A 112,117-nucleotide genomic window follows, 5' to 3' on the forward strand; every position below is an offset into this window, starting at 1 on the left:
CGCCGGGCCGCGTACTCCAACCGGACATACGTGATCTCGCCTTTGAGCGCCGCGGCGAAGAGCTTCGGCAGTCCGTAGCAGGCAACGGTCGCCACCCGGGCGTGCCCGTAGGCTTTGCCGATCGTGGTGTCGAGGACGGCTGCGATCACGGTGACATGGGTGCCGTCCAACCGTTCGGCCACCCACTCCGACAGCGCTTCATCCTTCGGTGGGGTGAGGTCGTCGAAGTGGCGGGCGAAGCATTCCTCGATCACCGCCTCGGCCAGGAACCGCAGCCGCTGCACCGCCACCACATCATGGCCCGGCAGAAACGCCTGCAACGCAGTCACGGCGGGCCCGTTCTCCGACCTCCCATGGCGGGTCCGCTCATCCGTGCCCGTCACCTGCGTTCACCCCCTGTTCCTGCCCCATCGCAGTGGTCCCGACCCCTCAGGCCCGGCGGGAACCGGAGTTCCCTGACCTGTTGGACCCACCCTACGAGGAGCCACGGACACGACCCAACCAGAACAGGAGTAAAGGGAGTAGTAAAAGATTACTGTTCGATTACAATAATCGAGTATGCAACAGTAGCAGACCCGGGGAGGAGCGTGGATTCCAGATCAATCAGCGCAAATTCGCAGATCGATCAGCGTGAATCGTCACGCCGATCATGAGGAGCGGTGGAGGCGCTTTCCCAGCTCAGTTCCGCTGACGGGATCGGTTGAGGCAAGTCAGCGCTCACACAATGAGTGGCTCTCTCCCGAACGAGCGGCACGGACTTGTCCGACCAAGCGCGAAGAACGTCGTTTCGCCCGGACGGCCGGAAGGAGCGGGGAACGAGCGGCGCTCTCCCGATCGAGCAGCGCACTCACGTGAATAGCAGTAGGGCCGAACCCTGAGGTTCGGCCCTACTCGACGTCCAAGTCCAGATGAGTACTGGACCTCTGATGGGGATCAGAGGCGGTCCGGCTCACCGGTGGCGGCTGCGATGTTGTTGTGGTTCGTGCGCACATCCTCAGCGGCCTTGAGCAGGGCCTCGTTCAGAGTGTCGAGGTTCTTGGAGTAGGTGGTCCAAGCCTCACGGAACTCGTCCGAGTACTTACCGGTCCAGACGGAGCTGTCGACACCGTTCGAGACCTGGGTCTTGATGTCGATGGCAGCATCGGCGTTGTTCTTGAAGGTGGTGTTCAGGGCGGAGAGGGTGGAGAGTTCTGCACCAACAGACATGGTGGTTCCTTTCTTGAGGGGAAATGCCACACGGTCCTCAGGCGAACCATGTGCCTCCAACCTATCGACAGCCCGGGTTAACTTTCGCCCTCCACCGCGCGATTCCGCATGAACAGATCCTGAGAAAGGCTGATCGCCTCGCTGCCTCGTTCACTTCGCATTCACCGGCCTCAGCCATCACCGGCCTCAGCCATCGTCGGCCCCCGCCGGCGCCGCACCGTATCCGCAATCTCGCCTTACTGACGATGTCCGACGACCGGCACCTCGACGAGCGGGACCTGGATGCGCTCCCACTGGCCGGCGCGGAACAGCAGCCCGCGGCCCTTGTTGCCCCCGCCTGCGCCGATCGAGCGCGGCAGACGCGCGCCGAAGATGTCGCCGTCGTTGGTGCCCTGCGGGTTGAGAATGACGCCTGAGCGAGACTTCTTCAGCGCCACTGCCGGCCCACGATAGGAGCTGCCCAGCTCGTCCGGCGTTCCGGACGCCATGACGAAGCTCTCCGAGTCGCGGCACAGCTTGGCCTGCTCCTCGATGCCCTCGACGAGCCACCCGTCCAAGCCAAGCAGCTCCATGTCGTCGATGATCAGGGCCGTGCGCTGCCGTGCCTTGGTCAACTCGGCGAACTCGGCGAGCTTCTCCTTGCCCTCATCCTTCTGGGTCTCCAGCGTGAAGGTGGCGAGCACCCGAGGATCCGATCCGAGCGCCCGCAGCGGGGACGTGCGCGGCACGACCAGCAGCACTCGGTAGTCCTGCTCGAACACGTAGTCGGTGACGAGCTGCAGGGTATTCGACCGCCCCGACTTCCGCGGCCCGACCACGAGGAACGTCGGCCCGTCCTCGACAACGGACAGCGGCCGGATCGCCAGCGTGTCGCCGCCGACCGCGATCGGCAGCTCATAGGGTTCGAGGCGCCTGCCGTCCACCAGCACACCGCCGCCCAGCACCCCGCCGGCCCCAGCACCGGCCAGCCCAGCACCGGCCCGCTCGTCGTCGCCCAGCGCGAGCGCCTCGGCGAACGAGATCCGGGTGGGCAGGTTGTCGACCCGGAACGGGCGCAGGCGGCGCGGGACGTCCGCCTCACGTTGAGCAGCATCACGGCCGATGGCCTGCAGCGCCCGGACCTGGGCAGTGCCGTCCGGATCGGAATCCAGCAGCGCGAGCTGGATCTCCGACAGCGCACCGCTGCGGAAAGCACGACCGGGAGGCATGTGCCCCGGCACTTCCTTGGTCTTCATTCCGATCGAGGAGTAGTCGCTGATCTCGGTCAGCCGCATGACGAACTTGTCGTCGATCATCGTCGACAGCCGTCCCACCAGCCCGGTCCGGTCGTTCGTGATGACCAGCCGCACACCCACGGAGGAGGACTCCTGGATGATCTGCTGCCAGGCGTCGATCAGGGCGCCGGCATCCTGGTTCTGGAACGTCGCGTGGAAGGACTCCCAGCGGTCGAAGAGGACCACGATGTAGGGCAGCCGGTCGTCGCCGGTGGTGTTCTTGCGCTGCTCGGCGACATCGGCGAACCCCTGCTCGGCGAGCAGCTCCTGCCGGCGGGCGATCTCGGCGCGGATCCGGTTCGTCAGCCGTGTGAGCCGGTCGGGCTGATCGCGGGTGACGACCGCCCCCACGTGCGGCAGTGCGGTGAGCGGCAGCAGGGCGTTGTTGCCGCAGTCCACGCCGAAGATGTGGACGTCGCGCACGCTGATGTTGTCGGCGATGATGCCGGCGATCACCCGCAGGATCGACGACCGGCCCATCCGCGCCATCGACACGAAGGTCGCGTTGGTGTCGTTCTCCAGGTCCCACACCTGTGCGGTCCGCGACTGCTGGTGCGGCAGGTCGACCATGCCGATCGGCAGCTTGAGCTCGGTGCGGACCGTCTCCCGCGGGACGTGCTCGTAGAGCTCGTCGACGGTGATGATGTCGTCCAGCGGCGGCAGCCACGGCGACGGCGGCGAGGAGATGCCCCCGGACTCTGCCGCCGTGTTCAGCGCGTTGACCAGGTTCGCGAGGTCGGTGAGGGTGGTGATGTCCTCGTCCTTCTCCTCGACCACCGGCTTGGCCCGGGCCAGCGAGTCCCATTCGAGCTCGACGAGCTCGATGTCGTCGAGCTGCGCCTCGCCTCGGGGGCGGCCGCCCACTCGCGAGGACTGGAAGGGGATCAGCGCCGAATGCCCCAGCCGGGCGTAGGCACGGCCGGGCAGCGACTTGGGGATCTCCGCGGCGTCCTGGGCCTCGATGACGTCGGTCGAGTCGGTCTTGTCGGTGACCCGCAGCGCGATCCGCAGGTTGGTGTTCGACTTGATCTCCGGGCTGACGACGCCGTTCGGCCGCTGCGTGGCGAGGATCAGGTGCACGCCCAGCGAGCGGCCCCGGCGGGCGATGTCGACCAGGCCGGTGACGAAGTCGGGCAGCTCGGCGACCAGCGCGGCGAACTCGTCGATGACGATGAGCAGGCGGGGCATCCGCTCGTCCGTCGGGTTGGTGCCGGCGTCGCGCTGGGCGGTGAAGTCCTCGATGTCCTTCGCGTCGGCGCGGGCGAGCATGTGCTCCCGCCGGCGCAGCTCGGCCCCGAGCGAGGCGAGCGCCCGGGTCGTGAGGTGACCGTCGAGGTCGGAGACCATCCCGACGGTGTGCGGCAGGTTGTTGCAGTCCTTGAACGCCGCCCCGCCCTTGTAGTCGATGAGCACGAAGTTGAACTCGTCGGGCCGGTTGCGCACCGCCAGCGAGGCGATGATCGTCTGCAGCAGCTCCGACTTGCCGGAACCGGTGGTGCCGGCGACAAGGCCGTGCGGGCCGTCCCTGGTGAGGTCGAGGGTGAACGGACCGTCGATCCCCTCGCCGATGGTCGCCGTCGTCGACCGCGGCGTGGACCGCCAGCCGCCCAGCAGCGCCTCCGGCTGCGGCGGGTCGAGGCGCAGCAGGTCGAGCAGCCGGGAATGCGCCGGAATGGCGCCCGAGGCGTCCTCCAGGCTGACATCCTTGATCGGCGCCAGCGCCCGGGCGGTCCGTTCGCACCACGGCTGGTCGACGAGGTCGGGGCGCACCGAGTCGAAGGGCTCCTTGCCCGTCTTCTCGACGGTGAGGAAGTAGCCGTCGGAGCCGATGACGGCCTGGCACTCCTCGGGCAGCAGGCGGACGTCGTCGTCCATGCACACGAAGTACACGTCGACGGCCGGTCCGCTCTGCAGCAGGGACACCGTGCCCGGCGTCAGGCGCAGCCGCTTGGCGTCCTCGATGAAGACGACCACCGGCTCGAAGCGGACCGCTCGCTGACCGCTGAAGTCGCCGTGGTCATTCAGCTCCTCATGACGGGCGGCGACGAGGTTCATCAGGCCGGAGAGCTGCCGCTGGGTGCTGAGCTCATCGGTGCCCACGCGGGCCACACCGTCCTCGCCCGGATCGGTGCGCACGTGCGGCAGCCACCGCACCCACTCCCATTCCCTGTCCCGGGCCCGGTCGGCGATCAGCCGGATCTCGATCTCGCCGGGGGAGTGGAGGGCGGCCAGCTGCGTCAGCATCCAGGCGCCCACGGCGTGGCGGTGCTCGTAGGGTCCGGCGAGTCCCACGACGCGGTATTCGGTGAGCTCGACGATGACGGGAACGTCAGGGGCGGTCCAGACGAGGTTCTCCTCGTGCGCCTCCCGCTCCGGGTCCTTGATGGAGATCTCGCTGAGCTGGTCGGAGGTGCCCACCCGCATGTGCAGCCAGTCGGGATCGGTGGGACGCCGCTCCCACAGCCGCGAGCGCGGGCCGGTGGCCGTGAGCAGCACCTGCGCGGGATCCATGTAGTCCCAGCGCCGGGCGGCGGACTCCTCGACGAGAGCCCGGAACGCATCGGCCTCGATCTTGCGGCGCCGCTCCCGGAAGCGGGCCAGCTCGTTCCGGTAGCGCTTCCCCTGCTGCTTGGACTGCTGGATCATGTTGCCGATGAACATCATCGGACTCAGCAGCATGATCAGCAGCATGTACCAGCGGTCGAAGATCAGGAACATCATCAGACCCATGACAAGCGGAGCGAGCACCAGCGGCCACGGGAACATGACGCCGTCGGGCTTCTTCGGCTCGCCGGGGTAGGTGAACCGCTTGGGCCGGGCGGCCGGCAGCAGCCGAGGCGGTCGATTGAAATCCTTGGTCGCGCCGGCGGGCGTGTCCGACAGCGAGGCATCCGGCGGCGTCACCCACGCCAGCTCCAGCAGCGTGTTGCCCACCGACAGCGAGGTGCCCGGGTGCCACACGCTGTTGAAGTGCACCGGTATGCGGTCGAGGTGGATGAGCGGGATCGGGTCGTTCGGGTCGACCTCGGTGTGGTTGGAGTCCAGACCGATCTGCCGGTCGCGCTTCATCTCCTTGCGGCCCTTGCGCCCGGCCTCGTAGAGCTTGGTCGGCGGGACCGGGATCAGGATCGGGCCCTCCAGCGGGCGGCGGCGCGGCGGTACGGGGCGAGTCGCGCCGACGATCTCCGGGGTGGGGACGATCCACACCGCCCCGTCGTCGGTGACCTCGAGCGAGAGCGCCTGGCCCGGCACCAGGTGGTCGTCGAGCGGAATCGCGCACAGCGGGTCCGAGCCCACGGTCCACGATCCGACGGACAGGCGGTACGTCTTGCCGGCCCCCCTTCCCGAGGTGATGCGGACTTCCAGCGCTCCGGTCGGTTCCGAGGTGATGCCGGGCACCGGCTGCCCGACGCCGACGATGACGCCGTGGCGCAGCGGCGATTCGGCGACGAGCTGGCTGCCGTCGAGCATGGTGCCGGCGAGGTAGAGGGGCACCTCAGGGGCGGTCGACGGCGGTGCCGGCAGGATCGGTGCCTGCAGGATCGGGGCAGCAGCCTGGGCCTGGGGGAGCGCTGGGCGTGGTGCACCGGTGCGCTTCTCCGGGCGGTGTGAGGCCTCCGGGACTTCGCTCAGCTCCGGGACCTCGCGCAGCTCGGGGACTGACGCCAGCTGCGCCGGTGGCGGGGCCCCGACGTGCCACGGTGCCGGGCTTCCGTTGCCGGCCGACTCAGCCGATTCCGCAGACCTGCCGTTGCCGCCCGACTCCGCCGACCAGCCGCGGTCGGCCGACAGCGCAGACACCGGGCTTCCGCCATTCCCCGCCGCCGTCAGGGAAGGGGTGGATGCCCGGAGGATGCCGAGGTGTTCGGCAGCACGGAGCGCGAGGTCGCCGACAGTGGTCGTCTCCTCGCACTCGATCGTCAGGTCGTGGGGGACCGCATCGGGCCCCACCGCTGTCAACAGGATGCGCACGTTGTGGAGTCTCTCACCTTCTGCTCAGTCGTCGGGTCGTTGTCGTCATCTCGCGCTCAGCCGAGGCTGCCACGTCGCGGCGCCAACGGCATTGCGCGCCGCCGCCGGGCCACCTTCACGTCACGCCTCCGGTCCCACAGCCCGGTGCTACGCCGACTTCCGGTGCGGCACGAGCTGCGCGACCAGCGCGTCGGTCTCCGGCTCGGGCTGATGCACGCCGTGCAGCTTGAGCGTCCGGAACAGCGAGGCGGCGACGTCGTCGAGGGCGGCCGGGTCGTGGCCACCGGTCAGCCGCAGCAGCTCACGCCACAGGGTCTCCGCGGTGGGCACCAGCGTGATGCCTTGGCGGAGGAACCAGATCGCGGCAGGCGTGCGCCCCTCCCGGACGGAGACCGCAGCGGCGTGCTCGGCCATGGTGGTGATGAGCACCCGCGCGTCGCGGCGGGCGGCGTGGAACGCCATCCAGGAGAAGCCGCTGCCCTCCGGCACCGCCATCACCTCACCTGTCGCGCGGTCGAGCGTCAGCCCGAACAGCTCGATCTCCTCAAGCGTGCCGTAGCCGGTGTGGGCCACCGCGCTCAGCAGCGCCCATTCGTTGATGACATCGGCCGACAGCTCCCACATGCCGTCCTCGCGGGTGCGCAGGCGTTCGCGCCCGTCCTCCTCGCGGCCGAGCCAGGCCTGCGCCGCGGCGATGCTCGACTGCACGACGTCCTCGGTGACTCCGCGTGGCCACACGATCGAGCGCAGCACCGCGTCGTGCAGGCCTTCCGGGTGCAGCGCGGCCGCGACGACGAGCTCGGTGAGCAGCGGGCGCTGGTGCGGATCCACCGGACCCGGCGCCTCGACGGTGACGGGTCCGAGCATCCGGATGATGACCTCGGGTCGGCGCGTCAGGTCATTGCGCAGGGTCGCCGGGTCCAGCTGCGGCAGCGGCAGCACGGCCGCCGCGACCGCGGCCGACTGGGGATCGAGCCGCTCGACGTACTCGCCGGCGGCCTGCCGGGCCTGATCGGCAGTGCGGAACAGGTGGGCGATCTCCGCGGTCTGCTCCACGGTGATCCGGCGGGCGGTGCCGTGGAGGTTGAAGACGTCGAGGGAGACCGTGCCGTCGCCGCCGGCCACCAGCTTCCACCGCGACGCGGTCGAGTGGCCGAGGTTGACCACCGCCAGCGGCACCCGGGACAGGCCCACCATCCGCTGGATCCGCATGGTCTCCTCGGGGGCGGGAACGCCGGAGGTGAAGACGACGCGAGGCCGGATCAGGGAGGCGCCTCGTTCGGCGCGGCCGGCGAGCACGCCGGACATGCCCATCTTCTCCAGCAGCCGCTGCGTGGCCTCCTCCTCGCCGGCGACCTCGTCGAGGATCTCGTCCAGCGAGTCGACGTGGCGGATGCGGCCGGGCGCGATTGCCGACAGGTCCGAGCCGAAGCCCACCATGTCCACGCTGACGCCGTCGGACCACACGTTGGTGGCCAGCTCGACGGCCATCGACATCAGCACCTCGCGCGCCCGCTCGTCGTCGCCGGCCACGGAGACCAGGCCCGGCGCCGACTCGAGGTCGATGAGGATCTCGAAGCCCACCGTCGAGGCGACATTGACGAGCGCCGGGAAGGGGGCGGGAACGTCGAGCTGCTCAGCCGGCACCTCGGCGTGGTCGACGATCCAGGCTGTGCCGTTCTCCACCCGCCGCCAGGGCCACGGCGGAGTGAGCTCCGGGCCCGAGGCGTGGTGCAGGATGATGTTCTCCGGGCCGGCCATGACCATGGTCGCCTCCGGCAGCGGCACGCCGGTGTCGCGGCAGCCGAGCGCCAGGCAGCGCAGGGCCCGGTCGAGGTCGAAGGCCAGCGGCGTGTTCTCGGCCAGCCGCAGCATCCGCTCGTCGGAGACCTCGCCGAACGGTCCGCGGCGGGCGCTGAGCGCCAGCAGCAGGCCCGCGGCGAGCAGACCGCCGCCCACCGCGTGGCGCACCCCGGCACCGGGCCCGGCGGCTGCGTCGATCATCGCCTCGTTGAGGCCGGTCTCGATGCCGGCCGCGGCCTGGCGGTGCGCCTGCGCCTCGGCGGCGTGGACGGCAGCGTCGGCGCCGGTCGCCTGGGCGGACTCGGCACCTGTCCCCTGCCCCGCCTCGGTCGCGGAATCCACCCCCGAGGAGCTCGCGGTACCCGCCGGCCCTGCGTTCCCGGCGAACAGCGGGGTCGCAGCCGAGGGGTTGAACACGTGCAGGCCCTCGCCCTGGGCATCGGCCGGCATCCGCAGGGTCCACCCGGGGTAGATGAGGTCGGCGTCGCGCAGCTTGGTGCCGTCCGGCTGCTCCTTGTCCTTGTTGAGCTCGAAGAGCTCCCGGTAGCGCATGCCGTCGCCCAGGAAGCGCTCGGAGATGTCCCACAGGGTGTCGTAGTGGCGGTGCTGCGGGGGCTTGACGACGTAGGTGATGATCGAGCCGTCCTCGGCCGCACCTTCCGCGCGCGCCTCCTGCCGCGCCTCGGCGGCGGCGACGTTGGAGCGCACGGTCTCCAGCTCGTGGCTGGAGCGCTCGTACTCGGCGGCGGCCGCGGTCTCCACCGCCGAATCGCTGGCCAGGCTCTGGAAGCTCGGAGTGATCGCCGAGGCGCCGGCCAGCAGCATGATCGAGGCGACCATGCGGCGGGCGAGGATCCCGGCCCCGCCGGGGGCCAGGCCGCGGCCCGGCCGGTTGCGGCTGCGGCCGTAGCGGACGAACTCGATGAGCAGGCTCATGGTGAAGTATGCCCACGCCGCCCACAGCACGATGACGAAGACGTTGATGATGAGCTGCGCGTCGAGGCCGGCGGTGAGCACGCTGCCGCTGCCGCCGATGAATCCGGCGAAGGGGTTGCCGACGAGCATCACCAGCAGGGTCGGGAGCACGATGACGATGAGCACCGCGCCGATGGTCGCGCCGATGCCCTTGAGCACGTCCTGCTTCCGTGAGCCGGGCGCCTGGTGGCCCTGGTGGGGGAGTCGAGTGGTGGGTGTGTAGGTCATGCCTGCGCCTGCCTCCGTGGGGATGTCAGCTGTGGGTGGGGATGTCGGGGGATGTCGGGTCGTGAGGGGAGCTCTGCTGTTCAGGGGACGACGAGCGTCTGCACGTCGCGGACGGGGATCCGGGTGGTGCCGCCGCGGCGGATCAGGGTGGATTCGCCGTCGGACTGCGCCTCGCTGGGGAAGTCCTGCCAGGTGATGCCGAAGTCGTGGCTGTACTGGACCTGCCAGTACGCGTACGCGCGCGCCTGGTAGACGTCGTGCGGCTGGGTGGCCGAGGAGCGGGTGTAGGTGTGCCAGCAGGAGTTCGGCGAGGCCTCCTCAGTAGTCCCGTCGACGGGCATGATGTCCTCCAGGGAGCAGCGGACCACCGGCTTGCCCGGACCCTCGCCCTCGGGGTGGACCTCCAGAGTGTGGAGGTAGGCCCGCATCTGCAGACCGATGTCGAGCACCTGGGGCATGGCGATCGGGTCCATGTACTGGATCTCGCCCGGCCGGATCGCCGAGGCGTCCTGGACCTTCATGAAGAAGCGGGTGTCGCTGTTGACCCGCGCCCCGTCCTCGGGCCGGGCCTCGAGGAAGGTCGGCGGGAAGGTCGAGCCCTGCCACACCGCGTCGGCGAAGATCTTCTGGTCCTCCGTCAGGTACGTGACCTTCTCCGGGGGCAGGACGGAGTAGCTGTACGACATCTCCGCCTCGTGCGGGTACTGCTCCTGCAGGTTGAGCCCGTCGTAGTTCTCGGTGCACACCGTGAGGTAGCGCTTCTCGCCGGGCGGCAGCTCGCCGCTCTGGACGCTCGCGGGGAGGTCCTCCTGCCAGCAGCGCGGGAACGGCGGGCTGACGTGGACGAACTTCTCCTCCTCGGTGTCCAGCAGCTCACCGATGGTCTGCGGCTCGCCGCCGCCCAGCAGGCCCGGGCAGTGCAGCCCGAAGCCCCACTCGTTGGCGTACATGCTGCACTGGGCGCCGCCGCCGGTGACGAAGTCGGTGATGAAGCTCAGCGGCGAGTCGCCGCCGATGTCGAGGCCGGGGAACGCCTGAGCCGGCGGCGCGACGAACATGGTGCCGCCGAGGATCAGGGCGAGCACCGCCGCGATGCGCGTGCGGAGGGAGCGAAGCATCACTGCCATTCCTTCTTCTCGAGGGGAACGTCCGTGCAGTCGACGCCACTGGGGCTGATGACGTCGACCTTCCATCTGTCGTCTTCTCGGATGAGCTCGATCCTGGCCGCCGAGGTCGTCCAGGTGCCGACGGGTTCGCCCGCCTCGTTCTGCGCCCACCCGGTGTCCACGGAGCAGCCGATCACGCTCGCGTACTGCCCCGAGCTGGTGACGTCCGTGGCCGTGAAGGGGATCGGGCCGGGGAAGTGCAGGCCTTCGTAGACGGCCATCGTCTGCTCGTTGCGCTCGAACCGCTCCTGCGAGGACGTGTCGCGGAGCTCCTGGTTGTCGAAATCGCCGTCGTTGACGCCCTTCGCCAGCCCGGAGAAGAAGGTCCTGATCGTCTTGGCCTCTTCGGTCTCATCGGCCTGCCGGATCTCCTCGGGGACAGCGCCGTCCGCCGCCGAGGCGTCCGTTGGCCGAGTGGAGGTCGGATCGGGTTCCGGCGCGATCGTCGGGGTCGGATCGGCGGCAGCGGGTGCCGCGGGGGTCACGGAGGAGTCGCCGGTCTGACAGGCCGCCAGCGTCACGCATGACGCCGCGAGGACGACGGCGGAGCACAGGCGCCTGCCCTGGCGTTTCAGCAGAATCTCCACTGCACGGCTTTCGGGTTCGGGGATGGGGATGCGGTGAGCTGTCGGGAGTCGGATATGCGTCCCGACGGCCGGGCACTCACGCGCAACAGTCTAGGCCGGAGAGGTGCGCCCACCAAGCGTCGTGACGAACACCGCCGTGAAGATTAAGGAAACCCGACGGTGAATCCGTCCGGAGTTTGCCGTGAGTTCATCCACCGCGCCTCTCAGCCCGCGGAAACTGCCCAGGGTGTCATCGGAGTGAATCGGGCCTGACGCGGGTCGACGGCCCGGCCTGCTCCTCCTGCGTGCGCCGGCGTGGGGAATCAGGAACTGTCCGGGCGATGAACGCCCCGTGTCCAGGCCTTCACGCCGGCGTCGCTTCCGAGCAAGCTCGAGTGCCTACTGTTCGACACGGACCGCCGGTCGCCCCTCGATCGGCGGCTTCCGCACTCACATCGATCAGATCTCGAGCTGATGTGGCCTTCACACACCAACCGAATGAGAGAAGATACCGTGACGCAGTCCATCTCCCGCGCAGTCGCCGGAGCGATCTCTGCCGCAGCCCTGGCCGTTGCCGTGACGGCAGCCGGATCCGTGACTCCGGCGCTCGCCGCCCCGCCCAGCGCAGGTCCGAAGAACGTCATCTACATGATCGGCGACGGCATGGGGTACAACCATGTCGCCGGCACCAACATCTTCGAAACCGGTCAAGCCATGTACCAGACCGAGGAGGATGAGGACGGCAACGTCACCGAACTTGACGGCGATCCCGTTCAGGTCTATGAGCAGGACGATTTCAACCGCGTGGCATTGTCGACCTACCAGCACGGCAACGACTACGACGGTGAAGCCGCATGGAGCGACTTCGGCTATGTCAACGAGGACGTCACCGACTCGGCCGCCGCGGGAACCGCGATGGCCACCGGCCAGAAGACCACCAACGGCGTCCTCGGGCAGCACCCGGAGACCGGCGATCACCTGACCAACCTCTCGGAAGTCGCCCGCGAAACCGGACGGTCGAGCGGCGTCGTCTCCTCCGTGCAGTACAACCACGCCACACCGGCATCCTTCGCGGTGTCGAACATCAACCGCAACAACTACGTGGAGATCGGCAGCGACATGATCAATGCCGAGCACCTCGATGTCGTCATGGGCGCCGGCCACCCGGAGTTCGATGACAACGGCGAGCCGCAGGAGGCGTCCTACGACTACATCGGCGCTGACGACTACGCGGCGGTCTCGAGCGGCGAGACCGAGTGGGACTACGTCGAAGACGTCAGCGATTTCGAAGCCCTTGCCTCCGGTGAGCTCGAATCCGACAAGCTGTTCGGCCTGGCTCAGGTCGCCACCACACTGCAGCAGGCTCGCTCCGACTCAGGTGAACTGCCGGGTGAGCACCTCAACGACAATGTCCCGGACCTGAGCACGATGTCGGAGGGCGCGCTGAACGTGCTTGGCGACAACGACGAGGGCTTCCACCTGATGATCGAGGGCGGCGCCATCGACTGGACCGGCCACGCGAACGACACCGTCCGCAATATCGAGGAGCAGCAGGACTTCAACGCCGCAGTGGAATCCGTGGTGGACTGGGTCGAGGACCACTCCTCGTGGAAGGACACCCTGCTGATCGTCACCGCCGACCATGAGACCGGCTACCTGTGGGGCGAGGACTCCGACCCGGACTACACCCCGCTGTCCGGTGCAGCCGGTGAGCTGCCGGAGGTCGGCTGGCACTCGACGAACCACACCAACCACTTGGTGCCGTTCTACTTCAAGGGCGCCGGCTCTGAGCAGCTGATGCGTCTGGCAGACGAGGAGGACCCGGCCCGCGGCGCGTATCTGGACAATGTGGAGCCGGCCAGGCTGCTCATGGAGACGTGGGCCGAGGGTGACGAGTCCGGGCACCCGGGCAACCCGCCGAAGCACGCTGAGCCGAACGGACCACCCTCGCATGCCAACCCGGGAGTCGGCTCTTCCGCCAATCCGCCGGCGCACGCCAACGAGAACGCACGACGATGATCTCCTCGTGCGCTGAACTTATCTGAATTCAGTGCGCGAGTGACCCCATCGGCCGGATCCGCGCTCGCGGATCCGGCCGATGTTCGTGGACAGGGGCACCGCCCCAGTGTGCGTCAGATGCCGGCGGGGTGCGGCTCCGGGCCCGTCGCGCAGGGAGTCGACAGTGACACCGTGACCCAGCCGCGGTTGGCGTCGGAGCCCGCCTTCACGGTCGCGGCGAGCAGCCCGTCGGAGCGCCGAAAGCGCAGCCCCGGCTCGCTGTTCGGTCCGACGGCCGCCTGACGCCCGATGTCCGACTGTCGCTCGCTGCCGGGCTTGAGCTGATTGTCCGACTGCCATCCGGCGAACACCTCGGCGGCCGCCGCGGGCGCCCCGGAGAGGAGTCGGGCGTCGGGCGCGGTAGCCCAGTAGTCCTGCACCGTCACCTGCCACGGGCCGTTCGGATCGCTCGGGTCCGCGCAGGGCGTGACCTTCGGCGTGCCGGCCATCGTCGGCGACGCGTCCCCGAGCAGCCGGCCGAACTCGTCGAGCAGCGGCCGGATCGCAGCGGCGGCGGAAGCGAAGTCGGGTGAGTCGGTGGTCAGCGCGCCGGCGGGACCGTGGGCGGCGCGGTGCGGGTTCGTGTCGGGCATGGGGCCTGCTTTCTGGCAGCCGGTGAGGAGTCCGGAGAGGGCGATGAGTCCGAAGGAGGTGAGAGTCCGACGAGCGGGGCGGCGGGGCGCGGCGAGCGGGTCATTCGACGGTGTGGAACTCCTCCCGGTACTCGGGATGGTCGATAGGCGTCTCCAGCGGACCGCCGTGCCACGCCGGGTGCGTTCCCTCCACGGTGATGCGAGCGCCGTCGCCCTGCAGGATCGCCACCATGTTCGCGAACGCGGTGGTCCTGGTGTCGAAGACCCCGGAGTGGGTATCCGGCGAATCCGCCAGGGTGATGCCGCCCGCCTCGTCGTACCAGCCGGTGTCCACCTGGATCATCCCGTCGGCACGGTCGGGGTCGGAGCCGTGGACCAGGTCCTGGGTCCAGTTGATCCAGTCCCCGGGGACGGACACGTTGTAGAAGTCGGTGGTCGCGGCCGCGGGATAGTCCTCGACGCCGGTCACTCCCGGTCCCAGTCCGGCTGCGTTGACGAAGACCGCGGAGTCGACGACCAGGCCTTCCCGCAGAGCCGTTCCGAGGACGGAGCCGCCGTAGGAGTGCCCGAAAGCCACGGTTCCCGCCGTGTCGGGCAGACCCAGCCCGTTGATGAGGGCCGGCAGGCGCGGACCCAGATCCTCGGCGAACCTGGTGCGCGCCGCGCTGATTCCCTGCGGCATCTCACCGCCCATCCAGGCGACGGTCGGCGAGGACCCGGGCGGCACGACGGCGTCGTGGAGGCTCAGCGCCCGGGCCGAGGTGCCGGCGACGGTGTCGATGTTCGTGCCGGCACCAGGAATCAGGATGCCCACGTCGACGCCGGTGGCGTCGTCCCCGTGCGTGGGGAACTCCCCGAACACCTCGGCGAACCGCGAGTGCTCCGGGTCGAAGAGGAGGACCTGGTGGCCGTCCGACTCCACCGGCAGCCCGTCCAGGCCGATCATCTGCGGGGTCTCCTCGAGCAGCGAGCGGTAGAAGGTGATGCGCTCCGGGCCGCTGTCGGCGGCTGCCGACTCCCGGACGATCGCGGCGGCGATGTTGAGCCGGTTGCCCGCATAGCGGTCGGTCGGAGGCACACCGTCGATGTTGGCGAGGTCGGGATAGAGCAGCACCAGCATCCGGCGCTCCGCCGGGTCGAGCGCTCCCAGGTGGGTACGGAGGAGGTCCTCGGGGACGATCGTCGCCCCGGGCTCGGTCAGCAGGGGAACCGAGTACCAGGGCAGGTTCGGCGGCAACTCACCCTGGAGCTGAGCGATGAGCTCCGGGTGGGTTTCGAGGGCCAGCTGCGCCTCGCCGGCGGTGAGGCCTGCCAGCGCTGCCCGAATGCCGGCGGGGTCGGCCGACTGGAGGGCGGATTGGAGCGCCCGTGTTACGGCGGCGACATTCGGGGCCGGCAGGTTCTCGAAGGAGATCTGGTCGCTGATGTCGACGCCGAGCGAGGACTCCAGCCGCCTGCACGCAGCCAGATACGCCAGGCGGACACTGATCTCGGTGCTGATCCCCGGAGCCTGCGCGCCGATCCGACGCAGGGTTCCAGCAGGGTCGCGGGCTGCGCTGACGCCCAGCGTCGCGAGCTGGTCGACCACGTTGCCGACGTCCCGGGCGAGGGTGGCCGCGGGTGCCTCCAGCCTGCCGACGGCCGCGCCGAGCCCGGCGGTGCGCTCCTCATGGATGTGCACCGGCGTCACGGCAGGAGCTCCTGGGCCTCCAGCAGGGCGGCTTTTGCCTCGGCCTGTGCGGCCAAGGCGCCGAGGGCCTCCTCGTCGAGTCGCAGCCGGACCGTCCAATCGGCGATCACGTCATTGATCCGGTGCGGATAGGTACCCGACCAGGTGACCTCGTCGGCCAGCGGAGTGACCTCGGTCAGGCTGTGGCCGAGCTGCGGGGCAAGACTCCGGCAGGAGGCGGCGAGGGCACGGAGCAGCGCGATCTGGGGATTCGTCATAGGGATCAGCCTCGGAGGGGATGCGGGGATGATGCAGCCCACATTAGCCGTCAGAGCGACCGAGGAGAAGGGGTGTGCGCCCACTCCGGGGGCCGGAGTGGGCGGGGCGGAGTGGGAGCGGGTCAGCGACCGAAGAGCCGCTTGAAGAAGCCCTTCTTCCTGGGCGCTTCCTCGTCCCGTGCTTCCTCGTCCGTCGCGGCTGCTTCCGCGGGCTCGGCTGCCGGCTCCGAGGCGGGAGTCGGGGCCGGTGCGGGCGCGGGGCTCGGCTCGGGCGCAACGGTCGGCTCGGGGATCGCGGCCGGTGCCTCGGTGACGGGTTCGGGTTCCGGCGCGGGCGCCTCGGCGATGGGTTCGGGCGCCTCGGCGACAGGCTCAGGTTCCGGCGCGGGCGCCTCGGGAGCGGTTTCCGGAGCCGGTGCCTCCGCAACCGGCTCGGGCTCCGGCGTCTCGGAAACCGGTTCGGGCACGGGCGCGACGGTGGGTGCTTCCGCAGCAGGTGCGGGCTCCGGCACGGGTGCCGCCACGACCGGCTCTGGCACCGGCGCGGGCTCGGGTGCGGCTGTCGGCTGGGCGGCCGCCGCCTCGGCGAACTGCTCGGCGGCCTCGCCCTCCAGCGGCAGGTGCGGCAGGCATTCGGTGATCCGGTTGTGCTCGTCGAAGGTGACATCCGCGGAGCCGTCCTCGGCGAGGATGCGCAGCCCGCCGCCGGGCAGCATCATCAGCGGGAAGCCCCGGCGCTCCGAGTACGCCTGCAGCGCCTCGCGGTGGTCGGTCACGGTGGTCTCGGTGAGCCCCTGGGCCAGCGAGCGGACGATCTGCTTGATCTTCGGCGCGGCGGCCTGAAGCTGGGGACCTTCGACGAGCATCCACACGACCGTGCCGCCCCCGGCGGAGGCGGGGTAGTGGGCCCACTTCCCGGTGATCTCCTTGGCCGCCAGGATCAGCCGCAGCGGCAGCTCCTCGTCGGCGGTGATCTCGTCGGTCGTCAGCTCGGCGATGTCATGGGCGGCTCCGTGCCGGCGCACGGCGTGGGACAGTGCCACCACCGGCTCGGGGAAGTCGTTGACGTTGTCCCAGCCCCAGTGCCACGAACCTTGTCCAGCGGCGTGGGTGCCGATCAGGTGCGCGCGCAGGGTCAGCGGCTCGTCACCGGTGAACTGGAGGGAAGGGTGCTCGGAGAAGTCGACCTCCCACTTGTCGAAATCCAGACCGGCATCGACGATGCCGAGCCCGAAATGCGTCTGCATCTCCGTGGAGAGGAAGATCGCCCGGTTCACCAGGTTCTGCAGGGAGTCGCTCATGACCCCAGACTACCCACTCCCCCATGCACGGCAGCGGAAGCCGTGCATGGGTATGGGGCGGATCAGGCGTTGACGAGCGTGGCGAGCACCGAGGTGAAGATCCCCTGCCCGTCGGTGCCGGTGCGGATGCCGTCCTCGGTGTCCGGTCCGTAGCCCGCCTCGACGGCGTGCTCCGGGTGCGGCATGAGGCCCACGACATTGCCGCGCTCGTTGCTGATGCCCGCGATCGCCCGCCGGGAGCCGTTCGGGTTGGGACCGAGGTAGCGGAACACCACCCGGCCGGTGCCCTCGAGCTCGTCGAGCACCTCCTCGGAGGCCATGTAGCCGCCCTCGCCGTTCTTCAGCGGGATGACGATCTCCTGACCTTCCGCGAACTGGTTCGTCCACGCGGTCGAGGTGCTCTCGACGATGAGTCGCTGGTCGCGGCAGGTGAACTTCTGGTTCTCGTTGCGCACCAGCGCACCCGGCAGCAGGTGGGCTTCGCACAGCACCTGGAAGCCGTTGCAGATCCCGAGCACGGGCATGCCGCCCTGCGCGGCGTCGATCACGGACTCCATGATCGGGGCGAAGCGGGCGATCGCGCCGCAGCGCAGGTAGTCGCCGTAGGAGAAGCCGCCGGGCAGGACCACGGCGTCGACGTCGGTGAGGCTGGTGTCGCGGTGCCACAGCTGGACCGGCCGGGCACCGGCGAGGGACACGGCGCGCATCGCGTCACGGTCGTCGAGCGAACCGGGGAACGTCACCACACCGATCCGAGCACCCGAGGCGCCAGGGGTGGGGGAGGTGGACTGCGGGGCTCCGATCAGCGGGCCGCCGGCGGTGTACTGAGAGCGATCGCCGCTCATCGGGCACTCGCCTCGACGTCGTTGGCCTCCGCGACCGCATCCGACGCGGCGCCGATCGCCGTCGACGGGTGCTCGGCCCTGGCCTCTGCGGCCTCTTCGCGGATCGCGACGACGTCCTCGATGACGGGGTTGGACAGCAGAGTGGTGGCCGCCCGCTCGATCTCGGCGATCACCTCGGGGGTGGCCTCGCCCTCGAACGTCAGCTCGAACCGCTTGCCCTGGCGGACCTCGAAGCCCTCGATGCCCAGTCGCTGCAGACCAGTTCCGATCGCCTTGCCCTGCGGGTCGAGGATCTCCGGCTTCGGCATGACCTCGACGACGACACGTCCCATGTCCACACGTTTCCCTTCAGGATGACTCTGCTTGTCCACCGACAATGCTCCTCCATATTCTAGCAACCCCTCCGGCGCGCTCAGCGGCCGAGGATCCGGCGCGCTCAGCGCCCGAGGATCCGACGCAGCGCGGCCTCGATCTCATCGGCCGCGCGCTGCGCTTCGTCCCGGCCCAGCCGGTAGGGATCCGCGACGTCGTCGAGCCAGCCCGGCGACGACTCCGGTTCGGATGCCGCGACCGGGGGGTGCCACGGCGCGACCGCGCCGGACTCGACCAGCTGCGCGTACGGCTTGAGCACCACGGTTCGGGCCGCCGCCGCGGGAAAGGTGCCGTTCACCCACGCGCGGTGCGAGCGGGTCATGCACACGACGAGGTCCGCCTCGGCGAGGAGTGCGGCATCGAGCCGGCGGCTGCGGAAGCCGGCGTCCTCGATGCCGAGGCGCCCCAGGCAGTCCGCCATCGCCGGGTCGATCCCGAGGTCGGCCAGCAGGTGGGTGCCGGTACTGGTGAAGCGCGTGGCCGGGTCGAGGTGCGTGGCCAGCCGCTCGGCGAAGGGGGAGCGGCAGGTGTTGCCGGTGCACACGAACATCACCGTCGCCCGCCCGGGGTGCTCGCCACTCACAGCGCGACGCTCACAAGCTCGGCATGGACAGCGCGTCGCTCACAGCCGGGCACTCACAGGCTCGGCATTCACAGCGGGAACTTCTCACCCGTGATCCGCTCGAAGGCCTCGACATAGCGGTCGCGGGTCCTCTCCACGATCTCGTCCGGCAGGGCCGGGGGAACGTCCTCGGAGTGCTTGTCCCAGCCGGAGGCGTCCGAGCTCAGCCAGTCGCGGACGAACTGCTTGTCGAAGCTCGCCTGGACCTTGCCGGGGGCATAGGAGGCCGCATCCCAGAATCGGGAGGAGTCCGGGGTGAGCACCTCGTCGGCGAGCAGGATCGACCCGCTCCGATCGCGCCCGAACTCGAACTTCGTGTCCGCGAGGATGATGCCGCGCTCCCGGGCGATCTCCTCGGCGCGGGTGTAGATCGTCAGCGTCAGCTCGCGCAGCCGTTCGGCGTCCTCGGCGCCGAGCATGTCAACGGTGTTCTCGAAGCTGATGTTCTCGTCGTGCTCGCCGACCTCGGCCTTGCGGGCGGGGGTGTAGATGGGCGGGGTGAGCCGGTCGGCCTCGCCCAGCCCGGCCGGCAGCCGGACGCTGCACACCGAGCCCGTGTTCCGGTAGTCGGCGAGCCCCGAACCGGTGAGGTATCCGCGGGCCACGCACTCGATCGGGAACATCCGCAGCGGCGTGCAGATCATGCCGCGCCCGGCGACCGCGGAGGGCACATCCGTGCTGGCGACATGACTGCCGACGACGTCGGAGAGCTGGTCGAACCACCACATCGTGAGCCCGGTGAGGATCACGCCCTTGTCGGGGATCTCGGTGTCGAGCACATGGTCGTACGCGGAGATCCGGTCGGAGGCGACCATGAGGATCCGGTCGGCCTCCTCGAAGGATTCGGCCCCGGCGGGGAGGTAGATGTCGCGGACCTTCCCCGAATACGCGTGGGTCCAGTCGGGCAGGTCGTACTCGGCGGGGCGGGGCCGTGCCGATTCGGTCATGAGCGCTCCTTCGTCTGCTGGCCGGGGACGACGACCGCTCCCTCGGCGGCGCCCCGTGCGATGTCCGTCCGGTGCTGCTCGCCGTCCCAGGAGATCAGGGACACGGCCTCGTAGGCGCGGTCGCGAGCGTCCGCGAGGCTCGGTCCGGTCGCGACCACCGACAGCACCCGGCCGCCGGCCGTGATCATCTCCCCGTCCGGGGAGGAGGTTGTCCCGGCGTGCAGGATCATCACGCCCTCGAGCGCCCCGGCCTCCTCGAGGCCGGCGATCGGATCGCCCGTGCGGGGCGCCTCGGGGTAATTCTGCGCAGCCATCACCACGGTCACGGAGGCGTCCTCGGACCATTCGAGGGCCGGGAAGTCGCCGAGGCGCCCCTCGGCGGCGGCGAGCAGCACCTGGGCCAGCGGGGACTGCAGGCGGGCGAGCACCGACTGCGTCTCCGGGTCGCCGAACCGGACGTTGAACTCGATGACGCGCAAGCCCCGCGAGGTCAGCGCCAGGCCGCAGTAGAGCAGCCCGATGAACGGCGAGCCGCGGCGGGCCATCTCGTCGACAACGGGCTGGGCCACCCGCGTGACGATCTGCTCGACCATGCCGGCGGGCGCCCACGGCAGCGGCGAGTAGGCGCCCATGCCGCCGGTGTTGGGGCCCGAGTCCCCGTCGCCGATCCGCTTGAAGTCCTGGGCGGGCTCCAGCGGCACGGCGGTGGTGCCGTCGCAGAGCACGAAGAGGGAGACCTCGGGACCGTCCAGGTAGTCCTCGATGACGACGCGGTCCGACACGCTCAGGCAGGATTCGGCGTGGGCCAGAGCGGCGGCGCGGTCGTCGGTGACGACCACACCCTTGCCGGCGGCCAGGCCGTCGGCCTTGACGACGTAGGGGGCGCCGAACCGGTCGAGCGCGGCTGCGGCCTCGTCGGCGGTCGTCGCGGCAACGGCCTCCGCGGTCGGAACGCCGGCGGCCTCCATGACCTCCTTGGCGTAGGCCTTCGACCCCTCCAGGGTCGCGGCCTCCTGGCCGGGGCCGAACACGGGGAAGGACGCGGCGCGCAGGGCGTCGGCGACTCCCGCGACGAGCGGCGCCTCGGGCCCGACGACGACGAGGTCGACGTCGAGCTCCTCGGCGAGCGCGACCGCGGCCTGCGGGTCCGTGCTGTCGAGGGGGCGGGTCTCGCAGATCAGTCCGATGCCCGGGTTGCCCGGGGCGGCGATCACGGCGTCGACCTGCGGGTCGCGGGACAGAGCTGCGGCCAGGGCATGTTCGCGGGCGCCCGGCCCGATGACGAGTACCTTCACGCCCTCAAGAGTAGTACGCCCACGCTCCCGGCCCCATGCCGTCGCCCCCGGCCCCCATGCCCTCGGGTTCCCTTCCCTCGGCCGATGCCCTCGGTCCACGCACATCGGTAGGGTTGGCGCATGAGCGATCCGCACCCCGAGACCCTCCGCGCCGCTGCCAGGACCCTCCGCGTTGCCGGCGGAACGTTCCGCGCCGCCGACGCGGCCGAACTGGCCATCGTCGAGCGCTCCGGGTTCATCGAATCCCGCCACCTGGGCTCCGCCGTCGTCACCGACCCGGACGGGCAGCCGGTCATCGCGGTCGGCGCCCCGAGCGAACCGGTCTACGCGCGCTCCTGCCTCAAGCCGCTGCAGGCGATCGCCTGCATGGAACTCGGCGTCGAGCTGCGCGGCGAGGAGGCCGTGCTCGCCACCGCCTCGCACCGGGCGGAGGCAGGGCACGTCGAGATCGTGTCCCGGATGCTGGAGTCCGGCGGTTTGACCGTCGCCGACCTGCAGTGCCCGTCCGTGCCGCCGGCCGATCGGGAGAACCGGATCCGCGCCCGCAGCCGCGGGATGGAGCGCTCGCCGCTGCACTTCAACTGCTCCGGCAAGCACACCGCCTTCCTGCTCGCGGCCGCCCGCAACGGCTGGGGCACCGACCGCTATCTGGACCCCGAGTCCGAGGTGCAGCAGCAGGTGGCCGCCACTGTCGAGGAGTTCTGCGGGGCGCCCTCGGTCCACGTCGGGGTCGACGGGTGCGGGGCTCCCGTCCACGCGCTGCCACTGACCCGGCTGGCCCGGGGCATCGGCCGGGTGGCGGCGGGCGCCTCGGAGTCCGCGCGCATCCTCACGGAGGCGGTACTCGCCCATCCGTGGGCGATCGACGGCCACGGCCGGCCCAACTCGGTGACGATCGAACGCCTCGGCATTCTCGCCAAGTTCGGCGCCGAAGGCGTCATGGTGATGGGCACGACCGACGGCTGGGCAGTCGCGGTCAAATGCCTCGACGGCTCCAACCGGCCCACCACGCTGGCAGCCCTCGAACTGCTCGCCGCCGCCGGGGCGGTGCCCGCGGAGCAGATCCTCCCGGTGCTCGCCGCGATCGAGCCCCAGGTCACCGGCGGGGTGCGGGCGGACGGATCGGACAAGGTCGTCGGCAGTCTGCGGGCCGGTGCCGGGCTGCTGGCGGCCTGCGGCAGGACGGTGACCGCATGAGCATCCGACGCAGGATCAACGAGGACAGGGGGCGCGAGGCGCTCGCCGCGTGGGTGCACGCCCGCCGCGCCGGCGCGGCACCGGTCGACCGCTCGGCGGTGGCGACGGCCGTCCGCTACACGCTCGAGGAGCTGGCCGCGCGCAACGAGGGCAATTCCGTCGAGGTGCGGGTCCCGCCGTTCGGGGTCACCCAGTGCATCGCGGGTCCCCGGCACACCCGCGGCACCCCGCCCAACGTCGTCGAGTCCGACCCGGAGACGTGGCTGGAGATCGCGACCGGGCAGACGGCGTTCGCCGAGGCGGTCGAGGCCGGTCGGGTCCTCGCCTCGGGCACGCGCGCCCAGCTCGACGAGGTGACGCCGCTGTTCTCCGCCGAGCAGCTGTTCGAGGCCTGAGGCGACCCCGGGACGGGGTAGGCTCAGGCCGGATTCCGGGGGAGCGTTCGCCCCGGCCCGGTGCTCTGCCGTCCACGATGCGGGTACTCGATTGCCCGGGGTCGGCCCGGGGGACGACAATGGTGGGCATGAGTGCTCAGATGACCCAGACCTCCTCCTTCATCGGCGGCCGCCACGTCCCGTCCCTGCACACGTACGAGAACATCGATCCGGCGACCAATCGGCCGATCGGCCAGGTGTCGCGGGCGAACGCCGACGAGGTGGACCGTGCGGTGACGGCAGCCGCGGGGGCGCAGCGGGAGTGGCGCAGGTCCTCCCCGGAGCAGCGGTCCCGGCTGCTCGTCGAGGTCGCCCGGCTGATCCGCGCCGATCGCGAGCGGCTGGCCGTGATGGAGAGCCAGGACACCGGCAAGCCGCTGAGCCAGGCCTACGCCGACGTCGACGTCTGCGCACGCTACTTCGAGTTCTACGGGCACACCATCGAGTCCTACTACGGCAGCGCCATCCCCCTCGGCGACGACATGCACGTCTACACCCGCCGCGAGCCCTATGGCGTGACGGGCCACATCGTGGCGTGGAACTACCCGCTGCAGCTCATCGGACGGGCAGCCGCCACCTCGCTGGCGACCGGCAACTGCGCAGTCGCCAAGCCCGCCGACGAGACTCCGCGGACCACCGTCCGGCTTGCCGAGCTCATCGATCAGGCGGGCTTCCCGGCAGGAGCCTTCAACGTCATCACCGGACTCGGCGCCGAGGCGGGCGATGCGGTGGCCAAGCATCCCGGCATCGCGCACCTCGGCTTCGTCGGGTCCACCGGCACCGGCTCGCTGATCGCGCACGCGGCCGCCGACCGCGTGGTTCCCACGGTCCTCGAGCTCGGCGGCAAGTCCGCCAATGTGGTGTTCGCCGACGCCGACATCGACGCGGCCATCCCCAGCCTGGTGCGGTCGATCCTGCAGAACGCCGGGCAGACCTGCTCGGCGGGCTCTCGGCTCATCGTCCACCGGGACGTGCACGCCGAGGTGGTCGAGAAGATGGCGGCCGCGTTCAGCTCCGTCACGGTGGGACGGGGCACCGATGATCCGACGCTCGGCCCGCTCGTGTCGGCCAAGCAGCTCGACCGGGTCTCCGGCTTCCTCGATCGGCTCGACGGCGGCGAGGTCGTGACCGGCGGAACGCAGCCCGACGGGCTGGCGGCAGAGCTGGCCGGGGGCGCATTCTTCGCCCCGACCCTCGTCAACAACGTCGATCCCTCCTCGGAGATCGCCCGTGAAGAGGTCTTCGGTCCCGTCGTCGTCGCCACCCCCTTCGCGGACGACGACGACGAGGCCGTGGCACTCGCCAACGGCACCGACTACGGGCTCGTGTCGGCGGTCTGGACGCAGAACCTCAGCCGCGCGCACCGGGTGGCGGCCGAGATCGAGGCCGGACAGGTCTTCGTCAACACCTACGGCGCCGGCGGTGGGGTGGAGCTGCCGTTCGGCGGCTTCAAGAAGTCCGGGTACGGTCGCGAGAAATCGATCGAGGCGTTCGACGAGTACACCCAGACCAAGACGGTGGCCATCAAGCTCTGAATCCGCTGCCCGCGCGGCCCGGCCCTGTGGTGCTTCGTGAGCCGAGTCGTCCTGCGGCCCGAAGGCTGAGAGGCGCTGCCCGGCCGGTGACCTACACTGGTCGGGCACATGACAGCAGCGCAGGGGAGTTCATGAAGGACACCATCGACGTCGCCGTGAGGCGGAGTCCCAAGTATCCGGCATTCATCGTCGTCGGGATCGTCCTGGGAATGGTGGCAGGCGGCATCCTGGGCCTGCTGCCGGTCGACACCAGCGAGCTCACCCAGCAGTTCAATCGTGGTTCTGCCGTCTGGCTGATCATGGTGGTGCTCGGGATCGTCGGCGGATTCCTCGGCGCCATCGTCGCGCTGATCCTCGACCGCCGCAGCATCAAGAAGGCCACGACGTACCGAGTCGCCGCCGAATACCGGGAGGTGCGCCGGCACCGCCCCGCCGCGGCGCCTGCGGACCCGGCTCAGCCGGACAATGCCGCCGCCGTGGACCCGGCTCATCCGGACAGGGTCGCCCCCGAGGCGCCCGCTGCCGGAACCGGACCGGACCAGGGTGGCCCGGCGACCGCCTCGGGCACCCATCGCGATATGGGAGAATGACGACGTGGCACGTGCAGATGGACTCCTGACCCATGACACCGACCCCCAGGACAAGAAGCCGCAGGACGAATGCGGAGTGTTCGGGGTCTGGGCCCCGGGCGAGGAAGTGTCGAAGCTCGTCTACTTCGGCCTCTACGCGTTGCAGCACCGCGGACAGGAGTCGGCCGGCATCGCAGCGAGCAACGGTGACCAGATCATCGTGTACCGCGAGATGGGCCTCGTGTCCCAGGTGTTCAACGAGTCCGACCTGGAGACGCTGCCCGGACACCTGGCGGTCGGCCACACCCGCTACTCCACCACCGGGTCGTCCACCTGGGAGAACGCCCAGCCGACCCTCGGCCCCACGCCCTTCGGCACGGTGGCGCTGGCCCACAACGGCAACCTGACGAACTTCGGGGAGCTGCAGGCGCTCGCGGACGAACGGCACGACATCCGCGCCCAGCTCGTCCGGCAGACCACCCAGAAGACCCACCGGACGCGCCCGTACCGGGACTCCTCGAACGACACCTCGCTCGTCAACGAGCTGCTGTCCTCGGGTGAGGGGGAGAATCTCACCGAGATCGCGCTCGAGCTGTTTCCCAAGCTCGAAGGCGCGTTCTCCTTCGTCTTCATGGACGAGCACACCCTCTACGCCGCCCGCGACCGGCACGGTGTGCGGCCGCTCGCACTCGGCCGCCTGGAGCGCGGGTGGGTCGTCGCCAGCGAGACCGCGGCCCTCGACATCGTCGGCGCCTCCTTCGTGCGGGAGGTCCAGCCCGGCGAGCTCATCGCCATCAGCGAGGAGGGCCTGCGCTCCTACACCTTCGCGGAGCCGGAGCAGGCCCGCTGCGTCTTCGAGTACGTCTACCTCGCCCGGCCCGACAGCGTCCTGGCCGGGCGGACCGTGCACTCCGCGCGCACCGAGATGGGCCGCGTGCTGGCCCGGGAGCACCCCGTCGACGCCGACCTCGTGATCGCGACCCCGGAGTCCGGCACACCGGCCGCAGTCGGCTACGCGGAGGAATCCGGGATCCCCTTCGGGCAGGGCCTCATGAAGAACGCCTACGTCGGACGCACCTTCATCCAGCCCTCGCAGACGCTGCGGCAGCTGGGCATCCGCCTCAAGCTCAATCCGGTCAAGGACAACATCCGCGGCAAGCGGCTGGTGGTCGTCGACGACTCGATCGTGCGCGGCAACACCCAGCGCGCACTGGTCCGGATGCTGCGCGAGGCCGGGGCCAAGGAGATCCACATCAGGATCTCCTCCCCGCCGGTGAAGTGGCCGTGCTTCTACGGCATCGACTTCGCCACCCGTGCCGAACTCATCGCCAACGGGCTCAGCACCGACGAGATCTGCCAGTCCCTGGGCGCGGATTCGCTCGGCTACATCTCGCTGGACGGGATGATCGAGGCCACCAGGCAGGATCCGTCCCAGCTGTGCACCGCGTGCTTCTCCGGGAAGTACCCGATCCGGATCCCCGATGACCCCGCCGCCGAAAGGACCTGCTGAGATGACCCGATCGCCGGAGGAGTCGACGCCAGGTCAGGGCGCTGCAGAGGACGCGGGTCAGGTCGTGGGTCAGGACGCCGGTCAGGTCGTGGGTCAGCATGCCGGCGGCGGCACCACCTACGCGGCCGCCGGAGTCGACGTCGAGGCCGGTGACCGGGCGGTCGAGCTCATGAAGGCCGCGGTCGCCGCCACCCACGGACCGAATGTCGTCGGCGGGTTCGGCGGCTTCGTCGGGCTCTTCGACGCCGCTTTCCTCAAGGACTACCGGCATCCGCAGCTCGCGACGTCCACCGACGGGGTCGGCACCAAGGTCGCGATCGCGCAGGCCCTCGACATCCATCACACGATCGGCCATGATCTCGTCGGCATGGTCGTCGACGACATCGTGGTCAGCGGCGCGAGGCCGCTCTTCATGACCGACTACATCGCCTGCGGCCGCGTGGTGCCGGAGCGGATCGCCGACATCGTCCGCGGCATCGCCGAGGCGTGCGCCGGCGCCGGAGTCGCCCTGATCGGCGGGGAGACCGCCGAGCACCCCGGCCTGCTGGGGGTCGATGAATACGATGTCGCCGGTGCCGCCACCGGCGTCGTCGAGGCCGACCAGGTGCTCGGCGCCCACCGGGTCACGACTTCGGACGTGCTCATCGGTCTGCCCTCCTCCGGGTTGCACTCGAACGGCTATTCGCTGGTCCGCCGCATCATCGCCGACGCCGGCTGGGAGCTCGAGCGCGAGGTGCCCGAGTTCGGTCGCACCCTCGGCGAGGAGATCCTGGTGCCGACCACCGTCTACACCAGAGCGCTGCTCGGCCTGCTGGAGCAGCATCCCGAGGCGGTCCACGCGATCTCGCATGTCACCGGGGGAGGCCTGTCGGCCAACATCGCCCGGGTGCTGCCTCAGGGTGTGCTCGCCACCATGCGCCGGTCGAGCTGGACGGTGCCGCCGGTGTTCGATGTCCTCGGCGAGCTCGGGGGAGTGCCGCGTGCCGATCGCGAGCGGACCTGGAACCTCGGTGTCGGCATGGTGCTGGTCGTCGACCGGTCAGCGGTCGACGGCGTGCTCGCCGCTGCCGACGGTGCCTGGGTGCTGGGCGAGCTGTCCGCCGACGACCGGACCCGCGCCTCGGACCCGGATTACGTGCAGGGCGCCAAGGGCGTGGACGGCGGCGCCGCGCTGCTCATCGACTGAGACCCCGGCTCATCGACGAGCGGCGGCCCTCGCCGGCAGAAAGATCAGGCCCTGCGCATCAGCGCAGGGCCTGTGAAGCTTTCGATGACTGCTCGTGGGGCGACGTCAGCGTCGGCTGTCGTCCTCGTAGTCATCGATGCTGTTGTACTTGGAGGCGTACTCCGAGTAGTCAGGATCCTCATCGTCGTCCTCGGCGTAGCCACCCTCACTGACGGGGGATGAGCTGCCGAGCTCCTGCTGGAGCTTGCTCAAGTCGGTTGCCGGGCTGTAGTACTTGAGCTTCCGGGCAACCTTGATCTGCTTCGCCTTAGCGCGGCCGCGACCCACAGGTGTCGACCCCCTCTGTCGTCGGTCCAGGGCGTGGCTATTCGGGGCCCCGGCATCCTGGGTTCTCTTCTATACGCCAGGAGCTTACCCCGTTGCGTCGGGATGTGCCATTTTGCGGACGGCGAACGAGACGGTTCGGAGAGCGATCACAGGTGCTTTCTCGCATAGGGTGGGGGAATGGCTTATCAGCGCGACTTCGAGGTTCTGCTTCGGATCTTCGAGCCTCTCGTGGTGCATCCGGAGCTCTCCGGGTACCCGGTGAGCGAGAACCGGGAGACGATCATGAAGCTGGTCCACGCGGACGCCGATTCCCGGCTGATCAGCATCCCGCCGGATCCGGTTGCGGACTCCTATCGGGGCACGCCCATCTTCATGTCCGCCGCGGACAGCGGCGACTCCTTCGACCGCGTGTGCCCTGCGCAGGACGACATCCGCAGCTGGCACGCCCTCGAGGCGCTCATCGAGAACAGCACGCGCCACGAGCTCGACATGGTGGTGCCGAAGGCAGCTCGACGGCGTGCGGCCGCCCACCGGGTGGAGTGGCTGCAGGAGGATCCGGACACTCGCGTCTTCACCCGCACCTCGGCGTGGGACGTGTCCCCGGTGTGGTGGCTGGCGATCGATCCCCAGCAGGACCAGGTCATCAGCGACGAGTCGGGCGAGGACGGCTTCCGGATCAGGATTCGCACACCCATCCTGACCGCCTCGGCCCGGGTCGACTGGGCTCTCGAGATCATCAAGGAGAAGTCGCGGCTGACCAGCGTCGTCGAATCCACCGAGATGTTCTCCGAGTGGCTCGACGTCTTCGACATGAACTCGATCCTCGAGCTCGATCTCGGCGGGATGAGTGAGGTGATCTGGCCGGACACCGGTGCCGAACTCGTCTCCGACTGGGTCGACTGCCTCAACGTCGATGACGAGGAGGGGGCACAGCGGGCCTTCGGCAAGTACACGCGGCTGTGGGAGATGCTCGGGCTCTACGCCCGCAGCAGCTGATCAGCCGCCGGTGCTGTGCTCACGGGAGCCGGTGCCGTGCTCGGGGGAGCCGGTGCCGTGACCTGGGGAGCCGGGACGGGCGCCGACCAGCTGCACTCGGGGACCCGAGCGCTCGACCCCGGCAGCCGCATACACCTGTGCCTCGTCCAGGCTCTCGTGCTCCATCAGCGCATCCACGATGGAGTCGAGCCGGTCGCGGTGCTCGCCCAGCAGTCGAAGCGCCTCGGTGTAGCATTCGGCGACGAGACGGCGGACCTCCCTGTCGACTGCGGCCAGCAGCTCGTCCGAGGCGCCCGCCTGGCGCGGGTCTCCGTCCTGCGGGTAAACCTGCACGGGACCGATCGCCTCGGACATGCCCCAGCGGCCGACCATCTGGCGCGCGATCGCGGTGGAGGTCTGCAGGTCGGACTCCGCTCCGGTGGTGATGACCCCGTAGATCTCCTCCTCGGCGGCCATGCCGCCGAGCGCGCCGATGATCCGTCCGCGCAGGTACTCGTAGTCGTAGCCGTAGCGGTCCGTGTCGGGAGTCGACAGGGTGACGCCGAGCGCGCGGCCGCGCGGGATGATCGAGATCTTGCGGACGGGGTCCGCTCCCGGCTGGAGCATCCCGAGCAGGGCGTGGCCGGCCTCGTGGTAGGCCGTGCGCATCCGCTCCTCCTCCGGCAGCACGATCCCGCGCTCGGCGCCGAGCTGAATCTGCTCCAGCGACTGGGCGAAGTCGCGGTTGGTGACGGCGTCGCGGCCTTCGCGAGCAGCCAGCAGGGCCGCCTCGTTGACGAGATTGGCGAGATCCGCGCCGGTCGCGCCGGGGGTGGTGAGGGAGACCTGCCGGAGATCGACGTCCTCGGCCAGCGGCACATCGCGGGTGTGCACCTCGAGGATCTGCTCGCGTCCCTTCTGATCGGGAGGGGAGACCGTGATCTTCCGATCGAACCGGCCCGCGCGGGTCAGTGCCGGGTCGAGCACGTCGGCCCGGTTCGTCGCAGCCAGCAGCACCACGCCCTCGCTTCCGGAGAAGCCGTCCATCTCGGTGAGGATCTGGTTGAGAGTCTGCTCGCGCTCGTCGTTCCCGCCCTGTACGCGGGCGCCGGACCGGGACCGGCCGATGGTGTCGATCTCGTCGATGAAGATGATCGAGGGCGCGGCCTTGCGCGCCTCCTCGAACAGCTCCCGCACGCGCGAGGCGCCCACGCCGACGATCATCTCGATGAATTCCGAGGCGCTGGCGGAGAAGAACGGGACGCCCGCCTCACCGGCGGTGGCGCGCGCGAGCAGCGTCTTGCCCGTGCCGGGCTGACCTTCCAGCAGCACGCCCTTGGGAGCCCGGGCACCCAGCTTCTGGTACTTCTCCGGGTTCTTCAGGTAGTCGACGATCTCCTTGAGCTGGTCCTCGACCTCGTCGATGCCGGCGACGTCGTCGAAGTCGACTCGCACCTCTGCGGGATCGACCCGGCTCGTCTTCTTCTTGCCGCCCATTCCGCCCATCATCCCGCCCATGGCCTTGGCCTGGCGGCGGATGATCCAGATCCAGAAGCCCACCAGCAGCACGATCGGCAGGAGAGCGATCAGCAGGTTGGCGAACCAGCCGCGCTCCTGGGTGACCGGCTGCGCACTGACCTGCGCGCCGCCCTCTTCGAGCTCGGCGAGCAGATCGTCCTGTGCGAACAGCGGTCGTTCGGTGGTGAACTGCTCGTAGGTCCCCTCCACGTCGGGATCGGGATTGTCGGAGGCCTCCTTCAGCACGCCCTGAATCGTGTTGCCGCGAGAGAACACCTCCTCGACGTTGTCGGCTTCGACCTGAGCGGTGAACTCGGTGTACGGCACCGTGGCCACCGGGGAGGCGATCTCGTCCTGGAAGGTTGTGAGCAGGAAGAAGATGAACCACCCGAGCAGGAACCACATGAGGATCCGCCACCAGCTGGGACCCTGCGGAGGCTGGTCCTGGACGGGCATTCCCTCCGTGCGCCATGGGCGCTGCTGGGAGGGGTCGGTCTTCGGGTCGCCGTCGTTCTTCTGCTGGGAGCCCGGTGCGGAGCTGTCTGCCATGCCCGTTCCTTTTCGGCCGGTGGTGCCACAGGTTTTCTGAGCCCAGCCTATGCGAAGGTGGTTGAAGCGCCCGCCGTCGAGCTGCAGCCGTGCTCGGGGCAGCGCTGGGGCGCACAGGGTCGAGGCGAGTGGAGCTGATCAGGGATGGGCAAGAAGGTCGGGCGCTTTCGAGGCCCGGACGGGCGCGCGGCGTACATCCGGGCGTACCGGGCCGCGGTGGCGACACTCCCGACTCCTTCGGACAGCTTCGATGTCCGGACGTCTCTCGGCTCCGTCCACGGCTATCGCTGGACGGGTGCGGACAGCGAGGCAGTGCCCGTTGCGCTCATCCCCGGGCGCAGCGCCGGCGCGCCGATGTGGGCAGACAACCTGGCGAGCATTCTCCGCGCCGGGCGGACCGTCTATGTGATGGATGCCGTCGGGGATGCCGGGCTCTCGGAGCAGTCCGCACCGCTGACTGCCTTCGCGGACCAGGCGATCTGGATCGAGGAAGCATTCCAGCGCCTGGGCGTCGACCGAGTCCACACGGTCGGCCACTCCTTCGGCGCGGCGACCGCGGCGGTGCATGCGGTCCACCACCCGGAACGCGTGGCGACACTCGCGCTCCTCGAACCGGCCTTCGTCCTCCGCCGGCCCCCGGCTGCGACCTTCCTGTGGGCGACGCTGGCGATCATCGGCCCCAAGAGCTGGCGGGAGCACGCTCTGGCGAAGATCGGCGGGGTGGATGTCGCGGACGTCCGGGCACGAACCCCTGTCGGTGAGATGATCTCCGCCGGTGCACAGCACTACGACAGCAGCGGACTCCCGACACCGCGCCCGCTCTCCCGCACACACCTCGAGCGGCTGACCATGCCGGTCTACGTCGCGATCGCGGGCGATCGCTCACTCGCCGGCGGCGAGCGGGCGGCAGCACGCGCGCGAACGCTCGCCGACGCGACCGTGGACGTGTGGCCGTCGACCACTCACTCCCTGCCGATGCAGGTTCCCGAGGAGCTCGCGCTGCGACTCCGATCATTCTGGGACCGCAGCAGCCCGGTGACCCGCTGACGCGATCTCTTCAGCGTGCCTGTTCTTCGAAGTACTCCCGCTGGGCGGGGAAGGCGTCACCTGCCGGTTACGGGTTTTCCAGACCTGCGTCGACGATCGCGTTGTTGCGGGGGAGGCTGCCCTCGAAGGTGATCGGGACGGCGTTGGCGCGGATGAGGTCACGCCCGTCAACGGCGTGCATGTGAAGATGGGGTTCCGTGCTGTTGCCCGAGTTTCCGCACAGGCCGATCCGGTCACCGCGGCGAAGCGATTGGCCCGCCTTCACCGCGACACTCGCCTGCTGCAAGTGGCAGAGGGCGACCACGACTCTGGTGCCGGGGCTGATGGCGGTCTCGATCAGAACGTGATTCCCGATGACGTTGAGCCACCCCCGCCTGAGGCGCTGTCGCTGAGTGAGTGCATAGCGCACGGAGGGTAATCCGCGGTAGGAATCGTGATCGGGTTCCGTGTCGTGCAGTCCCACGACCTCGCCGTCGACGGGCGAGGTGATCACGCGTCCAAAGCCGACGAATGTCGTTGGCGGCTCGGGGCGGATGAATGACCCCGGGGTGAAAGGTGCGGAGCGTCCGTTCTCATCCACCGGGACGAAATCAATCGCGTACGACAGGCCGAAGAGGGTCGTGCCGTGGCTCGGAATCCGGTTCGCCGGACTGTTTCGGACCCGCCACCGACCAGTGAAGGGATAGTCGAGCTCCAGTGGCTGTGTCATCTTCCCCTCGCTTCCTGACCACTGATCGTGGGAAGTGGTCGGTACCCGAGTCGTCCCTTCGTGGCGGCGATCGTGACGATCGCCAGCACTGCAAGTCCGAGGGCGGCCGGCCAGTTGCTCTCGACAGTTCGACCGGTGAGAGCTGCGGTGGCGAACAGTGCCCAGTTGACGCTGTTGTGCCCGAGGATTGCCAGCAGCACCGAGCCGCCTGAGCCGTTGAACAGCCACGACATGACGATCGACATGCTGACGATCAGCACGAGGTAGGCGAGGAACTGGCTCGGCTCGTGGCGTGCGGTGTCCCACTCGGCGGTGAGGAACAGCGGCGCATGCCAGAAGCAGTGGATGAGGCCGAGCACGACCGCCGCCATCACTGGGCGAAGCCGCGCTTGGAGACGGGGAAGGGCGAAACCCCTCCAACCCGGTTCCTCCTGCACCGGCCCCCCGAGAAGATAGATGAGATAGGTGGTGGCCAGTAGGCCGAGGACCGCGAAAGCGCCGTCTTCGAGGACGAGGGTCGTGCCGGGAAGAACAAGGTAGCCGATGCCGGTCACCGCCGGAATCAGGACCAGGGCGAGGAAGTACCAGAACGGCCGGGCGCGCCATTGCACCATGCGTCGGAAGAGCTGCTTGAGCCCGTCCCGGCCCTCCGTGACCCGGGTGACCACGAGCGCCGAGGCGAAGGGGCCGGCGAACAGCCCGAGTTGGTTGATACCGGCGACAGCCGAGAGCGGAAGCTCGAACGGGAGAAGGCCGACGCCGCTCTGGGAGAGCCACCACGGGCTCCAGAGGATCCACGAACCGAGGTAGGCGATTACGAAGAACGCTGTCAACGGGCGGCGTCGAACGGGTGCGAGCACAGACGTCCTTCATAGTCGACGAGCACGGAGTCCAGAAGGAGAGATGGATGAGCACCTCACCCGACCCCGCCACAACCTTCGCCAGAGTATCGGATCCGAGCTACGGGGCGAGACAACCAACCTTAACGCAATTTCTCTTGCAATAGGAGCTATGCGAGCGTACTGTCGTTGATGCGAAGAACCTCGCGTTACCACAATTGAGGATGTGCCATGACATCGATGAATCCCTCGACGGCCGTGGCCGCCGAGCGTGCAGCAGCTGCCCGTGTCCGGCGGCCGGCGTGGGGATACTGGCCCGCGGCGTTGGGGCTGACGGCTGCGATGTTCCAGATCATCACCGGAGTCACCGCTGATTCGGTGGCCATCACGGTGACGGCGGCGGCCAGCTGCTACCTGGCCGCCGCCGCGCTGGGCCGGCCGTGGGTCGCCTGGGCCGGGATCCCGGTCGCATCGGCCGTGGTCATCGGCAGCGAGCTGTCCGGCATCCCCTGGTGGATGGGCCTGACAGGCTTCGCGGCTCTGCTGGCGGTGGTCGGCGTGCTGCGGCGGGCCCAGATCCGCCCCCTCACCGCTCAGGGGCTGGCGATGCTCGCCTTCGGCGGCCTGGCCGTCGTCGCCGTGCTGGTCTCTCCGCGCTTGGGCCTTGCCGTGGCCGGCGTCGCACTAGCCAGTCATGCTGTGTGGGATTACGTGCACTGGCGGCGCAACACTGTGGTCCCGCGGTCGCTGGCCGAGTTCTGCTTTCTGCTCGACATCCCGTTCGGGGTCGCGGCCATCGTGCTGGCCATCGCCGGATGACTGATCTCTCGCCTCTCCTCGACCCACGCGTGCGTGCCGCAGTCGTACCACGTGATCAACGACCCATGAAAGGAGGAACGGCCATGCGTGATACAGCCGTGGCATTACTGGGGTGGCGACGGTGGGTGCCGTGGAGCGGCCGGGCCACGGGGGCCGATGGGGCGCTGATGGTGGCCATCGGCGTCGTGATCGCCCTCGGGTTCGTGATGCGGATGATCAGGCCCTTCCTGATCGCGTCGAACCCGGTGCTGCTCGAGTTCCTCAGCGGCGGACTGGCCGAGATCGGTGCGGCGGCCGCGTTTGCCCGGATCGGCGAGGTGCCCCTGTGGCTGGTCGTCGTCGCCGGCAGCGTGGGCATCATGAAGTTCGACTGGCTGACGTGGTGGGCCGGACGACGGTGGGGGCCGGGCCTCATCGGTTATTTCACCACCCGGGAGAATGCCGATCGCCTCACGGAGCGGGGCCGGCACCTCAATCCCTGGCTGCTGCGCCTGGCGGTCCTCGCGGCCCCACTGCCAGGCGTCCCCGGCGTGGTCATGACCATGCTGGCCGGCTGGACCGGCATGCGGCTCCGGACATTCCTGGTGCTCGACGCGCTGGGCGCCTTCGGCACGACCGCACTGGTGGCGGGCTTGGGCTATGCCCTCGGCCAGGGGGCTGTCGACGTCGTCCTGCTGATCGAGCGCCAGGCAGTCTGGGTCACCCTCGGCTTGATTGCCGTGACGGTCGCAGTGCCGATGGTCAAGCGCGCGGTGCGCAGGCTGGCCGAGTCCCGGGCTGTGCGCGCGTCATGACCCGGCCCGGCCGATCGGCGCGAACAGTACCGGGGGAGCGTTCTCCAGGAAGTCTCGAACAAGGGATGTCACCTGTCGGGGCTTTTCGAGCAGGAGCAGGTGGGACGTTCCCGGGACCACGGCCAGCTCACCACATGGCAGCGAGCGGTAGAGCGCGATCTGACTCTCCAGGGTGACGAAGTCGTCGGCGGTCACGATCAGCGCTCGGCCCGGGTAGGAGGTCAGGGCGTCCGTGGGCGCGACATCGTGGGCGGCCAGCTCGGCGACCTTGCGGACGATGACGGGGAAGTGCTCGCGGCCGTCGGGGGACAGTCGGGCGTACCGGTCCACGATGACGGCCGGGTACCCGGCGTCTGCAGCGTCGTTCGCGGGGGTCTGCGGGCGGACGATCCAGTCGTCGGCCCGCAATGCGGAGCTGATGATGATCAGTGAATGCACGAGCTCGGGCCGGCGGATCGCCACGAGGGCGGCCACGATCCCTCCGGCGCTGTAGCCGACCAGGTGCGCCGGCTCTCCAGCGACGGATTCGATGACAGCAGCCGCGTCGGCACTCATCTGCTCCATCGTGAACGGCCCGGTGTCGGCGCTGCTGCTCGGTGTTGGTGGTGGCCAGCGCGCCGCCAGTTTCCGGCTCCGCCCACCCCTGCGCTGTCAGTCCAGTGCGTACACGGCTGCCAGGGTGCCCTTGCTGGTCGTGGCGGTGCTCACGAGCCGCAGCGCCCGGGGTGCCGGCACGTCGCCGAACAGCCGCTTGCCGGTGCCGAGCAGCAGGGGGTGGATGAACAGCCGCAGCTCATCGATGAGTCCGGCCGTCAGCAGCTGGCGGAGAACGTTGCCGCTGCCGAGGATCACCATGTCTCCGCCGGTCGCGGTCTTCAGTCTGCGCACCGCCTCGGCCAGCTCACCGTGCAGCGGCACGGCCCCAGTCCAGTCCAGCGCCGGGCGGGTGCGCGTGGCGACGTGCTTGGGCGAGGAGTTCAGGCTGGCCGCCATCGGGTTGTCGTCCGACTGGAACGGCCAGAAGGCGGCCAGCTTCTCGTAGGTCCGACGCCCGAACAGGTACGCCGAGGTCGCACTCAGGCCTGCCGGATCCACGACCTCGTGCATGACGTCTCCGTACGGAGCGCCCCAGCCGCCGTGGTCGAAGCCGCCGTCCCGGTCCTCGTCGGGGGAGCCCAGCCCCTGCATCACGCCGTCGACGCTCAGGAACTCCACGGCTACCAGCTTGCTCATGATCCTCACTCCATTCGTGTCGCCTGCTCTCCATGCTCTGTTCCGGACTCCGGCTGTGGCTTGAACAAATCTGACCGGCGATACTGGATGCATGGCGATCCCGGAGCTGGTGCGGCACCGTCCGCACCCCAGCCTGGCCGGGCTGGTGGCGGGGATTGTCGGCCTGTCCGAGCTTGCCGACGATCCCGTCGAACGACGCCAGCCGGCCGGCAGCCTGCTGCCCCTGGTCGTGTCGTTCGGTGATCCCCTGGAGGTCGTCAGCCTTTCAGACGGCGAGGGGACGGGCCGCTACTCCTCGTTCATCGCCGGATTCATGCCCGGCCATGCGACCACGCGCTTCGTCGGCACCCAGCGCTGCGTGCAGGTCTACCTGACCCCGCTGGGCGCCTATCGTCTGCTCGGCCTTCCGGGGCAGGACCTCGCACGGCGCGTGACCAGCCTGGACGCAGCCGCCCCGTTCCTCGGCGGCTCGCTGCCCGAGCGCCTCGCGGAGACCGCGACGTGGGCCGGCCGGATCGGCGCGGTAGAGCAGGCCCTGCTCTCGGCCCTCGATGCAGGTCCCGAGGCGGAGCCGGTCGTGGCCTGGCTGTGGAACCGGATCTGCCGCTCCGGAGGCCGTGCCCGGATCGACAACCTGGTCAATCAGACTGGGTGGAGCCATCGCTACGTGGCGACCCGTTTCCGGGATCAGATCGGATTGTCACCCAAGGCCGCCTCGGGCATAGTTCGGTTCGAGCGCGCGACGGCCGATCTCGGCCGAGGGGCGCTGGCCGAACTCGCGGCCGCGCACGGGTATGCCGACCAGAGCCACTTCACCCGGGAGGTGGTCCGCTATTCCGGTGAGCCGCCGCGGGCTCTGCTGGCGGCGCAGCGCCCCACGGCGTACACCGCCCTCGGTGCCGGACCTCCCTGAGTCCACCGCAATGGCGGTCTGGGTCGGAGTCGTCGTCAGGTGCTTCTCTGCTCGGAGTTCTCCACGACGTCGAGTAGGCGATCGACGAGCCGCGAGGAATCGGCCACGGACATGGGCTCGGTGAAGAGCGCGTAGAAGTACAGCGGTGCTACGACGATCTCGAGAAGCTGCTCAAGAGTCGGCACGGCTTCGCCTCGGGCCTCGGCCCGGTCGAGCATCACCTGGAGCTGCCGACTGCGCTCGACGAACGCCGCCGACGTCTCCCGCGGCTCACCGGGGCGCATCTCAAGGACCACGGCACGCAGGATGAGGGGGACGAGGTGGTCTGCCAGGGGCTCGGCGACGGCCGCGGCGTACAGCCGGAGGTCCTCGCGCAGGGAACCGGTGTCGGGCAGTGCCGCGGTCGTGGCCGACCACTCGTTGACCACGTCGGTCAGCAGACCGGACATGGTGCCCCAGCGCCGGTAGATCGTGGCTTGGTGCACCCCGGATGCCTCTGCCACCAAGGGGACGCTCAACTCCTCCCACTGGTGCTTCTCCAGCAGCTCGAGCGCCGCGGCGTGCACCGCGGCGCGCACCCGGGCGGAGCGCCCGCCGGGGCGCTGCATCGTTCGACCGTCGTCCATGCGGACACATTACCGCGAAACTCATTGCGTTAGTGCTCGGGTGAGCGCTGTGCGAGACCCTCCGCACGAACCTTCCTCGATGGCATTGCCAGTCAGCAGGCCGTACGGCGCTCGAACAGGCTGGCGTCCTTCGGGTGAGAGCGCTGTGTCGGCTCCGACTCCTGATCGACAATCTGCCGATCAGCCTCATCCCTCACAGGTAGGGGCGGGTGATCAGCTCAAGGTAATGCCCTGATGGATCGAGGAGGTAGACCCCACGGCCACCGTGCTCATGGTTGATCTCTCCTGGCCGAGATCGCTGGGGATCCGCCCAGTGGACCCGGCCGCTGTCGGTGATCATGGCGTAGGCCCGGTCGAAGTGCGCGTCGTCGAGCAGGTAGGCATAGTGCTGGGGAGGGAACTCCATCGGCGGGGTGGCGAACTGCAGCAGTACACCGTGCCCGATCTGCAGGTTGACGAAAGGGCCCCAGGATGGGGCCTCATCCGCCTCCAGCAGGTCCTGATAGAACCCGGCCATCTCGGCAGGATTCGTCGAGGCGATGATCGTGTGGTTGAAATGCGCTGTCATGGTTCTCCTTGAGGCGTCTGAATTCCTACTGGTGGGTGCGGTCATGGGAGCTAGGGCGGGTCGTCAGCGTGCTTGTTCTTCGAAGTACTCCCGCTGGGCGGGGAAATAGTCGTCGAAACTTGGCATCGGCGAGCGGTTGATCGACGCGAGGAGCTGATCGAGGTAGTACTCCCAACCAGGACCGATCTCGCCGATGGATGCCGGATCGACGCGGTGCATGACGAAACGCAAATCTGTTCGGTCCGCAGCACTGGTGAGTTCGATGGAGACGTCCCAGTAGCCGCTCTCGTCGATGGCCAGGACCCTGAGGCGGTTGGGAGCGTCGCATTCGGTGATCTGGACCTCTGCCCAGGGTGCATCGTCCTCGAAGCCGAGTTGGAGCTTGACCGTTTCTCCGACGGCACCGGTGCCTGTCCATCGGCCGATCCAGCGTGCGGTGCGCTCGGGTTCGGTGATGCTGGTCCACACGTCCCGGATCGGTCGCGGCAGAGTGCGGGTGAGGATGAGGTCGTCTCCGTCGGGGGTGGCCACGAGTCGGCCGGTCGGCGTGGGTGTGTTCACGATGTTCTCCTTGGTGTCGTCAGATCATGCATTCTCACGAGTCGATCTGCTGAGCTCGGCGAGGAGCGCGAACCCGTGGCGGTCGATGGATGCTGAGGTCGCCGACAGGATGACTGCGCCGGTGTCTGCGGTTCGATCGAGTCCCAGCCAGGACCGGAAGCCACCGGACCCGCCGTTGTGCCAGGTGACTTCGCGTCCGTCCAGTTCGGTGGTGACCCGGCATGACGGCGGTCCCCGACGGAGTTGCCGTGACGGCGGCGAACACCGGGTGACGGGACCCGAGCAGCCCGCCGACCTTCTCCGCAAGGTCGGAGTCGCTGCAGACCCTGCTCATCACGGGGTGCCCTCCGCTGGTGTCGGTGACATCTGGTCGTGCCACCCGCCGGCGACCATGGTCTGGAACTTCCATCCCTCGGCGGTGCGGATCAGCAGGTCGCCGTACCGCATCTGCTGGGTGAACCCGTTCACAGTGAAGGACGCATCGGAGACTACGAAGCACAGAGCCGGCGACAGGAAGATCGGCTGCCGCCTGGATTCCATCGTGACCTCGTCGTCGCTGATGACCTGGGCCATCTGGGCGAAGTACTGGCTCCGGTCGAGCAGGCCGGCCATGCCGTGGCCGTTGGCGTCATCGGTCACCTCGTTGAGGGGGAAGGCGGCCAGGTCCGCCATCGCCTCCAGGTCCTTGCTCGCTGCGAACCGGTCGTACTGCGCGAACCAGTCCAGGACCTCCTGGATCAGTTCCGGGGTTGCGGCCGGGCCGGCCAGGATTGTGTTCTCCATTGGAGTCTCCATTTCAGTGGGCATTCGGTCGAGTCGAGGAGCGGGAGTGTCAGGTGGTGAGGACCCTGGGGACGGGTCGCCGCGGGCTGGGCGGTGCCTGCTGCGTGGGATGCCCGATCCGGAAGGTGAACAGGGCACGCCAGCCCGGATCACCGAGGAGTTCCTCCAGGGCGGCGCCGTACTCGGGCCTGAGGCCGAGCTGGGCCTCCCGGTCGGCGCGTTCGTGGAGCTGGTTCATCGGCTGGGCCGCGAGGCGGTTGACTGTCGTCCAGAGGTGTATGCGCTGCCAGATGCGCCCGACTCGGATCCGCTGGGCACGGTCCCGGTCGTCGCGGACCGCGAGGATGCCGAAGGCTCCGGCGGTGCCGGCCTGTTCATGCACGGAAGCGAGCCAGGCCCGGCCTGCCTCCTCGGGGCCGGGGTCTGGCAGCATTTTGGCGGCCAGGACAGCCGCAGCAGCGAGTCCCATGGTGTCGAGCGTCAGGCCGTCCCTGTGGTGCTCGATGCTCTGCTTGTCCTGGCGCAGCCACCGCGGGCCGTTGTCATAGGACTGTTCCGGGTCGGCGTTGATGTCTGCGGCGGCTCCGGCCAGCAACTCGTGGATCCTGTCCCGCTCGGCCCGCGAGGTGAACCAGTGGACCCGGACGTCTGGTTCGTCGTTCAGCGCTCCCAGCGTGGTCAGCGACGAGTTCGACACCGGCCGGGACGTGTCGAAGGGGTAGCGGTTCGTGTGCCGGTGCGGGATCGCCGAGTAGAGCTCTGTCTCCTCTGCCCGGCCGGGGGAGAGAGCGACGGTGGCGACATGACCGGGATCCGCGGGATCGGGGCCGAGCAGGAGCTTATGCTCGTAGCCGTTGGCGGGAGCGGCCAGCAGCAGGTTCTCCAGGGCGCAACCGAGCCCGATGTGCAGCTCACGCCCGAAGGGGTCGAGGGAGCCCAGGCTCCTGCTCGTGTCCTCGAACAGGTCCAGGCTTGTGTCCTGCACCCGGAACAGCCAGGGCTGGGCGTTGTGGGCGTTGGAGGCGAGGATGGCCGCCGACACCAGCGCTATGGGGACGTCCTGCCCCTCTGCCTGCCAGTCCGTCCAAGGCGCGAAGGCCTGGCCTCCGGCAGGATCGAAGACGCCGCGGGTATCGGCGCGCCTGGTGCTGCCCAGCGCGATCACGACCAGTGCCGCCCCGCTTCCCGTGAGCACGGTGCGTCGGCTGATCCGCGGTTCGTGGGCCGCCTCAGCCCTTGGTGCCGACCGGATGTTCACGCCCATGACAATGCTTCCTCGAGAACTGTGGTAGCACGACTGTGCTGGATTAAAACTAGCACAGCTGTGCTATAAAGAGAAGATGCCGAAAGTGGTGGATTCGATCGCCCGTCGCCGCGAACTGGCCCAGGCGGTCTGGCGGGTCGTCCGACGGGACGGACTGGAGCGTGCCTCAGTGCGCGAGGTCGCCCGCGAGGCCGGCGTGTCGACGGGCTCGCTGCGGCATTACTTCGGCAGCCAGTCCGAGCTGATGGTCTTCGCAATGCGCCTGGTCATCGAGCACATCGAGGAGCGCCTGGCCGCGTTGGAGGTCCCGGCCGACCGGCTGCCGGCGGCCCGGGCGGTCTTCGCCGAGCTGCTGCCGTTGGATGAGGAGCGGCAAGCGGAGAACGAGGTCTGGGTGGCCTTCACCGCCCGGTCCCTGGTGGAACCGGAGCTGCGTGAACTGAGCAATGAGGCCTATGGCCGGCTGCGCGCTGCGTGCAGGAAGTGGGTCGCGCCACTGCTCCCCGAGGCCGCAGCGGACACGGTCGAGATGGAGGCCGAGCGCCTCTTCGCGCTGCTGGACGGCCTCGCCGTCCACGGTGCCATGCACCCCGAACAGGCCACCGCCGACCATCTGCTGGCCGTCCTCGACCATCATCTCCACCAGGTCTCGGCCACGGGCTGAGGGGCGTCGCTGCTGAAGAAGTGCGAGCAGGCCGATGACGGAAGGTCATCGCGCAAGCAGGTGACTGTCCAAGCTCGATGCGTGGTGATTGCATCACGGCCTCCTGTCGTCGAGCAGGATCTCCGCGTACACGGAACGGTCGTCATCGTGACGGATGATTGCACCGGCCCGGCGCAGGGCGGCGATGGCGGGTGCGTTGGTCGCGGTCGTCCGCGCGGTGAGCCGTGAGGCGCCGATCGCTGCGGCCCGCTCTGCGATGAGCCGGAGCACCACGGCGCTCAGACCGCGTCCCCGCCAGGAGGCGGCGAGCCAGATCCCGCTCTCCAGCGCATCAGGGGTCTGCGGCGATGATCGGTGCAGACGGACAGCGCCGACGATCCGACCGCCGACGCGGATGGCCGCGGTCTCCTCCTCGCCGCCGGCGAACCCTGTCCGTCGCAGTCGGTGGAAGGCGCGCAGCCACTCCACGCGGTCGGGGGTCCAGCCCTCACCCAGAGGCGGCGTCACCTCATCCGGGGCAGCGTCGGTCGTCGCGACCGCCACGAGCTCGTCCAGGACTGCCTCGTCGACGACGACGAGCTCGACACCGGACACCTGGTCCATCAGCTGCTCGTTCCACCGGCCGGAGGCCTCCGCGAAGACAGCGGCGTGGTCATCCACGGCTCGCAGCGCCACTCGCTCTCGTCGACGTCCCGCTCCCGCGACGGCGCGGAACCGAGCATCTCCGGGGACCCGGCCAACGCAGCTAACCGCAGGTCACGGAATCGATTCCACAGCGCCGGTTTCACGATGGCTATCTGCTCGCCAGGTCCCGGCATGCTCTCACTCCGGCGCGGATCGGTCCCGGGGAGTCAGCTGCGTCAGTACGCAGCGCCAGCCCTCGGGTCCCTGGACCAGCAGATTCGTGGTCCATTCGTCCGCCTCGATCGGCTGGCCCTGGAACGAGCCGGTGTTGCAGCAGTGAGTGCGCACGACCGCGACCGGTCCATAGCGGTCGATTCCGAGGACCTCGTGGGTCATGCGGTCGTGACGCAGCTCCCCGGCGGCCACCACGTCGTGAAAGGCCTGCCGAGAGATCACCCCCGGCCGGTCGATGAGGATCCAGTTCTCGGCGGTGAACGCCGCGATCCGCTCAACCTCGTTGGTGACGATGGCCTCCGCCCAGCGGGGTATGAAACTCGCCAGCTCACCCTCTGCCTCGGCTGCCGGCTCCGCCGAATCAGTTGCTGCCATGATGCGCACTCCTTCGTGAATGACCCAGGGCCGTCGCGACGCGGGCAACACCCGGTGTGACTCCGGAGGTCATCACGGGTGAGTGGGGCGCAGACCGCCAGAGTGGCTTCTTTTATAACACGACTGTGCTACTTTGTCAGCACTCAACATATCTGTGTGTGAGCCTGCAGTTCCGCAACCGCGACCTCATCGCTACGGCAAGGGATCCGACCAGCGACGCGGCGCGGTGATGCAGCAACGGGTGTCGAGGCTGATCTGGAGGTGCGGGTTTCTGTGGGTGGCCGACTGCTGGAGACAGAAGAACCCCCGCTCTCCCATGTATTTACTGGGATTGCGGGGGTTCTTGTCCTGGTGGCTCCGACCGGCGTCGATCCGGTGACCTTTCGATTTTCAGTCGAACGCTCTACCAACTGAGCTACAGAGCCAAGTGTGCAGAATTCTACCGCACATTCGCGATGCCGCACCAAGAAGCACATGCCGCACCAAGAACAAAGGCCCTTCTGCAAGAGAAGAGCCAGTTGCTCCGCGACCCTGACGGGACTCGAACCCGCGACCTCCGCCGTGACAGGGCGGCGCGCTAACCAACTGCGCCACAGGGCCATATTCATTTGTGTTCGTGCCGAACGGAAGTTCCCATCCTAACACGTACCCCCAACGGGATTTGAACCCGTGTCGCCGCCGTGAAAGGGCGGTGTCCTAGGCCGCTAGACGATGGGGGCCCGATCGCCTGCCGTTCACACGGCGGTTGAACCTCCGTTAGCTTAGCCCAGAACGATTCGGGAATGCAAAGCAGGAACCGACCCGCGGGTGTGTGAAGTCCCTCACCCCGGTCTCCGAGCTTCCCGCCCTCCTAGACTTGCCGCATGGAGATGATCGATGACGCGCGGTTCGACGAACTCCTGGATGCGGCGATCAGGGACCTGCCTCCGGGAATCGAGGAGTTCATGGACAACGTTGCGCTCTTCGTGGACGACGAGGCGCCGCCGGAGGCCCCGGACATCCTTGGCTGCTACGACGGCATCCCACTCACCGAGCGGGACGGCTCCTGGGGCTTCGTTCCTCCGGACACGATCTCCCTGTTCAAGAACAACCTCATCGACTATGCCCGGGACGAGGAGCATCTGCAGGAGGAGATCCGGATCACCATCGTGCATGAGATCGCCCATCACTACGGGATCGACGATGAGCGGCTGCACGAGCTCGGATGGGGGTAGAGCAGCGATTCCGGCAAGGCGCAGTGTTGAAATGACCGAGTGTCGCACCACGATTGGCCCCTGTGAAGTGGGTACTTTAGAGTAGCCGGGACATTCCGACCGCTCTTCGTACCTCTCGGGCGCCAGTGGTCCGAATGTGGTTCATCTGCAAAGGCGACGGGCAGGAGGTCACAGCATGTCGATTGCAGCGCGCACGCATTCCTCTGCAACTCCAGCACTGCGAGTGCTGAATCTGGCTGGAATCGAGTACTCGATCCATGAGTTCGAGCACGACCCTGCCGTCCGGCGCTATGGCGCCCGGGCCGCCGAGGCGCTCGGAGCGGACACGGACCGAGTGCTCAAGACCCTGATGGTCTACGTCGACGAAGAGCCGGTCATCGCGCTGGTTCCCGTCTCCGGGCAGCTCGACCTCAAGGCACTGGCCGCCGCGACCGGCGGCAAGAAGGCGCGCCTGGCCGGCGTCGCGGAGACCGAGCGGCGCACCGGCTATGTCACCGGGGGAGTCAGTCCCTTCGGGCAGCGGCAGACTTCGCCGATCTTCCTCGATCGCAGCGTGCACGAGCACGGCACGGTCTTCGTGTCCGCCGGGCGCCGAGGCATGGAGATCGAGCTCCGTCCCGATGATCTGGTCATGCTCACGAACGCGCGGGTCGCGAAGATCGCCGCCCTCGACTGATCTGCTGATTCATCGGTAGTCCGGAGCTGCCACCGCGGGCTCGGCCGCTCCTGCTGACACGTCCGCGATCATGCTCAGGCATGCCTCCACCTCCGCCTCGGGAACTCCGAAGGTGTGGACCACCGCCGCCCCGTACTGACTGTCGAGCATCCGCCACCCCGACTGCTCCGCGGCTCGCTGTGCCTGCGCGGCCTGGGCATAGTCCAGTTCCACCGATACCGGCACGACGAGGTGCCGGTCGACCGTCCGCAGGCCGGCGACCGCCTCCGATGTGGCGTTGCCGTAGGCCCGCACCAGGCCTCCTGCGCCCAGCAGCGTGCCGCCGAAGTAGCGGGTGACGACGGCGACGACGTTCGTCAGGCGATGACCGGTGAGCACTTCGAGGATCGGGGCACCCGCAGTGCCGGCCGGTTCCCCGTCGTCGGAGAACCGCTGCGTGCGGGAGTCGGGCCCGAGCACGAACGCCGAGCAGTGATGGCGGGCCTTGGGGTGGGTCGACCGCTCCTCGTCGATGATCGCGCGGGCAGCCGCCTCGTCAGCGGCATGGGCAACCCGGGCGATGAAGCGCGAGCGCTTGATCTCCATCTCCGCGATGTTCTCCCCGACGGGCTCAGTGAAGGCCATGCCCGTCACTTTAGCGGCAGCACGGGCGGGTCGCCGGGGAGTGGACCGAGTGATCTACGATGATTGGAGAGGTGCCTGCCGGGGCCGGCAGCGGCACAGACCACAGCTTCGAAAGGCTCACAATGACGGACTTCAGCGACGAAGAACTCCAGGCCATCCGCACCGAATCCGAGCGGGCGTACGAGCTCGACCGGGCACATGTGTTCCACTCGTGGTCGGCGCAGGCGCAGCTGTCGCCGATGGTGATCTCCCGGGCTCAGGGCTCGTATGTCTTCGACGGCGAGGGCAAGAAGTACCTGGACTTCGCATCGCAGCTGGTCAACACCAATGTCGGTCACCAGCACCCGACGGTGGTCCAGGCGATCAAGGACCAGGCCGATCTGATCTGCACGATCAACCCCGCCCACGTCAACGCCGCCCGCTCCGAGGCCGCGCGGCTCATCTGCGAGCTGACGCCGGAGGGGCTCGACCACGTCTTCTTCACCAACGGCGGTGCCGACGCCAATGAGCATGCGATCCGGATGGCGCGCCTGCACACCGGCCGCCGCAAGGTGCTCTCGCGCTACCGCAGCTACCACGGCGGGACGCAGACCGCGGTCAACGTCACCGGCGACCCCCGCCGGTTCGCCAACGATCACGGCGACGCCGGGGTGGTCCACTTCTTCGGGCCGTTCCTGTACCGCAGCGAGTTCGACGCCACCACCGAGGCGGAGGAGACCGAGCGGGCACTGCGCCACCTCGAGCGGACGATCCAGCTCGAAGGACCCCAGACCATCGCGGCGATCATCCTCGAGTCGATCCCCGGCACCGCGGGCATCATGGTCCCCAGCGCGGAGTACATGCAGGGCGTGCGCCGGCTGTGCGACGAGTACGGTCTCGTCTTCATCGCCGACGAGGTGATGGCCGGCTTCGGCCGAGCGGGTCGCTGGTTCGCCTTCGAGCACTTCGACATCGTCCCGGACATCATCACCTTCGCCAAGGGCGTGAACTCCGGATACGTGCCGCTGGGCGGGGTCATCATGAACGACGCGATCTACTCGGACTTCACCGAGCGCGCCTACCCCGGCGGTCTGACCTACTCCGGGCACCCGCTCGCCTGCGCTGCTGCGGTGGCCACGATCAACGCGATGCGCGACGAGGGCATGATCGCCAACGCCGCCAAGCTCGGCGAGGAGATCGTCGGCCCACGGCTGGCCGAGTTCTCCGAGAAGTTCCCCAACGTCGGCGAGACCCGCGGTGTCGGCATGTTCTGGGCGCTCGAGCTGGTCCGCGACAAGGCGACACGGGAGCCGCTGGCGCCGTACGGCGGCGGATCGGCGGAGGTCAGCGAGATCGTCGGTAAGCTCAAGGCCGGGGGCGTGCTGCCCTTCAACAACTACCACCGGCTCCACATCGTGCCGCCGCTCAACGTGACGGCCGACGAGCTCAATGCCGGTCTGGATGTCTTCGAGCAGGTGCTGTCCGAGGCGAACTACAGCTGACGCTCGACAGCACGGAGGCCCGAGGTTCTGCCGAACCTCGGGCCTCCGCAATTCAGTGCCCGTCGCCGACGGGGCGGCTGCCGCCTCCGCCGCCCAGCGTCAGCCCTCCTCGACGATCTCCGGCTTCGGCTCGTCGGTGTCGATCGGGACGTGCACGTGGCGGATGATCGCGGCGTTGCCGGGAGCGTGGTGAACAACGGCGTGAGCGGTGGAGCCGAGGCGCCGCCGGCCGGTGCCCTGGTAGCCGAGCACGATGATGCGGGCGTCCTGCGCCGCTTCGAGCAGCGCCCGCGGCACCGTCCGGGACTCGATCAGACGGCTGGTCACCTCGATGTCCCCGCCGTGCTCGCGTGCCCGGGCAACGCCGGCGTCGAGGACCTGCTGGGCATCCTCCTCGGTCTGCGCGCTGCGCGCGCTGATCGCCCTGCGCACGTGGACGATCTCCAGCGGAGCGTTCCACGCCTGCGCCAGCCGCACACCGGTGTCCACGGCATCCAGGCCCGCCTCGGAGCCGTCCACGCCGACGAGCACGGGCTGAGCCGGCTTGTCTTCGGCGCGGATCACCACGACAGGACAGCCCGCGTGCGAGATCAGGTCGAGGCTGACGGAGCCGAGCAGCATGCCGAGGAAGCCGCCGAGCCCGCGGCTGCCGACCACCAGCAGGTCCGCGCTCTCCGACACGTGGCTGAGCACCGTCCGGCCCTGACCGGTGATCAGCGCGGTGTTGACCGCGACGCCGGGGGCCGCCACCTCGGCGAGCTCCGCGGCGCGGCGCAGCAGGTCCTTGGCGGCGTTGCGCAGTCCGCTGTCGGCCACGCCGTCGACGGGGCCCAGATTCTCCGTCAGCAGGGGCCAGATCCACGCATGGACGATGGTGAGCTCCTTGCCGCTCGCCTTCGCCAGCTGCGCCGCCCAGCGCACCGCGGTCGCCGATTCTGCCGAGTCGTCATGGCCGACGACGATCTGTCCTGAGAAGTCCACGCCTCGCTCCTTCTGATTGTGTGCCGACCGGCTTGCGTGCCGACTGTGTGTATGGCCTTGACGTTACCGCACGCCCCGGTTCAGAACCCGATGTCGATGCTGGGGTCCAGCTCGCCTTCGAGCAGCCGCTCGGCCACCCGGGTGAGCAGGTCGACACCGGCGCACAGGTCCTCGTCCCGGGTGAACTCGTGCTCGTTGTGGGAGATGCCGTCGACGCTGGGCACGAACAGCATGACCGAGGGCACGATGTCCTTGACGTTCGTCGAGTCGTGCCCGGCGATCGTGAGGATCCTGCGGTGGCTGAGCCCCAGCTCCTCGGCGACCTCCCGGGCCAGGTCCACGCCGCGCGGATCGTAGGGGAGCAGACCCCAGGAGTGGGCGGTGTCCTTCTCGATCCGGACGTCGGCCAGCCGCTCGATCTCCGCGATCCTCTCGGCCAGCATCGCATCGGCCTGCTCGACGAGCTCCGGCCTGGGCGAGCGCATGTCCAGGTGCAGGCGCGCCTCGCGAGCCACCACCACAGGCGAGTTCGGCAGCACCACCAGCTGCCCGACCGAGGTGTGCATGTCGGGGGCGAAGCGTTCGGCGATCTCCCGGGCGGTGACGACGAGGTGGGCCGCGCCGAGCAGCGCGTCGTGCCGGTCCGCGATCACGGTGGAGCCGGTGTGCGACTGGTCTCCGTGCACGATGAGGTGGTACTTCTGCGCCGCCCAGGTCGCCTCCACCAGGCCGATGGTGACCCCCTCCTCATCGAGGTGGCGGCCTTGCTCGATGTGGATCTCGGCATAGGCCGCCGCCTGCGGGCCTTCCCCGGTGCCCAGCGCACCGCCGGCCTCCAGTGCCTCGGCGACGCTGACGCCGGTGCGGTCGATGGTCTTGAGCGCGGTGTCGGCGTCCATCTTGCCGGTGTAGACGCTCGAGCCCATCATCGAGGGCTGGAACCGCGAGCCCTCCTCGTTGAACCAGTTGACGACGGCGATGTTGTACTTGGGCGTGTGGCCCGCCTCCTGGTGCCTGCGGACCAGCCGCCACGCCGCCTCGGCAGCGGCCAGCACACCGTAGGCGCCGTCGAACTTCCCGCCCAGCGGCTGGGAGTCCAGGTGCGAGCCCAGCAGCACGTAGGGCGCGCCCGGCGTCCAGGTCAGCAGCCCGAACTGGTTGCCCACCCGGTCGAGCTCGACCGTGAACCCGCGCTCGGTGAGCCAGTCGGCGAACCACTGGCGCTGGGCGACGTCGGCCGAGGTCATCGCCTCCCGGTCGACACCGCCGGCGGGGGTGGCGCCGAAAGTGGACATCGCCGTGAAGTCGGCGAGCACCTCGGCGTCGAGCTGGTCCTTGGTCAGTTCGCTGAATCTCATCGCTTCTCCTCAGAGCTTCGAGTGGGTGAACCGGCCGCCCATCATCGTGGCGCGCACCTCGATGTCGCGGATCACGGTCGGGTCGACCTCCATCGGCGAGGCGCCCAGCACCACGAGGTCGGCGAGCTTGCCGGTGCTCAGGGTCCCCTTGACATCTCCATGGCCCGAGGCGGCCGCGGCCACCTCGGTGTAGGCCCGGACGGCCTGCTCGGGTGTCATGCACTCGCTGGCCGGACCGCTGCGCCGGCCGCCGCGGGTCATCCGGTCGACGAAGGCCTGGATGCCGCGCAGCACATTGCCGTCGGCGCACGGCCGGTCGGAGCTGCCCGGAAGCATGACGCCCGCGTCGACGAACGACCGTCCGCGGTAGAGCATCGGCGCCCGCTCCGGCCCGATCGAGGCGAGCATGCCGTCGCCGATCGCGTCGAAGAACGCCGCCTGCGGGGTGACTGCGATGCCGTACTCGGCGAGTACGGGCAGGTGCTCGTCGCGGACCATCCCGGCGTGCTCGATCCGGTTGGGGATGCGGCGCCGGCCGTAGGTGTCGATCGCCTCCGTGATGTTCCTGATCGCCTCGTCGACTGCCAGGTCCCCGATCGCGTGGACGGCGAGCGACCAGCCGGACCGGTAGGCGTCCAGCGTCAGGCGGCGCAGGTGCTCCGGGTCGGACTGCAGGTAGCCGGCATGGTCCCGGCCCTCGTAGTTCTCGGTCAGGGCGGCGGTCTCGCCGGACATCGCGCCGTCCATGAAGATCTTCACCGGCCCGATGCTCAGGGTGTCGTCGCCGAACCCGGTGACCATCCCCAGGTCCAGGCCGATCCCGAAGCCGTCCGCCGAGTTGGCCGCCACGGGATGCAGGGCGTCGATCGCGGGCATGAGCTGGGCGCGGGCGCGCAGCTTCCCCTCGGCACGCGCCCGCAGATAGGCGGTGATCTCGATGGGGGAGTGGCCGATCCAGCCGGCGGCGATGCCGGCCTCGCCGAAGCTGGTGATGCCCTCCTTGGCGTAGTAGTCCGTCGCCAGGTCGAGCGCGCTGACGATCGTGTCGACCGAGTACGGGCGGATGAGGTCCTGCACGAGCGCCTGCGCGGTCTCCTCGACCAGACCGGTCGGGCGACCGGCCGCGTCGCGGACGATCTGCCCGCCCACCGGGTCCTCGAATCCCGGCTCGAACACGCCGGCGAGCTCGAGGGCCCTGGTGTTGACGATCGCGGAGTGGCCGGACACCTGCCGGACGAACAGCGGGCGGCCGTCGGTGATCCGGTCGAGCACCTCGATGTCGGGGTAGGCATCGCCGTAGTCGCGGTGCGAGTAGCCGGTGCCGTTGACCCATTCGCCCTCGGGTGTCTGGGCGACCGCCGCGGCCAGGCGGTCGTAGACCTCGGGCAGGCCGCCGGGCAGGTTCTCCACGTCGACGGAGGCCAGGGTCAGCCCGAACCAGGTGGTGTGGCAGTGGACGTCGTTGAAGCCGGGCAGCACCGCTGCGCCTTCGAGGTCGACCGTCTCCTTGGCCGAGGCGCCCTCGACCTCCTCGTCGAAGCCGACGAGCCGGCCCTGATGGACGCCGATGGTGCGAGCCTCGGGACGGGCGCCGTCCAGGGTCTGGGCGCGGGCGTTGGTGAGGAGCAGGTCGAGCTGCATCCGGACATCACTTCCTTGTCGTGCTGGTTCGTCGTGGCGGAGCCGTGCTGATCTCGCGGTGGCGGGAGCTCAGTCTGCCGGGGCCGGGCGGGTGAAGCGGACTTCGGGGTCGGTGAGCGCGTGGACGATCGCCGGTCCCGGGTGGGCCAGCGCCTCCGCGAAGGCGGCGGCGAAGTCCTCGGTGCGCTCCACCCGGACCCCGAAGGCGCCGAAGGATCGCGCCCACTGCGCGAAGTCCGGGTTGCCCAGCCGGGTGCCGGAGGGACGGCCCGGATAGTCGCGCTCCTGATGGCCGACGATCGTCCCGAACACCGAGTTGTCATTGATGACGATCGTGAGGTCGAGGCCGGCGGTGACGGCGGTCGAGAACTCCTGGCCATTCATCATGAAGTCGCCGTCCCCGGAGATCGAGAACACCTTCCGCTCCGGGTGGACGAAGCCGGCGGCGACCGCGGCCGGCACACCGAAACCCATCGAGCCGTTGCGCGGTCCGAGTGCCGACGGGAAACGGTGGACGGGCAGGTAGCGCAGCGCCCAGCCGGTGTGGTTGCCGGCGCCGTAGGTGATGATCGCGTCCTCGGGCAGCTGCTCGCGGATGGCGCCGAAGGCGGCGTCCATGTCGACGTAGGCGGGGTTCACCGACTCGTCGGGGGCGGGCGGGACGCGCCAGGCGGAGAACTCGGCCCGCGCCTCGGTCACCCAGCCGGGCAGCGCCTCGGCGATCGGTGCGAGGTTCGAGACGGCCCGCCCGAACTCCTTCGTCGTCGACACCACCAGCCTGTCGAGCGGCCCGTAGTGGCCGTGGCCGTTCGGGTCGCGGTTGATGAGGATCGTCTGCCGCGGGGCACAGCCGTTCTCGTACGAGTTGGTGAGCACATCCGTGCGGGCGCAGCCGAGGAAGATCTGGAGGTCGGCGGCGCCGAGGACTTCGCGGGTGATCGGCGCGCAGCCGAAGCCGAGGGCGCCGAGGAAGTTCTGAGCGTCGTGGTCGATACCGTCGTAGGCGCGGAAGTCGGCGACGATCCCCAGCCCGCGGCCGGCCGCCCAGGTCGCGACGGCACGGGAGGCCTCCTCGTCCCACATCTCCCCGCCGACGACCAGCAGCGGGCGCTCGGCCTGCGCGATCGCTGCGTCGATGTAGGCGAGGTCCTCCGGCGCGGGGCCGGGCTCGGCGACGGGCCGGGGGAGCACGGTGAGGCCCGCGGTCTCGACGAGCTGGGTCTCCTCGGGCAGACCGACGACGACGGGGCCGGGGCGCCCGGAGACGGCGGTGTGCAGCGCATCGGCGACCATCTCGGCGGCGGCGTGCGGATTGTCGAGGACGAGCACCTTCTTGGCTGTCGAGCCGAACCAGGCGCGCAGATCGAACTCCTGGAACGCCTCCCGTCCGCGGACCTCGGTGGGGATGAGGCCGACGAAGATCACCAGCGGCGTCGCGTCCTGGTAGGCGGTGTGCGCGGCGACCATGACGTTGGCGGCGCCGGGCCCGCGGGTGACCATCGCGATCCCGGGCCGGCCCGTCATCCGGCCCTCGGCCACCGCCATGTAGCCGGCGCCGCCCTCCTGCCGGCAGACGACGGTGCGGATCGGGGAGTCGTGCAGGCCGTCGAGGACATCCAGGTAGGACTCGCCGGGCACGCAGTAGATGCGTTCGATGCCCTCCGCCTCGAGCTGGCGGACGATGAGGTGGCCGGCCGAGCACGGCCCCCCAGCCGAGGCGCCCGCCGGGCCGGCATGCGAGGTGTTCAGGATCGGAGCGGCAGCGGAATCAGTGGCACTCGTCTGGTTCATACACCCACTGTAATCGCCCGCGCTCGGCGCGGCTCCTGACGCGGACGATCAGGACCGCGAGTGCAGGAAATCCGCGACGAGGCCGAGGTGCCCCGGAGTCAGGCACTCGCGGGCGATCGGGCTCAGCAGCAGCGAGTCCTCGGTCGGCAGCGATTCGGCCAGCTCCCGGCGCTCCTCCTCGGACTTGGGCAGATGGTCATCGATCCACACGATGCGCCGCGGGGGACTGTCGGAGGCGTGCTCGAGCACGGCACTGTGCTTGCGCTCGAAGATCGACGCTCCCGGCTGTCCGGACAGGTCGAGCCAGGGCACCTCGGGCAGGCCGATGGCTCGGAACAGGTAGGGCGCGTCGCCTTCCCAGGACGAGACCGTGGTGAGTCGGGGTGCGCCGGCGGCGAGCACCTCGGCGAGGGTCGAGATGACCGCCTCCGAGTAGGCGACGGGCACGAATCTGCCGTCGCCCACCCGGATGTCGCGTGCGGTGAAGTCGTTCGGGATCGGCGGCGTCGGCTCCGTGACGAGCACACCGTCGATGTCGAGGTAGAAGTGGGCGCTCACGGATCAGCGATCGGGATCCGAGTGCTGGGGAAGCTCATCTTCCATGTCGATGATGATGCGCTCGCCGTCGGCGGTGGTGAAGAGGCGGTCGCCGTGGGCGGCTGCGACTTCGCGTGCCGGAGGCAGATCCTCTTCGTATCCGCCGCGAAGGTCCTCGGCGCGCGGCGGCGGTCCGAGCACCGCTTCCGCGGCTGCGTTGAGCTTGTCCAGGACGGGATTGCCGCTGCTCTCCGTGTTCTCCTGCAGGTTCGTGGAGCTGTCGTCGCGGGTGCCCGGCGCCTCGCCGGACTTGGGGCTCTCCGGGGTGCGCGGGCTCTCGGAGCTCTCCGGTGCGTGGATCTCCCGGGTGCTGTCGGGATCCGAGTGCTCGGCTGCGGAATTGTCTGCGGGCTTGGCGTGTGCCATGACGATCCTCCTCACTTCTGCCCCAGTCTTCCAGGCTTCGTCCCCGGTCACAACGCCTGCCGCTCCCGTTTCGGCACCCGGGACGAGTCCGGCCCGGCTTCAGCGAGTGAAGCCGGGCCGGACCTCGGCAGGGGCCGTGCAGATGCGGCGCGGACCGATCCGTCAGTGCTTGAAGCCGGGCAGGTCCTGACTCATCCGCGGTGCGACGAAGCCGGCGAAGGCAGTGAAGACGGACACCACCACCAGGAGTGCCGCGGCCGGCCACCAGTGGTTGCCCGCAGCCGCGACCATCGCGGTGGTGAGCAGCGGGACGAAGCCGCTGAGCATTCCGGCGGTGTTCTGCGCGAAGGCCACGCCGGTGTAGCGGGTCTCCGCGGGGAACAGCCCGGTGAGCACGGTGCCGGAGGCGGCGTAGGGGAACGAAAGGGCGGCGACCGCGATGGTCATGCCGACGATGACCAGGACGGAGCTGCCGCTGTCGATGAGGAGGAACGCGGGGAAGGCCAGCAGGGCCGACACGATGCCGCCGTAGAGGATGACCTTGCTGGCACCGTAGCGCGCGCCCAGACGCCCGCCGATGACGAGCACCGGGATCTCGACGACGGCGGCGAACAGAGTGCCCAGGAGCATGGTCTCCGCCGATTCGCCCAGGACATTGACGCCGTACCAGACGACGAAGGTGGTGACCAGGTAGAAGCCGCCCACTCCGAGCAGTGCCGCTGCCATGCCGATGATGATCTGCTTCCAGCTCTGGCGCAGGGTGGTGGAGATCGGCGCCTTTTCGAGCTCATCGGCCTCCATGAGCTCCTGGAAGACCGGCGACTCGTCGAGCTTGCTCCGGATCCAGACGGCCAGCAGCAGCATCGGGATCGCTGCGAGGAACGGGATGCGCCAGCCGTAGGAGTCGAAGTTCTCCTGCGAGAAGAAGACCGTCGCCAGGAAGAAACCGCCGGAGGACAGGATGGTGCCGATGGGCGAGCCGATCTGCGGGATCGAGGCGTAGACGGCGCGGTGCTTGAGTGGGGCGTTCTCCACGACGATGGTCATCGCGCCGGCCCACTCGCCGCCGACGAACAGGCCCTGGACGATTCGCAGCAGCACGAGCAGGATGGGTGCGGCGATGCCGATCGCGGCGTAGGTCGGCAGCATGCCGATGAGGCCGGTCACGATGCCGATGCCGACGATGGTGACCATGAGGGTCTTGCGGCGGCCGATCTTGTCGCCCATCCGACCGAAGATCATGCCGCCGATCGGGCGGGCGACCAGGCCGACGCCGAAGGTCGCGAACGAGGCCATCGCTGCGGCTGCGGCGTTGTCGCTGGTGAAGTACTGGACGTTGAACACCAGCGCGGCCGCAGCGCTGAACAGGAAGAAGTCGTACCACTCCATGGCGGTTCCGACGAGAGCACCGATCGTGACCTTGCGAGCCTCCGCATCGGTCAGTCGGCGGGTGGTGTTCGCTTCGATTCCGGCGCTCGATCGATGCGGCGCAGGTGACTCAGATGGGTGGCTCACGGCTTCTCTCCCGGTGTGATGTGCTTCATTTCCCGCATTGTGTTCCGTCAGGTGTTGCTCGCGGTTCTTCGATGCTCCACGAAGCCTACACGCGGAACTGTTTCAGCCATATTTCATCCGCAGTTCACTCTGTGCAGCAGTTCAGCCGGTCGGGTTGAGCACGCGGTGGAGGAACTCACGGGTGCGCGCCTGCTCGGGGTCGCCGATCACCTCGGCCGCCGGGCCCTCTTCGACGACCACGCCGTCGGCCATGAACAGCACGCGGTCGGCGACGTCGCGGGCGAAGGCCATCTCGTGGGTCACCACGACCATGGTCATCCCCTCGTCGGCCAGCGAGCGCATGACCTTGAGCACGTCCCCGACGAGTTCCGGGTCGAGCGCCGAGGTGGGCTCGTCGAACAGCATCACGTCGGGGTTCATCGACAGGGCGCGGGCGATCGCGACCCGCTGCTGCTGACCGCCGGACAGCGACGAGGGCGCCGCGTCGATCTTCTCGCTCAGCCCCACCCGCTCCAGAGTGTGCTCGGCGACCCGGTTCGCCTCGGCCTTCGACCGCCGGAGCACGTGGCGCTGGGCGACGGTGAGGTTCTCCCGCACGCTGAGGTGGCTGAATAGGTTGAAGCTCTGGAACACCATGCCGATCCGCGTGCGGGCGGCGTCGATGTCGACGTCCGGGTCGGTCATCTCGTGCCCGTCGACGACGATGGTGCCCGAGGTGGGGGTCTCCAGCATGTTGATGCACCGGAGCAGGGTGGACTTCCCGGAACCGGACGGGCCGATCACGCAGACCACTTCGCCGCGGTAGATCTCGCCGTTGATGTCCGAGAGGACTTCGTTGTCGCCGAAGGACTTCGCCAGGTTGGTGACGCGGATGATGGGTTCGCCGGTGCGATTCTTCATGTTCGTCCAGTCGCTTTCGGTCAGGCGGGCCGGCCCACGGAGCCGAACTTCTTCTCCAGCAGGCGGGAGAGGTACGACAGCGGGATGGTGATGGCGAGGTAGCACAGCGCGATCACGATGAACGGCGTCAGGCTGGCGGTGTTGACGATCTCCGCTCGGGCCAGCGCGGCCAGCTCCCGGCCGGCCACGGACGACCCGAGGATGTAGGCCAGGGAGGAGTCCTTCGTCAGCAGGATCAGCTCGTTGGTCAGCGGCGGGAGGATGATGCGGAAGGCCTGCGGCAGCACGACGGTGACCATGGCACGGGAGGAGGACATGCCCAGGGAGCGGGCGGCCTCGACCTGGCCCTGGGGGACAGCCTGGATGCCTGCCCGGATGGTCTCCGCCATGTAGGCGCTCGCCACCAGCCCGAGCGCGACCATGATGACGACGAGTTTGTTGAGGCCCAGCCCGGGGAAGGCGACCGGCAGTCCGAAGCCCATGACCAGGAACACGACCAGGGCGGGCAGGCCGCGGAAGAACTCGATGTAGATGATCGCCAGCCAGCGGTACGGACCGACCGACGACAGCCGCATGAGCGCCAGCACGATCGCGAGCACCAGCCCGAGAGCGAATCCCAGCAGCGTGAAGAGGATCGTGTTCTTCAGTGCGACTGTGATGACCTCGGGGAACATCCCCGCAGCCACTTCCAGGTTGAGGAAGGTCTCCGCCAGAGTCGCCCAGTCGGCCTGGATCACCACGAAGGCCGCGACGACGATGAGGATCGCGTACTGGATCCAGCGGGAGATCTGCGACCGCTTGCGCTTGCTCATCGTCTTGCGGACGGACGGGGCATCCGGCCCGGCAGAAGCACCGGAGGAGCCGGGAGCAGCCGGAGCCGACGACGCAGGTGAGGAGGTGTTGTGTGACAAGGGAGTGCCTTCACTGTCGGAGCGAATCCGCCGATGCCCCGGGAGCAGTGCCCGGGGCATCGGCGTGCGCGGTGGAATCATTCAGGAGCGGTGCCGAACCACTTCTGGTAGATCTCGTCGTAGCGGCCGTCTTCCTTGGCGGCGCCGATGACCTCGTTGACCTTGTCGATGAGTGCGGTGTTGCCCTTCTTGGCGGCGATGCCGTATTCCTCGCCGGTGTCGATGTCGAACTTCACCTCGAAGTCCGGATTCTCCTTGGCGAAGTCGTAGAGGACGCCGTTGTCGTTGATCACCGAATCGACCTCGCCGTTCTGGAGCGCCTGCAGGGACAGCGGCAGGTCCTCATAGGTGATGACCTCGGCGTCCCCGAGGTTCTCCTCGGCGTACTGGAGCCCGGTGGTGCCGGTCTGGGCCGCGACGGTCTTGCCCGCGAGGCTCGCCTCGTCGGTGACATCCGAGTCGGCGCGGGCGAGGATCGCCTGGTTGGCGTCGAAGTAGCCCTCGCTGAACTCGATGACCCCTGCCCGTTCCGGGGTGATCGTCATTCCCGCCGCCGCGAGGTCGCATTCGTCGGTGTTGAAGGCCGCGCCGGTGGTGATGGTCTCGAACGGGGTGTTGACGATCTCCTGCTGGACCCCGAGATCCTCGGCGACCAGATCGACGAGGTCGACGTCGAAGCCGACGATCTCACCGTCGCGCTCGAACTGGAACGGCTGGTACGACAGGTGGGTGCAGACGGTGAGCTGGCCCTCGTTGATGAGGGAGATGCCGCCTTCGGCGGTTCCCTGTGCCTCCGACTCCCCGCCGCCCCCGCCGCAGGCGGACAGAGTCAGCATCGCCGCTGCCGGTACGGCCAGGACAGCCATCAGACGTCGTTTCACGGTGTCTCCTCTACGTGGTCCGGGCCGGGGTGCGGCCGGTTCTACCGAGACAAAGTACCCTGCAGGGTGATGCAGAACACACGGAATCGGCAGCGTGGCTGAAATTGTAGCCGTTTTGTTGTGAGGAGGATCTCATCCTGCCGGTCTCAGATCGGCGGGATTCAGCTGTTCCCGCCGGTGGCGAAGCGCCGGGTGGGCGGAGCCGGGTCCGGTGCGGGCGCGGCGGTCGAATGCCCCCGCAGGGAGGTGGCGCAGGCAACCCCCGCCGCAGTGCCCTTGCCGATCGCGATCGGCACCAGCTGCAGGCCGGGCGTCAGGTCGCCCGCGGCGTAGACCCCTTCCACGCTGCTGAGCTGGAAGCCGTTGACCTCCACGCGGCCTTCGTGATCGAGCTCGCAGCCCAGCTGGGCCGCGATGCTGCTGCTCGGATCGTGAGCGTAGGAGAAGAAGACGGCTGAGCCGGGAACGAGCGTGCCGTCGGCGAGGCGGACGCCCTGAAGCGCGCCGGGCTCGCCGATCAGCGCCTCGGCCACCCCGTCGACGACCTCCATCCCGTGCTCGTCGAGGGCAGTGCGCTGAACCGCGTCGACGGCGGGGTGGGAGCTGTCGGTGACGATCCGCACCCGCACGGCCCAGTCGAGGAGTTCCGCGGCGAAGGCCGGCACCCCATCCCCGGCGCCGAGCACGATGATCTCCTGACCGCGGATCGTGAAGCCGTCGCATGCCGGGCAATGGTGGACGTCCAGCGCGTAATGCTCGGTGATCCCGACGAGCTCCGGGATCCGGTCGCGCACCCCGGTCGCGAGCACGATGCGCTGCACCGTGATCTGCTCGCCGTCGATCTCGGCGCGGAAGGTGCCGTCCGGGGTGCGCTCGACGCCGGTGACCGTTCCGCTGACGAGGCGCACGTGAGGGTACTGCGCCAGGCCGGCCCGCGCCTCGGCGAGCAGTGTGTGCGGCGAGATCGGGTCGCTGCCCAGCAGGCCGTGCGCCGCTTCGGAGAAGCGATTCCGGTGCTCCCCGGCGTCGACGACCACGGTGGACCGCTGGTACCGGCCGAGCCAGGTCGCCGCGGATAGCCCGGCTGGGCCCCCGCCGATCACGAGGACATCCGCTGCAGAGTCGAGCTCAGGTCTCATCATGCTTCACAGTACACGCGAAGACCCGAGTGACGACAAGGAAGGTTGACGTATTCGGTCGCCGGATCAGGCCGGCCGGACTGCCGTCCGTGCCTGAGTGGTCGACTTTCCGGGAGCTCAACGTGCGAACCTACGTCCGCGGTCCCGGCGGGTACGACGGGGTGTGGTTCTTCACGCTCGACAGCCCGCGACGGCTCATGACCTGGGCCGGCACCTCGCTCGATATCCCGTACCGCAGGCGCGAAGGGGAGTGCGAGGAGCTGCCCGGCGGGGTGCGCTACCGGTTCGCCGGAACGCCGGGTAGTGCGGTTGCGTCCCTGCTGGGACGTCGCAGCGGCCCGGCGTCCCGCCGCGACGCCGGTGCGGGGGAGCAGGTGCTCGTCGTCCGCTCCGGGTGGTCGTCTGCTCCGCTTCCCGGTGCAGCACGAGCCCTGGCCGCTGCACTCCGCCCAGGCGAGCGGCAGCATGCTTGACCTCGTGCAGCCGGGCTCATGAGCGGCGTGGCAGTGGTTCCGGGCGTCAGGAGCGGTAGGTTTCCAGGAGCTGATCCAGCGGCAGCTTCTCGACGTCCTCGGCCGGGCGCGAGAGGAAGAAGGTGCAGTGATACCAGCCCTCGTCCTCCAGTCCTTGCGTATCGATCCCCAGGCTGTGCAGCTGCCGCAGCGTCGCCTGCTGCTCATCCGCGGATTCGAATCGCCGCTGCGGGAAGGTCTCACCGTCGAGACGCTCGGTCACCAGACCGTGCTCCGCCAGGGTCTCGGCGATGGAGTCGTAGGGGTACATCCGCAGCACGAAGGCCGCCACCCACTGGGACCTGTCCTGGGGGAGGGCCTGCATCAGCCGCCCGAAGGTGTGCTCGGTGACGTATCCGACGCCGCCCGTGATCGTGATCAGGCTGACATCCTGGATCCCCTGCGTCAGGGCCGGGGAAGGATCCGACTCCTCGAGGTTCTCCGCCCAGCCGTCGTTGATCAGCCCGACCTGGCGCGCATAGGCGACCGCCTCGGCCGCGATGTCAAGGCCGAGGACTCGTGGAGCGTCAGCACGCCGGTGCTCGGCGTAGTACTTCCGATCCCGGTCAGCAAGCTGCTCGGGCTGGAGGTCATCCAGCGCCGGGTCGGCATAGCGGCGGTAGACCTCGACCATGTCGAGGTCGGTCCTCATCAGTGTGGCGTTGACTCCGTAGGAGCTGCACACATCGAGGACGGTGCCGGTGGCGTTCGGTACGGTCTCTCGCTGCGCGCGCCGCACGGCGTCGAAGATCGCAGCGGCCCGCTGCGGAATCTGGTACTCCAGCGCTCCCAGCGTGCGGTAGTAGCTGCGTGGGTCCGGCCGGTGGTACAGGTCTGTGAAGTCGGCTTTTCCATCAGCAGACATGCCGGTGGTGGTCATCATTCTCCCTCATCTCGAACACCCCAACGATAGCGAAGGCGTTGTGTATTCCCGTCAGCGGCCCGGTCCACCTCATCACCCCATGAACGACGATCTCCCTGTGAACGATCACCTCGTGCCGGGCTCTATGCCGATCCGTCCGGGTCTGCGAGCATGAGCAGATGGCCACAGACCTTGAGCAGCTGACGCCGGACGGAGCCGCCTACCACGGAGAGGGGCCGTGCTGGTCGCCTTCCTGGGGTGGCATCCGCTGGCTGGACATGCTCGCCGGGGACGTGCTCGGCTTCGGTGCCGACGGCGGGGTGAGCAGGACTCATGTCGGAGATGTCGTCGCCTGTGTTCGCCCTCGCCGCGCCGGCGGCGCCGTGCTGGGAATCGAGCGCGGCTTCGCCCTGGAGGAACCCGATGGCCGGGTCGTTCCGCTGGCGCAGGCCTTCACCGACACCTCGATCCGGATGAATGAGGGCGGGGTCGACCCGGACGGCCGGTTCTACTGCGGCTCGATGGCCTACGATCAGTCGCCCGGCGCGGCCGCGCTGTACCGCCTCGATCCCGACGGCACTGTGAGCACCGTGCTCACCGGCGTCACGGTCTCCAACGGTCTGGATTGGTCACCCGACGGCACCCGCGCCTACTACAACGACACCGCGACCGGCCGCATCGACGTCTTCGACTACGAGCGGGTGGCGGGGCTCGTCGAGCGCCGCCCGTTCGTGCGCCTGTCCGCGGGGGAGCGCCCCGACGGGCTGACCGTCGACAGCGAGGGCGGGGTCTGGACTGCGATCATCAACCTCGGTCAGGTCCGGCGGTACAGCGTCGAGGGCGAACTGGACGAGGTGATCGAGCTGCCCGCGGCGAAGGTCACCGCCTGCGCTTTCGGCGGTGAGGAACTCGACGAGCTGTTCATCACGACGTCAGCGGAGAATCTGCCGGCTGAGGAGCGGGCGCACGCTGGAGCGCTGTGGCGAGCCCGACCGGGGGTCACCGGACAGCCGGTGCGCTGCTTCGCGGGCTGATGGCGGGGCCCGACGATCGCCGCCCGCGGGACTCGTTCGCAGGGACGCGCTCGGCTCCGGGGAAAGGGTGTGTTGGGGATGCCGCGCCGATCACCGAGGTCACGGCAGGGTCGACTGCGATCATGGACCTCTTCGCTGGGCGACCGCGCTGCGATCAGCCGGTGGCCCCGCCGGCGATTAACGGAGCGTGAACAGATCGACGCCTGCCGGTGACCAGTGAAGCGGGCGCGACCAGGGCTTCCGCCGAGCAGCTAGATTGTGGCTTATGCGAGCTGCAGATGCCGAACGAGTCGTAGTCACCGGCGGGTCGGGGTTCATCGGTTGGGCCGTGACGAAGGCGTTTGCCGCCCGCGGAGCCGAGGTGGTTGTGGTCGACCGGAATCCGCCCCCTGCCGACGACGAACGAGTCAGCACCATCATCGGTGACCTGAACGACCCCGAGGTCCGCCTCTCCGTGATCACCGAGGGGACTGCCGGAGTGATCCACTGCGCCGCGATCACCTCCGTGCTGCAGTCGGCGGGAATGCCGGCCGAGACATACCAGGCGAATGTGGCGAACACCGCTGAGCTGCTGGAGCTGTGCCGGAAGCACTCCGTGCCGAGGTTCCTGCTGGCCTCCACGAACGCCGTGGTCGGCGATGTCGGTGAGAAGACCATCACCGCGGATATGCCGTTGGCACCCCTCACGCCATACGGGGCCACCAAGGCTGCAGGGGAGATGCTCCTGAGCGGGTACGCCGGAGCGTATGGGATCACTGCCTCCGCCCTCCGACTCACCAACGTGTACGGCCCCGGGATGAAGCACAAGGACAGCTTTGTCCCCCGGCTGATGCGCGCTGCGCTGTCGGGTGACACTGTCCGGATCCACGGCGACGGCCGCCAGCGTCGTGATCTGGTGTACCTCGACGACGTCGTCGCCGGGGTGCTGCGGGTGTGGGACAGCGGCTTCACCGGTCGTGCCATTCTGGGGTCCGGCAGATCGATCTCCGTGCTGGAGATGGTCGAAACCGCTCGCCGAGTGACCGGGCGGCTCCTGCCCAGTGAGCACATCCCGGCTCCCAGGGGTGAGATGCCGGCCGTCGTCGTCGACCTCAGCGCCAGCGAACGAGAGCTCGGATACCACCCGACGGTGTCGTTTGCCGAGGGGCTGGCCGCGGTCTGGCAGGATTTCCTCCACGACGAGCTTCATGCCGACCGTCGCGACAGCCCAGAGCTCGACAGCGTGATCGCCCGCAGCTGAGCCTGTCGCCCGTCCCATGAGGTGATCACTGAAAGGATCCGATCCGCCGTGAGCGCTGCCATCAGCAGCAGTCGGCCGCCCGGGAGCCGCACCGCTGGTGTCCTCCCGCGGATCAGGCAGGACCTGCGCCGCCACTGGCTGCTGGGCATCCTGCTGGTGCTGGGTGTCATCCTGCGGGTGATGACCTGGCTGGCCTACCAGCCTGCGCTGCTGTTCATCGACTCCTTCACCTACCTCGACAACATCGGCCCGCTGGACCCCAGCGCGGGGCATCCCCTCGGCTACACGCTGATCCTGAGCTTCCTGCTGGGACTGGGCGGCCTCAGCTTCGTCACCGCCGTCCAGCACCTCATCGGACTGGGCATGGCCTGCGCGCTGTATGCGCTGGCCCGCCGATGGGGAGTGGCACGCTGGCTCAGCGCCCTGGTCGCGGGGGTCGTCCTCCTGGACGCCTACCAGCTGCAGATCGAGGCGAACATTCTCTCCGAGGTCTGGTTCCAGGCTCTGCTGGTGGGCATCATGTGGACTCTGCTCGGTCCGAGGCGAGTGCATTGGAGCTGGGCCGTCCTGGCCGGACTGCTCGTCGGGGCAGCCGTCATTACGCGGACCATCGCCTTCGTGATCGCGCTGCCCGTCCTCGTCTTCCTGCTGACGTGCGGCGGCGCGCCGACCAGCGCAGCCAGGTGGCGGCAGGCCGGAACGCGGATCGGAGCCGCGCTCATCGCGATGCTGCTCGTCGTCGGCTCCTATGCGGCCTATTACAACGAGCGAGAAGGCGAATGGCGGATTTCCGGCATCGGCTCCAACATGCTGTACGGCCGGGCGGCCACACTGGCCGACTGCGACAGGCTGCCGCTCGATCCGGAGATGCTCACGGTCTGCCCTGAGGAGCCGAAGTCGGAGCGCGCCGGCGTCGACGACTACACCCACTATGTCTACGGCACCGAATCTTGGCCGCGAGGAGAGCTTCCCGATGACGTCGACGGCCAGAAGGTGGCCGTCGAGTTCGGGCGCCTGGTGCTGCGCCACCAACCGCTGGACTTCGCGGTTGCCACCCTGGTGGACTTCGTCAAGAACTTCAGCCCGGTCAAGGAGACCTTCCCCAACGATGTCCCTGTCGAACGCTGGCAGTTCCAGACCGAATATCCTCGCTGGGAGCACCTGGACGAGGATGCCCGGGACTACACCTTCCGATTCGACGGTCAACCGCCGAGCGTCCGCGAGCCGCTTGCTCAATTCCTGCGCGGCTATCAGCTCAGCGTCGGTTACACTCCCGGCCCGCTGCTTGCCCTGGCCGCTCTGGCCGGCACTGCCGCGACCTTCGGCCTCGGCCGGTCCCGCAGCAGCGGTCTGCGCTCGGCGGCGATGGTCACCACCGGCATCGGACTGGCGCTCCTGCTGGGAGCCGCAGCTTTCGAGTTCTCGTGGCGCTATCAGCTTCCGGCGCTGGTCACACTGCCTGTGGGCGGAGCATTGGGCCTGACAGATCTGCTGGGCGGACGCTTGAAGGGAAAGCAGCGCACGGCCCTGGCTCCCTTCCCCGATCCGGTGGACCGAGCCGCCATGGCGCAGTTCGAGCAGCGATACGGACCGCTCGAGGGTCATCCATTGGTGGTGGTGATAGCCGCGTACAACGAGGAAGGCGGGATCGGCCACGTCGTGCAGGAGGTGCCCAAGCGGTGCGGACACCTGCCGGTGACGGTGCTGGTCGTCGTCGACGGCGCCTCGGACAGCACCGCAGCTGTCGCCGCCGAGGCCGGCGCATATGTCTGCGACGTCGAGCAGAACCGCGGTCAGGGCGCGGCGCTTCGGCTCGGCTATCACCTCGCACATCGGATGGGCGCCCAATACGTGGTCAGCACCGACGCCGACGGCCAGTACGACAGCCGGGAGCTGCCCCAGCTGATGACGCCGCTGTTCGACGGCAGCGCGGATTTCGTCACTGGGTCCCGGCGGCTGGGCACTGAGCAGACCAACAGTCCGGTTCGCTGGGTCGGTGTGCGGGTGTTCGCCTGGTTGGCCTCGCTGCTGACGCTCCGGCACATCACCGACACGTCGTTCGGCTTCCGAGCGACGCTGACCGACCGGGTGGTCCGGGTACCGCTGCGTGAACCCCAGTACCAGTCCTCAGAGCTGCTCATCGGGATGCTGGCGAGGGGCGCGCGGTTGCGCGAGCTCCCGCTGAGCATGAGGCTGCGGTCCAGCGGAACCACCAAGAAGGGTCGGAATCTGGTCTACGGGGCCAACTACGCGCGGGTCATGATCTCGACCTGGTGGCGGGACTTCGTCCGACGACCGAAGCCGTGAAGACGAACCGGTCGAACAGGAAGAATTTGAGCACGAACATCACCCCGTAGGTTCCGATGAAGGCCGCGCTGACCAGCACGACCTGCCAGACCTCTGAGTCGATCCGGGTCTGCAGCCACGCATCGGCCCCGGTCGTGACGAGCGAGGCCGCGACCGCGGTGGCCACATTGATCGTGAAGTAGGGCAGCAGCTCGCGGGCCGGACGCACTCGGTTCGTCTGCTTCCAGGCCCAGTAGCGATTCATGAAGTAGTTGGGGATCGCGCCTGCGACGAAGGCCAGCACGGTCGCCGCCCACGGCAGCGCGCCGAGGGCGAAGCTCACTGTGAACGTGGCCTGGCTGATCAGACCGGCCGCCACCGAGGACGCCGCGTAGCGCCCCCACAGCAGAGTGCGGGCAGTGCGCAGCCGGTCGGTAGCCTTCACCGGTCGGTAGCCTTCACCGGTCGGTCGCGTCGCCGGGGACTCGGGCAGCCGGGACCCGGGCCACACCCAGCACCGACTGCCCGAAGGGAACCGGAACCAGCCGCTCCACTGTTCGGGTGACGGGTACGACGAAGCGGTCGTAGAGGGAGACCAGGCGCCCGCCCGGAGAGCTGGACCGGCCCTTGCGCACCGCCAGCCACCAGGCGATGCCGCCCAGCAGGTTGACCGGCTTGGCGAGTTCCAGGTCCAGCCCAGCCCTGCCGATCGCCTCAGCCAGCGACGTGGGGGAGTAGCGGCGGAAATGGCCGACAGCGGCGTCGAAATCACCGTACAGCTGCTGATAGCCCGGCACCCACAGCACCACTGTGCCCCCGGGCCGGACCAGACCGGCAAGCCGGGACAAGGTGCCGCTGTCGTCCTCGAAGTGCTCGAGCACATTGATCGCCACCAGCGTATCCACCGGCTCGTCAATCGATACCGGACCACCGGCATCCAGGACCATCACGTCCACGTCGGGCCGGCCGGCGAAGCGCTCGCACATGACCTCGACTGCATCGGGGTCGACGTCGGTCACCACCAGCCGGTCCCGGTCAGTGAACTGAGCGGAGAACTCCCCGAGGCCGGCGCCCACCTCCAGCACCGAGCGGCCGCAGTGCGGAGCGATGAGATCGTACTGATAGCGGCGGTACCGGGGCTTGTCGACGCCGCCGTCGAGCTCCCGTCCGGTGGCGCTGCTGAACGCTCCCAAACCGTCTTCCACGCTGTCTCCTGATCGGAAGCCCGCCCCGGCACCGGTCGGCGACGTTCTCCATTCGAAAGCATCGCCACTGGTGAGAATCAGTGGGCCCCGTGGGGATCGAACCCACGACCCGCGGATTAAAAGTCCGCTGCTCTGCCAACTGAGCTAGAGGCCCGAACGGCAGCACGACGGCCGACCGTTCACCGTGCACCGCCCGCGAGCGGGGCACACAGTGAACCAGTGTAAACCCTTCGCGTGGCGGATTCGTAACCCCCGAACGGCGTCCGCAACCCGCAGGGGCACGGTGGTCGGCCAGGGCCGAGGCATCGGCCGGGTTCCGCCCGCGCCTCGGCCGCACTCTCATCGCACCGGCCGCTTCAGAGCCGGATGTCCGGCCGGTAGGTGCGGGGGCGCTCGTGCTTCGAATCGCCCGAGACGCCCACCTCGCCGGCGCCGGACTCCGCGCTCCGGCCCTTCCTCTTCGCGTTCCGGCGCTGCTTCTTCGCGACTCGACGCTGCTTCTTCTCCCCCTGGCGCTGCTTCTGCAGCCGCCTGAGGTTCTTCAGTCCGCCCACGAGCGTCAGATCGCGCCTCGGAGTGCTCACCTGCGGGTCCAGCTCCTCTTCGAAGTAGGCGGGGAACGGGCCGAACGCCGTCCGGGCGTGCTCCACCACCGCCTTGGCCATCGCGCGGTTGGCGAACCCGCCGATCACGGCGCCGATCCCGAACGGGAGCACACGGCCCACGTACGAGCCCCCGACTCTCACCGCGTACTTCTTCACGAGCATCCGGCGCATCCGCTTGGTCAGGGTGCCGAGCATCGAGGACGGGATCTGCTTGGTCACCGCGGAACCCCAGTCCGACATCATCGACGGGCCCTTGCCCGAGGCCTGATCGGAGAACTTCTTGACCAGGTCGCGCCCTGAGGTGCCGAGCATCAGGCCCATCACGAGGGCGTTGGCCCGCACCGGATCACGCACGGGCAGTCCGTGGAGCTCGGCGACCGCCTGCGCGTACAGCGCCGATCCCTCCAGGAAGCCGGCAGTCTCCACTGCGGCGACCCCGATCGCCGCAGTGGTCCCGATCCCCGGGACCATCGCCGTGGCGCCGACCGCGGCTCCGCTGCCGGTGGTGAGATTGAGGTAGTGGCTGCGGACGATCTCGGCGAGATCTGCCGGCGAGGCTCCGGGATGCCGGCGCCGGAGCCGCCGCACGTAGGCGAGCACCACGGGACGCTGCACGGACAGCAGGCGCTGCACGGCGCCCTCGGCCTTCGGGTTGAGCGAGCCATCGTCCTGGAAGGCCATGCCTGCGGCTCTGCCCACCCCGGCGTTGACCATTGCGCTCTTGACCATCGAATTCTTGGCCACTGGGCCTTCCTCTCTGTCGGAAGCGGTCGCGGCAGCGATCGATTCTCACAAGGACAGTTGCTGAAAAGGTGTTCGTGCACAGTCTACGCCGCGCGTGAACCCTCGCACCCCGAATCCGCGGCAGACGGACGAATCTCGAAGGGGACTCGAATGGAACGGCGAGGACCTGCACGGTGCTGCGGCCCTCCTCAGGGCGCTCTCCGACGACTAGACTGGTCGGCGATGTCGAACACTCCGCGCTACCACAAGCCCGTCAAGATGCCCGACCTCGAGCATCTGGAGCCCCAGCCGGACCCGGCCACCCGTGCCGAGGCCGCGCACGCCACTGCCTCCCTGCTGGTCAACGGCTGCGAGTCCCGTGATCGCGACGCCACCGCCCGCTTCGTGCGCCTGGCCGACGAGATCGGATTGGAGACCATCGCGGAGATGTGGTCCTCGGCGTCGGCGATGTCGCTCGCGGGCACGCTGTGGAGGCTGTACGTCCTGCGCTCCTGGATCCGGCAGTCGCCCTCGCAGGCCGCCGAGTGGTTCGACGCCGGCAGAGAGCAGGATCTCACCGCCGTCGAGGTGATCGCAGGCATCGAGTCCCCGCCCGGTCCCGACGCGGTCGCCCGGGCTGCCGACGAGATCCTCGCCGGAGCGTTCACCGGCGAGTACGCGACGGCGCTGGCTCGCGCGGCCTCCTTCGTGATCGTCGCGTCGCACGGCCGCAGGGCGCTCGGCGACGCGAGCCGCGACGCGGACACCTTCGAGGTGCTGGGCCGGGACCTGGCGGCCGCCGCGCGTGCTCGGCGCCTCGGCATGCTCGACTGACCTGGACCTGGTCATCTGCTGGCTCCGAGCGCAGAGACGACTGCGAGATCGCTCGTGCCATTGGGTTTCGCCGCCGCGGGCGGTATCGTTGTGTCGTGGCCTTTCGGGGCCACCCGGGTGTCGGACCGCTGAAGCCCCGGGCTCCAACATCAGCCGCTTCGAGCGGCCACACGCCGAGAGGCGCTCTCGGTCCGGCACCCACATGACATCGCTGCGAGGACGGCTCCCCAGCCCGTGACAGTCATCGAGGAGAAGCGTGAGATTGCGCAGGATCCCGCGCGAGTCCCAGTTCTACGACCGCTTCGTCGAGCTCGCCGGATACCTGCAGGACGGCAATCTCGTCCTTGCCGAACTGTCCGGAATCCCCGTCGAGCAGCGCCGATCGGCTGCTGAGCGGATGCAGGAGATCTGCGATGCCGCCGACGCCGCCGCCGGTGCCGTGCTGCGCAGACTCCGTGAGAACTACATCACTCCGCTCGACCGGCAGGACCTGCTCCTGCTCTCGGAACTCCTGCGCAGCACCTGCCATGCACTCGACGGGGTGGGCTTCGCCATGACCTCCTCGGCCTTCGGCGAGCTCCCCGTCGGAGCACTCGAGATGCTCGCGCTGCTGTCGACTCAGGCCGATCAGACCCAGCGCATGACGCAGCGCCTGCGCGGCAAGCCGGACCAGTGGGAGTACGTGGAGACGATGGACCGGCTCTACCAGCGGTCGCTCAGTCTGCAGCAGCAGATCTCCGACGCGGTGCCGGCCTCGCGCCAGGGACTGACCTACGTCGCCGCGGCAATGCAGCTGTCTGCTGCCTTCGTGGAAGCAGCCCGCTCCTACCGCGAGATCGGTCGCATCGTCGGCGTGATCGCCGTCAAGGAATCCTGAGGTGGAGCTGCTCTTCCCGGCGGTGATCGTGCTGGTCTCCGCCTTCGCCTTCATGAACGGATTCCACGACGCGTCGCTCACTGTCGGCAACTCCGTGGTCACCCGCGCTCTGACGCCTCGCACGGCGCTGCTGCTGGCAGCCGTGTTCAACTTCATCGGGGCGCTGCTGGGGCAGAGCATCGCCGAGGTGGTGGTCGAGGATGTGCTCGAGTTCCCCTCGGCTCACTCCGAGATCCTCCTGGTGATCTTCGCAGGGGTGCTCGGGGGACTGATCTGGAACGTTCTCACCTATCTGGCAGCGCTGCCGGCCTCCTCGACCCACTGCCTGCTCGGAGGGCTGATCGGCGCGGGTGTCGTGTTCGGCACGACCGCCCACCCCGCGATCCTGTTCAGCACGGTATTCGCGCCGCTGGTCATGACCCCGCTGCTGGCATTCCTGCTGTCGTTCATCCTCACCGGAATCGCAACGCGCGTGTTCCGCAGCGCGGCGCCCAAGCCGCTGTTCCGCGGCACCCGGGTCGTGTCGAGCGTGCTGACCGGCGCGCTGTCCCTGGCGCACGGCATCCAGGATGCGCAGAAGTCCGCCGCTGTCATGATGGTCGCGTGGTTCGCGCACTCCACCGCAGGACCCATCGACTACACCGAAATCGTGGTCAGCTGGCCGGTGCGACTGATCGTCGCGGCCGCGCTGGCCCTGGGCACGCTGCTGAGCGGCTGGCGGATCGCCCGGACCATGAGCGTGCGCATGGTCAGCATGGATCCGGTCAAGGCCTCGGTGTCGGATCTGACCTCGTCATCGTTCATGTACTTCGCCGCGTTCGTCCTCAAACTTCCGGTGTCGATGAGCTTCCTGGTCGCCGGTGCCAATCTGGGAACGCAGTTCGAAACCGGGCGGGGGACCGCACGCATGCGCTATGTGCTGCCGGTGGCCGGGTCCTGGCTGCTGACCCTGCCGATCGCCGCCGTGCTCGGCGCGCTCCTGGCGGCTCCGCTCCTGCTGCTGGCCTGAAGCAAGCCGAAGGGCGGCCCCTCGGTCGAGGGGCCGCCCTTTGCCAGTGCAGACGAAGCCGGTGGCCTCGGATCAGCCGAAGCGGCCGGAGACGTAGTTCTGCGTGTCGTCCTTCTCCGGGTTGGAGAAGATGATCTCGGTGTCGTTGTACTCGATGAGCTTGCCGGGCTTGCCGGTGCCGGCGATGTTGAAGAAGCCCGTGCGGTCCGACACGCGAGCAGCCTGCTGCATGTTGTGGGTCACGATGACGACCGTGTACTCGTTCTTGAGTTCGGCGATGAGGTCCTCGATGGCCAGCGTGGAGATCGGGTCGAGCGCGGAGCAGGGCTCGTCCATCAGGATGACCTCGGGCTGGACGGCGATCGCGCGGGCGATGCACAGTCGCTGCTGCTGACCGCCGGACAGGCCGGAGCCGGGCAGGTCCAGCCGGTCCTTGACCTCTTCCCACAGGTTCGCGCCGCGCAGAGCACGTTCGGCGAGATCGTCGGCGTCCTTCCGCGAGATCCGCTGGTTATTCAGGCGGACACCGGCCAGCACATTCTCCTTGATGCTCATCGTGGGGAACGGGTTGGCGCGCTGGAACACCATGCCCACCTGGCGGCGGACGTTGACCGGATCCACTCCGGCGCCATAGATGTCCTGGCCGTCCATCATGACGCTGCCGTCGACATAGGCGCCCGGGATGACCTCGTGCATGCGGTTCAGCGATCGGAGCACGGTCGACTTCCCGCATCCTGAAGGACCGATCAACGCGGTGACCGTGCGCGGCTCGATGAGCATGCTGACACCTTCGACGGCGCGGAAGCTGCCGTAGTAGATGTCCAGATCCTTGATCTCGATCTGCTTGGACATTTTGTCGTTTCCTCTCGTGGATTGCTTCGCTGCTCAGGTCAGCGGGCGCCCTTGGGTGCCAGGTACTTCGCCAGCAGGCGGGCGATCAGGTTCAGGACCATGACCAGGACGATGAGCACCAGCGCCGCGGCCCACGCGCGGTCGCTGCTGGCCGCTGCCGCGACTCCGGGCGAGGTCGGCCGCATCTGGGAGTCGTAGATGAAGGTCGGCAGCGTGGACATCCAGCCGCCGAACAGATCCCAGTTCAAGTTCCGGGCGAATCCGGCGGTGACCATGATCGGCGCAGTCTCACCGATGACGCGAGCGATCGCGATGGTGATGCCTGACAGAATGCCGGAGATTGCAGTCGGCAGAACGATCCGGACGATGGTCTTCCACTTCGGCACGCCCAGCGCGTATGTGGCCTCGCGCAGATCCATCGGGACCAAGCGCAGGATCTCCTCCGTATTCCGGACGACGATCGGCACCATCAGCACGGAGAGCGCAACCGCTGCCGAGATGCCCATCTTCGCCGAACCGATTCCACCCGGGTCGACGAGGGTGAGGAAGGTGCCGAACAGTGCGAAGGCGAACAGGCCGGCGACGATCGAGGGGATGCCGGTCATCACGTCGACGAGGAAGGTGATGGCCTTGCCGAGCGTGTTCCTGCCGGCGTACTCGACGAGGTAGATCGCTGTGAACACGCCGATCGGGATCGAGATGATGCAGGCCGCCAGGGTGATGAGGACCGTGCCGATGATCGAGTGGTAGAACCCGCCGAGCAGTTCACCCTCACCGGCGACGTAGTCCTGGTCGTAGATGCCCTTCATTCCCTCCATCGTGCGCGAGAGCACGGTGGGGCTCTCGAGGATGACGGGACCGCCCCGGACAAGGGTCATCCACAGCAGAGAGATCAGCGGGATGAGGGCGATGACGAAGGAGGAGGTGACGAGTGTGGTGGCAACGCGGTCGGTGGCCTTCCGCTTGCCCTCGACGGTGCGCGACCACGCATAGAGGACGATGAAGTTGAGGACACCGGCCAGCAGCGCGATGAGCGGGATGTTGAAGCCCCCGGTCATCAGCATGCCCAGGACGATCGCCACGATGATCGAGCCGATGGCCACCATCCAGGTGGCTCCCTTGGGCAGCTTCCCGGCCCGGAGGCTGAGCTTGGAGCCCTGCTCGGGCTTCACAGTCGTGTTCGACATGAGTCAGTTTCCCTTCACCGTGGTGCGGGCGACGATTGCGCGGGCAGCCATGTTGACCAGGAGTGTGATGACGAAGAGCACCAGGCCGATCGAGATCAGCTCCGACAGTCGCAGGCCTGCGGCCTCGGGGAAGTTCTGGGCGATCTCCGAGGCGATCGTCTGGTTTCCGGTGACGACCAGAGACCAGGTGAATGCGCCCGAGGACAGGATCATCGCTACCGCCATCGTCTCACCGAGGGCGCGTCCGAGTCCGAGCATGATCGCCGAGGAGATGCCCGAGGCGCCGAAGGGCAGGACGGCCATCCGGATCATCTCCCAGCGGGTGGCTCCGAGGGCGAGCGCCGCCTCCTCCTGCAGGCGCGGCGTCTGCAGGAAGACCTCCCGGACCAGCGAGGTGATGATCGGCAGGATCATGATCGCCAGCACCAGGGATGCCGTCAGCATCGTCCGCCCGGTCTGGGAGACAGTGCCCTCCGCGTCCGGGGCGAAGATCGGGATCCAGCCGAGGTTTTCGGCCAGCCAGCGGTAGACCGGAACGAGGTTGCCGGCCAGGGCCAGGCCCCACAGGCCGTACACGACCGAGGGGATCGCTGCCAGCAGGTCGATGGTGTAACCGAGGAACGGCGCGAGCCGGCGCGGCGACATGTGACTGGTGAACAGGGCAATGCCCAGGGCGAACGGGGTCGCCACGATGAGCGCGATCACCGCGGAGATCAGCGTACCCAGGATCAGAGGCCACACGTACTTGAAGAAGCCGCCGCCGGTGATCTGCTCGGGATCGGTCGTCTGAGCTCCGATGACCGGCCAGGACTGGATCAGCAGAAAGATGGCTACGCCGGCGAGAGTCAGCAGGATCAGGATGCCTGCCGCCAGGGTGAGCGCGGAGAACACGCGGTCGCCGATGCGGACAACTGGTCTGGACTGTGCGGTCGGCTCGGACTTGGCCGGTGCGCTGGTAGCCAAGGGAACTCCTCAGGATAGGACTGGTGATGAACCGTCGCGGCGGCGCAGCGCAATTTCTGCGCTGCGCCGCCTACGAATCAGCGCCGGGAACGATTACTCAGCGACCTGGATCATGTCGATGATCTCGGTGATCTGCCCGCGCAGATCCTCGGAGATCGGAGCGGAACCGGCCGACTCTGCCGCCGACTGCTGGCCCTCTTCGGAGATCACGAAGTTCTGCCATGCCTTGACCATGTCCACGGTGTTCTGATCGCCATAGGTGGAGCAGACGAGGTGGTAGGACACGAGCACGATCGGGTACGTACCCGACTCGGTGGTGTCGCGAGCCAGGTCGAAGGCGAGATCGCCCTCGCCGCGGCCTTCGGCGACCTCGGAGGCGTCGACGACAGCAGCAGCGGCTTCGGGGGAGTACTCGACGTACTCCTCGCCGACTCCCACAGCCACGGTGCCGAGCTCTCCGACGGCCGAAGCGTCCGCGTAGCCGATTGCGCCGTCGGTGTCGCTGACGGTCTGCACCACACCGTCGGTGCCCTGCGAGGCTTCGCCTCCGTAATCCGAAGGCCAGTCACCGCTGACTTCCGCATCCCAGACGTCACCGGCGGCCTGAGACAGGTAATCGACGAAGTTCTCGGTGGTTCCGGACTCATCGGAGCGGTGCACCGGCGTGATGGGGGTGTCGGGGAGCTCGACATCCGGGTTCTCGTCGGCGATGGCCTGATCGTTCCAGGTGGTGACCTCGCCCTTGAAGACCTTGGCGATGAGCTCGGGCGACATGTTGACGCTGTCGACGCCCTCGAGGTTGAAGGCGACGGCGATCGGGGAGATGTAGACCGGGTACTCGAACGCTCCGTCCGGGCCGCAGACGTCCTTGGCGGTCTCGAGCTCTTCCTCGTCCAGCGCGGCATCCGAGCCTGCGAACTGGGCATTTCCGGCGAGGAACTGCTCGCGGCCGGCGCCCGAGCCGTCCGGGGAGTACTGGACCTGGACGTTCGGCTGCACTGAGCCGAAGTCGGCGATCCAGGCATCCATCGCGGCCTTCTGCGAGGAGGCGCCGATGCCGGTCAGGGTGCCGGAGAGCTCTTCCTGCTGCTGCTCCTCACCGCCGGTGTTCTCCTGGGATTCGCCGGTGGCGGAGCCGCCGCCGCAGGCGGAGAGGGTCAGGGCGCCGACTGCAGCGACTGCAGCGGCAGGTGCGAAACGCGTAAGCTTCACGAGATGCCTTTCGTGTGAAAACAGGGGGTTCGGGGCGCTCGCCCCTCGTGCACTGCAACGCTACGAGCGGCGCGTGACCTGCAAACAGGTGCGAGGTGAATGAACGGTGAACTGGCCTCCAAATTGCCCTGGGAAAACTGAGGGATTCGTCACAATTCGCATGAGCGTCACTCCCAGGAGTCGATCGGTCGGTAGCGCTCGAACTCCACGATGCGCGGCACCGGGCCCGGCCGGATGTAGGCGACGAGGATCTCTCCCGGATTCATGTACGGGTCCCGGTGCGGCAGTCGCGCGGCCAGCCCCTCGGGGGCATTGGCGGAAAGGGTCTCCAGCACGGTGGGCAGCACCGGCCGGTGCGTGCACACGACCGTCGACTTGCCCTTCGCGAGGATCTTCTCCAGCGCCTTGACGGTCTTGCGAGGATCGGCGGCATTGGCCTTCTCGCTGAAGGCGCCGTTGGTCTTGATGGACTTGCCGGTCGCGACGGCGAACGGCTTGAGCGTGGCCACGCACCGTTTCCACGGGCTGGAGATCACGCGTTTGAGGTCCCAGGCGGCCAGCAGCCCGGTGAGCGCCATGGACTGGCGGGTACCCAGCGCCAGCAGCGGGCGAACGTGCTCGGTCTCGTGCCATTTCGCCCGCGGGAACGCCTTGCCATGGCGGACGATGATGAGCGGCCATGCGCGCAGGCTGCCGTTGTGCCAGGCGAGCTCGAGCCGGTCGAGCTGATGCCGATCGGAGAATCGGGTGAGGCGGGCGCGAGCCCTGTCGGCCGGGAACCACTCCGCGTGGTCGATCTCCGCCGGGTTCTCGGGTCGGGGCTCCTGATCGCGTCTGACCTCCGCCGACCAGTAGCTCACGTGCTTCGTCAGCGATCGGCCCCCCGGGTCGCGCGCAGATGGCAGGGGCAGACCCAGTCCGACCTGATAGCCGGTCTCCTCGAGCACCTCGCGCACGGCGCACTCCGGGAGGGTCTCGCCCTTGTCGACCTTGCCCTTCGGCCAGGACCAGTCGTTGTAGCGCGGGCGGTGGACCAGCAGCACCTCTAGCTGCCCGCCGACCTCGCGCCAGCACACCGCCCCGCCCGCCAGCACGTCGGCCTGCAGGCGCGCCGACTCCTCGGCGTTGCTGACGGGGGAGGGGCTCATGCCTGCGGCACCGTGCGCCGCCGATGGTGACGCCGGATCAGCTCGGACTGGTAGTCGTCGAGGCGGTTGCCCTCCGTGTCCTCGTAGTGGCGGTTCCAGATGCCGCCCGGCCCCAGGTGGAACGACGAGGTGGTGGGGGCGAAGGCCAGATCGAACAGCCCGTCGATCTCGGCGATGTGCTCCGGCGAGGTGAGGCGGACGAGTGCCTCGACCCGGCGGTCCAGATTCCGGTGCATGAGGTCGGCGGATCCGATGTAGACGGTCAGCTCCGAACGTGCGCTGCCGAACACGAACAGCCGTGAGTGCTCGAGGTAGCGGCCGAGCACCGAGCGGACCTGGATGTTCTCGCTCAGCCCCTTGATGCCCGGGCGGATCGAGCAGATCCCGCGCACGAACAGCTCGACCTGCACCCCGGCCCGGGATGCGAGGTAGAGCGCGTCGATGATCGCCTCGTCGACGATCGAGTTGACCTTGATCCGGATGCTCGCGGGCCTGCCGGCGCGGGCATGCTCCGTCTCCGCGGTGATGTGCTCGAGCAGGCCCTCGCGGACCATCGACGGAGCCACGAGGAGGCGTGAGTAGTCGGCGTGCGGTGCGTAGCCGGACAGCTGATTGAACAGCTTGGTGAGGTCCTGCCCCACCTCCCGGTCCTGCGTGAGCAGCCCGAAGTCCTCGTAGCCGCGGGCGGTCTTGGGATGGTAGTTGCCGGTGCCCACGTGGCAGTAGCGGACCAGCCCGCTGGCCTCCTGCCGAATCACCAGCGAGAGCTTGGCATGGGTCTTGAGCCCGACGATTCCGTAGACGACGTGGACACCTGCGCGCTCGAGCTGACGCGCCCAGGTGATGTTGGCCTCCTCGTCGAAGCGCGCCTTGATCTCGACCACCGCCAGCACCTGCTTGCCGGCCTGGGCGGCGTCGATGAGCGCATCGATGATCGGGGAGTCGCCCGACGTCCGGTACAGGGTCTGCTTGATCGCCAGCACCTTCGGGTCCGCGGCCGCCTGCTCGAGGAAGGCCTGGACGCTGGTGGAGAACGAATCGTAGGGGTGGTGCAGCAGGATGTCACGCTCGCGCATCGCCTCGAAGATGTCGACCTGCTCGGAGGACTCCGTCTGCGACAGGTACCGATTCATCGCCGGCACCGCTTTGGGGAAGTGGAGGTCGTCGCGATTGATGTCGGCGATGACGGTCAGCCCGCGCATGTCCAGCGGGTTCGGCAGCTCGTAGATCTCGCTGTCGTCGATCCCCAGCTCGCTCTTCAGCAGCTCCCGGATCCGCGGATGCAGGTCCTCGGTGACCTCCAGCCGGACGGCCGGTCCGAAGCGGCGCCGCAGGAGTTCCTTCTCGAGCGCCTTGAGCAGGTTCTCGGCATCGTCCTCCTCGACCTCGAGGTCTTCGTTGCGAGTGACCCGGAACAGTGAGTGGTCGAGGATCTCCATGCCCTCGAAGAGCTGGCCGAGGTTGGCGGCGATGATGTCCTCGAGCGCCAGCAGGCGGGCGGGGAATTCGGCGCTGGCCTGCCGGGAATCCGCGGTGGCGGACACGTTGATGAAGCGGGGGAGGATCTGGGGGACCTTGACGCGGGCGAACACCTCGTTGCCGGTGTGGGGATGCTTGAGCAGGACTCCGAGGTTGAGCGAGAGCCCGGAGATATAGGGGAAGGGGTGGGCCGGGTCGACGGCGAGCGGGGTCAGCACCGGGAACACCCGGGTCTGGAAGAACTCGTCGACGAGGACCCGCTCGTCGCTCGTGAGCTCGTGCATCGACACGGGGTAGATGCCCTCGTCGCGCAGCTTGGGGCCGATGTCGGACTTGAGCAGTTCGGCATGGCGCTCCATCAGCTGATGGGAGTGCTTGCCGAGCGAGCGCATCACCGCCCGCGGCTGCGCACCGGTGATCGATGGCACCGCCAGTCCGGTGGCGATCCTCCGCTTGAGGCCGGCGACCCGGACCATGAAGAACTCGTCGAGGTTCGAGGCGAAGATCGACAGGAAGTTGACCCGCTCCAGGAGCGGCATCTGCTGGTCCGCGGCCATCTCCAGCACGCGCTCGTTGAAGGCCAGCCAGCTGAGCTCGCGGTCGAGGAATCTGTCAGGAGGGGCGGGGAGCTCGTGCTCCTGGCCGAAGGCCGTGACGTCGTACATGCTCAGGACTCCTGGGTTCGCTGCGGCGGGGCATAGCTGACGTGGACGATCGTATGGGTGAAGCCGAGCGACTCGTACAGGCGCCTGGCGGGCACGTTGTCGCTCTCCACGTACAGCTCGATGGCCCCGGCCCCGAGGTCCCGCAGGCGGTGCATGCCGGCCAGCGTCAGCGCCCGGCCCAGCCCGCGGGCGTGGGCCTGCGGGTCGACGCCGATGACGTACACCTCACCGGTCACCGTGCCGGAGGGGTGGTCCCGGTGGAGCTTGAGCTGATGGAAGCCGACGACCTGGCCGTCCCGCTCGGCGATGATCACGTCTTCGGGGGAGAAACCGGGGGCGGAGACGATCGCGTCGATATCGGCCCGCGTCTGCCCGCCCTGCTCGGGATGCCAGTCGAATGCGGCATTGTTGACCCGCAGCCACCCGTCCTCGTCCCCGGGGCGGAACGGGCGGATGGCAGTGCCGGCGGGCGCCTCGGTAGCGGGCAGCGACAGCCGGGTCAGGGGATCGGTGTGGAGCTGGAGGAGCTCGCGCTCGCGGGCGTAGCCCAGGCGGTCGGCGAGGTGTGCTGCCGCAGGATGGTCGCCGTGGGACCAGAACCAGCTGGGCCGCCCGGAGGCCAGCAGCGCCGCATGCATCTGCTCGATGAGCCGGCCCCCGAGCCCGCGGCCGCGCGCCTCGGGGGCGAGCACCGCCTCGGCGGCGCCGCGCTCACCCTGCTGGGCGGAGATCCCAAAGCCGAGGAGCTCGCCGGCATTCTCTCGCACCTCCCACATCCGGGTGTCGGGTGCGGCGGCGGCCGCCGCATCCAGCAGGCCGTCGGAGATCGGCGGCAGGCCGTCGGCGGCGGTCGCCGCGGACAGGAGCCCCGACACGTCCTCCGGCGCGGAGTCGACGGGTCGGATCTCAGTCCTGGTCATGGGAGTCCTCCTCTATCGCGTGCGGGCTGAATCGGTAGCCCACATTGCGCACGGTGTGGATCATCGAATCGAGCTCAGCCCCCAGTTTGGCACGCAGCCGCCTGATGTGGACATCGACCGTCCGGGTGCCCCCGTAGTAGTCGTATCCCCATACGTCCTGCAGGAGCTGAGCCCGGGTGAACACCCGGCCGGGGTGCTGGGCGAGGAACTTGAGGAGTTCGAACTCCTTGTAGGTCAGATCGATGTGCCGACCGGCGGCCGAGGCGGTGTAGCTGCTCTCGTCGATGATCAGCGGACCGGCGACCGTGAGGCCGGGGTCGTCCTCGACAGCCGGGACGGGAGCGCTGGCCAGCCGCAGCCGCGCCTCGACCTCGGCGGGGCCGGCCTGGGCGAGGATGATGTCGGCCGCCCGCCAGTTCTGGTTCGCCGCGGCGAGTCCGCCCTCGGTGAGCACGATGAGCAGGGGCACCTGCAGGCCGACGGTGTCGAGCCGATCGGCCATCCCGGGCGCCAGTCCGAGGGAGCCGGTGGCGTCGAGCAGCGCGACGTCGCAGGCCGGGGCGCCGAGCAGTGCGGAGGGGTCGGGTCCGCTGTAGTGGATCAGGTGAGGCAGGAACTCCAGGGACCGAAGTGCCGGCGTGCGGTCCATTCCGGGCGCGATGTGCAGGATTCGCACGAGCTGGATTCCCCCTGCCTCAGTGACCTCGACTGTCGGTGAGTATATCGGCGCTCGGCGCGCCCGCCTGCTGAGTACCGGTGGCCGCCGCGGCTTTGGCAGGATGGGGGGATGATGCGATGGATCCGAGTGGCGGTGGCGCTGTGCCTGGTGGCGGCGCTGGGCGTGTCCAGCTTCCTGGGCTTCGCCCCGTTCGCGGTCGCCGCCGGGCTGGTGGTGCTGGCCCTGGCCTACGGCTGGCCGCGGCTGACCGACTCCCCGCAGCCGCGTGCCACCTCGCTGATGCTGCTGGTGCTCGGCTTCGTCGGTCTGGCGACCGTGTGGCTGGCCCCCGGCCCGCCGTATCTCGAATGGCTGCCGCTGGTGACGGGAGTCGGGCTGCTGTGGGCTTTCGTCCAGAACCTCGCCCGAGGCGTGGGCGCCTCGCATGCCGTCGTCAACCTGTCGGCGCAGGTCGCGGGCCTCGTCATCACGCTGTCGGCCGCGAGCTGGCTCGGCGCCATCCTGCTGCCGGGGGACAAGGAGGCCGTCATCGTCGGCCTCGTGGCGCTCATCCTGGCGCAGGCGGCCACCGCGCTGCCGTGGCCGGACCGCTACACCTCTCCGCTGGCCCTGCTGGTGGCCGTGGTGGGTGCGGGCGTGGCCGGCGCACTGATCCCCGACGGCAGCCTGGACCTGTGGGCGGCTCCGGCGCTCGGCGGCGTCATGGGGCTGCTGGTGGCGGCGATCGACCGGATGCTCGGCACGATCGCCGGCTCCCGGTACCAGGCCACCGCCGTCAGGCGTGACCGGCGGCGCGACAAGGCGCGGCGCCTCGCGGTGCAGACTGCGCTCGGCGCCACCCCGATCGCGGTGGGTGGAATCGTCGTGTACGTCCTCGAGCGGATCCTCATGTTCCGCTGACGGGGAAGACGCTCGCCGTCGGGATGGTGGGGCGCTCATCGCCGGCATGGTGGGGCACTCCTTGCGGGAACCCGGCGCTCCTGCGGTGGCCCGGTGAGGGCGCCTCGAGCATGGGTACAATGTCTGCCATGGATAACCTGCTGCTTCTCGAAATCGTGTTCACCGCCCTCGTTGGCCTGGCCGGACTCGGCGCGCTGGGCGTCGGCATCAAGGTCATCACCAACCTGTTCAAGGTGAAGCGCTGATCTGATGGCGATCGAGCTCGACCCGAACCTCAACTCCGAACTCGTCCCGCTGAGCTGGCTGATCGGCTCGTGGGAGGGTGTCGGAGTCGTGGGCTATCCCGGAACGCCGGAGCGGCAGTTCGGGCAGCGGATCGACTTCGCGGCTCCCGACGCCGCCCCCTACCTCCACTACACCGCCCAGGCCTGGCTGCTCGATGACAGCGGTGCGCCGGCGGAGACCCTGACGCTGGAGACCGGGATCTGGCAGCTCGTCCGCGACCGCGCCGATCACGACGCCGGTCCGGGGATGATGGTCCCCACCGCCCCCAACCTCTACCCGGACGCGGCGGCGGTCGAAGGACTGCGCAACGGTGACGGCGACTTCGAGCTCGAAGTCGAGATCGTCCATCCCGGTGGGGTCATGGAGCTCTACGTCGGTCGGGTGCGCGGTCCCCGGATCGACCTCGCCACCGACGTCGTCGCCCGCACCCGGACAGCCAAGGAGTACTCCGCCTCGACGCGGATGTACGGGCTGGTCGAAGGAGAGCTGATGTGGGCCTGGGACATGGCGGCGCTCGGACATGAGCTGACCTCCCACGCCTCGGCGCGCCTGAAGAAGGTCTCCTGACCGCAGCCGCTGACACCACCGTGATCCCGCGGCCCCGCCGGCGGGCAGTGACGCGAGCCGTCGTGATCGGACTCGTGGTGGTGCTGCTGGCGCTGCTGGCCTTCGCCGCGCTGACCGCGGCGCGCATCAACACTCTCGTGAGCCACCTGGAGAGCGCCTCCGAGGCGTCCCAGGATTTCGTCGCCGCCCTCACCGAGGACCCGGAGGGCACCGGCCCCCATCTGGCGGCCGCCCGCACCAGTCTCGATGCCGCGGAGGCGGAGCTGCAGGCGATCCCGCTGGCGCAGCTGGAGTCGCTGCCCTGGCTGGGCCGCAACGTCACTGCCGCCGGGACGGTCATCGACGAGATGCAGGCCGTCGCAGCGGGGTCGGCGCCCGTGCTCGCCGACGCCGCCGAGCTCATCGACTTCGAGACCCTGCGGCCGCGCAGTCCCGGAGCCTCCCCGACCGAATGGCGGGCGACCCTGGAGGACGCGATCGACCTCGTCGAGGCGGTCCCCGGCGCCATCGACACCCTGGGCGAATCCCGCACCGCCGTGGCCGCCATCGACACCGCGGGCCTGCTGCCCCCGGTGCGCGACGCGGTGGAGGACGTCGAGGCGATGCTCGACGAGGCCTACGGCAAGGTCGCGCCGGTCCGGAAGACCTTCAGCGACCTGCGCGACTGGGTCGAGCAGGGCGTCGAGGAGTTCAGCCTGCTCGACCTCATCCGGGGCCTGCTGTGAGTCGCCGCGGCCGCGTCTGCGCCGGCTTCCACAGCTGCCTGACGGCAACCTCGGTCAGCTGCGATGACGCGTACGCGATGACCCAATGAAAGGACAAGGGCAATGAATGCACTGCGGTTCCCCCGCTCGAGCGCCGTCATGGGAGAGGGCGCCCACTCCGAGGAGGTCGCCCACTTCGGCAACCCGCTGCGCGAGCAGCGGCTGCTGACCATGCGCCGCGCGGTCGCGGACCTGTCCGCCATCCGGGTGCTGACCCTCACCGGTCCGGACGCTCTGACCTGGCTCAACTCGCTGACCACGCAGAAGGTCGACACCCTGGCGGCGGGCGCCTCGACGGAGACGCTCGTGCTCTCGCCGACGGGACACATCGAGCACTGGCTGCGGGTGCTCAACGACGGGGAGCGGCTGTGGCTGCTGACCGACGGCGACGCCGAGGCCGCGGCGGCCTTCCTGGAGTCGATGAAGTTCATGATGCGCGTCGAGCTCACCGACGTCAGCGCCGACCACCAGTGCGTGGGCGTGCTCGGCGAGCTGCCGGCGTCCTTGCCGGCGGTCGTGACCTGGGACGACCCGTGGCCGAACATCGGTGAGGGGTCCGCCTCCTACGCCCTCGTCGACGCCGGGATGCCGGTCGCCTCGCCGGAGCACCCCGGCAGCGAATACGACTTCCGAATCGCGGTGTGCCGCCGGGATGCCCTGCAGTCGTGGGATCCGGCCGCGGCCGACCGGGAGGTCGCCGGGCGCGACGCCTGGGAGGCGCTCCGGGTGGCGGCATGGCGGCCGTCGGTCGCGGAGGTCGACCACAAGGCGCTGGTCGGCGAGCTCGACGCGCTGCGCACCGCGGTGCACCTGGCCAAGGGGTGCTATCGCGGGCAGGAGGCCGTCGCCCGCATCCACAACCTCGGGCAGCCTCCGCGGCGCCTCGTGTTCCTCCACCTCGATGGGTCCGGCCACATGCTCCCTCAGGCCGGTGCCGAGGTGCACGCCGAGCAGCGCGGCAGCGTGCGCCCGGTCGGCCAACTGACCTCGGTGGCGATGCACCACGAGCTCGGGCCGATCGCCCTGGCACTGGTCAAGCGCACCCTCGATGAGGGCGTCGAGGTGCTCGTCGACGTCGCCGGCGAGGAGCGGATCACGGCTGCGCCGGAGACGATCGTGGTGACCAAGCGGGAGAACCGGACCGGTCTGCCGCCGCGCAACCCCGACGCCGATCAGCGTCGCCGCTGACCGGCCGCCGGCGGACCGGCCACTGTCCGCCGCTGACCGCCGCGGACCGGCGGCCGACCGGCGGTGCGGTCTGGGGCCCGTGGCGGTCCGTCATGTGGGCTGCGGCGCCTCGGAGGGCGACCCCTGCATGACAACCCCCGAATCGACGGTCTAGTGTTTCGCTTATGACCACCTTGGAGAAGGGCGGCGCTGAGCTGCCACAGGAACGCGCAATCGTCACCGAGATCCCCGGACCGAAGTCCCGGGAGCTGGAAGCACGCCGCTCGACGGCAGTTGCCGCCGGAGTCGCCTCGAGCCTTCCGGCGTACATCGTCGCCGCGGGCGGCGGCATCCTCAAGGACGTCGACGGCAATCAGATCATCGACCTGGGCTCGGGAATCGCGGTGACCACGGTCGGCAACGCCAACCCGCGGGTCGTTCAGCGGGCTCAGAAGCAGCTGGCGGCATTCACCCACACCTGCTTCATGGTCAACCCGTACGAGGCCTACGTCGAGGTCGCGGAGGCGCTCAACCGGCTCACCCCCGGCAGCTTCGAGAAGCGCACGGTGCTGCTGAACTCCGGCGCGGAGGCCGTCGAGAACGCGGTGAAGATCGCCCGCGCCCACACCATGCGCGACGCCGTCGTGGTGTTCGACCACGCCTACCACGGCCGCACCAACCTCACCATGGCGATGACCTCGAAGGCCCACCCGTACAAGGCCGGGTTCGGCCCGTTCGCCGGCGAGGTCTACCGCGCCCCGATGTCCTATCCCTACCGGGACAACCGGGCCGCCGGCACGAAGGTGTCCGGCGAGGAGGCGGCGGTGCGGGCGATCAGCATGATCGAGAAGCAGATCGGCTCGGAGAACGTCGCCGCGATCGTCATCGAGCCCATCCAGGGCGAGGGCGGCTTCATCGTTCCCGCCGAGGGCTTCCTGCCCAAGCTCGTCGAGTACGCTCGTGCCGCCGGCATCGTGTTCGTCGCCGACGAGGTGCAGTCGGGCTTCGCCCGCACCGGCAGGATGTTCGCCTCGGAGTGGGAGGGCATCGAGCCCGATCTCGTCGCCACGGCCAAGGGAATCGCCGGCGGCCTGCCGCTGTCGGCGGTCACCGGGCGTGCGGAGATCATGGACTCCGTGGGCCCCGGCGGGCTGGGCGGCACCTACGGCGGCAACCCGGTCGCCGCCGCGGCCGCGCTCGGCACGATCGAGAGCTACGAGCAGGACGGACTGGTCGGCCGCGCGGAGCAGCTCGGCGAGATCATGGTCGACCGGCTGACCAGGCTGCAGTCGAAGCACTCGGAGATCGGCGATCTGCGCGGCCGGGGCGCCATGCAGGCTGTCGAGCTCGTCAGCGGGGATTCGCACGAGCCCAACCCGGCGCTCGCCAAGGCCGTGGCGGAGCACGCCGCGAAGAACGCCGTGCTCGTCCTCGTCACCGGCACCTACGGCAACGTGCTGCGGTTCCTGCCGCCGCTGGACATCAGCGACGAGCTGATGGCCGACGCCTTCGACGTGCTGGAAGAGGCCTTCGCCCAGGCGCTGGCCTGACCCGGCAGGCGTGAGACCGCAGGGTGCGCGGCGCCGCCGACACCCTGGCTTTCCACGCGGACACCGCGGAATTACCGGCGGCGGGCCGGTGTTGGAGCTGATATGAGCATTCCTCCTGATCAGCATCCTGACACCCCCGCCGCTTCCGCGTCTCCTCTCAAGCTGTCCGTGCTGGACCTCGTGTCCGTGCGCCAGGGTCAGACCACCGGTCAGGCCATGCGCGCGTCCAAGGCGATCGTCGACACCGCCGACCGTCTCGGCTTCACCCGCTACTGGGTCGCCGAGCATCACAACATGCCCTCGGTGGCCTCGACCGAGCCGGGCATCGAGCTGATGTACTTCGGCCAGGGTACCGAGCGGATCCGGCTCGGCTCGGGCGGCGTGATGCTGCCCAACCATGCCCCGCTGGCGATCGCCGAGCAGTTCGCCCTCCTCACCGCCGTCTACGGCGACCGCATCGACTTGGGCATCGGTCGCGCACCGGGCACCGACCCCATCACCTCGGCGGCGATGCGGGGCCACCTGGGCGAGGGCCGGATGGTCGACCGCTCCGGGAACCCCATCGATCCCGTCGAGCAGTTCCCCCAGCACGTGATGGACATCCTGGCCCTGCTCCGGCCGGAAGGCGCGGAGGTGCGCCTGACGGGGGACCGAGTCCATGTGCTCAGGCCGACCCCCGAGCTCGATGCCGTCCCGCAGATGTGGCTGCTCGGCTCCAGCGGCTATTCGGCGCAGCTCGCCGCGGCGCTCGGCCTGCCGTACGTCTTTGCTCATCACTTCGCCGGCCGCGGCACCGAAGCCGCCCTCAACCTGTACCGCGATTCGTTCACCGCGACCGAGCACGGCAGCACGCCGCGGACCTTCGTGACGGTGAACGCCTCAGTCGCCGACACCGAGGAGGAGGCGCGACTGCTCGCCGAGCCCTACATGTACACCATGGCGAGCCTGCGGGTGGGCACCCCGATGGAGCGCCTGCGCAACGTCGGCGAGGACGTGCGGTCGGTGATGACGGACGGGCACCGGCACGTGGCCGAGCCCATGGTCAGGACCTGGGCCGTCGGCACGCCGCAGCAGGTCGCCGCTCAGCTGCGGGAGACTGCCGCGGAGTTCGGTGTCGACGAGGTCATGATCCAGCCGGTCGCCGGGGCGTACCCGGAGGACCCTGTCGACGCGTGGCCCGCTCGGATCCGGACCCTCGAGCTGCTCGCCGCGGAGGTGCTTGCCTGAGGCGGATCGACCGCAGCAGGTCGTGGCGCAGCTCGACGAGCAGTCGGCGCTGCGCCGCGGGCGCCTCGGGGTGGTCCTCCAGCCATGCATCGGTGCGGGTGAGTACGTGCTCCGGGTGCAGCGACCAGTGGGGGTACAGGCCAACGACCAGGCGGCGCGCGATCTCGATCGATCGGGTTTGCCAGATGTCGCCGAGCAGCTCGAAGTAGGGTTCCACGAAGCCCTCGGTCAGCGGCAGGCCGGCCGGACTGGTGAAGCCGGCGATCCGCGCCGAGATCATGTCGTTGCTCAGGTCGGTGCGCTCCGTCGCGTCGGTGAAGGCCCGCATCTTCGCGATCGCCAGCGGCTGCGCCGCCGTCGCGGCCGCCGCATGGAGGGCGCCGGTGCCGGTGTTGTCGGCGGCGGCCTCCCTCCGGATGTCGTCGAGATCCGCCCAGCCCAGGCAGATGAGGGCTGTCAGCGCCTGCCAGCGCAGGGAGTGGTCGGCGACCAGCCCGGAGGTCTCGCCGGTCATCGTCGAACCCACCGGCGTGGCCAGGATCTGCGATGCGAACTCGCGCCCTGCGGTGACGGCCGGGCCGGTGACATCCGGTTCTGCGGTGCGCCTGACCAGGCTGAGCACGGTGCCGGCGCGGTCGAGCTGCGCGTCCGAACCCGCCGGAGCAGCCGCCAGCGCGTCGAGGGCGGCGCCCAGCACTCCCGCAACGGCCTCGGAATGGTCCCAGGGCGAGATCCAGCGATCCAGAGTTGTCAGCATCTGGGCGCGCAGTCCGGCCGCGATCCCGGCGTGGGGCTCCTTGGCCAGCGCTCGCGTGTAGGCGATGAGGAACTCGGGCACCGGCAGCAGTCCGTCGCGCAGTGCGTTGGTCAGAGCCGACCACACGAGCGCGCGATCGAGCGGGTCCGGGAGACGGGTGACCGAGCGCAGCGCCGTCGCCGTCGAGACCTCATCGAGGCGGACCTTGCAGTAGTCGTGGTCGCCGTGGTTGAGCAGCAGGAGGTCGGGCCGGCGAGTGCCCCCGAGCTCGGGCACGTCGCAGGATTCGACCGCGAAGTCGAGCGGCCAGGTCTCCGTGAGGACCAGCCGGGACCCGCGACGGCTGAACCCCGCCAGCGTCAGTCGATGCGGCCGGACGACCTCGGCATCGGACGCGCCCGCCCGCGTCGGCAGACCGGCACCCGAGTCGCCCGCCCGCGCCGGCAGACCGGCATTCGAGTCGCCCGCCCGCGCCAGCAAGCCGGCATTCGAGTCGCCCGCCCCCGCTGCCGAGCCGGTGACCGCCTCGGGATCGGAGTTGCGCTGCCGGAGCCGGCCGCCGGTCATGACTCCCGCCTGGTCGCTCTCCACAGCCAGCGCGATCTCCGACACCCCGGTGGTGGTCAGCCAGGTCTCCGCCCAGCGGCGGACGTCGCGCTGCGGGGCGGCGGCCGCCAGCGTCTCGAGGAAGTCGGCCAGGGAGGCGGTGCCGAACTCGTGGGCGCGGAAGTAGCTGCGGCTGCCGGCGAGGAACGCGTCCTTGCCGACGAAGGCGACGAGCTGCACCAGCACCGAGGCTCCCTTGGCATAAGTGATGCCATCGAAGTTGAGCTTGGCGGCCTCGACGTCGGGGATGTCCGCCACGATCGGGTGCGTGGTCGGATACTGGTCCTGCCGGTACGCCCAGTCCTTGCGGCGCAGGGCGAAGGTGACCCAGGCGTCGCTGTACTCGGTGGCCTCGGCGAGCGCCAGCGTGCCCATGTAGTCCGCGAAGGACTCCTTGAGCCACAGGTCGTCCCACCACTCCATCGTGACGAGATCGCCGAACCACATGTGCGCCATCTCATGGAGGATGGTCCCGGCGCGGGACTCGTGCATGGCACGCGTGACCTTGTCCCGGAAGATCAGGGAGTCGGTGAAGGTCACCAGCCCGGGGTTCTCCATCGCCCCGAGGTTGTACTCCGGAACGAAGATCTGGTCGTACTTGCCCCAGGGGTAGGGGTAGTCGAACTGCGCGTGGAAGAAGTCGAGGCCTTGGGCGGTGACCCGGAAGATGCTCTCGGCATCCATGTGCGCCGCCAGGGAGGCGCGGGCGTAGACGCCCAGCGGAATCTCCTCGCCCGTCGAGGGGTGCCGGTACGTGCTGTGGGCAGCGGCGTAGTGGCCGGCGGCGATGCACGTGATGTAGCTCGACTGCACACGGGTGGGCTCGAAGACGTGGCGGGTGACGCCGGGCCCGGCCGCACCGGCGGTGGCGGCGGAGGAGTTGCCGAGCACCGTGAAGTCATCGGGCGCCAGGACGGTGAAGGAGAAGCGCGCCTTGAGGTCCGGCTGGTCGAAGTTGGCGAACACCCGCCGAGCGTCGGTCGGCTCGTACTGGGTGTAGAGATAGACCTTGTCGTCAGCGGGGTCGAAGAAGCGGTGGAGGCCTTCCCCCGTGCGCGAGTAGGCGGCGTGCGCGTGGACTTCCAGGACGTTGTCCCCGGCGCGGACCGGGAAGCGCAGCCGCGCGCCGTCGAACACCTGCGCCGGGTCGAGCGCGGTGCCGTTGACGGTGACCCGGACGACCTCCTCGGCGATGAGGTCGATGAAGGTGTCGGAATCGGAGCGAGCGGTGAACTCGACCGTGGTGGTCGAGTCGAAGGTCGTGCGCTCGCGGTCGGCGGCGCCTGACAGGTCGAGGACCACGAAGTACCGGGACACCTCCAGGAGTGCGGTGCGAGCGCGCGCCTCCTCACGGGTCAGGTTCGTCGTCATGAGGCCTCCTTCAGCGGCAGCGTTTCCCAGCATGCCATACATCGTTCGCCGAGGCGCCGGCTGGTCTGTCGAGGTGCCGGCTGGTCCTCCAGCCCACCCGGGGCGATCCTCCGACTGGGGCCCGGGCCGGTCCTCTCACTGCCAACAGGACCCGTCCTCCCGCTGGCGCATGGGCCGGCTGCCGGAGCCCTATCCGGTGTCCGAGGCGTTGAGTAGACTCGACACGCAGCAGGAGGTGCGCGCGTGAGACTCCGTCCGCAGGAGTGGGCCAGGCAGACAGCAGACCATATTCGCAACCGAACGCGTCAGGGACTCCGGCGGATCCGCTCGAACTTCTCGCAGCTGGCCCAGGTCACCATCGGCGCAGCCCTGGCGTACTCGTTCTGCTTCTACGTCCTCGGTCACGCCTATCCGTTCCTCGCCGCAGTGGCAGCCGCCGTCGGCACCGGAGTCACCGCCGACCGCCGGGTGCGCCGGGCGATGGAGATCGGACTGGGCGCCACTGCCGGAGTGCTGGTCGGCGAGGCCATGGTCGCGACGTTCGGCACGGGACTCATCCAGCTCGCGGTGACGATGTTCATCGGGCTGGTGATCGGCACGATGATCAACTCCGGGGCCATCTTCATCACGCAGATCGGCATCCAATCGATCTACGTGGTCACGGTCCCGCCGCTGTCGCCGTCCGCCGAACCGCTGGATCGGACCACGGACGCCCTGGTGGGTGCCGTGACGGCGATCCTGATGGCGCTCGTCGTGCCCGATGACGCCCGCAAAGGCCCCCGCGACAAGGCATCATCGCTCCTGCAGGAGATCTCCGAGGCGCTCGTCGAGTCCGCCGATGCCCTGGCCAGGGCCGATCCGGAGGCGGCGCGCCGAGCACTCAACCGCGCTCGCGACTCCCAGGGGATCGTCGACTCGTGGCGCTCGAGCCTGCGGATCTCCCAGGAGGCAACCCGGATCAACGCCCGCTCCCGGCGCTACGCTGCCGAGGTGACTCGGCTGTCCAAGGCCGTCGAGTTCGCCGATCGCGCGATGCGGATGGTGCGCGTCGTGGCCCGTCGAATCGTCGCGATGACCGAGCTGGGCACCCCGCGACCGGACTCCGCCGAGCTCGTCGAGCAGTTCGGGGACGGCGCGAACCGGCTCCGGATCGCCCTGCAGCGCGGCACCTCGCGGGTGCCGGCCGAAGAGTTCCTCTCCGAGGCGACGGCGCGGCTCGATCCCTCCGGTGACCGGGTGACCGACATGCAGGACCGGACGCTGGTGCTGCTGCTGCGGCCGCTGGCGGTGGATCTGCTGCAGGCCGCGGGAGTCACCGAGGACGCCGCCCACGAGCGGCTGCCCGTGCTCAAGGGCGACACCACCGAAGGTCCGCCGGTGGAGTGAGCCCGCCGGTCCCGCCGCTGGAGTGAGCCCGCCGGTCCCGCCGCTGCCCAGCAGATTGCCCGCACGCACCGGCGTCCTCACGGCTTCGCTTGGTAGAGTGGTGTCCTATGTCAGCTCTTGCCAGCGCCCAGAGCATCGTCTTCCTGATCCTCACCGTTGCGGCCTTCGCGGTCGAACTGGTGGCCTTCGTCGATTCCCTGCGGTACCGCGACGAGGTCTACCGCGCCGCCGACAAGAAGTCGAAGACCTTCTGGACGGTGCTGCTGGGAATCTCCGCCGCCGTCGGGTTCCTGGCGATGCCGCCGTTGAGCCTGATGCCGATCTTCATCTCGCTGCTCGGCTTCGTCGCGGCAGCGGTGTACTTCACCGATGTCCGCAAGGGTCTGCGCTCCGTCGACCCCCGCTATCGCGGCCGGTGAGCGAGCCCGGTTCGGCGCTGTGTGCGCTGCGGCTCCGCAGCCCCGAACCGACGGACCGCTGCCGCGGGCGGTGAGCGGGTAATATCAGCTAGCGTGCGCGTCGCCGTCCTCTCCCTCCACACGTCTCCCGCAGCTCAGCCCGGTCAGGGCGATGCAGGGGGCATGAACGTCTATGTGCAGGCCACCGCACGGCAGCTCGCCCGGCTGGGTCATCAGGTGGAGATCTTCACCGCCGACCCGCAGGCTCCCACCTCCGGATCCGTCGTGCTGGCACCCGGAGTTCGGCTGCATCAGCTCACCGTTCCCGCGGAGGACAAGGACGAACTGGCCGAGGTCGTGGCCGAGCTGGCCGCGGAGATCGCCGTGCACCCGGCCCTCACCGAGATCGACCTGGTCTGGGCTCACTACTGGATCTCCGGCGCAGTCGCCCTGGAGCTGCGGGCGCAGACGCCGCTGGCGATCTCCTTCCACACCATCGCGGAAGTCAAGGACCGCGACACCGGTCGGCAGAGCGAGCCGGCGGAGCGCGTGAGCGCCGAGCGGGCCATCGCCGCGGCCGCCGATATCCTCGTGGCCAATACCTCGCAGGAGGCCGCCGACCTCCAGCAGCTGCTGGGCGCCGCGGGGGAGCGCATCGTGGTCGCGCCGCCGGGGGTGGACCACGAGATCTTCACCCCTGGTCCCATGCAGCTCGCGCGGCGGGCGGTCGGCGAGGAGTCCGCTGATCTGCTGCTGCTCTACGTGGGCCGGATGCAGCACGTCAAGGGCACCGACACCGCCATCGACGGATTCGCCGCACTGCGCCGCCTCGACCCGGTGCTGGCCGCGCGCACTCGGCTCGTCATGCTCGGTGCCGCCTCGGGCCACGACGCGGACGACGCCGCCTTCACCGAGCGCATCGGCCGGGCCGGGCTGGCCGATCAGGTCGAGATCCTGCCGCCGGTGCCGGCCGAGACGCTGGTCCAGTGGTACCGTGCCGCCGACGTCGTGCTCGTTCCGTCGCGCAGCGAGTCCTTCGGCTTCGCCGCGGCCGAGGCGGCAGCCGTCGGAGTGCCCGTCGTCGCCTCGGCGGTCGGCGGGCTCGAGTACATCGTCGAAGCGGGGGTGACAGGCCTGCTGGTGGCCGAGGACGACCCGCTGACGTGGGCGCGGGCACTTGAGATCCTCTTGCCTGATCCGGCGCTGCGTGCTCGGATGGGAGAGAGCGCACATCGGCGAGCGCAGCGATTCGACTGGCACCAGTGCGTGGCCGCAGTCGTGGCCGCCGCGGAACGGAGGCACCCATGAGCCGGACAGGCAGCGATGCAGCGACCGACGGTCCGTCGGCAGGAACGACGACCGGCCGGACCCCGACCAGCGCGTCGAACAGTGGGTCGGCCGCGGTGGCCGCGGCCGACCTCACGGTGGAGTGGGCGCAGGCCCAGGGGCTCGAGGTCGACCGGCTGTCGGACACGCACGCCGTCGTCACCATGCCGGGCGAACGGAAGCTCAAGACGACGGTGTCGGTGAAGTGCTCGGACCGTGACGTGGACCTGCAGGCCTTCGTGATCCGGAAGCCCGACGAGAACGTCGAGCGCTTCCACACCTGGCTGCTCCAGCGGAACTCGAAGCTCAAGGGCCTGGCGTTCTCGATCGACAGCCTGGGTGACGTGTACCTGAATGCCTCGCTGCCGCTGGTCGCGTGGAGCGAAGAGGTCCTCGACTCGGTGCTGGGACGTTTCCTCAGCGCCGCCGAGGAGTCCTTCAACGAGCTGCTGGTGATCGGATTCCTCACCTCGATGAAGAAGGAATGGGCGTGGCGGGTCGCCCGCGGGGAGTCCACGCGCAATCTTCAGGCCTTCGCCTCGCTCCTGCAGGACTCGGATGACAACGAGTTCATCGGCAGGTACTGACGCCGGGCATGGAAGAATGGGCGACAGGACATACAACCTCGTACTGCTGCGCCATGGCGAAAGCGAATGGAACCAGAAGAACCTGTTCACCGGATGGGTCGACGTGCCGCTCACGGACAAGGGGCGCGCCGAAGCCGCCCGCGCCGGCGAGCTGCTGACCGCCCATGGACTCCTGCCCGAGATCTCCCACACCTCGCGCCTCAAGCGGGCCATCCTGACCGCGAACCTCGCCCTCGAGTCCGCTGACCGGCTGTGGATCGACACCAAGCGGTCCTGGCGGCTCAATGAGCGCCACTACGGTGCGCTCCAGGGTAAGAACAAGAAGGAGATCCGCGACGAGTTCGGCGAAGAGCAGTTCATGATCTGGCGCCGGTCCTTCGACACTCCGCCGCCGGTGCTCGACGACTCCTCCGAATGGTCGCAGGCGGGAGATCCGCGCTACGCGAACCTCGGCGAGGCGCTGCCGCGCACTGAGTGCCTGGCCGACGTCGTCGTCCGTCTGCTGCCGTACTGGTACGACGCGATCGTGCCGGACCTGCAGCTGGGCCGCACCGTGCTGGTGACCGCCCACGGCAACTCGCTGCGCGCCCTGGTCAAGCACCTCGACGGCATCTCCGACGCCGACATCCCGGGCCTCAACATCCCGACGGGCATCCCCCTGCACTACGAGCTCGACGAATCGCTGACACCGGTCAGCCCCGGTGGCACGTACCTCGATCCGGAGGCCGCCGCGCAGGCCATCGGGCAGGTCGCCAACCAGGGCCGCTGACCCGCCCCCGAACCAAGTGGGCGGAGCCGACGCCTCGGGAGCGCGAAAGGACCGGGCACACCAGTTCAGGTGTGCCCGGCCCGTTGGCGTGCGGCCGCACTGTCCGTGCGCGGCGGCACTGACCCCGCGGTCAGTCCTTGGCGGAGAGCTCCGGCTCCCAGTTGCCGGTCAGCAGGTATTCGACCTTCTGCGACACGTTGACCGCCTGGTCCCCGAAGCGCTCGTAGTAGCGCGACAGCAGGGTGACGTCGGCGATCTGGGCCGGCGTGATGTCGCCCGGCTGCTGGTCGGAGATCAGGGTGAAGATGCGCAGATGGAGCTCATCGAGCTCCTCGTCGATCGCGTTGATCGTGGGCACGGCCGCCAGGCCGGGGTTGTCGAGCAGGCTGACGAGGGTGGTGCTGATGAGCTTGGCGGAGCGCCCCATGTTGTTGAAGGTGTCGCGGAACTCGTCCGGCACCGCCGGCTTCGGATGGCGGATGCGCACCAGCGAGGCGATGTGACGGGCGAGATCGCCCATCCGCTCGAGCGCGATGCTCATCTTCAGCGCGGAGATGACGACTCGGAGATCGGCGGCGACGGGAGCCTGCAGAGCCAGGATCTGAGCGGCCTGCCGGTCGATCTGCGACTCGAGGTTGTCGATCTCCCGGTCGGAGTCGATGACCGACTCCGCGAGGCCGAGGTCATTGGTCTGGATTGCCTCACTGGCCTGCTCGATCGCCTGCGCAGCCTTGCTCGCCATGATGACGAGATCGTCGGCGAGGGCTTTGAGCTCGTTCTTGAAGACTTCGCGCATGGAGCACGCTTCCTTTCCCAGGGGGTTGTGCCGAGGACGGCAGGTCGAATGCCGAATACGGCAGGGCGGTCCGCCGACCAGCGGCGGAGCCTGCAGACGGGATCCGCCCTCACGCTCCCAGCTCGGTGTGAATCGACGCTGGCCCGCAGATGAACTTATCCCTAAAGAATACGCCTTCCGGACAGGAACTCGCTGAGCTCCGTTCACTCGACCAGTAGGCTTGATCCGTGGATCTGTTGGTCGTCGCCGTCATCACCGGCATCATCGGGCTGGGCCTGGGCATCGCCGGGATACTGGCGTTCCGCTTCTCCGAGCACAGCCGCAGCTCCGCGGATCTCCACTCCGAGAACGAGCTGCCGGACGGCATCGCCGAGGTGCTGGCAGTGCTGCCGAGTGCCGCGATCGTCCTCGACGCCGGCGACGACGTCGTCAAGGCTTCGCCCGCCGCCTACACCTACGGCCTGGTGCGCGGTCACGAGCTGTCATCGCCCGGCCTGCTCGAGGTCGTGAGGCGCGCGCGCGTCCGCGGCCTCATCGAGGAGCTCGGCTTCGAGCAGCAGCGCAGCTCGGACCCGCGGGCAATCCGCCACCTCCACGCCCGGGTCGCCCCGCTCGGGCCGTCCTTCGTCCTGGTGCTCTGCGACGACCAGACCGAGGCCAAGCGCCTCGAGGCCGTGCGCCGGGACTTCGTCGCCAACGTCTCCCACGAGCTCAAGACCCCGATCGGGGCCATCGCGCTGCTGGCCGAGGCCGTCACGGACTTCGCCGACGACCCCGAGGCGGTCGAGCGGTTCGGCGCCCGGATGCAGCGGGAGTCCAAGCGCCTCACCCAGCTGGTCCAGGAGATCATCGACCTGTCCCGCGTGCAGGACCACGAGACGCCGGCGGCCAGCGAGCTGATCCCGATCTCCCAGGTCATCGATGACGCCGTCGACCGGGCCGCCACCCGCGCCGACTCCAAGAACATCACCCTGCAGGTGGTCAGCGGGGGGGAGTGGGCGGTCGAGGGCAACTACGAACTCCTCGTCAACGCCGTGCGCAACCTCGTCGACAACGCCATCAGCTACTCCAACGAGGGAACGCAGGTGGGCATCGGCGCCAAGCTCGACGACGGCCGGATCGCGATCGCGGTGACCGACCAGGGAATCGGCCTGAGCAGGGAGGACACCGAGCGCGTATTCGAGCGGTTCTACCGAGTGGACCCCGCCCGCTCCCGCGTCACCGGCGGCACGGGTCTGGGACTGAGCATCGTCAAGCACATCGTCGCCAGCCACGGCGGCGAGATCCGCGTGTGGAGCCAGCTGGGGCAGGGCTCGACATTCACGATCCTGCTGCCGATCGCCCGCGGCGGTGACAGCCCGGAGCTCGCCGCAGCGGCCGAGCAGGGTATTTTGATCAGTACCGGCTCTCGGGCCGACGCCGACGCTCCTGCCCAGCGGGCGGGCGCCTCGGCGGCGGAGCCGGAGCCAGTCGACGAAGAAGAGCAAAGGAAGCAAACGACGTGACACGAATTCTGCTCGTCGAGGACGAGGACTCGTTCTCCGACCCGCTGTCGTACCTCCTGGGCAAGGAGGGCTACGAGGTCGTCGTCGCCGAGGACGGTCTGCAGGCTCTTGCCGAGTTCGACCGCAACGGCGCCGACCTGGTGCTGCTCGATCTCATGCTGCCGGGAGCATCCGGAACGGAGGTGTGCCGGTCGCTGCGGTCGAAGTCCAATGTCCCGATCATCATGCTGACGGCGAAGGATTCGGAGATCGACAAGGTCGTGGGACTGGAGCTCGGAGCCGACGACTACGTGACCAAGCCCTACTCCTCGCGCGAGCTGCTGGCGCGGATCCGCGCGGTGCTGCGCCGCAACACCGAGCCCGACGGACTGGTCGACTCCGTGCTGGAAGCGGGAGGCGTCCGCATCGACGTCGACCGTCACGTGGCCTCGGTCCGGGGCACGGAGCTGTCCCTGCCGCTCAAGGAGTTCGAGCTGCTGGAGATGCTCGTGCGCAACGCCGGCCGGGTGATGACCCGCGGGCAGCTCATCGACCGGATCTGGGGTCAGGACTACGTGGGCGACACCAAGACGCTGGACGTTCACATCAAGCGCCTGCGTGCGAAGGTCGAGGTCGAGCCCTCGGACCCGAAGCTCCTGGTCACGGTGCGCGGACTGGGCTACAAGTTCGAGGCCTGAGCAGGACGGATCATCCTGGCAGACCTCCCGGCCGGCGGCTGCGGCAACCCGGCCGGGAGGGCGCAGAAGAGGCGGGCAGCGATCGCTGCCCGCCTCTTCTGCACCCCCGGCTCGGCGTCCTGCGCTGCGGCCGGCCCGGGCTGAAGATCAGCTTGCCGTCGGCTCCTCGGCACCTGCGGTCTCCGTGGCCGCGGGATCCGTCGGGTCTTCTCCGCCCTCGGCGGGTGCGGTGGGGACGAGAGTCGCGTATTCGGGAAGCGCGTCGCTGACGATCTGCGTGCGCACGGTCTGCGACTCCCCGTTGACCGTGACCTCCACGTCCTGGAGTGCGCCGGGTTCGCCCTCGTAGCCGCTGACGACGATCGGCTCCTGGTCGAGGAAGGGATTGTCAGGATTCTGCAGCAGCTCACCGCCGGCGGGAACGGTCTCCGAGACGGTCGCGTCGCCGACCTCGAACTCGACCTGCGCCTCCTGATCGGAGTTGTTCACGATGGCGTAGAACAGGTTGGCATCTCCCTCTCCGTTGCCCACCAGGAGCAGACCGCGGATGGCGACGTCACCGAAGTCGGCCGATGCGCCGTCCCCGCCGTTGTACTGGTATTGGGCGGTCTGCTGCGCCGAGAGCAAAGCTGCACAGCCGCTGACGGGGGCGATGAGGGCGACTGCGGCGGCGGCCAAAGCGACGCGGGAAAGCCGTTTCACGGTTCAAGCTCCTTGAAGTGGCAAGACAGAATCACTTTCGCATATTACCCGTTCTTTGACCCGCTGTAGAACCGGCTGGGAGAACTGTGCGGATACCCCGAGAGGGAACGCGAGCGAGCGGTGCGCCTCGTCATCGGCGCACAGGTGAACCCCAGATGAAGAATCGGGACTTTATCACACGCTGGGCGCTCCCCGGGAGAAGGCTGTGGTGAGTGTCATGTTAGACTGGAGGTCCGCGAAAGGGGTATAGGAGAATATGAACTTTCAGGTCGGCGATACCGTTGTCTATCCTCACCACGGAGCTGCGATGGTGCAGGAGATCAAGACCCGGACGATCAAGGGTGAAGAGAAGCTGTACCTCAAACTGCAGGTTTCGCACGGTGATCTGATCATCGAGGTCCCGGCTGAGAACTGCGATCTGGTCGGAGTGCGAGATGTCGTCGGCGAGGAAGGCCTCGCGCAGGTATTCAACGTCCTGCGTGCGGACATCTCCGAAGAACCCACCAACTGGTCTCGCCGCTACAAGGCGAATCTGGAGAAGTTCCAGTCCGGTGACGTCATCAAGGTTGCGGAGGTCGTCCGGGACCTGTGGCGCCGCGAACAGGACCGCGGACTTTCCACCGGTGAGAAGCGGATGCTCGCGAAGGCCCGTCAGGTCCTCGTCTCCGAGCTCGCTCTGGCCGAGAAGAAGGAAGAGGAAGAAGCAGAGGCCCTGCTGGACGAGGTTCTCGCGTCCTGAGCGCCTGTGTCGTGATCCCGGCCGCGGGGTCGGGAACTCGTCTGGGGATGGGCATCCCCAAAGCATTCGTCGAAATCGCCGGAGTCACGCTGCTTGAGCGCAGCGTGCTCGGCGCACTCGCCTCGGGGGCAGCCGCACATGTGGTGGCTGCGGTTCCCGAGGCGCTCGTGTCTGCGGCTGCGGATGCATTGGCTGCGCGTGTGCGTGCCGCGGGGCTGGACCCGAGCACGGTCGACGTCGTCGTCGGCGGTGAGGACCGCGTCGCCTCGGTGCAGGCCGCACTGGAAGCGGTGGGCAGCTGCTCGAACGTCCTCGTGCACGATGCCGCGCGCTGCCTGACCCCGCCCGCGGTGTTCACGCGCGTCGTCGCGGCCCTGCGCGCCGGTGCTGCCGGCGTGGTGCCGGCCCTGCCGATGACGGACACCGTGAAGCGAGTGGCCGGACGGGGCCCGGCAGGCGGTGAAGCGCTGGTGAGCGACCTGGATCGCTCGACGCTGCGCCGGGTGCAGACCCCGCAGGGCTTCCCGTTGGCCATCCTGCAGGAGGCGCACCGGCTCCAGCGGGCGGACCCGAATCCGGCAGCCACCGACGACGCGATGCTGGTCGAGCGGCTGGGTCACGTGGTGGAGGTCGTCGCCGGGGACGAGCGGGCATTCAAGATCACCCATCCCATCGACATGCGGCTCGCGGAGCTGTACGTCGGCGACAGCGAACCGGACGCCGGCCCCCGGAAGCCCGGGATGGCGGACGGATGTGCCGAGGCACCCCCGAAGGAGAGGATCGAATGACGGATCGACTGCTGCCCCAGGTGGGACTCGGAGTCGACGTGCATGCCTTCTCCTTGGACCCGGACCGGCCGATGTGGCTGGCCGGACTGCTGTGGGAGGGCGTGACGGGGCTTGAGGGGCACTCGGATTCGGATGCGGTGGCCCACGCCTGCTGCGACGCGCTGTTCTCCGCGGCGAGGATCGGCGACCTCGGCGCGCATTTCGGAACCGACCGGCCGGAGCTGGCGGGCGCCTCGGGTGCGGAGCTGCTTGCGGAGGCCGCACGGCTCGTGCGCGCTGCAGGATTCGAGATCGGCAATATCGCGGTGCAGGCAGTGTGCAGCACCCCCAAGATCGGCAGGCGGCGCGAAGAGGCGCAGCAGGTGCTCAGCGATGCGGCCGGTGCGCCGGTCGCGGTGTCGGGCACGACTGCCGACGGGCTCGGCCTGACCGGGCGTGGTGAGGGAGTGGCTGCACTGGCCACCGCACTCGTGTTCTCAGCTGCGTGAGACGTATCCGATGGCGTGACAGCCGTCGGAGAAGGTCAGCCGCGCGGGCACCGCATCCTGCTCATCCCAATCCGAATACCGGGCGAGAGTGGCCTGTCCCTCATGCAGGAGGGCATCCTCCGCTGGCTCGCCCTGCGCGGTCGAGGGCAGCGGGCCGCGCAGCACGAGCGGTGTCGAATCGGCCTGCTGCAGCAACAGATCGCGCGTGGCGGTCACTCCGGTGAATTCCACTTCCTCGGTCAGGTGAGCGCTCCTGTCGTGCCTGAGGCGCTGCAGCGGCAGGACGCGCCGGAGGCCGAGGCGGCTCAGGAACACGCCGCCGAAGGCGACTGCGGCCGCCATCGCCAGGGCGATCGCGGTTGCGGAGAGTTCGAGGGAGGGCACGATCACGGAGATTGCGAGGCCGATCGCGATCACGATGAGCGCGATCCCGTAGAAGAGGTTCCACCCGGGGCCGTTGATCTCCGCAGTGATCCACATCTGCTCGGTCCGGCTCAGGGTGTGCTCTCTCTCCTGCTTGGTCATGCGGCCATTGTGTCATCTTCAACAGGTCGGGTCGACAACGCCGAGATGCCCCCGACCTGGAAGGTCAGGGGCATCTCGCGACGCTGCCGGGGCAGGTGAACCCATCAGCCCCGGCGCGGACCGAACTGCTCGCTGTCGGTCCTGTCAGCCGATCTCGGAGCTGCCGGTCGGATCAGCTCGGCCGGTGGCCGGCCGCCGACTCGGAGAAGACGCGCTCGGCCAGCGGACGGAAGTCCACGCTGCCCTTCTCGTACCACTCGTCGAGCTGGTCGAGCTCGCCGGCGTCGGTGTAGCCGAGCTCCTCGACGATGCCGGTCCACTTCTCCGCGGACGCCTCCATCTGCTCACGGATGTCCTCGGGCAGGCGTCCCTCGGCGATGAGGTCGTCGACGAGCTTCTCCTGGGTTTCGGCGATGATCTGTTCGGTCTCCGGATCCATCTCCACGAACTCGCCGCCGGCGCCCTTGGCGTCGCTGACGGCCTGGCGGCCGGCGTCCATGGTGTTGACGACCATTCCGTGCCAGTGGTCGACCTCGGCGTCGAAGATGATCTGCTGGTAGGCCAGCGGCAGCTCCTTGATCGCCGGGCCGGCCACGTGCATCGCTGTGGCCGAGCCGGTCATGCGCTTGTCGGCGAAGTGGGAGACATACGGGGCGACCTCGAGCAGACCGGTCGAGCCCGCGACCTGCGGCTGCACGAAGGTGCAGTCCACCGTGCCGCGCTGCAGCGCCTCGAACGTCTCTCCGTACTCCATCGACACGGGGCTGGCCTCCAGCGCCTCGGCGAACGCAGTGTGCGCAGTGCCGGCGATCCGCATCTGCCGACCCTGCCAGTCCTCCGGGGCGGAGCCCGGCTCGCTGCAGGCCGTCCAGTAGTCGCCGGAGCTCATGAGCGGGGAGAGCGGTACGAGGCCCTTCTCCTCGATGCTCTGCATGTGCTCCTCGCTGTTCCAGCCGAGCTCGCTCATCATCGCCGCCGAGATCGCCTCACCGGTCAGGGGTGCTGCCGTCGAGTAATGCGTGAGCTTGCTGTAGGCGTCGACGGTCGGGAACTCGTCCGGGAAGTAGATCGCGGCGTAATAGGCGATGTCGACGCGACCGTCGGTCAGCGCGTCATCGAGCTCCGTGTACGGTGCGATCGACTGGCCCCACGCGTTCTCCAGCTTGATCTTGCCGCCGGAGCGCTCCTCGATGTACTTCTGGAAGGCCAGCCCGTTGGCCGCCGTCTCGGAGTTCTGCGAGGATGCACCGGGCTGATACGTCAGAGTGACGGGCTCGAGCTCCGCCAGCGCTGCGTCGACCTCCTCCTGCGATGCCCCGTACTCGAATCCGGTTCCGCCGCTCTGGCCGCCGCCGCTGGCGCCGACCCCGCCGGCGCAGCCGGCGAGCAGTCCGATGCTCGCTCCGGCCGCGAGTACTGCCGTCAGTGCGCGGTTCGTGCGTTTCGTCGTCTTCATCTGTGACCCACCTCTTCGTACGTCGGTGCCCGCGCAGCGGCGGGCGATGAAGAAAACTTACCGAATGATCGTTCGGATGGGAAGTCGACGCGGACTGCGGTTCTCGGATTCGGGGGACCCCACCGCCGGCGAAGTGCCTGATTCGATCGCTGAATGGCTGACGCCGGACCTCGTGGAGGCCCGGCGTCAGCACTGCGGGTGTGCTCGCGGGAAGGTGACGGGCTGCCGGGAGAGGACATGTTCTCCCGGCAGCGCTCACGATCAGTGGCCGCGGTCGACCCACTCCTGCAGATGCGGCTTCTCGGCACCGATCGAGGTCGCGTCGCCGTGGCCGGTGAGCACCACCGTCTCGTCGGGCAGGGCGAAGAGCTTGGTGCGGATCGACTCGATGATCGTGTCGAAGCTCGAGTACGACCGTCCCGTCGCTCCCGGTCCGCCCTGGAAGAGCGTGTCCCCGGACAGCAGCACCGGGACCTCGGCGCCCACCGGGGTTCCGATCACACCGGGCAGTCCGCCGACATTGAGGCCGGAGGGTGCGTAGAAGCAGGTGGAGCCGGGCGAGTGTCCCGGCGTGTGGATGGCACGCAGCGTGGCACCGCCGACGGTCAACTCCTGCCCGTCCTCGATGGTGCCGTCCGGCTGGGCTTCCGGGTAGACCATCTCCCAGAGGACCTGATCCTCGGGATTGAGGAGAACCGGCGGATTGCCCAGCGCCTGCTTGGCATCAGCGACAGCGCGGATGTGATCGTCGTGGCCGTGCGTGAGCACGATCGCCTGGACCGTTCGGCCGGCGACCGCCTCGACGACGGCATCGGGGGAGTGGGCCGGGTCGAAGACGATCACCTCGGAGTCGTCGCCGACGATCCACACGTTGTTGTCGACGTCCCAGGTGCCCCCGTCGAGCGAGAAGGTCCCGGACGTCACCACATGGTCGACACGAGCAGTCATCAGAACTCCACCACCGAACGCAGCACCTCGCCGCGGTTCATCTTGTCGAACGCCTCCTCGACCTGATCGATCCGGATCCGCTCCGTCACGAACCTGTCGAGGGGCAGGCGCCCTTCCTTGTACAGCTGCACGAGCATCGGGAAGTCGCGCTCCGGCAGGCAGTCGCCGTACCAGGACGACTTGAGCCGGCCGCCGCGGCCGAACACGTCGGCCAACGGAAGGCTGAGCTCCATGTCCGGGGTGGGCACGCCCACCAGGACGACGGTGCCGGCGAGATCGCGGGCGTAGAACGCCTGCCGCCAGGTCTCCGGCCGGCCGACGGCGTCGATCACGACGTCGGCGCCGAAACCGCCGGTCAGCTCCTGCACGGCCGACACCACGCCGTCCTCGTCGAGATCCTTCGAGGCGATTGTGTGGGTGGCGCCGAGCTCCTTCGCCGCGGCGAGCTTCTTCTCGTCGAAGTCGATCGCGATGATCGGCGAGGCGCCGGCGAGGTGGGAGCCGGCGATCGCCGCATTGCCCACGCCGCCGCAGCCGATCACGGCCACGGACCGGCCGCGGGTCACCTGGCCGGTGTTGATGGCCGCGCCGATGCCCGCCATCACTCCGCACCCGAGCAGCCCGACCACGGCGGGATCCGACTCCTCGACCTTCGTGCACTGTCCGGCGGCCACCAGCGTCTTCTCCGCGAAGGAGCCGATGCCGAGTGCGGCTTCCAGCTCGGTGCCGTCGGTCAGGGTCATCTTCTGGGTGGCGTTGTGGGTGTCGAAGCAGTACCAGGGCTCGCCGCGCTTGCAGGCCCGGCATTCGCCGCAGATTGCGCGCCAGTTGAGGATCACGAAGTCGCCGACAGCGACGTCGGTGACGCCTTCACCGACCTCGGAGACGATCCCGGCCGATTCGTGGCCGAGGAGGAATGGGTAGTTGTCGCTGACCCCGCCTTCCCGATAGTGGAAGTCGGTGTGGCACACCCCGCACGACTTCACATCGACGACGACCTCGCCGGGTCCCGGATCGGGGATCACGATGTCGGTGAGTTCGACGGGCTCGCCCTTGGCCTTGGCGACGATTCCCTTGACTGTGGTGGGCATACGGCCTCCTGAAGGTGCTGATGGGTCTCCGGCCAGTCTATGGGCAGGAGTCGAGCAGGGACCACTGGCCGGGGCGACGGCGCCGGGGCAGCGGGCACCGGCCGCAATCCGCGCAGGGGCGGCAGGCCGCGCACCGGAGAGAGCCGAACGAACGAGGCGGCCGGGGCATGAGCCCCGGCCGCCTGTCAGCTCGCCGGCCGCCTGTCAGCTCGTCGGATTCCGAGTCAGCTCGTCCGACTCCGAACCGCCGCGTGGCGACCCCGAGTCATTCCTCATGACCGATGGTGTCGTCGGGATGGCGCCGCAGGTGCAGGATCGAGGCGACCAGACCGCCCCAGACCGTGCACAGGGCGATGATCATCATGATGATGGCCGATGCGCTCACAGTGTCTGTCCTCCTTCGGTTCGGGTCTGTTCCGGTCTCGGGGTGCTCGCCGCGGGGCCGGCGCCGGAGCGGTCCTGCTCGGCGAGCGAGGCGGTCGCCGCATCCGAGGCGGCAATGGCGTCCTCGGTGTGCCGCAGGGCGCGCTTGGGCCACGGGATCAGGGTCAGGACGATCGCCACCACGATGAGCAGCGCGATCATGCCCCAGCCGAACACATTGGTGAAGCTCTTCGGCATCCCGCCGTAGCCGTCCTGGATCAGGGTGATGATCTGTGAGATCAGCATGTAGCCGAGCACCAGCGGCGTGATGACGGACAGGCAGATCATCCAAGTCGGCCCGAGTTTGAAGGACGACGTCGCGTTGATGTGGTCGCGCAGGACCGGCAGCTTGCGCAGCAGCCAGGCGACCACGATGAGCGAGACGACCGCGGAGCCGACGACGCCGATGTTGTTGGCGAAGGCGTCCACGACGTCGAGCACGTTGAGTCCGGTGACCGTGGGCATCGTCAGGCAGGAGATGACTGCCATCAGGCCGCCGACGATGAGCAGCGAGGTGCGGTTGCTGATGTCCAGCTTCTCGGCGACGGACTGCACCGGCACCTGCACGATCGAGATCAGCGATGTCATCCCGGCGAACACCAGGCTGCCGAAGAAGAGAATGCCGAACAGGGCACCGCCGGGCATCTGCGAGATCAGCGTGGGGAAGCTGATGAACGCGAGCCCGACTCCCGAGGCGACGACCTCGTCGACGGCGACGCCGGAGGCCTGAGCCATGAAGCCCAGCGCGGCGAAGACGCCGATGCCGGCGAGCACCTCGAAGCTGGAGTTCGAGAACGCCACGACGAGGCCGGAGCCGGAGAGATTGGTGCGGCGCTTGAGGTACGAGGCGTAGGTGATCATGATGCCGAACGCGATCGACAGGGAGAAGAAGATCTGGCCGTAGGCCGCCACCCACACCGCCGGATCGGCCAGCGCCGCGAAGTCCGGGGTGAAGAAGGCGTCGAGTCCGGCGAAGGCACCCGGCAGGAAGAGCGCCCTGACCACCAGGATGAGGAACATGACGACGAGCAGCGGGATGAAGATCAGGTTGAAACGGCTGATGCCGCGCTGCACGCCCAGCAGCAGGACGCCGAGCGTGACCACCCAGACGATGATCAGGGGGATGAGCACGCCGGGGACGAAGTCGCCGGAGAGTCCGAACTCCCCGGACTGCTGCAGGAACTCGCCGATGAAGAAGCTCTCCGCATTGTCGCCCCAGGCCTGGGTGACCGAGAAGATCATGTACATTCCGGCCCAGCCGATGATCACGGCGTAGTAGATCCCGATCACGAACGCGATGCCGGTCTGGAACCAGCCGATCGGCTCGGCGGCCCGGGTGAATGCGCGGAAGGCCATCGGCGCCGAGGAGCGGCTGCGGTGCCCGAGCGCGTAGTCGAAGAACAGGATCGGGATGCCCGCCGTGAGCAGGGCGACCAGGTACGGGATCAGGAAGGCGCCGCCGCCGCTGTCATAGGCGACGTACGGGAAGCGCCAGATGTTGCCCAGGCCGATGGCGGACCCGATGGCAGCCATGATGAAGGCTGTTCGGGTCGCGAACATCTCGCGCTGGGACGATGTCGTCATCGACACGGTGTCCTCCATGTTGTCGGTGACCGGCCCGGCAGGGTGGGTGTGCCCGACCGGCCGGTGGTCATGCACGCGGGTGGGTTGTGCCAGTTGAGCTCGTGGTCACGTGACCGGCGTCTCAATCTCCGCCAGTGTAGCGAACTTGTGCCTCGCCTGAGAACTCGGTGTGGTTTCCTTGGCAGTCGCCGGCATCTCCTAGACTTGCAGTGTGACTATCAAGCTGTTCAACACCGCATCCCGGAGCCTCGAACCCTTCACCCCCGTCAATGAGGGCAGGGCGGGGATCTACGTGTGCGGTGCCACCGTGCAGGGCGCGCCCCACATCGGGCACATGCGCTCGGCAGTGGTGTTCGACCAGCTGCGGCGCTGGCTGGTGTACCGCGGCCTCGAGGTCACGCTGGTCCGCAATGTCACCGACATCGACGACAAGATCCTCAGCAAGTCGGCTGCGGAGGATCGCGAGTGGTGGGCTCATGCGTATCTCTACGAGCAGCAGTTCACCGCCGCCTACGACGCGATGGGGGTGCTGCGGCCGACCTATGAGCCGCGGGCGACCGGGCACATCACGGAGATGGTCGAACTCATCGAGCGCCTGCTCGCGGCCGGTCATGCCTATCAGGCGCTCGACGGCTCCGGTGACATCTACTTCGACGCCGTCTCCTGGCCCGAGTACGGCTCGCTGACCAACCAGCGCCTCCAGGACCTCAGCGATGCCGAGGACGCGCCGCTGCGCGGGAAGAAGGACCCCCGTGATTTCGCGCTGTGGAAGGCGCACAAGGACGAGGAGCCGGCCACCGCGTCCTGGCCGACTCCGTGGGGCCGGGGGCGGCCGGGCTGGCACATCGAGTGCTCGGCGATGTCGACCAAGTACCTGGGCGCAGAATTCGACATCCACGGCGGCGGTCTGGACCTGCGCTTCCCGCACCACGAGAACGAGCTGGCCCAGTCGACCGCCGCGGGTGACCCCTTCGCCCGGATCTGGATGCACTCCGGGCTGCTCAACGTCGGCGGCGAAAAGATGTCGAAGTCACTGGGCAACTCCGTCTTCGCCCACGAGCTGTTCGCGCAGTTCCCCGCGATCACGGTGCGGTTCTTCCTGTCGTCGGCGCACTATCGCTCGGTGCTCGAGTACTCCGAGGAGCTCATGGCCCAGCAGCAGGCGGCGCTCGACCGGTTCGCGAACTTCCTCACCCGCGCCCGCGAGGTCCTCGGCGATGCAGCCCCACCCGTCCCCGAGGCGGTCGCCGGGTGGGCCGGTCGCGCAGTGGAGGTGCCCGAGGAGTTCGCCGAGGCGATGGACGACGACCTGTCGATCCCGCGGGCACTCGCCGTGGTCTTCGACCGGGTGGGGGAGGGGTTCCGGCTCCTCGACGCCGGCCGGACCGGCGCGGAGCTCGTGCGCGTGGTCGCGGAGGTCGAGCTCATGCTCGACGTGCTGGGAGTCGATCCGAGTGCTGCCCACTGGGCCGGCGCCTCGGGCGGGGACGACACCGCGGCGCGGGCGCTCGACGCGCTCGTGAGCACGCTCGCCGGCGAACGGCTCGAGGCGAAGGCGCAGCAGGACTACGCGCGCGCCGATGCGATCCGCGAACGGCTCACCGCCGCGGGAATCGCCCTCGAGGACACCGTCGACGGCTTCCGCTACCAGATCAAGGGCTGAACGGCCCCCATCATCACCGGCGCACCGCCGCCGGCGGCCGGAGAAGCACTTCCGGCCTCTCGACAGACAAGGAACCGATATGCCACCCAAGCCACGCGGCGGAGCAGTCCGCAGAACCGGCAAGGGGCCCACCAAGGGCTCCGGCGGCCAGGGCAAGCGCAAGCTGCAGGGCAAGGGCCCCACGCCCAAGGCCGAGGATCGCGTCTACCACAAGGCGCACAGGGAGGCCCAGGAGAAGCGGGCCCGGCAGGCGGCGCAGGCCAGGCGGAAGAAGAAGGAGCACGGCTCCGACGTGGTCGCAGGCCGCAACTCCGTGCTCGAATCGCTGCGCGAGGGTGTGCCCGCGACGGCGCTCTACGTAGGGCAGCGGATCGACTCCGATGATCGGGTCCGCGAGATCATCGCACTCGCCGCCGAGCGCGGCGTCGCCATGCTGGAGGCGAGCAGGCCCGACCTCGACCGGATCACCGACGGGGCGATCCACCAGGGGGTCGCTCTGCAGGTGCCGCCCTACGAATACAGTCACCCGGATGATCTGCTCGGGCTGGCGGGTGAGCGGTTCGAGACCCCGCTGCTCGTGGCGCTCGACGGAGTCACCGACCCGCGCAACCTCGGCGCCATCGTGCGCTCGACGGCGGCGTTCGGCGGCCACGGGGTGATCGTTCCCGAGCGGCGCGCGGCGGGGATGACCGCAGCCGCCTGGAAGACGTCTGCCGGCGCCGCGTCCCGGATCCCGGTGGCACGCGTGGTCAACCTGGTCCGATCGCTCGAGGACCTCAAGAAGCAGGGCGTCTTCGTCATCGGACTCGACATGGACGGCGACGTCGAGCTGCCGGCGCTGGAACTGGCGACCGTCCCCGTGTGCATCGTCGTCGGCTCGGAGGGCAAGGGGATCTCGCGGCTGGTGAGCGACATCTGCGATCAGATCGTGTCGATCCCGATCGCCGCCTCCACCGAATCCCTCAACGCCGGCGTCGCCGCAGCGGTGGCGCTGTACGAGGTGGCACGGACCCGCGCCGCCGCCGCCGAGGCCTGAGAGCGGATCCGCGGGTCGCCCCGGTGTCGGCTGCGCGGGGGGGCCGAAGGCTGCACATCACGGACGACACCGGGGCCGCGCACGTCAGCTGACGCGCGCGGCCCCGGTCGCATGCCGCCTCGGGCGGGGTGGCTCTCAGACCCGCGGGGTGAACCGGCCGTCCTGGGCCATCCACCCGCCGTCGACCAGGAGGGAGTGCCCGGTCACGAAGCTCGAGGCGTCCGAGACGAGGAACAGGACCGGTCCCGCGATCTCCGGCAGCTGCCCCCAGCGGGCCAGCGCGGCCTTGTTCGCGTAGGCGTTCCACCACTCCTCGTCGGACTTGATCTGCTCGGTCAGCGGGGTCTCGAACGGACCCGGCAGGATCGAGTTCACCCGCACGCCGGAGGGGCCGAGCTCGCTGGCCAGGGTCTTCGTCAGCTGCACCACGCCGGCCTTGGCCGCCGCATACAGTCCCTGGCCCGGCTCCACCACCAGGGCGCGGAAGGACGCGAACGTCACGATCGAGCCGCGGCCGCGCTCGGCCATCCGGGTGCCGAATCCGCGCATCAGGCGGTAGGTGCCCTTGAGGTTGATGTCGATGACGCGGTCGAACTCCTCGTCGGTGGTCGTCAGCAGGCGCTTGCGGACGTTGAGGCCCGGCGTCATGACGAGGGCGTCCGCCTCGGCGTGGGCCGCGACGACCGCCGCCACGGATTCGGTCGAGGTGACGTCGACAGCGGTTGCCTCGGCGGTCCCGCCCCGTTCGGTGATGAGGTCGACGGTCTGCTGAGCGCCCTCTTCATCGAGGTCGGCGCACACCACGCGCGCTCCGGCGTCCGCGATGCCCAGCGCGGACGCCTGACCCAGGCCCGAGGCGCTGCCGACGACCACGACGGTCCGCCCGGAGAGTTCGAACATCGCCGGGATGGAGGGAAATTCTGTCATTGCCTGCCTTCTTCGAGAGTGCTTCCGTCAGGTCGGTCGAGCCGACCAGTCAGAGACTACTCCCAATAGTCCGGGTCGCGGAGATCGTGTTCGCTCAGCACCTGGAGGGCGGCGGTGCTCGGCTCCCTGAGGTACGAGGCTTCCCTGGGACGCTGGGGGAGGACGTTCTCGACGTAGGAGCGGATGGCGTCCGGGGTGGAGACGTCGCTGCCGGAGCGCTCCGACAGGTACCAGCGGTGATCGAGGAATTCGTGGAACACCTGGGCCTCCTCCAGCCGGTCGCGGAAGTCGCCGGGAATCCCCTCGACGACGGGCCGGTAGACGTCGCGCAGCCAGTCCGCGGCGGACTTCTCCTCCGAATCGTCCGCTCTGCCGGTGGCGATCCGATAGCTGTCGAGATCGTTGAGCATGCGGCGTGCCTGGTTCTCCTGGGCCTCGATGCCGGTCAGCCGCAGCAGGCGACGACGATGGTGACCGGGCTCGACGACCTTCGGCTCGATGCGCGTGGTGACCCCGTCGAGGTCGGTGGTGACGGTGAGCTCGCCGATGTCGAAGCCGATCGCATTGAGCCGGCGGAAGCGGTCGTCGATCCGCCAGCGCTCGTCGATCGAGAATTCCTCCGGCTCTCGCAGCTCCTGCCACAGCGTGCGGTAGCGCCGCAGCAGCTGATCGCTGAACGCCATCGGGTCGACGTCGGACGCGACCTTGCCCCCGGCCTGCAGGTCGAGGAAGTCGCCGGCGATGTTCGTCCGGGCCAGGTGCAGATCGTGCTCGCGCTGGCCGTCGGACAGGTCGGCGTGCAGCTCCCCGGTCTCCGCATCGACCAGATAGGCCGCGAAGCTGTCTGCGTCGCGGCGGAAGAGCGCATTCGACAGCGATACGTCCCCCCAGAAGAAGCCGGCGAGGTGCAGCCGCGCCAGCAGGGCCGCGAGCGCGTCGACCAGGCGTTCGGCCACGCCGATGTCGAGCTGCTGGCTGATCAGGGCGCGGTAGGGCAGCGAGTAGCGCAGGTGCACGGTGATGAGTGCACCGGGCAGCTGCGCACCGGCGGCCGTGCGGCGTTCGACGACGTGGCCCAGCGGCGCCACTGCGGGCACCTCGAGGTTGGTCAGGGCCTGGAGCATGTCGTGCTCGCGGGCGGCGATCCGGTCCTGGGTCTCCTTGACCGCCAGCACATCCCCGCCGAGCTCGACGAACCGCACGACATGACGGGACAGGCCGCGGGGCAGACCCACGAGGAGATCTTTGGGCCAGGCGGCCAGCGGCAGGTGCCAGGGCAGCTTCCTGACCTCCGACGCCAGCCGTTCGGCGTGAATCTGCATAGTGGGCTCCTCATCCGCCTGGTGGGGGATCGTCTCCGCTCGTCCCGCTTCGGGCCGGTTCGACGGATCCGCGCGGCACCGCAGTCAGCTGGGCTCCGGCTCCGGCTCCGGCACCAGCGTCGTCAGCTGCGAGAACTGCTCCGGGGCGAAGACGCCCAGCAGCCGGCCGTCGTCGAGCACCGCGATGTGGTCGGCCACCGCACGCGCGTCCTCCAGTGATGACGTCGCGTACAGCGTGGTGATGCCCAGGTCCTGCTGCATCGCGCGGATCTGATCCCGGGTGCTGTCGCGGACGTCCTGCGGCAGGTGGGCCAACGGCTCGTCCATGACGAAGACCCGGGGCTTGCGGACGAGTGCCCGAGCCAGTGCGACCTTCTGCCGCTGGAGGCCGTCGAGCTCGTCATTGCGGGCATCGAGCACCTCGGTGAGACCCAGCTGAGCCGCGGCGCCGAGCACGCGGCGGTCGATCTCGTCCCGGTCGAGGCCGGTCAGGCGCAGCGCGAATCCCATGTTCTCCGCAACAGTCATGTGCGGGTAGAGCGCGTAGTTCTCGAAGGCGAGCATGACGTCGCGGTCGGAGGGGCGGGTGCTGCCGACGTCCTGGCCATCGATGGCGACGGTGCCGCCGGAAGGGCGCTCCATGCCGTGGATCATGCGCAGGATGGTGGATTTGCCGCTGCCGGAGGGCCCGAGCAGAACGAAGAATTCGCCATCGGGCACGTGCAGGGTCACTCCGGTCACGGACGGCGTCACCGTGGAGGGGTAACGATGGCTGACATCGGTCAGGGTGACCGTGGACATAGCGGAGATCTCCTTCTGCGGCCGGTATCTGGTGCCGCTGGAGGCGGGCGCCGAGATCTGGCAGGGCTGACAGTCATCGTAGTCCCGGAACACGTCCGTCGACGCAGGTGGACGGTTCTCGGACCAGCTCTTCCCCCACCGTAGGATAGGCGCATGAGAGTTCGCCTGGAGGACCTCGCCGAGGCGGCCGGGGTGTCCGTCACCACGGTGTCCCGGGTGCTCGGAGGGAGGGGCAAGGTGGCCGCGTCCACCCGTGAGCGGGTCCTCGACGCCGTCGACCGGCTGGGCTACTCCCGCTCCACCCTGCTGCGCCGGACGCCTGCCCACCTGATCGCGGTGTGTGCTCCGGCCTCGCCGGAGCACTGGCAGCTCGCCGTCTGCCGGGCCGTCTCCGAACAGCTGCAGTCCGAGGGCATGCTCATCTCCTCCCCCTTCCTGAGCCCGGAGCTCGCCGAGGTGCGGGCCAGCGTCGCCGCCGGCGCCTCGGTGATCGTGTCACCGACCTTCACCCGCTTCGACGTCGACGTGCCGGTGGTGCGCTTCGCCGAGGCGACCTTCGAGGAGCAGGCCCTGCCCCCGACAGGAGCCCCCGCGGTGGGCAGCGAATGGGTCGCCGCCCGCCTCGATCTGACGGGCGGGCTGGTGCGCGCCTTCGAGCATCTCACCGCTCTCGGCCACCGGCGGATCGGGCTGATCAGCAACGAGACCGGTGCGCTCGCCGAGCAGCTGGAGCGCCGATTCCTGGCCGAGCATCCGGCTCGCAGCATCTCCTCGCGGCTGGACGAGTGGATCGCGCGGGTGCCGAAGTCCTACTCCGGCGGCATCGAGGCGGCGCTCCGGCTGCGCGGCGCCACCTGCACCGCGATCATCGTGCAGAGCGCCCTGCAGCTGCACGGCGTGTTCGCCGCCATGCGGCAACGGCGGCTGGTGGTGCCGCGGGACCTGTCGGTCGTCGGCTTCGGCGACTCGGCGACGATGCGCTACACGGACCCGCCGGCGACGGTGCTCGCATTCGACAACCTGGGGATGTCGGGGGCGCTCGCGGCGGGAGTGCGCTCGGTCCTCGATCTGCCGGGGGAGCGGATGACGTCCGTGGCACCGAACTTCCGGCCGGTCCTGATGGCCCGATCGTCGACTGCCGCGGCCCGGTCCTGATGCGGTCGAACATCACCCTCAAGCAGATCGCCGAGGCGTCCGGTCTGTCGGTCTCGACGGTGTCCCGGGTGCTGCGCAACGCCCCGAGGACCTCCGATTCCGCCCGTCGGTCCGTCGACGTCGCGCTGCGGACGCTTGGATTGAGCCGGGGCGGCCCAGGCACGTCATCGGGAGGGTCCCGGCTCGCCGGCGACGCCGGCTCGCCGAGTCGGGGAAGCGGCCTCGGGACTGCCGACGGCAGCGGGTCTGCCGACCGCAGCGGGTCCGAGGAGCAGCGGCGGGTCCGGCGCAGGACCATCGTGGTGGTCCAGTCCGCGCTGCTGGGCGCCGACGTCGACCCCTTCGAATCCCTCACTCTCGAGGTCGTGCGGCGGATCTACCGCCTCGGCGGGGTGGCGCTGCGGGTGCGCACCGGCCCGGACCTGCCGTCCCAGGCGACGC

Annotated in this window: 108 protein-coding genes and 4 tRNA genes (1 of these 112 cut by a window edge); 43 read left to right on the forward strand and 69 right to left on the reverse strand. The window is 69.0% G+C overall.

Translation table 11 applies throughout. The annotated features are described in order from the left end of the window. The 6 genes from LXN01_RS08850 to LXN01_RS08875 all read right to left on the reverse strand — a co-directional run. Positions 1–329 (reverse strand): hypothetical protein (locus LXN01_RS08850; protein WP_236864306.1); only part of this gene is annotated, 329 nt, incomplete at its 3' end. Positions 330–933: 604 nt separating this feature from the next. Further along, positions 934–1,206, reverse strand: a complete 273-nt coding sequence (locus tag LXN01_RS08855; protein ID WP_236864307.1) for a hypothetical protein — start codon at positions 1,204–1,206, stop codon at positions 934–936. Between the two features lie 236 nt (positions 1,207–1,442). Next, positions 1,443–6,452, reverse strand: a complete 5,010-nt coding sequence (locus tag LXN01_RS08860; protein ID WP_236864308.1) for an FtsK/SpoIIIE domain-containing protein — start codon at positions 6,450–6,452, stop codon at positions 1,443–1,445. Positions 6,453–6,599: 147 nt separating this feature from the next. After that, on the reverse strand, positions 6,600–9,458 hold the full coding sequence (locus LXN01_RS08865; RefSeq protein WP_236864309.1) for a LysM peptidoglycan-binding domain-containing protein: 2,859 nt from the start codon (positions 9,456–9,458) through the stop codon (positions 6,600–6,602). A gap of 80 nt (positions 9,459–9,538) precedes the next feature. Continuing rightward, a complete protein-coding gene (locus LXN01_RS08870; RefSeq protein ID WP_236864310.1) occupies positions 9,539–10,576 on the reverse strand; it encodes a hypothetical protein in 1,038 nt (345 codons plus the stop codon). Further along, positions 10,576–11,211: a hypothetical protein gene (locus LXN01_RS08875; RefSeq protein ID WP_236864311.1), complete on the reverse strand. Its 636-nt coding sequence runs from the start codon at positions 11,209–11,211 to the stop codon at positions 10,576–10,578. Before LXN01_RS08875 ends, LXN01_RS08870 begins: the two co-directional genes overlap by 1 nt. A 492-nt stretch (positions 11,212–11,703) precedes the next feature. On the opposite strand from LXN01_RS08875, the gene LXN01_RS08880 reads away from it, so the two are divergent. Beyond that, entirely contained in the window at positions 11,704–13,209 is a 1,506-nt protein-coding gene (locus LXN01_RS08880) for an alkaline phosphatase (RefSeq protein WP_236864312.1), read from the forward strand. Between the two features lie 113 nt (positions 13,210–13,322). On the opposite strand, the gene LXN01_RS08885 is transcribed toward LXN01_RS08880, so the two are convergent. From LXN01_RS08885 to purD, 9 genes are all read right to left on the reverse strand, one after another. Continuing rightward, positions 13,323–13,841 (reverse strand): hypothetical protein, encoded by a 519-nt coding sequence (locus LXN01_RS08885; protein WP_236864313.1) that lies wholly within the window; start codon positions 13,839–13,841, stop codon positions 13,323–13,325. Between the two features lie 100 nt (positions 13,842–13,941). Further along, positions 13,942–15,531 carry an alpha/beta hydrolase gene (locus LXN01_RS16350; RefSeq protein WP_236864314.1) on the reverse strand — a complete coding sequence of 530 codons (1,590 nt, stop codon included), beginning with the start codon at positions 15,529–15,531 and terminating at the stop codon, positions 13,942–13,944. After that, positions 15,528–15,788 carry a hypothetical protein gene (locus LXN01_RS08895; protein WP_236864315.1) on the reverse strand — a complete coding sequence of 87 codons (261 nt, stop codon included), beginning with the start codon at positions 15,786–15,788 and terminating at the stop codon, positions 15,528–15,530. The genes LXN01_RS16350 and LXN01_RS08895 overlap by 4 nt, the downstream gene beginning before the upstream one ends. 122 nt (positions 15,789–15,910) lie before the next feature. Then, positions 15,911–17,089, reverse strand: coding sequence for a DUF6882 domain-containing protein (locus LXN01_RS08900; protein WP_236864316.1), 1,179 nt, complete (start codon positions 17,087–17,089; stop codon positions 15,911–15,913). Positions 17,090–17,151: 62 nt separating this feature from the next. Further along, positions 17,152–17,934 carry a phosphoribosylformylglycinamidine synthase subunit PurQ gene (gene purQ, locus LXN01_RS08905; RefSeq protein WP_236864317.1) on the reverse strand — a complete coding sequence of 261 codons (783 nt, stop codon included), beginning with the start codon at positions 17,932–17,934 and terminating at the stop codon, positions 17,152–17,154. Then, on the reverse strand, positions 17,931–18,305 hold the full coding sequence (gene purS / locus LXN01_RS08910) for a phosphoribosylformylglycinamidine synthase subunit PurS (RefSeq protein WP_425547651.1): 375 nt from the start codon (positions 18,303–18,305) through the stop codon (positions 17,931–17,933). The genes purQ and purS overlap by 4 nt, the downstream gene beginning before the upstream one ends. Positions 18,306–18,370: 65 nt before the next feature. Beyond that, complete coding sequence (locus LXN01_RS08915) at positions 18,371–18,889, reverse strand: arsenate reductase/protein-tyrosine-phosphatase family protein (protein WP_236864318.1); 519 nt, start codon at positions 18,887–18,889, stop codon at positions 18,371–18,373. Between the two features lie 68 nt (positions 18,890–18,957). Then, positions 18,958–19,875, reverse strand: coding sequence for a phosphoribosylaminoimidazolesuccinocarboxamide synthase (locus tag LXN01_RS08920; protein WP_236864319.1), 918 nt, complete (start codon positions 19,873–19,875; stop codon positions 18,958–18,960). Next, entirely contained in the window at positions 19,872–21,170 is a 1,299-nt protein-coding gene (gene purD, locus LXN01_RS08925) for a phosphoribosylamine--glycine ligase (RefSeq protein WP_236864320.1), read from the reverse strand. The genes LXN01_RS08920 and purD overlap by 4 nt, the downstream gene beginning before the upstream one ends. A gap of 120 nt (positions 21,171–21,290) precedes the next feature. On the opposite strand from purD, the gene LXN01_RS08930 reads away from it, so the two are divergent. From LXN01_RS08930 to purM, 6 genes are all read left to right on the forward strand, one after another. Further along, complete coding sequence (locus LXN01_RS08930; RefSeq protein WP_236864321.1) at positions 21,291–22,367, forward strand: asparaginase; 1,077 nt, start codon at positions 21,291–21,293, stop codon at positions 22,365–22,367. Then, on the forward strand, positions 22,364–22,762 hold the full coding sequence (locus tag LXN01_RS08935) for a sterol carrier family protein (protein ID WP_236864322.1): 399 nt from the start codon (positions 22,364–22,366) through the stop codon (positions 22,760–22,762). The genes LXN01_RS08930 and LXN01_RS08935 overlap by 4 nt, the downstream gene beginning before the upstream one ends. Positions 22,763–22,890: 128 nt before the next feature. Then, positions 22,891–24,336, forward strand: coding sequence for an aldehyde dehydrogenase family protein (locus LXN01_RS08940; protein WP_236864323.1), 1,446 nt, complete (start codon positions 22,891–22,893; stop codon positions 24,334–24,336). Between the two features lie 131 nt (positions 24,337–24,467). Continuing rightward, on the forward strand, positions 24,468–24,926 hold the full coding sequence (locus LXN01_RS08945) for a hypothetical protein (RefSeq protein WP_236864324.1): 459 nt from the start codon (positions 24,468–24,470) through the stop codon (positions 24,924–24,926). Between the two features lie 4 nt (positions 24,927–24,930). After that, positions 24,931–26,415 (forward strand): amidophosphoribosyltransferase, encoded by a 1,485-nt coding sequence (purF, locus tag LXN01_RS08950; RefSeq protein WP_236864325.1) that lies wholly within the window; start codon positions 24,931–24,933, stop codon positions 26,413–26,415. Between the two features lies 1 nt (position 26,416). Then, complete coding sequence (gene purM, locus LXN01_RS08955) at positions 26,417–27,601, forward strand: phosphoribosylformylglycinamidine cyclo-ligase (RefSeq protein ID WP_236864326.1); 1,185 nt, start codon at positions 26,417–26,419, stop codon at positions 27,599–27,601. A 105-nt stretch (positions 27,602–27,706) separates the two neighbouring features. On the opposite strand, the gene LXN01_RS08960 is transcribed toward purM, so the two are convergent. Then, positions 27,707–27,928, reverse strand: a complete 222-nt coding sequence (locus LXN01_RS08960; protein WP_236864327.1) for a DUF3073 family protein — start codon at positions 27,926–27,928, stop codon at positions 27,707–27,709. 177 nt (positions 27,929–28,105) lie between these two features. Here LXN01_RS08960 and LXN01_RS08965 point away from each other — a divergent pair, with 177 nt between their 5' ends. Further along, positions 28,106–28,924: a DUF8083 family protein gene (locus tag LXN01_RS08965; RefSeq protein WP_236864328.1), complete on the forward strand. Its 819-nt coding sequence runs from the start codon at positions 28,106–28,108 to the stop codon at positions 28,922–28,924. On the opposite strand, the gene ftsH is transcribed toward LXN01_RS08965, so the two are convergent. Continuing rightward, on the reverse strand, positions 28,925–30,970 hold the full coding sequence (gene ftsH, locus LXN01_RS08970; protein WP_236864329.1) for an ATP-dependent zinc metalloprotease FtsH: 2,046 nt from the start codon (positions 30,968–30,970) through the stop codon (positions 28,925–28,927). It abuts the gene before it with no gap. Between the two features lie 144 nt (positions 30,971–31,114). Between ftsH and LXN01_RS08975 the strand changes: the two genes are divergently transcribed. Continuing rightward, positions 31,115–32,017, forward strand: a complete 903-nt coding sequence (locus LXN01_RS08975) for an alpha/beta fold hydrolase (protein ID WP_236864330.1) — start codon at positions 31,115–31,117, stop codon at positions 32,015–32,017. Positions 32,018–32,084: 67 nt separating this feature from the next. Here the strand turns inward: LXN01_RS08975 and LXN01_RS08980 are convergent, their stop codons facing one another. Together LXN01_RS08980 and LXN01_RS08985 are read right to left on the reverse strand one after the other, a co-directional pair. Continuing rightward, the gene (locus LXN01_RS08980) at positions 32,085–32,726 is read right to left on the reverse strand and encodes a M23 family metallopeptidase (RefSeq protein WP_236864331.1); all 642 of its coding nucleotides are present in this window, start codon (positions 32,724–32,726) and stop codon (positions 32,085–32,087) included. Continuing rightward, positions 32,723–33,586 (reverse strand): CPBP family intramembrane glutamic endopeptidase, encoded by an 864-nt coding sequence (locus LXN01_RS08985; RefSeq protein WP_236864332.1) that lies wholly within the window; start codon positions 33,584–33,586, stop codon positions 32,723–32,725. The genes LXN01_RS08980 and LXN01_RS08985 overlap by 4 nt, the downstream gene beginning before the upstream one ends. A 210-nt stretch (positions 33,587–33,796) precedes the next feature. On the opposite strand from LXN01_RS08985, the gene LXN01_RS08990 reads away from it, so the two are divergent. Beyond that, on the forward strand, positions 33,797–34,384 hold the full coding sequence (locus LXN01_RS08990; RefSeq protein ID WP_236864333.1) for a hypothetical protein: 588 nt from the start codon (positions 33,797–33,799) through the stop codon (positions 34,382–34,384). Positions 34,385–34,467: 83 nt separating this feature from the next. Beyond that, positions 34,468–35,178: a DedA family protein gene (locus LXN01_RS08995; protein ID WP_236864334.1), complete on the forward strand. Its 711-nt coding sequence runs from the start codon at positions 34,468–34,470 to the stop codon at positions 35,176–35,178. Here the strand turns inward: LXN01_RS08995 and LXN01_RS09000 are convergent. Both LXN01_RS09000 and LXN01_RS09005 read right to left on the reverse strand, forming a co-directional pair. Beyond that, positions 35,173–35,802 carry an alpha/beta fold hydrolase gene (locus LXN01_RS09000; RefSeq protein WP_272902359.1) on the reverse strand — a complete coding sequence of 210 codons (630 nt, stop codon included), beginning with the start codon at positions 35,800–35,802 and terminating at the stop codon, positions 35,173–35,175. The genes LXN01_RS08995 and LXN01_RS09000 overlap by 6 nt on opposite strands. 27 nt (positions 35,803–35,829) lie before the next feature. Next, positions 35,830–36,411, reverse strand: a complete 582-nt coding sequence (locus LXN01_RS09005) for a dihydrofolate reductase family protein (RefSeq protein WP_236864336.1) — start codon at positions 36,409–36,411, stop codon at positions 35,830–35,832. A 91-nt stretch (positions 36,412–36,502) separates the two neighbouring features. Here LXN01_RS09005 and LXN01_RS09010 point away from each other — a divergent pair, with 91 nt between their 5' ends. Next, complete coding sequence (locus LXN01_RS09010; protein WP_236864337.1) at positions 36,503–37,324, forward strand: helix-turn-helix domain-containing protein; 822 nt, start codon at positions 36,503–36,505, stop codon at positions 37,322–37,324. A 35-nt stretch (positions 37,325–37,359) separates the two neighbouring features. On the opposite strand, the gene LXN01_RS09015 is transcribed toward LXN01_RS09010, so the two are convergent. The 5 genes from LXN01_RS09015 to LXN01_RS09035 form a co-directional block, all read right to left on the reverse strand. Then, positions 37,360–37,950 carry a TetR/AcrR family transcriptional regulator gene (locus LXN01_RS09015; RefSeq protein ID WP_236864338.1) on the reverse strand — a complete coding sequence of 197 codons (591 nt, stop codon included), beginning with the start codon at positions 37,948–37,950 and terminating at the stop codon, positions 37,360–37,362. Between the two features lie 193 nt (positions 37,951–38,143). After that, positions 38,144–38,518, reverse strand: a complete 375-nt coding sequence (locus tag LXN01_RS09020) for a VOC family protein (protein WP_236864339.1) — start codon at positions 38,516–38,518, stop codon at positions 38,144–38,146. A 63-nt stretch (positions 38,519–38,581) separates the two neighbouring features. Then, positions 38,582–39,079: an SRPBCC family protein gene (locus LXN01_RS09025; RefSeq protein WP_236864340.1), complete on the reverse strand. Its 498-nt coding sequence runs from the start codon at positions 39,077–39,079 to the stop codon at positions 38,582–38,584. A gap of 333 nt (positions 39,080–39,412) precedes the next feature. Beyond that, positions 39,413–39,862 (reverse strand): hypothetical protein, encoded by a 450-nt coding sequence (locus tag LXN01_RS09030; RefSeq protein WP_236864341.1) that lies wholly within the window; start codon positions 39,860–39,862, stop codon positions 39,413–39,415. A gap of 49 nt (positions 39,863–39,911) precedes the next feature. Beyond that, positions 39,912–41,126 (reverse strand): Acg family FMN-binding oxidoreductase, encoded by a 1,215-nt coding sequence (locus LXN01_RS09035; protein ID WP_236864342.1) that lies wholly within the window; start codon positions 41,124–41,126, stop codon positions 39,912–39,914. 76 nt (positions 41,127–41,202) lie between these two features. Between LXN01_RS09035 and LXN01_RS09040 the strand changes: the two genes are divergently transcribed. Next, positions 41,203–41,790 carry a TetR/AcrR family transcriptional regulator gene (locus LXN01_RS09040; RefSeq protein WP_236864343.1) on the forward strand — a complete coding sequence of 196 codons (588 nt, stop codon included), beginning with the start codon at positions 41,203–41,205 and terminating at the stop codon, positions 41,788–41,790. Positions 41,791–41,883: 93 nt separating this feature from the next. Here the strand turns inward: LXN01_RS09040 and LXN01_RS09045 are convergent, their stop codons facing one another. From LXN01_RS09045 to LXN01_RS09065, 5 genes are all read right to left on the reverse strand, one after another. Next, a complete protein-coding gene (locus tag LXN01_RS09045) occupies positions 41,884–42,465 on the reverse strand; it encodes a GNAT family N-acetyltransferase (protein ID WP_236864344.1) in 582 nt (193 codons plus the stop codon). Positions 42,466–42,612: 147 nt separating this feature from the next. Next, positions 42,613–43,023, reverse strand: a complete 411-nt coding sequence (locus tag LXN01_RS09050) for a nuclear transport factor 2 family protein (RefSeq protein WP_236864345.1) — start codon at positions 43,021–43,023, stop codon at positions 42,613–42,615. Between the two features lie 349 nt (positions 43,024–43,372). After that, positions 43,373–43,448 (reverse strand) — tRNA-Phe (locus LXN01_RS09055). A 101-nt stretch (positions 43,449–43,549) separates the two neighbouring features. Further along, positions 43,550–43,623, reverse strand: a tRNA-Asp gene (locus LXN01_RS09060). A gap of 46 nt (positions 43,624–43,669) precedes the next feature. After that, positions 43,670–43,742: transfer RNA gene (locus LXN01_RS09065), tRNA-Glu, on the reverse strand. A 144-nt stretch (positions 43,743–43,886) separates the two neighbouring features. Here LXN01_RS09065 and LXN01_RS09070 point away from each other — a divergent pair. Together LXN01_RS09070 and ybaK are read left to right on the forward strand one after the other, a co-directional pair. Continuing rightward, the gene (locus LXN01_RS09070) at positions 43,887–44,237 is read left to right on the forward strand and encodes a metallopeptidase family protein (RefSeq protein ID WP_236864346.1); all 351 of its coding nucleotides are present in this window, start codon (positions 43,887–43,889) and stop codon (positions 44,235–44,237) included. Positions 44,238–44,412: 175 nt separating this feature from the next. Beyond that, a complete protein-coding gene (gene ybaK, locus LXN01_RS09075; protein WP_236864347.1) occupies positions 44,413–44,913 on the forward strand; it encodes a Cys-tRNA(Pro) deacylase in 501 nt (166 codons plus the stop codon). A 9-nt stretch (positions 44,914–44,922) separates the two neighbouring features. Here ybaK and LXN01_RS09080 read toward each other — a convergent pair whose 3' ends face one another. Further along, entirely contained in the window at positions 44,923–45,537 is a 615-nt protein-coding gene (locus LXN01_RS09080) for a YigZ family protein (protein ID WP_236864348.1), read from the reverse strand. 122 nt (positions 45,538–45,659) lie between these two features. Between LXN01_RS09080 and LXN01_RS09085 the strand changes: the two genes are divergently transcribed. After that, a complete protein-coding gene (locus LXN01_RS09085; RefSeq protein ID WP_236864349.1) occupies positions 45,660–47,018 on the forward strand; it encodes an aspartate aminotransferase family protein in 1,359 nt (452 codons plus the stop codon). A gap of 99 nt (positions 47,019–47,117) precedes the next feature. Here LXN01_RS09085 and LXN01_RS16355 read toward each other — a convergent pair whose 3' ends face one another. The 11 genes from LXN01_RS16355 to LXN01_RS09140 form a co-directional block, all read right to left on the reverse strand. Next, the gene (locus tag LXN01_RS16355) at positions 47,118–47,999 is read right to left on the reverse strand and encodes a universal stress protein (protein WP_236864350.1); all 882 of its coding nucleotides are present in this window, start codon (positions 47,997–47,999) and stop codon (positions 47,118–47,120) included. A gap of 80 nt (positions 48,000–48,079) precedes the next feature. Beyond that, a complete protein-coding gene (locus tag LXN01_RS09095; RefSeq protein WP_236864351.1) occupies positions 48,080–49,357 on the reverse strand; it encodes a M20 family metallo-hydrolase in 1,278 nt (425 codons plus the stop codon). A gap of 9 nt (positions 49,358–49,366) precedes the next feature. After that, positions 49,367–50,998: an amidohydrolase gene (locus LXN01_RS09100; RefSeq protein ID WP_236864352.1), complete on the reverse strand. Its 1,632-nt coding sequence runs from the start codon at positions 50,996–50,998 to the stop codon at positions 49,367–49,369. A 69-nt stretch (positions 50,999–51,067) separates the two neighbouring features. Further along, positions 51,068–52,789, reverse strand: coding sequence for a thiamine pyrophosphate-dependent enzyme (locus LXN01_RS09105; RefSeq protein WP_236864353.1), 1,722 nt, complete (start codon positions 52,787–52,789; stop codon positions 51,068–51,070). Positions 52,790–52,837: 48 nt separating this feature from the next. Further along, complete coding sequence (locus LXN01_RS09110; RefSeq protein WP_236864354.1) at positions 52,838–53,347, reverse strand: HAD domain-containing protein; 510 nt, start codon at positions 53,345–53,347, stop codon at positions 52,838–52,840. A 3-nt stretch (positions 53,348–53,350) separates the two neighbouring features. After that, positions 53,351–53,752 carry a hypothetical protein gene (locus LXN01_RS09115; RefSeq protein ID WP_236864355.1) on the reverse strand — a complete coding sequence of 134 codons (402 nt, stop codon included), beginning with the start codon at positions 53,750–53,752 and terminating at the stop codon, positions 53,351–53,353. A gap of 162 nt (positions 53,753–53,914) precedes the next feature. Continuing rightward, positions 53,915–55,219: an MFS transporter gene (locus tag LXN01_RS09120; protein WP_425547657.1), complete on the reverse strand. Its 1,305-nt coding sequence runs from the start codon at positions 55,217–55,219 to the stop codon at positions 53,915–53,917. A gap of 189 nt (positions 55,220–55,408) precedes the next feature. Continuing rightward, entirely contained in the window at positions 55,409–56,167 is a 759-nt protein-coding gene (locus LXN01_RS09125; RefSeq protein ID WP_272902348.1) for an amino acid ABC transporter ATP-binding protein, read from the reverse strand. Positions 56,168–56,187: 20 nt separating this feature from the next. Continuing rightward, positions 56,188–56,979: an amino acid ABC transporter permease gene (locus LXN01_RS09130; RefSeq protein WP_236864612.1), complete on the reverse strand. Its 792-nt coding sequence runs from the start codon at positions 56,977–56,979 to the stop codon at positions 56,188–56,190. Between the two features lie 176 nt (positions 56,980–57,155). Continuing rightward, on the reverse strand, positions 57,156–57,959 hold the full coding sequence (locus LXN01_RS09135) for a basic amino acid ABC transporter substrate-binding protein (RefSeq protein WP_236864357.1): 804 nt from the start codon (positions 57,957–57,959) through the stop codon (positions 57,156–57,158). A 161-nt stretch (positions 57,960–58,120) separates the two neighbouring features. After that, positions 58,121–59,101: an NAD(P)/FAD-dependent oxidoreductase gene (locus tag LXN01_RS09140; RefSeq protein ID WP_236864358.1), complete on the reverse strand. Its 981-nt coding sequence runs from the start codon at positions 59,099–59,101 to the stop codon at positions 58,121–58,123. A gap of 26 nt (positions 59,102–59,127) precedes the next feature. Here LXN01_RS09140 and LXN01_RS09145 point away from each other — a divergent pair, with 26 nt between their 5' ends. After that, positions 59,128–59,571: a DUF2071 domain-containing protein gene (locus LXN01_RS09145; RefSeq protein WP_336885260.1), complete on the forward strand. Its 444-nt coding sequence runs from the start codon at positions 59,128–59,130 to the stop codon at positions 59,569–59,571. Positions 59,572–59,617: 46 nt separating this feature from the next. On the opposite strand, the gene LXN01_RS09150 is transcribed toward LXN01_RS09145, so the two are convergent. After that, positions 59,618–60,493: a hypothetical protein gene (locus LXN01_RS09150; RefSeq protein ID WP_236864360.1), complete on the reverse strand. Its 876-nt coding sequence runs from the start codon at positions 60,491–60,493 to the stop codon at positions 59,618–59,620. Positions 60,494–60,651: 158 nt separating this feature from the next. Here LXN01_RS09150 and LXN01_RS09155 point away from each other — a divergent pair, with 158 nt between their 5' ends. The 3 genes from LXN01_RS09155 to LXN01_RS16360 all read left to right on the forward strand — a co-directional run bounded on the left by LXN01_RS09155 (position 60,652) and on the right by LXN01_RS16360 (position 65,053). After that, positions 60,652–61,506 (forward strand): SMP-30/gluconolactonase/LRE family protein, encoded by an 855-nt coding sequence (locus LXN01_RS09155; RefSeq protein WP_236864361.1) that lies wholly within the window; start codon positions 60,652–60,654, stop codon positions 61,504–61,506. 265 nt (positions 61,507–61,771) lie between these two features. Beyond that, on the forward strand, positions 61,772–62,746 hold the full coding sequence (locus LXN01_RS09160; RefSeq protein WP_236864362.1) for an NAD-dependent epimerase/dehydratase family protein: 975 nt from the start codon (positions 61,772–61,774) through the stop codon (positions 62,744–62,746). A 48-nt stretch (positions 62,747–62,794) separates the two neighbouring features. Continuing rightward, positions 62,795–65,053, forward strand: a complete 2,259-nt coding sequence (locus LXN01_RS16360) for a glycosyltransferase family 2 protein (protein WP_236864363.1) — start codon at positions 62,795–62,797, stop codon at positions 65,051–65,053. Here LXN01_RS16360 and LXN01_RS09170 read toward each other — a convergent pair. From LXN01_RS09170 to LXN01_RS09185, 4 genes are all read right to left on the reverse strand, one after another. Beyond that, the gene (locus LXN01_RS09170) at positions 65,004–65,477 is read right to left on the reverse strand and encodes a GtrA family protein (RefSeq protein ID WP_236864364.1); all 474 of its coding nucleotides are present in this window, start codon (positions 65,475–65,477) and stop codon (positions 65,004–65,006) included. The genes LXN01_RS16360 and LXN01_RS09170 overlap by 50 nt on opposite strands. Positions 65,478–65,490: 13 nt before the next feature. Beyond that, the gene (locus tag LXN01_RS09175) at positions 65,491–66,237 is read right to left on the reverse strand and encodes a class I SAM-dependent methyltransferase (RefSeq protein WP_236864365.1); all 747 of its coding nucleotides are present in this window, start codon (positions 66,235–66,237) and stop codon (positions 65,491–65,493) included. A gap of 81 nt (positions 66,238–66,318) precedes the next feature. Further along, positions 66,319–66,391, reverse strand: a tRNA-Lys gene (locus LXN01_RS09180). Between the two features lie 202 nt (positions 66,392–66,593). Then, positions 66,594–67,586: a hypothetical protein gene (locus tag LXN01_RS09185; RefSeq protein WP_236864366.1), complete on the reverse strand. Its 993-nt coding sequence runs from the start codon at positions 67,584–67,586 to the stop codon at positions 66,594–66,596. A gap of 222 nt (positions 67,587–67,808) precedes the next feature. Between LXN01_RS09185 and LXN01_RS09190 the strand changes: the two genes are divergently transcribed. The 3 genes from LXN01_RS09190 to LXN01_RS09200 all read left to right on the forward strand — a co-directional run bounded on the left by LXN01_RS09190 (position 67,809) and on the right by LXN01_RS09200 (position 70,285). Further along, complete coding sequence (locus tag LXN01_RS09190) at positions 67,809–68,399, forward strand: hypothetical protein (protein WP_236864367.1); 591 nt, start codon at positions 67,809–67,811, stop codon at positions 68,397–68,399. A gap of 256 nt (positions 68,400–68,655) precedes the next feature. Continuing rightward, a complete protein-coding gene (locus LXN01_RS09195) occupies positions 68,656–69,276 on the forward strand; it encodes a DUF47 domain-containing protein (protein ID WP_236864368.1) in 621 nt (206 codons plus the stop codon). 1 nt (position 69,277) lies between these two features. Continuing rightward, the gene (locus LXN01_RS09200; protein ID WP_236864369.1) at positions 69,278–70,285 is read left to right on the forward strand and encodes an inorganic phosphate transporter; all 1,008 of its coding nucleotides are present in this window, start codon (positions 69,278–69,280) and stop codon (positions 70,283–70,285) included. A 72-nt stretch (positions 70,286–70,357) separates the two neighbouring features. Here LXN01_RS09200 and pstB read toward each other — a convergent pair whose 3' ends face one another. The 8 genes from pstB to LXN01_RS09240 form a co-directional block, all read right to left on the reverse strand. Then, on the reverse strand, positions 70,358–71,137 hold the full coding sequence (gene pstB, locus LXN01_RS09205) for a phosphate ABC transporter ATP-binding protein PstB (RefSeq protein ID WP_236864370.1): 780 nt from the start codon (positions 71,135–71,137) through the stop codon (positions 70,358–70,360). A gap of 38 nt (positions 71,138–71,175) precedes the next feature. Then, complete coding sequence (gene pstA / locus LXN01_RS09210; protein WP_236864371.1) at positions 71,176–72,324, reverse strand: phosphate ABC transporter permease PstA; 1,149 nt, start codon at positions 72,322–72,324, stop codon at positions 71,176–71,178. A 3-nt stretch (positions 72,325–72,327) separates the two neighbouring features. Next, entirely contained in the window at positions 72,328–73,287 is a 960-nt protein-coding gene (pstC, locus tag LXN01_RS09215; protein WP_272902349.1) for a phosphate ABC transporter permease subunit PstC, read from the reverse strand. Between the two features lie 93 nt (positions 73,288–73,380). Then, positions 73,381–74,499 (reverse strand): phosphate ABC transporter substrate-binding protein PstS, encoded by a 1,119-nt coding sequence (gene pstS, locus LXN01_RS09220; protein WP_236864372.1) that lies wholly within the window; start codon positions 74,497–74,499, stop codon positions 73,381–73,383. A gap of 167 nt (positions 74,500–74,666) precedes the next feature. Next, entirely contained in the window at positions 74,667–75,647 is a 981-nt protein-coding gene (locus LXN01_RS09225; RefSeq protein WP_236864373.1) for an NUDIX hydrolase, read from the reverse strand. Continuing rightward, a complete protein-coding gene (locus LXN01_RS09230) occupies positions 75,644–77,791 on the reverse strand; it encodes an RNA degradosome polyphosphate kinase (protein ID WP_236864374.1) in 2,148 nt (715 codons plus the stop codon). The genes LXN01_RS09225 and LXN01_RS09230 overlap by 4 nt, the downstream gene beginning before the upstream one ends. 2 nt (positions 77,792–77,793) lie before the next feature. Further along, on the reverse strand, positions 77,794–78,711 hold the full coding sequence (gene mshD, locus LXN01_RS09235) for a mycothiol synthase (protein WP_236864375.1): 918 nt from the start codon (positions 78,709–78,711) through the stop codon (positions 77,794–77,796). After that, positions 78,698–79,360, reverse strand: coding sequence for a winged helix-turn-helix transcriptional regulator (locus LXN01_RS09240; RefSeq protein ID WP_236864616.1), 663 nt, complete (start codon positions 79,358–79,360; stop codon positions 78,698–78,700). The genes mshD and LXN01_RS09240 overlap by 14 nt, the downstream gene beginning before the upstream one ends. A gap of 138 nt (positions 79,361–79,498) precedes the next feature. Here LXN01_RS09240 and LXN01_RS09245 point away from each other — a divergent pair, with 138 nt between their 5' ends. Then, positions 79,499–80,290, forward strand: coding sequence for an ammonia permease (locus tag LXN01_RS09245; RefSeq protein ID WP_236864376.1), 792 nt, complete (start codon positions 79,499–79,501; stop codon positions 80,288–80,290). Here LXN01_RS09245 and LXN01_RS09250 read toward each other — a convergent pair. Beyond that, positions 80,277–80,420 carry a hypothetical protein gene (locus LXN01_RS09250; protein WP_236864377.1) on the reverse strand — a complete coding sequence of 48 codons (144 nt, stop codon included), beginning with the start codon at positions 80,418–80,420 and terminating at the stop codon, positions 80,277–80,279. The two genes, LXN01_RS09245 and LXN01_RS09250, sit on opposite strands and share 14 nt — an antisense overlap. 119 nt (positions 80,421–80,539) lie before the next feature. Between LXN01_RS09250 and LXN01_RS09255 the strand changes: the two genes are divergently transcribed. From LXN01_RS09255 to LXN01_RS09275, 5 genes are all read left to right on the forward strand, one after another. Beyond that, entirely contained in the window at positions 80,540–81,142 is a 603-nt protein-coding gene (locus tag LXN01_RS09255) for a nitrobindin family protein (RefSeq protein WP_236864378.1), read from the forward strand. 47 nt (positions 81,143–81,189) lie between these two features. Then, positions 81,190–81,867: a hypothetical protein gene (locus tag LXN01_RS09260; RefSeq protein ID WP_236864379.1), complete on the forward strand. Its 678-nt coding sequence runs from the start codon at positions 81,190–81,192 to the stop codon at positions 81,865–81,867. A 102-nt stretch (positions 81,868–81,969) separates the two neighbouring features. Then, on the forward strand, positions 81,970–83,094 hold the full coding sequence (gene ygfZ / locus LXN01_RS09265; protein ID WP_236864380.1) for a CAF17-like 4Fe-4S cluster assembly/insertion protein YgfZ: 1,125 nt from the start codon (positions 81,970–81,972) through the stop codon (positions 83,092–83,094). A gap of 164 nt (positions 83,095–83,258) precedes the next feature. Then, entirely contained in the window at positions 83,259–84,623 is a 1,365-nt protein-coding gene (gabT, locus tag LXN01_RS09270; protein ID WP_236864381.1) for a 4-aminobutyrate--2-oxoglutarate transaminase, read from the forward strand. 102 nt (positions 84,624–84,725) lie between these two features. Next, positions 84,726–85,850, forward strand: coding sequence for an LLM class flavin-dependent oxidoreductase (locus LXN01_RS09275; RefSeq protein ID WP_236864382.1), 1,125 nt, complete (start codon positions 84,726–84,728; stop codon positions 85,848–85,850). Here the strand turns inward: LXN01_RS09275 and pepN are convergent. Next, a complete protein-coding gene (gene pepN, locus LXN01_RS09280) occupies positions 85,747–88,584 on the reverse strand; it encodes an aminopeptidase N (RefSeq protein WP_236864383.1) in 2,838 nt (945 codons plus the stop codon). The two genes, LXN01_RS09275 and pepN, sit on opposite strands and share 104 nt — an antisense overlap. 243 nt (positions 88,585–88,827) lie before the next feature. Here pepN and LXN01_RS09285 point away from each other — a divergent pair, with 243 nt between their 5' ends. The 5 genes from LXN01_RS09285 to LXN01_RS09305 all read left to right on the forward strand — a co-directional run bounded on the left by LXN01_RS09285 (position 88,828) and on the right by LXN01_RS09305 (position 93,050). Further along, positions 88,828–89,970 (forward strand): FUSC family protein, encoded by a 1,143-nt coding sequence (locus LXN01_RS09285; protein ID WP_236864384.1) that lies wholly within the window; start codon positions 88,828–88,830, stop codon positions 89,968–89,970. A gap of 107 nt (positions 89,971–90,077) precedes the next feature. Continuing rightward, a complete protein-coding gene (locus LXN01_RS09290) occupies positions 90,078–90,389 on the forward strand; it encodes a DUF2516 family protein (protein WP_236864385.1) in 312 nt (103 codons plus the stop codon). Positions 90,390–90,482: 93 nt separating this feature from the next. After that, positions 90,483–91,676, forward strand: coding sequence for a glycosyltransferase (locus tag LXN01_RS09295; protein WP_236864386.1), 1,194 nt, complete (start codon positions 90,483–90,485; stop codon positions 91,674–91,676). Continuing rightward, the gene (locus LXN01_RS09300) at positions 91,673–92,281 is read left to right on the forward strand and encodes a type III secretion system chaperone family protein (RefSeq protein ID WP_236864387.1); all 609 of its coding nucleotides are present in this window, start codon (positions 91,673–91,675) and stop codon (positions 92,279–92,281) included. Before LXN01_RS09295 ends, LXN01_RS09300 begins: the two co-directional genes overlap by 4 nt. A 16-nt stretch (positions 92,282–92,297) precedes the next feature. Further along, a complete protein-coding gene (locus LXN01_RS09305; RefSeq protein WP_236864388.1) occupies positions 92,298–93,050 on the forward strand; it encodes a phosphoglyceromutase in 753 nt (250 codons plus the stop codon). Positions 93,051–93,180: 130 nt separating this feature from the next. On the opposite strand, the gene phoU is transcribed toward LXN01_RS09305, so the two are convergent. Further along, positions 93,181–93,846, reverse strand: a complete 666-nt coding sequence (phoU, locus tag LXN01_RS09310) for a phosphate signaling complex protein PhoU (RefSeq protein ID WP_236864389.1) — start codon at positions 93,844–93,846, stop codon at positions 93,181–93,183. Between the two features lie 227 nt (positions 93,847–94,073). On the opposite strand from phoU, the gene LXN01_RS09315 reads away from it, so the two are divergent. Together LXN01_RS09315 and LXN01_RS09320 are read left to right on the forward strand one after the other, a co-directional pair. Continuing rightward, positions 94,074–95,351 (forward strand): sensor histidine kinase, encoded by a 1,278-nt coding sequence (locus tag LXN01_RS09315; protein WP_236864390.1) that lies wholly within the window; start codon positions 94,074–94,076, stop codon positions 95,349–95,351. After that, on the forward strand, positions 95,348–96,028 hold the full coding sequence (locus tag LXN01_RS09320; protein WP_236864391.1) for a response regulator: 681 nt from the start codon (positions 95,348–95,350) through the stop codon (positions 96,026–96,028). The genes LXN01_RS09315 and LXN01_RS09320 overlap by 4 nt, the downstream gene beginning before the upstream one ends. A gap of 147 nt (positions 96,029–96,175) precedes the next feature. Here the strand turns inward: LXN01_RS09320 and LXN01_RS09325 are convergent, their stop codons facing one another. Next, positions 96,176–96,730, reverse strand: a complete 555-nt coding sequence (locus LXN01_RS09325; RefSeq protein WP_236864392.1) for a hypothetical protein — start codon at positions 96,728–96,730, stop codon at positions 96,176–96,178. A gap of 256 nt (positions 96,731–96,986) precedes the next feature. Between LXN01_RS09325 and LXN01_RS09330 the strand changes: the two genes are divergently transcribed. From LXN01_RS09330 to ispF, 3 genes are read left to right on the forward strand one after another with little or no spacing between them, the layout of a single operon-like run. Next, positions 96,987–97,469 carry a CarD family transcriptional regulator gene (locus tag LXN01_RS09330; RefSeq protein ID WP_236864393.1) on the forward strand — a complete coding sequence of 161 codons (483 nt, stop codon included), beginning with the start codon at positions 96,987–96,989 and terminating at the stop codon, positions 97,467–97,469. 47 nt (positions 97,470–97,516) lie between these two features. Further along, positions 97,517–98,257 (forward strand): IspD/TarI family cytidylyltransferase, encoded by a 741-nt coding sequence (locus LXN01_RS09335; protein ID WP_236864394.1) that lies wholly within the window; start codon positions 97,517–97,519, stop codon positions 98,255–98,257. After that, positions 98,254–98,745, forward strand: coding sequence for a 2-C-methyl-D-erythritol 2,4-cyclodiphosphate synthase (gene ispF, locus LXN01_RS09340; RefSeq protein ID WP_236864395.1), 492 nt, complete (start codon positions 98,254–98,256; stop codon positions 98,743–98,745). The genes LXN01_RS09335 and ispF overlap by 4 nt, the downstream gene beginning before the upstream one ends. On the opposite strand, the gene LXN01_RS09345 is transcribed toward ispF, so the two are convergent. The 6 genes from LXN01_RS09345 to LXN01_RS09370 all read right to left on the reverse strand — a co-directional run bounded on the left by LXN01_RS09345 (position 98,734) and on the right by LXN01_RS09370 (position 104,790). After that, a complete protein-coding gene (locus LXN01_RS09345) occupies positions 98,734–99,270 on the reverse strand; it encodes a hypothetical protein (RefSeq protein ID WP_236864396.1) in 537 nt (178 codons plus the stop codon). The genes ispF and LXN01_RS09345 overlap by 12 nt on opposite strands. 172 nt (positions 99,271–99,442) lie before the next feature. After that, entirely contained in the window at positions 99,443–100,726 is a 1,284-nt protein-coding gene (gene dctP / locus LXN01_RS09350; protein WP_236864397.1) for a TRAP transporter substrate-binding protein DctP, read from the reverse strand. A 261-nt stretch (positions 100,727–100,987) separates the two neighbouring features. Further along, positions 100,988–101,674, reverse strand: a complete 687-nt coding sequence (locus tag LXN01_RS09355) for an MBL fold metallo-hydrolase (protein WP_236864398.1) — start codon at positions 101,672–101,674, stop codon at positions 100,988–100,990. Continuing rightward, positions 101,674–102,765, reverse strand: a complete 1,092-nt coding sequence (locus tag LXN01_RS09360) for an S-(hydroxymethyl)mycothiol dehydrogenase (protein WP_236864399.1) — start codon at positions 102,763–102,765, stop codon at positions 101,674–101,676. Before LXN01_RS09360 ends, LXN01_RS09355 begins: the two co-directional genes overlap by 1 nt. A 265-nt stretch (positions 102,766–103,030) precedes the next feature. Next, positions 103,031–103,150, reverse strand: a complete 120-nt coding sequence (locus tag LXN01_RS09365) for a methionine/alanine import family NSS transporter small subunit (protein WP_236864400.1) — start codon at positions 103,148–103,150, stop codon at positions 103,031–103,033. Next, on the reverse strand, positions 103,147–104,790 hold the full coding sequence (locus tag LXN01_RS09370) for a sodium-dependent transporter (RefSeq protein WP_236864618.1): 1,644 nt from the start codon (positions 104,788–104,790) through the stop codon (positions 103,147–103,149). The genes LXN01_RS09365 and LXN01_RS09370 overlap by 4 nt, the downstream gene beginning before the upstream one ends. 193 nt (positions 104,791–104,983) lie before the next feature. Here LXN01_RS09370 and cysS point away from each other — a divergent pair, with 193 nt between their 5' ends. Together cysS and rlmB are read left to right on the forward strand one after the other, a co-directional pair. Beyond that, the gene (cysS, locus tag LXN01_RS09375) at positions 104,984–106,435 is read left to right on the forward strand and encodes a cysteine--tRNA ligase (RefSeq protein ID WP_236864401.1); all 1,452 of its coding nucleotides are present in this window, start codon (positions 104,984–104,986) and stop codon (positions 106,433–106,435) included. 79 nt (positions 106,436–106,514) lie between these two features. Then, a complete protein-coding gene (gene rlmB, locus LXN01_RS09380; RefSeq protein WP_236864402.1) occupies positions 106,515–107,471 on the forward strand; it encodes a 23S rRNA (guanosine(2251)-2'-O)-methyltransferase RlmB in 957 nt (318 codons plus the stop codon). 135 nt (positions 107,472–107,606) lie between these two features. Here the strand turns inward: rlmB and LXN01_RS09385 are convergent, their stop codons facing one another. From LXN01_RS09385 to LXN01_RS09395, 3 genes are all read right to left on the reverse strand, one after another. Next, on the reverse strand, positions 107,607–108,398 hold the full coding sequence (locus tag LXN01_RS09385) for an SDR family NAD(P)-dependent oxidoreductase (RefSeq protein WP_236864403.1): 792 nt from the start codon (positions 108,396–108,398) through the stop codon (positions 107,607–107,609). Positions 108,399–108,454: 56 nt separating this feature from the next. Next, positions 108,455–109,720 (reverse strand): DUF4032 domain-containing protein, encoded by a 1,266-nt coding sequence (locus LXN01_RS09390; RefSeq protein WP_236864404.1) that lies wholly within the window; start codon positions 109,718–109,720, stop codon positions 108,455–108,457. 84 nt (positions 109,721–109,804) lie between these two features. Beyond that, positions 109,805–110,521 (reverse strand): ABC transporter ATP-binding protein, encoded by a 717-nt coding sequence (locus tag LXN01_RS09395; RefSeq protein ID WP_236864405.1) that lies wholly within the window; start codon positions 110,519–110,521, stop codon positions 109,805–109,807. A gap of 153 nt (positions 110,522–110,674) precedes the next feature. Here LXN01_RS09395 and LXN01_RS09400 point away from each other — a divergent pair, with 153 nt between their 5' ends. Both LXN01_RS09400 and LXN01_RS09405 read left to right on the forward strand, forming a co-directional pair. Continuing rightward, positions 110,675–111,676: a LacI family DNA-binding transcriptional regulator gene (locus LXN01_RS09400; RefSeq protein WP_236864406.1), complete on the forward strand. Its 1,002-nt coding sequence runs from the start codon at positions 110,675–110,677 to the stop codon at positions 111,674–111,676. Then, positions 111,676–112,117, forward strand: the 5' end (the start) of a protein-coding gene (locus LXN01_RS09405; RefSeq protein WP_236864407.1) for a substrate-binding domain-containing protein. Its footprint extends 671 nt past the window's final position; 442 of the gene's 1,113 nt are visible here — the first part of the coding sequence; the start codon lies at positions 111,676–111,678; its stop codon lies off the right edge, out of view. The genes LXN01_RS09400 and LXN01_RS09405 overlap by 1 nt, the downstream gene beginning before the upstream one ends.

This window comes from Brevibacterium daeguense (assembly GCF_021729135.1).
Classification (GTDB): Bacteria; Actinomycetota; Actinomycetes; order Actinomycetales; family Brevibacteriaceae; genus Brevibacterium; species Brevibacterium daeguense.

What these genes read in the sequence shown, in the direction of transcription:
- ftsH (WP_236864329.1), bottom strand. Translation starts at nt 30,970, where the DNA reads ATGGCAGACAGCTCCGCACCGGGCTCCCAGCAGAAGAACGACGGCGAC.
- mshD (WP_236864375.1), bottom strand. Translation starts at nt 78,711, where the DNA reads ATGACCAGGACTGAGATCCGACCCGTCGACTCCGCGCCGGAGGACGTG.
- LXN01_RS09300 (WP_236864387.1), top strand. Translation starts at nt 91,673, where the DNA reads ATGAGCCGGACAGGCAGCGATGCAGCGACCGACGGTCCGTCGGCAGGA.
- LXN01_RS09005 (WP_236864336.1), bottom strand. Translation starts at nt 36,411, where the DNA reads ATGAGCAAGCTGGTAGCCGTGGAGTTCCTGAGCGTCGACGGCGTGATG.
- LXN01_RS08930 (WP_236864321.1), top strand. Translation starts at nt 21,291, where the DNA reads ATGAGCGATCCGCACCCCGAGACCCTCCGCGCCGCTGCCAGGACCCTC.
- LXN01_RS09230 (WP_236864374.1), bottom strand. Translation starts at nt 77,791, where the DNA reads ATGTACGACGTCACGGCCTTCGGCCAGGAGCACGAGCTCCCCGCCCCT.
- LXN01_RS08885 (WP_236864313.1), bottom strand. Translation starts at nt 13,841, where the DNA reads ATGCCCGACACGAACCCGCACCGCGCCGCCCACGGTCCCGCCGGCGCG.
- LXN01_RS09305 (WP_236864388.1), top strand. Translation starts at nt 92,298, where the DNA reads ATGGGCGACAGGACATACAACCTCGTACTGCTGCGCCATGGCGAAAGC.
- ygfZ (WP_236864380.1), top strand. Translation starts at nt 81,970, where the DNA reads ATGAATGCACTGCGGTTCCCCCGCTCGAGCGCCGTCATGGGAGAGGGC.
- LXN01_RS09150 (WP_236864360.1), bottom strand. Translation starts at nt 60,493, where the DNA reads ATGATGACCACCACCGGCATGTCTGCTGATGGAAAAGCCGACTTCACA.
- LXN01_RS08990 (WP_236864333.1), top strand. Translation starts at nt 33,797, where the DNA reads ATGACATCGATGAATCCCTCGACGGCCGTGGCCGCCGAGCGTGCAGCA.
- LXN01_RS09400 (WP_236864406.1), top strand. Translation starts at nt 110,675, where the DNA reads ATGAGAGTTCGCCTGGAGGACCTCGCCGAGGCGGCCGGGGTGTCCGTC.
- LXN01_RS08900 (WP_236864316.1), bottom strand. Translation starts at nt 17,089, where the DNA reads ATGAGCGACTCCCTGCAGAACCTGGTGAACCGGGCGATCTTCCTCTCC.
- LXN01_RS09190 (WP_236864367.1), top strand. Translation starts at nt 67,809, where the DNA reads ATGTCGAACACTCCGCGCTACCACAAGCCCGTCAAGATGCCCGACCTC.
- LXN01_RS09030 (WP_236864341.1), bottom strand. Translation starts at nt 39,862, where the DNA reads ATGGAGAACACAATCCTGGCCGGCCCGGCCGCAACCCCGGAACTGATC.
- LXN01_RS08865 (WP_236864309.1), bottom strand. Translation starts at nt 9,458, where the DNA reads ATGACCTACACACCCACCACTCGACTCCCCCACCAGGGCCACCAGGCG.
- LXN01_RS09225 (WP_236864373.1), bottom strand. Translation starts at nt 75,647, where the DNA reads ATGAGCCCCTCCCCCGTCAGCAACGCCGAGGAGTCGGCGCGCCTGCAG.
- LXN01_RS09335 (WP_236864394.1), top strand. Translation starts at nt 97,517, where the DNA reads ATGGGCATCCCCAAAGCATTCGTCGAAATCGCCGGAGTCACGCTGCTT.
- LXN01_RS09035 (WP_236864342.1), bottom strand. Translation starts at nt 41,126, where the DNA reads ATGGGCGTGAACATCCGGTCGGCACCAAGGGCTGAGGCGGCCCACGAA.
- LXN01_RS09040 (WP_236864343.1), top strand. Translation starts at nt 41,203, where the DNA reads ATGCCGAAAGTGGTGGATTCGATCGCCCGTCGCCGCGAACTGGCCCAG.
- LXN01_RS09100 (WP_236864352.1), bottom strand. Translation starts at nt 50,998, where the DNA reads ATGCAGCTCGACCTGCTCCTCACCAACGCCCGCGCCCAGACCCTGGAC.
- LXN01_RS09050 (WP_236864345.1), bottom strand. Translation starts at nt 43,023, where the DNA reads ATGGCAGCAACTGATTCGGCGGAGCCGGCAGCCGAGGCAGAGGGTGAG.
- pstA (WP_236864371.1), bottom strand. Translation starts at nt 72,324, where the DNA reads ATGTCGAACACGACTGTGAAGCCCGAGCAGGGCTCCAAGCTCAGCCTC.
- LXN01_RS09250 (WP_236864377.1), bottom strand. Translation starts at nt 80,420, where the DNA reads ATGGCAGACATTGTACCCATGCTCGAGGCGCCCTCACCGGGCCACCGC.
- LXN01_RS08965 (WP_236864328.1), top strand. Translation starts at nt 28,106, where the DNA reads ATGGCTTATCAGCGCGACTTCGAGGTTCTGCTTCGGATCTTCGAGCCT.
- dctP (WP_236864397.1), bottom strand. Translation starts at nt 100,726, where the DNA reads ATGAAGACGACGAAACGCACGAACCGCGCACTGACGGCAGTACTCGCG.
- LXN01_RS08945 (WP_236864324.1), top strand. Translation starts at nt 24,468, where the DNA reads ATGAAGGACACCATCGACGTCGCCGTGAGGCGGAGTCCCAAGTATCCG.
- LXN01_RS08940 (WP_236864323.1), top strand. Translation starts at nt 22,891, where the DNA reads ATGAGTGCTCAGATGACCCAGACCTCCTCCTTCATCGGCGGCCGCCAC.
- purM (WP_236864326.1), top strand. Translation starts at nt 26,417, where the DNA reads ATGACCCGATCGCCGGAGGAGTCGACGCCAGGTCAGGGCGCTGCAGAG.
- LXN01_RS09275 (WP_236864382.1), top strand. Translation starts at nt 84,726, where the DNA reads ATGAGCATTCCTCCTGATCAGCATCCTGACACCCCCGCCGCTTCCGCG.
- LXN01_RS09330 (WP_236864393.1), top strand. Translation starts at nt 96,987, where the DNA reads ATGAACTTTCAGGTCGGCGATACCGTTGTCTATCCTCACCACGGAGCT.
- LXN01_RS09355 (WP_236864398.1), bottom strand. Translation starts at nt 101,674, where the DNA reads ATGACTGCTCGTGTCGACCATGTGGTGACGTCCGGGACCTTCTCGCTC.
- LXN01_RS09385 (WP_236864403.1), bottom strand. Translation starts at nt 108,398, where the DNA reads ATGACAGAATTTCCCTCCATCCCGGCGATGTTCGAACTCTCCGGGCGG.
- LXN01_RS08980 (WP_236864331.1), bottom strand. Translation starts at nt 32,726, where the DNA reads ATGACACAGCCACTGGAGCTCGACTATCCCTTCACTGGTCGGTGGCGG.
- LXN01_RS08995 (WP_236864334.1), top strand. Translation starts at nt 34,468, where the DNA reads ATGCGTGATACAGCCGTGGCATTACTGGGGTGGCGACGGTGGGTGCCG.
- LXN01_RS09290 (WP_236864385.1), top strand. Translation starts at nt 90,078, where the DNA reads ATGTCAGCTCTTGCCAGCGCCCAGAGCATCGTCTTCCTGATCCTCACC.
- LXN01_RS09020 (WP_236864339.1), bottom strand. Translation starts at nt 38,518, where the DNA reads ATGACAGCGCATTTCAACCACACGATCATCGCCTCGACGAATCCTGCC.
- gabT (WP_236864381.1), top strand. Translation starts at nt 83,259, where the DNA reads ATGACCACCTTGGAGAAGGGCGGCGCTGAGCTGCCACAGGAACGCGCA.
- LXN01_RS09160 (WP_236864362.1), top strand. Translation starts at nt 61,772, where the DNA reads ATGCGAGCTGCAGATGCCGAACGAGTCGTAGTCACCGGCGGGTCGGGG.
- LXN01_RS09245 (WP_236864376.1), top strand. Translation starts at nt 79,499, where the DNA reads ATGATGCGATGGATCCGAGTGGCGGTGGCGCTGTGCCTGGTGGCGGCG.
- LXN01_RS09255 (WP_236864378.1), top strand. Translation starts at nt 80,540, where the DNA reads ATGGCGATCGAGCTCGACCCGAACCTCAACTCCGAACTCGTCCCGCTG.
- LXN01_RS09360 (WP_236864399.1), bottom strand. Translation starts at nt 102,765, where the DNA reads ATGCCCACCACAGTCAAGGGAATCGTCGCCAAGGCCAAGGGCGAGCCC.
- LXN01_RS08935 (WP_236864322.1), top strand. Translation starts at nt 22,364, where the DNA reads ATGAGCATCCGACGCAGGATCAACGAGGACAGGGGGCGCGAGGCGCTC.
- LXN01_RS09390 (WP_236864404.1), bottom strand. Translation starts at nt 109,720, where the DNA reads ATGCAGATTCACGCCGAACGGCTGGCGTCGGAGGTCAGGAAGCTGCCC.
- LXN01_RS09125 (WP_272902348.1), bottom strand. Translation starts at nt 56,167, where the DNA reads ATGAAGAATCGCACCGGCGAACCCATCATCCGCGTCACCAACCTGGCG.
- LXN01_RS09115 (WP_236864355.1), bottom strand. Translation starts at nt 53,752, where the DNA reads ATGGCACACGCCAAGCCCGCAGACAATTCCGCAGCCGAGCACTCGGAT.
- rlmB (WP_236864402.1), top strand. Translation starts at nt 106,515, where the DNA reads ATGCCACCCAAGCCACGCGGCGGAGCAGTCCGCAGAACCGGCAAGGGG.
- LXN01_RS09105 (WP_236864353.1), bottom strand. Translation starts at nt 52,789, where the DNA reads ATGAACCAGACGAGTGCCACTGATTCCGCTGCCGCTCCGATCCTGAAC.
- LXN01_RS09015 (WP_236864338.1), bottom strand. Translation starts at nt 37,950, where the DNA reads ATGGACGACGGTCGAACGATGCAGCGCCCCGGCGGGCGCTCCGCCCGG.
- LXN01_RS09370 (WP_236864618.1), bottom strand. Translation starts at nt 104,790, where the DNA reads ATGGAGGACACCGTGTCGATGACGACATCGTCCCAGCGCGAGATGTTC.
- LXN01_RS09240 (WP_236864616.1), bottom strand. Translation starts at nt 79,360, where the DNA reads ATGGACCGCACGCCGGCACTTCGGTCCCTGGAGTTCCTGCCTCACCTG.
- LXN01_RS09095 (WP_236864351.1), bottom strand. Translation starts at nt 49,357, where the DNA reads ATGAGATTCAGCGAACTGACCAAGGACCAGCTCGACGCCGAGGTGCTC.
- LXN01_RS08855 (WP_236864307.1), bottom strand. Translation starts at nt 1,206, where the DNA reads ATGTCTGTTGGTGCAGAACTCTCCACCCTCTCCGCCCTGAACACCACC.
- LXN01_RS09155 (WP_236864361.1), top strand. Translation starts at nt 60,652, where the DNA reads ATGGCCACAGACCTTGAGCAGCTGACGCCGGACGGAGCCGCCTACCAC.
- LXN01_RS09070 (WP_236864346.1), top strand. Translation starts at nt 43,887, where the DNA reads ATGGAGATGATCGATGACGCGCGGTTCGACGAACTCCTGGATGCGGCG.
- phoU (WP_236864389.1), bottom strand. Translation starts at nt 93,846, where the DNA reads ATGCGCGAAGTCTTCAAGAACGAGCTCAAAGCCCTCGCCGACGATCTC.
- pstB (WP_236864370.1), bottom strand. Translation starts at nt 71,137, where the DNA reads ATGTCCAAGCAGATCGAGATCAAGGATCTGGACATCTACTACGGCAGC.
- LXN01_RS08975 (WP_236864330.1), top strand. Translation starts at nt 31,115, where the DNA reads ATGGGCAAGAAGGTCGGGCGCTTTCGAGGCCCGGACGGGCGCGCGGCG.
- LXN01_RS09140 (WP_236864358.1), bottom strand. Translation starts at nt 59,101, where the DNA reads ATGATGAGACCTGAGCTCGACTCTGCAGCGGATGTCCTCGTGATCGGC.
- LXN01_RS08920 (WP_236864319.1), bottom strand. Translation starts at nt 19,875, where the DNA reads ATGACCGAATCGGCACGGCCCCGCCCCGCCGAGTACGACCTGCCCGAC.
- LXN01_RS09345 (WP_236864396.1), bottom strand. Translation starts at nt 99,270, where the DNA reads ATGACCAAGCAGGAGAGAGAGCACACCCTGAGCCGGACCGAGCAGATG.
- ybaK (WP_236864347.1), top strand. Translation starts at nt 44,413, where the DNA reads ATGTCGATTGCAGCGCGCACGCATTCCTCTGCAACTCCAGCACTGCGA.
- LXN01_RS09085 (WP_236864349.1), top strand. Translation starts at nt 45,660, where the DNA reads ATGACGGACTTCAGCGACGAAGAACTCCAGGCCATCCGCACCGAATCC.
- ispF (WP_236864395.1), top strand. Translation starts at nt 98,254, where the DNA reads ATGACGGATCGACTGCTGCCCCAGGTGGGACTCGGAGTCGACGTGCAT.
- LXN01_RS08895 (WP_236864315.1), bottom strand. Translation starts at nt 15,788, where the DNA reads ATGACGAATCCCCAGATCGCGCTGCTCCGTGCCCTCGCCGCCTCCTGC.
- LXN01_RS09010 (WP_236864337.1), top strand. Translation starts at nt 36,503, where the DNA reads ATGGCGATCCCGGAGCTGGTGCGGCACCGTCCGCACCCCAGCCTGGCC.
- LXN01_RS09395 (WP_236864405.1), bottom strand. Translation starts at nt 110,521, where the DNA reads ATGTCCACGGTCACCCTGACCGATGTCAGCCATCGTTACCCCTCCACG.
- LXN01_RS09130 (WP_236864612.1), bottom strand. Translation starts at nt 56,979, where the DNA reads ATGAGCAAGCGCAAGCGGTCGCAGATCTCCCGCTGGATCCAGTACGCG.
- purQ (WP_236864317.1), bottom strand. Translation starts at nt 17,934, where the DNA reads ATGAGCGGCGATCGCTCTCAGTACACCGCCGGCGGCCCGCTGATCGGA.
- LXN01_RS08870 (WP_236864310.1), bottom strand. Translation starts at nt 10,576, where the DNA reads ATGCTTCGCTCCCTCCGCACGCGCATCGCGGCGGTGCTCGCCCTGATC.
- pepN (WP_236864383.1), bottom strand. Translation starts at nt 88,584, where the DNA reads ATGACGACGAACCTGACCCGTGAGGAGGCGCGCGCTCGCACCGCACTC.
- LXN01_RS09080 (WP_236864348.1), bottom strand. Translation starts at nt 45,537, where the DNA reads ATGGCCTTCACTGAGCCCGTCGGGGAGAACATCGCGGAGATGGAGATC.